111 protein-coding genes, 1 tRNA gene and 2 pseudogenes (2 of these 114 cut by a window edge) are annotated in these 115,343 nt (G+C 33.8%); 69 read left to right on the forward strand and 45 right to left on the reverse strand.

The window, feature by feature from the left end:
- Nucleotides 1-73, reverse strand: partial view of a ferredoxin--NADP reductase gene (locus H593_RS0100525; protein WP_028870610.1) — the start only. It extends 980 nt beyond the left edge of the window; 73 of the gene's 1,053 nt are visible here — the first part of the coding sequence; it begins with the start codon at nucleotides 71-73; its stop codon lies off the left edge, out of view.
- Between the two features lie 111 nt (nucleotides 74-184).
- Between H593_RS0100525 and H593_RS0100530 the strand changes: the two genes are divergently transcribed.
- From H593_RS0100530 to H593_RS0100640, 23 genes are all read left to right on the forward strand, one after another.
- Nucleotides 185-523 carry a PadR family transcriptional regulator gene (locus tag H593_RS0100530; protein WP_028870611.1) on the forward strand — a complete coding sequence of 113 codons (339 nt, stop codon included), beginning with the start codon at nucleotides 185-187 and terminating at the stop codon, nucleotides 521-523.
- On the forward strand, nucleotides 523-1,179 hold the full coding sequence (locus H593_RS0100535; protein WP_028870612.1) for a hypothetical protein: 657 nt from the start codon (nucleotides 523-525) through the stop codon (nucleotides 1,177-1,179). Before H593_RS0100530 ends, H593_RS0100535 begins: the two co-directional genes overlap by 1 nt.
- Nucleotides 1,179-1,868 carry a hypothetical protein gene (locus tag H593_RS0100540; protein WP_028870613.1) on the forward strand — a complete coding sequence of 230 codons (690 nt, stop codon included), beginning with the start codon at nucleotides 1,179-1,181 and terminating at the stop codon, nucleotides 1,866-1,868. The genes H593_RS0100535 and H593_RS0100540 overlap by 1 nt, the downstream gene beginning before the upstream one ends.
- A gap of 57 nt (nucleotides 1,869-1,925) precedes the next feature.
- Nucleotides 1,926-2,330 carry a DUF2059 domain-containing protein gene (locus H593_RS0100545; protein WP_028870614.1) on the forward strand — a complete coding sequence of 135 codons (405 nt, stop codon included), beginning with the start codon at nucleotides 1,926-1,928 and terminating at the stop codon, nucleotides 2,328-2,330.
- Nucleotides 2,331-2,353: 23 nt separating this feature from the next.
- Nucleotides 2,354-3,829, forward strand: a complete 1,476-nt coding sequence (locus H593_RS0100550; protein ID WP_028870615.1) for a DUF5687 family protein — start codon at nucleotides 2,354-2,356, stop codon at nucleotides 3,827-3,829.
- A 25-nt stretch (nucleotides 3,830-3,854) separates the two neighbouring features.
- On the forward strand, nucleotides 3,855-4,562 hold the full coding sequence (locus tag H593_RS0100555) for an ABC transporter ATP-binding protein (protein WP_028870616.1): 708 nt from the start codon (nucleotides 3,855-3,857) through the stop codon (nucleotides 4,560-4,562).
- Nucleotides 4,563-4,966: 404 nt separating this feature from the next.
- Nucleotides 4,967-7,555, forward strand: a complete 2,589-nt coding sequence (gene porW, locus H593_RS0100560; RefSeq protein ID WP_028870617.1) for a type IX secretion system periplasmic lipoprotein PorW/SprE — start codon at nucleotides 4,967-4,969, stop codon at nucleotides 7,553-7,555.
- A gap of 11 nt (nucleotides 7,556-7,566) precedes the next feature.
- On the forward strand, nucleotides 7,567-8,004 hold the full coding sequence (locus H593_RS0100565; RefSeq protein WP_028870618.1) for a bactofilin family protein: 438 nt from the start codon (nucleotides 7,567-7,569) through the stop codon (nucleotides 8,002-8,004).
- Complete coding sequence (locus H593_RS21380; protein ID WP_028870619.1) at nucleotides 7,943-8,194, forward strand: AtpZ/AtpI family protein; 252 nt, start codon at nucleotides 7,943-7,945, stop codon at nucleotides 8,192-8,194. The genes H593_RS0100565 and H593_RS21380 overlap by 62 nt, the downstream gene beginning before the upstream one ends.
- Complete coding sequence (locus H593_RS20950) at nucleotides 8,187-8,582, forward strand: DUF6168 family protein (RefSeq protein ID WP_028870620.1); 396 nt, start codon at nucleotides 8,187-8,189, stop codon at nucleotides 8,580-8,582. The genes H593_RS21380 and H593_RS20950 overlap by 8 nt, the downstream gene beginning before the upstream one ends.
- A 120-nt stretch (nucleotides 8,583-8,702) precedes the next feature.
- Complete coding sequence (gene atpB, locus H593_RS0100580) at nucleotides 8,703-9,881, forward strand: F0F1 ATP synthase subunit A (protein WP_028870621.1); 1,179 nt, start codon at nucleotides 8,703-8,705, stop codon at nucleotides 9,879-9,881.
- Between the two features lie 38 nt (nucleotides 9,882-9,919).
- Nucleotides 9,920-10,108 (forward strand): ATP synthase F0 subunit C, encoded by a 189-nt coding sequence (atpE, locus tag H593_RS0100585; RefSeq protein ID WP_013993139.1) that lies wholly within the window; start codon nucleotides 9,920-9,922, stop codon nucleotides 10,106-10,108.
- A gap of 96 nt (nucleotides 10,109-10,204) precedes the next feature.
- Nucleotides 10,205-10,705 (forward strand): F0F1 ATP synthase subunit B, encoded by a 501-nt coding sequence (locus H593_RS0100590; RefSeq protein ID WP_028870622.1) that lies wholly within the window; start codon nucleotides 10,205-10,207, stop codon nucleotides 10,703-10,705.
- A gap of 38 nt (nucleotides 10,706-10,743) precedes the next feature.
- Complete coding sequence (gene atpH / locus H593_RS0100595) at nucleotides 10,744-11,280, forward strand: ATP synthase F1 subunit delta (protein WP_028870623.1); 537 nt, start codon at nucleotides 10,744-10,746, stop codon at nucleotides 11,278-11,280.
- Between the two features lie 53 nt (nucleotides 11,281-11,333).
- Nucleotides 11,334-12,914: a F0F1 ATP synthase subunit alpha gene (atpA, locus tag H593_RS0100600; protein WP_028870624.1), complete on the forward strand. Its 1,581-nt coding sequence runs from the start codon at nucleotides 11,334-11,336 to the stop codon at nucleotides 12,912-12,914.
- Nucleotides 12,915-13,020: 106 nt separating this feature from the next.
- On the forward strand, nucleotides 13,021-13,881 hold the full coding sequence (gene atpG / locus H593_RS0100605; RefSeq protein ID WP_028870625.1) for an ATP synthase F1 subunit gamma: 861 nt from the start codon (nucleotides 13,021-13,023) through the stop codon (nucleotides 13,879-13,881).
- A 178-nt stretch (nucleotides 13,882-14,059) separates the two neighbouring features.
- Entirely contained in the window at nucleotides 14,060-14,581 is a 522-nt protein-coding gene (locus H593_RS0100610) for a hypothetical protein (protein ID WP_028870626.1), read from the forward strand.
- A 135-nt stretch (nucleotides 14,582-14,716) separates the two neighbouring features.
- Complete coding sequence (locus tag H593_RS0100615) at nucleotides 14,717-16,180, forward strand: oligosaccharide flippase family protein (RefSeq protein WP_028870627.1); 1,464 nt, start codon at nucleotides 14,717-14,719, stop codon at nucleotides 16,178-16,180.
- A 38-nt stretch (nucleotides 16,181-16,218) separates the two neighbouring features.
- Nucleotides 16,219-16,653, forward strand: coding sequence for a dUTP diphosphatase (dut, locus tag H593_RS0100620; protein ID WP_028870628.1), 435 nt, complete (start codon nucleotides 16,219-16,221; stop codon nucleotides 16,651-16,653).
- A 95-nt stretch (nucleotides 16,654-16,748) separates the two neighbouring features.
- Nucleotides 16,749-17,768, forward strand: a complete 1,020-nt coding sequence (locus H593_RS0100625) for a sugar phosphate nucleotidyltransferase (protein ID WP_028870629.1) — start codon at nucleotides 16,749-16,751, stop codon at nucleotides 17,766-17,768.
- A gap of 59 nt (nucleotides 17,769-17,827) precedes the next feature.
- Complete coding sequence (locus H593_RS0100630) at nucleotides 17,828-19,189, forward strand: tetratricopeptide repeat protein (protein ID WP_028870630.1); 1,362 nt, start codon at nucleotides 17,828-17,830, stop codon at nucleotides 19,187-19,189.
- A 3-nt stretch (nucleotides 19,190-19,192) separates the two neighbouring features.
- Nucleotides 19,193-19,975: a lipoprotein insertase outer membrane protein LolB1 gene (gene lolB1 / locus H593_RS0100635; protein ID WP_028870631.1), complete on the forward strand. Its 783-nt coding sequence runs from the start codon at nucleotides 19,193-19,195 to the stop codon at nucleotides 19,973-19,975.
- Nucleotides 19,965-21,182: a murein hydrolase activator EnvC family protein gene (locus H593_RS0100640; protein WP_028870632.1), complete on the forward strand. Its 1,218-nt coding sequence runs from the start codon at nucleotides 19,965-19,967 to the stop codon at nucleotides 21,180-21,182. The genes lolB1 and H593_RS0100640 overlap by 11 nt, the downstream gene beginning before the upstream one ends.
- 121 nt (nucleotides 21,183-21,303) lie before the next feature.
- Here the strand turns inward: H593_RS0100640 and H593_RS18255 are convergent, their stop codons facing one another.
- The 3 genes from H593_RS18255 to H593_RS0100655 all read right to left on the reverse strand — a co-directional run bounded on the left by H593_RS18255 (nucleotide 21,304) and on the right by H593_RS0100655 (nucleotide 23,698).
- Entirely contained in the window at nucleotides 21,304-21,930 is a 627-nt protein-coding gene (locus H593_RS18255) for a hypothetical protein (RefSeq protein WP_051229576.1), read from the reverse strand.
- 31 nt (nucleotides 21,931-21,961) lie between these two features.
- Complete coding sequence (locus H593_RS0100650) at nucleotides 21,962-22,471, reverse strand: acyl-CoA thioesterase (RefSeq protein ID WP_028870633.1); 510 nt, start codon at nucleotides 22,469-22,471, stop codon at nucleotides 21,962-21,964.
- Between the two features lie 273 nt (nucleotides 22,472-22,744).
- On the reverse strand, nucleotides 22,745-23,698 hold the full coding sequence (locus tag H593_RS0100655) for an HU domain-containing protein (RefSeq protein ID WP_028870634.1): 954 nt from the start codon (nucleotides 23,696-23,698) through the stop codon (nucleotides 22,745-22,747).
- A 104-nt stretch (nucleotides 23,699-23,802) separates the two neighbouring features.
- Between H593_RS0100655 and dprA the strand changes: the two genes are divergently transcribed.
- Nucleotides 23,803-24,906 carry a DNA-processing protein DprA gene (dprA, locus tag H593_RS0100660; protein ID WP_028870635.1) on the forward strand — a complete coding sequence of 368 codons (1,104 nt, stop codon included), beginning with the start codon at nucleotides 23,803-23,805 and terminating at the stop codon, nucleotides 24,904-24,906.
- A 25-nt stretch (nucleotides 24,907-24,931) separates the two neighbouring features.
- Here dprA and trpS read toward each other — a convergent pair whose 3' ends face one another.
- Complete coding sequence (gene trpS / locus H593_RS0100665; RefSeq protein ID WP_028870636.1) at nucleotides 24,932-25,900, reverse strand: tryptophan--tRNA ligase; 969 nt, start codon at nucleotides 25,898-25,900, stop codon at nucleotides 24,932-24,934.
- A gap of 143 nt (nucleotides 25,901-26,043) precedes the next feature.
- On the opposite strand from trpS, the gene H593_RS0100670 reads away from it, so the two are divergent.
- Nucleotides 26,044-26,781, forward strand: a complete 738-nt coding sequence (locus H593_RS0100670) for a lysophospholipid acyltransferase family protein (RefSeq protein ID WP_028870637.1) — start codon at nucleotides 26,044-26,046, stop codon at nucleotides 26,779-26,781.
- A 90-nt stretch (nucleotides 26,782-26,871) separates the two neighbouring features.
- On the opposite strand, the gene H593_RS19775 is transcribed toward H593_RS0100670, so the two are convergent.
- The 4 genes from H593_RS19775 to recA all read right to left on the reverse strand — a co-directional run bounded on the left by H593_RS19775 (nucleotide 26,872) and on the right by recA (nucleotide 30,600).
- Nucleotides 26,872-28,488: a hypothetical protein gene (locus tag H593_RS19775; protein ID WP_051229577.1), complete on the reverse strand. Its 1,617-nt coding sequence runs from the start codon at nucleotides 28,486-28,488 to the stop codon at nucleotides 26,872-26,874.
- Entirely contained in the window at nucleotides 28,488-29,030 is a 543-nt protein-coding gene (locus H593_RS0100680; protein WP_028870638.1) for an RNA polymerase sigma factor, read from the reverse strand. The genes H593_RS19775 and H593_RS0100680 overlap by 1 nt, the downstream gene beginning before the upstream one ends.
- A 25-nt stretch (nucleotides 29,031-29,055) precedes the next feature.
- The gene (locus tag H593_RS0100685) at nucleotides 29,056-29,472 is read right to left on the reverse strand and encodes a hypothetical protein (protein ID WP_028870639.1); all 417 of its coding nucleotides are present in this window, start codon (nucleotides 29,470-29,472) and stop codon (nucleotides 29,056-29,058) included.
- A 123-nt stretch (nucleotides 29,473-29,595) separates the two neighbouring features.
- On the reverse strand, nucleotides 29,596-30,600 hold the full coding sequence (gene recA / locus H593_RS0100690; RefSeq protein ID WP_028870640.1) for a recombinase RecA: 1,005 nt from the start codon (nucleotides 30,598-30,600) through the stop codon (nucleotides 29,596-29,598).
- Between the two features lie 578 nt (nucleotides 30,601-31,178).
- Between recA and trhO the strand changes: the two genes are divergently transcribed.
- The 10 genes from trhO (at nucleotide 31,179) to H593_RS0100740 (ending at nucleotide 43,526) form a co-directional block, all read left to right on the forward strand.
- Nucleotides 31,179-32,246, forward strand: coding sequence for an oxygen-dependent tRNA uridine(34) hydroxylase TrhO (gene trhO, locus H593_RS0100695; protein WP_028870641.1), 1,068 nt, complete (start codon nucleotides 31,179-31,181; stop codon nucleotides 32,244-32,246).
- 225 nt (nucleotides 32,247-32,471) lie between these two features.
- Entirely contained in the window at nucleotides 32,472-33,650 is a 1,179-nt protein-coding gene (locus H593_RS0100700; RefSeq protein ID WP_028870642.1) for a PSP1 domain-containing protein, read from the forward strand.
- Nucleotides 33,637-34,140, forward strand: a complete 504-nt coding sequence (locus H593_RS0100705; RefSeq protein WP_037051118.1) for a gliding motility lipoprotein GldH — start codon at nucleotides 33,637-33,639, stop codon at nucleotides 34,138-34,140. Before H593_RS0100700 ends, H593_RS0100705 begins: the two co-directional genes overlap by 14 nt.
- A 2-nt stretch (nucleotides 34,141-34,142) precedes the next feature.
- Nucleotides 34,143-36,500 carry a penicillin-binding protein 1A gene (locus H593_RS0100710; RefSeq protein ID WP_028870644.1) on the forward strand — a complete coding sequence of 786 codons (2,358 nt, stop codon included), beginning with the start codon at nucleotides 34,143-34,145 and terminating at the stop codon, nucleotides 36,498-36,500.
- Between the two features lie 777 nt (nucleotides 36,501-37,277).
- Nucleotides 37,278-37,490: a hypothetical protein gene (locus H593_RS0100715; RefSeq protein ID WP_147231187.1), complete on the forward strand. Its 213-nt coding sequence runs from the start codon at nucleotides 37,278-37,280 to the stop codon at nucleotides 37,488-37,490.
- An 83-nt stretch (nucleotides 37,491-37,573) separates the two neighbouring features.
- Nucleotides 37,574-38,305 carry a GLPGLI family protein gene (locus H593_RS19780; RefSeq protein WP_169338339.1) on the forward strand — a complete coding sequence of 244 codons (732 nt, stop codon included), beginning with the start codon at nucleotides 37,574-37,576 and terminating at the stop codon, nucleotides 38,303-38,305.
- A gap of 121 nt (nucleotides 38,306-38,426) precedes the next feature.
- Nucleotides 38,427-39,173, forward strand: a complete 747-nt coding sequence (locus H593_RS19785) for a GLPGLI family protein (RefSeq protein WP_051229580.1) — start codon at nucleotides 38,427-38,429, stop codon at nucleotides 39,171-39,173.
- Between the two features lie 229 nt (nucleotides 39,174-39,402).
- A complete protein-coding gene (locus tag H593_RS0100730) occupies nucleotides 39,403-42,012 on the forward strand; it encodes a carboxypeptidase-like regulatory domain-containing protein (RefSeq protein WP_084142234.1) in 2,610 nt (869 codons plus the stop codon).
- Nucleotides 42,013-42,168: 156 nt separating this feature from the next.
- Nucleotides 42,169-42,870: a CoA transferase subunit A gene (locus H593_RS0100735; protein WP_028870647.1), complete on the forward strand. Its 702-nt coding sequence runs from the start codon at nucleotides 42,169-42,171 to the stop codon at nucleotides 42,868-42,870.
- A gap of 2 nt (nucleotides 42,871-42,872) precedes the next feature.
- Nucleotides 42,873-43,526 carry a CoA transferase subunit B gene (locus tag H593_RS0100740; protein WP_028870648.1) on the forward strand — a complete coding sequence of 218 codons (654 nt, stop codon included), beginning with the start codon at nucleotides 42,873-42,875 and terminating at the stop codon, nucleotides 43,524-43,526.
- A gap of 458 nt (nucleotides 43,527-43,984) precedes the next feature.
- On the opposite strand, the pseudogene bglX reads toward H593_RS0100740, so the two are convergent.
- Nucleotides 43,985-46,282, reverse strand: a pseudogene (bglX, locus tag H593_RS18275) (beta-glucosidase BglX).
- A gap of 128 nt (nucleotides 46,283-46,410) precedes the next feature.
- Complete coding sequence (locus H593_RS0100750) at nucleotides 46,411-48,129, reverse strand: ABC transporter ATP-binding protein (protein ID WP_028870649.1); 1,719 nt, start codon at nucleotides 48,127-48,129, stop codon at nucleotides 46,411-46,413.
- 167 nt (nucleotides 48,130-48,296) lie between these two features.
- On the opposite strand from H593_RS0100750, the gene H593_RS20345 reads away from it, so the two are divergent.
- Nucleotides 48,297-50,699 carry a GEVED domain-containing protein gene (locus H593_RS20345; protein WP_028870650.1) on the forward strand — a complete coding sequence of 801 codons (2,403 nt, stop codon included), beginning with the start codon at nucleotides 48,297-48,299 and terminating at the stop codon, nucleotides 50,697-50,699.
- 214 nt (nucleotides 50,700-50,913) lie between these two features.
- The gene (locus tag H593_RS19795) at nucleotides 50,914-55,605 is read left to right on the forward strand and encodes an immunoglobulin-like domain-containing protein (protein WP_051229581.1); all 4,692 of its coding nucleotides are present in this window, start codon (nucleotides 50,914-50,916) and stop codon (nucleotides 55,603-55,605) included.
- Between the two features lie 437 nt (nucleotides 55,606-56,042).
- Here H593_RS19795 and H593_RS0100765 read toward each other — a convergent pair whose 3' ends face one another.
- The 7 genes from H593_RS0100765 to hemB all read right to left on the reverse strand — a co-directional run bounded on the left by H593_RS0100765 (nucleotide 56,043) and on the right by hemB (nucleotide 61,712).
- Nucleotides 56,043-56,756 carry a 3'-5' exonuclease gene (locus H593_RS0100765; protein WP_028870651.1) on the reverse strand — a complete coding sequence of 238 codons (714 nt, stop codon included), beginning with the start codon at nucleotides 56,754-56,756 and terminating at the stop codon, nucleotides 56,043-56,045.
- Complete coding sequence (locus H593_RS0100770; protein ID WP_028870652.1) at nucleotides 56,753-57,904, reverse strand: serine hydrolase domain-containing protein; 1,152 nt, start codon at nucleotides 57,902-57,904, stop codon at nucleotides 56,753-56,755. Before H593_RS0100770 ends, H593_RS0100765 begins: the two co-directional genes overlap by 4 nt.
- 10 nt (nucleotides 57,905-57,914) lie before the next feature.
- A complete protein-coding gene (locus tag H593_RS0100775; protein WP_028870653.1) occupies nucleotides 57,915-58,436 on the reverse strand; it encodes a PaaI family thioesterase in 522 nt (173 codons plus the stop codon).
- Complete coding sequence (locus tag H593_RS0100780) at nucleotides 58,436-58,909, reverse strand: methylated-DNA--[protein]-cysteine S-methyltransferase (RefSeq protein ID WP_028870654.1); 474 nt, start codon at nucleotides 58,907-58,909, stop codon at nucleotides 58,436-58,438. The genes H593_RS0100775 and H593_RS0100780 overlap by 1 nt, the downstream gene beginning before the upstream one ends.
- 3 nt (nucleotides 58,910-58,912) lie before the next feature.
- Nucleotides 58,913-59,995 carry a CNNM domain-containing protein gene (locus tag H593_RS0100785; protein ID WP_028870655.1) on the reverse strand — a complete coding sequence of 361 codons (1,083 nt, stop codon included), beginning with the start codon at nucleotides 59,993-59,995 and terminating at the stop codon, nucleotides 58,913-58,915.
- A 119-nt stretch (nucleotides 59,996-60,114) separates the two neighbouring features.
- Nucleotides 60,115-60,522 carry an Lrp/AsnC family transcriptional regulator gene (locus H593_RS0100790; protein WP_037051122.1) on the reverse strand — a complete coding sequence of 136 codons (408 nt, stop codon included), beginning with the start codon at nucleotides 60,520-60,522 and terminating at the stop codon, nucleotides 60,115-60,117.
- A 197-nt stretch (nucleotides 60,523-60,719) separates the two neighbouring features.
- Nucleotides 60,720-61,712 (reverse strand): porphobilinogen synthase, encoded by a 993-nt coding sequence (gene hemB / locus H593_RS0100795; RefSeq protein WP_028870657.1) that lies wholly within the window; start codon nucleotides 61,710-61,712, stop codon nucleotides 60,720-60,722.
- Between the two features lie 53 nt (nucleotides 61,713-61,765).
- On the opposite strand from hemB, the gene H593_RS0100800 reads away from it, so the two are divergent.
- Nucleotides 61,766-62,008, forward strand: a complete 243-nt coding sequence (locus H593_RS0100800; RefSeq protein WP_028870658.1) for a DEAD/DEAH box helicase family protein — start codon at nucleotides 61,766-61,768, stop codon at nucleotides 62,006-62,008.
- A gap of 116 nt (nucleotides 62,009-62,124) precedes the next feature.
- Here the strand turns inward: H593_RS0100800 and H593_RS0100805 are convergent, their stop codons facing one another.
- The 8 genes from H593_RS0100805 to hemA all read right to left on the reverse strand — a co-directional run bounded on the left by H593_RS0100805 (nucleotide 62,125) and on the right by hemA (nucleotide 69,243).
- Nucleotides 62,125-62,511: a YchJ family protein gene (locus tag H593_RS0100805; RefSeq protein ID WP_028870659.1), complete on the reverse strand. Its 387-nt coding sequence runs from the start codon at nucleotides 62,509-62,511 to the stop codon at nucleotides 62,125-62,127.
- A gap of 1 nt (nucleotide 62,512) precedes the next feature.
- Complete coding sequence (gene hemF / locus H593_RS0100810; protein WP_028870660.1) at nucleotides 62,513-63,415, reverse strand: oxygen-dependent coproporphyrinogen oxidase; 903 nt, start codon at nucleotides 63,413-63,415, stop codon at nucleotides 62,513-62,515.
- A gap of 2 nt (nucleotides 63,416-63,417) precedes the next feature.
- Nucleotides 63,418-63,954 carry a GNAT family N-acetyltransferase gene (locus H593_RS0100815; RefSeq protein ID WP_028870661.1) on the reverse strand — a complete coding sequence of 179 codons (537 nt, stop codon included), beginning with the start codon at nucleotides 63,952-63,954 and terminating at the stop codon, nucleotides 63,418-63,420.
- Nucleotides 63,954-64,721 carry an EI24 domain-containing protein gene (locus tag H593_RS0100820; protein WP_028870662.1) on the reverse strand — a complete coding sequence of 256 codons (768 nt, stop codon included), beginning with the start codon at nucleotides 64,719-64,721 and terminating at the stop codon, nucleotides 63,954-63,956. The genes H593_RS0100815 and H593_RS0100820 overlap by 1 nt, the downstream gene beginning before the upstream one ends.
- A 187-nt stretch (nucleotides 64,722-64,908) precedes the next feature.
- A complete protein-coding gene (hemE, locus tag H593_RS0100825; protein WP_028870663.1) occupies nucleotides 64,909-65,934 on the reverse strand; it encodes a uroporphyrinogen decarboxylase in 1,026 nt (341 codons plus the stop codon).
- 30 nt (nucleotides 65,935-65,964) lie between these two features.
- Nucleotides 65,965-66,321, reverse strand: coding sequence for a four helix bundle protein (locus H593_RS0100830; protein WP_028870664.1), 357 nt, complete (start codon nucleotides 66,319-66,321; stop codon nucleotides 65,965-65,967).
- 86 nt (nucleotides 66,322-66,407) lie between these two features.
- Nucleotides 66,408-67,988, reverse strand: coding sequence for a hydroxymethylbilane synthase (gene hemC / locus H593_RS0100835; RefSeq protein WP_028870665.1), 1,581 nt, complete (start codon nucleotides 67,986-67,988; stop codon nucleotides 66,408-66,410).
- Nucleotides 67,981-69,243, reverse strand: coding sequence for a glutamyl-tRNA reductase (gene hemA / locus H593_RS0100840; protein ID WP_028870666.1), 1,263 nt, complete (start codon nucleotides 69,241-69,243; stop codon nucleotides 67,981-67,983). Before hemA ends, hemC begins: the two co-directional genes overlap by 8 nt.
- 211 nt (nucleotides 69,244-69,454) lie before the next feature.
- Between hemA and H593_RS0100845 the strand changes: the two genes are divergently transcribed.
- Nucleotides 69,455-70,348 (forward strand): helix-turn-helix transcriptional regulator, encoded by an 894-nt coding sequence (locus H593_RS0100845; RefSeq protein ID WP_028870667.1) that lies wholly within the window; start codon nucleotides 69,455-69,457, stop codon nucleotides 70,346-70,348.
- Nucleotides 70,349-70,389: 41 nt separating this feature from the next.
- Here H593_RS0100845 and H593_RS0100850 read toward each other — a convergent pair whose 3' ends face one another.
- Both H593_RS0100850 and H593_RS0100855 read right to left on the reverse strand, forming a co-directional pair.
- Nucleotides 70,390-70,995 carry a DUF6705 family protein gene (locus H593_RS0100850; protein ID WP_147231171.1) on the reverse strand — a complete coding sequence of 202 codons (606 nt, stop codon included), beginning with the start codon at nucleotides 70,993-70,995 and terminating at the stop codon, nucleotides 70,390-70,392.
- A 5-nt stretch (nucleotides 70,996-71,000) separates the two neighbouring features.
- Nucleotides 71,001-72,269: a hypothetical protein gene (locus H593_RS0100855; protein WP_028870669.1), complete on the reverse strand. Its 1,269-nt coding sequence runs from the start codon at nucleotides 72,267-72,269 to the stop codon at nucleotides 71,001-71,003.
- A 740-nt stretch (nucleotides 72,270-73,009) separates the two neighbouring features.
- Here H593_RS0100855 and H593_RS0100865 point away from each other — a divergent pair.
- The 4 genes from H593_RS0100865 to H593_RS0100880 are packed head-to-tail and all read left to right on the forward strand — an operon-like array spanning nucleotide 73,010 to nucleotide 76,646.
- Nucleotides 73,010-73,609 (forward strand): hypothetical protein, encoded by a 600-nt coding sequence (locus H593_RS0100865; RefSeq protein WP_028870671.1) that lies wholly within the window; start codon nucleotides 73,010-73,012, stop codon nucleotides 73,607-73,609.
- A 27-nt stretch (nucleotides 73,610-73,636) separates the two neighbouring features.
- Nucleotides 73,637-74,206: a hypothetical protein gene (locus H593_RS0100870; protein ID WP_028870672.1), complete on the forward strand. Its 570-nt coding sequence runs from the start codon at nucleotides 73,637-73,639 to the stop codon at nucleotides 74,204-74,206.
- A gap of 44 nt (nucleotides 74,207-74,250) precedes the next feature.
- The gene (hemH, locus tag H593_RS0100875; RefSeq protein WP_028870673.1) at nucleotides 74,251-75,294 is read left to right on the forward strand and encodes a ferrochelatase; all 1,044 of its coding nucleotides are present in this window, start codon (nucleotides 74,251-74,253) and stop codon (nucleotides 75,292-75,294) included.
- Nucleotides 75,294-76,646: an MATE family efflux transporter gene (locus tag H593_RS0100880; RefSeq protein ID WP_028870674.1), complete on the forward strand. Its 1,353-nt coding sequence runs from the start codon at nucleotides 75,294-75,296 to the stop codon at nucleotides 76,644-76,646. Before hemH ends, H593_RS0100880 begins: the two co-directional genes overlap by 1 nt.
- A 93-nt stretch (nucleotides 76,647-76,739) precedes the next feature.
- On the opposite strand, the gene H593_RS0100885 is transcribed toward H593_RS0100880, so the two are convergent.
- The 5 genes from H593_RS0100885 to H593_RS0100905 all read right to left on the reverse strand — a co-directional run bounded on the left by H593_RS0100885 (nucleotide 76,740) and on the right by H593_RS0100905 (nucleotide 80,104).
- The gene (locus H593_RS0100885) at nucleotides 76,740-77,315 is read right to left on the reverse strand and encodes a DUF6705 family protein (RefSeq protein WP_028870675.1); all 576 of its coding nucleotides are present in this window, start codon (nucleotides 77,313-77,315) and stop codon (nucleotides 76,740-76,742) included.
- An 83-nt stretch (nucleotides 77,316-77,398) separates the two neighbouring features.
- Nucleotides 77,399-77,692 (reverse strand): hypothetical protein, encoded by a 294-nt coding sequence (locus H593_RS0100890; RefSeq protein WP_028870676.1) that lies wholly within the window; start codon nucleotides 77,690-77,692, stop codon nucleotides 77,399-77,401.
- A 45-nt stretch (nucleotides 77,693-77,737) separates the two neighbouring features.
- On the reverse strand, nucleotides 77,738-77,977 hold the full coding sequence (locus H593_RS0100895) for a DUF6705 family protein (protein WP_028870677.1): 240 nt from the start codon (nucleotides 77,975-77,977) through the stop codon (nucleotides 77,738-77,740).
- A 90-nt stretch (nucleotides 77,978-78,067) separates the two neighbouring features.
- Nucleotides 78,068-78,646: a DUF6705 family protein gene (locus tag H593_RS0100900; protein WP_028870678.1), complete on the reverse strand. Its 579-nt coding sequence runs from the start codon at nucleotides 78,644-78,646 to the stop codon at nucleotides 78,068-78,070.
- Nucleotides 78,647-78,658: 12 nt separating this feature from the next.
- Nucleotides 78,659-80,104 carry a hypothetical protein gene (locus H593_RS0100905; RefSeq protein WP_028870679.1) on the reverse strand — a complete coding sequence of 482 codons (1,446 nt, stop codon included), beginning with the start codon at nucleotides 80,102-80,104 and terminating at the stop codon, nucleotides 78,659-78,661.
- A 279-nt stretch (nucleotides 80,105-80,383) separates the two neighbouring features.
- Here H593_RS0100905 and H593_RS0100910 point away from each other — a divergent pair, with 279 nt between their 5' ends.
- From H593_RS0100910 to H593_RS0100930, 5 genes are all read left to right on the forward strand, one after another.
- Nucleotides 80,384-83,506 (forward strand): VPS10 domain-containing protein, encoded by a 3,123-nt coding sequence (locus tag H593_RS0100910; RefSeq protein ID WP_028870680.1) that lies wholly within the window; start codon nucleotides 80,384-80,386, stop codon nucleotides 83,504-83,506.
- A 92-nt stretch (nucleotides 83,507-83,598) separates the two neighbouring features.
- Nucleotides 83,599-83,913, forward strand: coding sequence for a GIY-YIG nuclease family protein (locus H593_RS0100915; RefSeq protein WP_028870681.1), 315 nt, complete (start codon nucleotides 83,599-83,601; stop codon nucleotides 83,911-83,913).
- A 95-nt stretch (nucleotides 83,914-84,008) separates the two neighbouring features.
- Entirely contained in the window at nucleotides 84,009-84,557 is a 549-nt protein-coding gene (locus H593_RS0100920) for a CopD family protein (RefSeq protein WP_028870682.1), read from the forward strand.
- A gap of 169 nt (nucleotides 84,558-84,726) precedes the next feature.
- Entirely contained in the window at nucleotides 84,727-86,181 is a 1,455-nt protein-coding gene (locus tag H593_RS0100925; protein ID WP_028870683.1) for a sensor histidine kinase, read from the forward strand.
- A 129-nt stretch (nucleotides 86,182-86,310) separates the two neighbouring features.
- Nucleotides 86,311-87,093: an enoyl-CoA hydratase/isomerase family protein gene (locus tag H593_RS0100930; RefSeq protein ID WP_028870684.1), complete on the forward strand. Its 783-nt coding sequence runs from the start codon at nucleotides 86,311-86,313 to the stop codon at nucleotides 87,091-87,093.
- Nucleotides 87,094-87,234: 141 nt separating this feature from the next.
- Here the strand turns inward: H593_RS0100930 and H593_RS0100935 are convergent.
- The 3 genes from H593_RS0100935 to H593_RS0100945 form a co-directional block, all read right to left on the reverse strand.
- Nucleotides 87,235-87,308 (reverse strand) — tRNA-Asn (locus H593_RS0100935).
- Nucleotides 87,309-87,487: 179 nt separating this feature from the next.
- The gene (rseP, locus tag H593_RS0100940; protein ID WP_028870685.1) at nucleotides 87,488-88,813 is read right to left on the reverse strand and encodes an RIP metalloprotease RseP; all 1,326 of its coding nucleotides are present in this window, start codon (nucleotides 88,811-88,813) and stop codon (nucleotides 87,488-87,490) included.
- A gap of 58 nt (nucleotides 88,814-88,871) precedes the next feature.
- Nucleotides 88,872-90,806 (reverse strand): M1 family metallopeptidase, encoded by a 1,935-nt coding sequence (locus H593_RS0100945; RefSeq protein ID WP_028870686.1) that lies wholly within the window; start codon nucleotides 90,804-90,806, stop codon nucleotides 88,872-88,874.
- A 123-nt stretch (nucleotides 90,807-90,929) separates the two neighbouring features.
- Here H593_RS0100945 and H593_RS0100950 point away from each other — a divergent pair, with 123 nt between their 5' ends.
- The 3 genes from H593_RS0100950 to feoB all read left to right on the forward strand — a co-directional run bounded on the left by H593_RS0100950 (nucleotide 90,930) and on the right by feoB (nucleotide 93,995).
- Nucleotides 90,930-91,598 carry an SCO family protein gene (locus tag H593_RS0100950; protein WP_028870687.1) on the forward strand — a complete coding sequence of 223 codons (669 nt, stop codon included), beginning with the start codon at nucleotides 90,930-90,932 and terminating at the stop codon, nucleotides 91,596-91,598.
- Between the two features lie 71 nt (nucleotides 91,599-91,669).
- The gene (locus H593_RS0100955) at nucleotides 91,670-91,903 is read left to right on the forward strand and encodes a FeoA family protein (RefSeq protein ID WP_028870688.1); all 234 of its coding nucleotides are present in this window, start codon (nucleotides 91,670-91,672) and stop codon (nucleotides 91,901-91,903) included.
- Nucleotides 91,896-93,995 carry a ferrous iron transport protein B gene (feoB, locus tag H593_RS0100960; RefSeq protein WP_028870689.1) on the forward strand — a complete coding sequence of 700 codons (2,100 nt, stop codon included), beginning with the start codon at nucleotides 91,896-91,898 and terminating at the stop codon, nucleotides 93,993-93,995. The genes H593_RS0100955 and feoB overlap by 8 nt, the downstream gene beginning before the upstream one ends.
- A 333-nt stretch (nucleotides 93,996-94,328) precedes the next feature.
- Here the strand turns inward: feoB and H593_RS0100965 are convergent, their stop codons facing one another.
- On the reverse strand, nucleotides 94,329-94,985 hold the full coding sequence (locus H593_RS0100965; RefSeq protein ID WP_028870690.1) for a metal-dependent transcriptional regulator: 657 nt from the start codon (nucleotides 94,983-94,985) through the stop codon (nucleotides 94,329-94,331).
- Nucleotides 94,986-95,106: 121 nt separating this feature from the next.
- Between H593_RS0100965 and H593_RS0100970 the strand changes: the two genes are divergently transcribed.
- The 10 genes from H593_RS0100970 (at nucleotide 95,107) to H593_RS0101015 (ending at nucleotide 103,984) form a co-directional block, all read left to right on the forward strand.
- Nucleotides 95,107-97,461, forward strand: coding sequence for a TonB-dependent receptor (locus H593_RS0100970; RefSeq protein WP_037051192.1), 2,355 nt, complete (start codon nucleotides 95,107-95,109; stop codon nucleotides 97,459-97,461).
- A gap of 12 nt (nucleotides 97,462-97,473) precedes the next feature.
- Nucleotides 97,474-97,941, forward strand: coding sequence for a thioredoxin family protein (locus tag H593_RS0100975; RefSeq protein ID WP_028870692.1), 468 nt, complete (start codon nucleotides 97,474-97,476; stop codon nucleotides 97,939-97,941).
- 117 nt (nucleotides 97,942-98,058) lie between these two features.
- Nucleotides 98,059-98,967, forward strand: coding sequence for a metal ABC transporter solute-binding protein, Zn/Mn family (locus H593_RS0100980; RefSeq protein WP_028870693.1), 909 nt, complete (start codon nucleotides 98,059-98,061; stop codon nucleotides 98,965-98,967).
- Between the two features lie 113 nt (nucleotides 98,968-99,080).
- On the forward strand, nucleotides 99,081-99,818 hold the full coding sequence (locus H593_RS0100985) for a metal ABC transporter ATP-binding protein (protein WP_028870694.1): 738 nt from the start codon (nucleotides 99,081-99,083) through the stop codon (nucleotides 99,816-99,818).
- Complete coding sequence (locus H593_RS0100990; RefSeq protein WP_028870695.1) at nucleotides 99,818-100,945, forward strand: metal ABC transporter permease; 1,128 nt, start codon at nucleotides 99,818-99,820, stop codon at nucleotides 100,943-100,945. The genes H593_RS0100985 and H593_RS0100990 overlap by 1 nt, the downstream gene beginning before the upstream one ends.
- Complete coding sequence (locus tag H593_RS0100995; protein ID WP_028870696.1) at nucleotides 100,938-102,098, forward strand: metal ABC transporter permease; 1,161 nt, start codon at nucleotides 100,938-100,940, stop codon at nucleotides 102,096-102,098. Before H593_RS0100990 ends, H593_RS0100995 begins: the two co-directional genes overlap by 8 nt.
- A 406-nt stretch (nucleotides 102,099-102,504) precedes the next feature.
- On the forward strand, nucleotides 102,505-103,005 hold the full coding sequence (locus tag H593_RS0101000; protein WP_028870697.1) for a hypothetical protein: 501 nt from the start codon (nucleotides 102,505-102,507) through the stop codon (nucleotides 103,003-103,005).
- A gap of 106 nt (nucleotides 103,006-103,111) precedes the next feature.
- Entirely contained in the window at nucleotides 103,112-103,285 is a 174-nt protein-coding gene (locus tag H593_RS20685) for a hypothetical protein (protein ID WP_157588741.1), read from the forward strand.
- 82 nt (nucleotides 103,286-103,367) lie between these two features.
- The gene (locus tag H593_RS21385; protein ID WP_261793655.1) at nucleotides 103,368-103,490 is read left to right on the forward strand and encodes a hypothetical protein; all 123 of its coding nucleotides are present in this window, start codon (nucleotides 103,368-103,370) and stop codon (nucleotides 103,488-103,490) included.
- A gap of 188 nt (nucleotides 103,491-103,678) precedes the next feature.
- A complete protein-coding gene (locus H593_RS0101015) occupies nucleotides 103,679-103,984 on the forward strand; it encodes a GIY-YIG nuclease family protein (RefSeq protein ID WP_028870698.1) in 306 nt (101 codons plus the stop codon).
- 104 nt (nucleotides 103,985-104,088) lie between these two features.
- On the opposite strand, the gene H593_RS0101020 is transcribed toward H593_RS0101015, so the two are convergent.
- From H593_RS0101020 to H593_RS21155, 3 genes are all read right to left on the reverse strand, one after another.
- Nucleotides 104,089-104,871 (reverse strand): hypothetical protein, encoded by a 783-nt coding sequence (locus H593_RS0101020; RefSeq protein ID WP_028870699.1) that lies wholly within the window; start codon nucleotides 104,869-104,871, stop codon nucleotides 104,089-104,091.
- 105 nt (nucleotides 104,872-104,976) lie between these two features.
- Nucleotides 104,977-106,242 carry an energy transducer TonB gene (locus H593_RS21150; RefSeq protein ID WP_051229582.1) on the reverse strand — a complete coding sequence of 422 codons (1,266 nt, stop codon included), beginning with the start codon at nucleotides 106,240-106,242 and terminating at the stop codon, nucleotides 104,977-104,979.
- Between the two features lie 254 nt (nucleotides 106,243-106,496).
- Nucleotides 106,497-106,796: an RNA polymerase sigma factor gene (locus tag H593_RS21155; RefSeq protein WP_245584985.1), complete on the reverse strand. Its 300-nt coding sequence runs from the start codon at nucleotides 106,794-106,796 to the stop codon at nucleotides 106,497-106,499.
- 132 nt (nucleotides 106,797-106,928) lie between these two features.
- Between H593_RS21155 and H593_RS20690 the strand changes: the two genes are divergently transcribed.
- Nucleotides 106,929-107,081 carry a hypothetical protein gene (locus tag H593_RS20690; protein WP_157588743.1) on the forward strand — a complete coding sequence of 51 codons (153 nt, stop codon included), beginning with the start codon at nucleotides 106,929-106,931 and terminating at the stop codon, nucleotides 107,079-107,081.
- Here the strand turns inward: H593_RS20690 and H593_RS0101040 are convergent, their stop codons facing one another.
- A complete protein-coding gene (locus tag H593_RS0101040; protein ID WP_028870700.1) occupies nucleotides 107,082-107,867 on the reverse strand; it encodes a DnaJ domain-containing protein in 786 nt (261 codons plus the stop codon).
- A gap of 185 nt (nucleotides 107,868-108,052) precedes the next feature.
- Here H593_RS0101040 and H593_RS0101045 point away from each other — a divergent pair, with 185 nt between their 5' ends.
- The 5 genes from H593_RS0101045 to H593_RS0101065 all read left to right on the forward strand — a co-directional run bounded on the left by H593_RS0101045 (nucleotide 108,053) and on the right by H593_RS0101065 (nucleotide 111,522).
- The gene (locus H593_RS0101045; protein ID WP_028870701.1) at nucleotides 108,053-108,337 is read left to right on the forward strand and encodes a hypothetical protein; all 285 of its coding nucleotides are present in this window, start codon (nucleotides 108,053-108,055) and stop codon (nucleotides 108,335-108,337) included.
- Nucleotides 108,338-108,522: 185 nt separating this feature from the next.
- The gene (locus H593_RS0101050; RefSeq protein WP_028870702.1) at nucleotides 108,523-108,933 is read left to right on the forward strand and encodes a BrxA/BrxB family bacilliredoxin; all 411 of its coding nucleotides are present in this window, start codon (nucleotides 108,523-108,525) and stop codon (nucleotides 108,931-108,933) included.
- 121 nt (nucleotides 108,934-109,054) lie between these two features.
- The gene (locus H593_RS0101055; RefSeq protein ID WP_028870703.1) at nucleotides 109,055-109,795 is read left to right on the forward strand and encodes a lysophospholipid acyltransferase family protein; all 741 of its coding nucleotides are present in this window, start codon (nucleotides 109,055-109,057) and stop codon (nucleotides 109,793-109,795) included.
- Between the two features lie 18 nt (nucleotides 109,796-109,813).
- Complete coding sequence (locus H593_RS0101060; RefSeq protein ID WP_028870704.1) at nucleotides 109,814-110,803, forward strand: acyl-ACP desaturase; 990 nt, start codon at nucleotides 109,814-109,816, stop codon at nucleotides 110,801-110,803.
- A 62-nt stretch (nucleotides 110,804-110,865) separates the two neighbouring features.
- Nucleotides 110,866-111,522 (forward strand): HD domain-containing protein, encoded by a 657-nt coding sequence (locus tag H593_RS0101065; RefSeq protein ID WP_028870705.1) that lies wholly within the window; start codon nucleotides 110,866-110,868, stop codon nucleotides 111,520-111,522.
- A 128-nt stretch (nucleotides 111,523-111,650) separates the two neighbouring features.
- On the opposite strand, the gene H593_RS0101070 is transcribed toward H593_RS0101065, so the two are convergent.
- Complete coding sequence (locus H593_RS0101070) at nucleotides 111,651-112,073, reverse strand: hypothetical protein (RefSeq protein ID WP_028870706.1); 423 nt, start codon at nucleotides 112,071-112,073, stop codon at nucleotides 111,651-111,653.
- Between the two features lie 177 nt (nucleotides 112,074-112,250).
- Here H593_RS0101070 and H593_RS21160 point away from each other — a divergent pair.
- Nucleotides 112,251-112,486, forward strand: a pseudogene (locus H593_RS21160) (HD domain-containing protein); the annotation flags it as partial.
- Between the two features lie 65 nt (nucleotides 112,487-112,551).
- Here the strand turns inward: H593_RS21160 and H593_RS20955 are convergent.
- On the reverse strand, nucleotides 112,552-112,725 hold the full coding sequence (locus H593_RS20955; RefSeq protein ID WP_169338340.1) for a hypothetical protein: 174 nt from the start codon (nucleotides 112,723-112,725) through the stop codon (nucleotides 112,552-112,554).
- Between the two features lie 15 nt (nucleotides 112,726-112,740).
- Nucleotides 112,741-113,613, reverse strand: coding sequence for an AraC family transcriptional regulator (locus H593_RS0101080; protein ID WP_028870707.1), 873 nt, complete (start codon nucleotides 113,611-113,613; stop codon nucleotides 112,741-112,743).
- A 202-nt stretch (nucleotides 113,614-113,815) separates the two neighbouring features.
- On the opposite strand from H593_RS0101080, the gene H593_RS0101085 reads away from it, so the two are divergent.
- A complete protein-coding gene (locus tag H593_RS0101085) occupies nucleotides 113,816-114,394 on the forward strand; it encodes a hypothetical protein (protein ID WP_028870708.1) in 579 nt (192 codons plus the stop codon).
- Nucleotides 114,395-114,462: 68 nt separating this feature from the next.
- On the opposite strand, the gene H593_RS0101090 is transcribed toward H593_RS0101085, so the two are convergent.
- A protein-coding gene (locus H593_RS0101090) for an NAD-dependent epimerase/dehydratase family protein (RefSeq protein ID WP_028870709.1) crosses the window boundary here: on the reverse strand, nucleotides 114,463-115,343 show its 3' portion. The gene runs 85 nt beyond the window's last position; only the last 881 of its 966 coding nucleotides appear in the window; its start codon lies beyond the right edge, outside the window; it ends in the stop codon at nucleotides 114,463-114,465.

A 115,343-nucleotide genomic window follows, 5' to 3' on the forward strand; every position in this document is an offset into this window, starting at 1 on the left:
CAAAACATATAGTAACTGCTTTTTCCGTTTCTTTCGTGATGTCTTGGATGGAGAGTTTATGAAATTGTGACATAGTTTATTTTTTTATGTAAAAATAACGAAGCTAAAAGACTTAGTCATTTATTTATCGATAAAAATAACACATCACAGTTGTATGCATAAGATTATTATGTATATTTGGTTTATGGCAAATTCAAAATTATACAAAGGGAGTTTAGTGACTATTATCTTAAAACTTCTAAACGAAAGCAATAAGATGTATGGTTATGAAATCACCCAAAAAGTCAAGGAATTAACGAGAGGTGAATTAAAAATCACCGAAGGTGCTTTATATCCAGCACTTCATAAATTAGAAGCAGAGGGTTTATTGGAGGTTGAGGTTAAAAAGGTTGATAACAGACTTAGAAAATATTACAAGCTTACTGAAAAAGGCAACAAAGAAACCGTGAGCAAATTGCAAGAGTTGCAAGAATATATTAAAACCATGCAGGTTTTGGTGAATCCTAAATTGAGCTTGGAGTAATGGTTAGATTAGAGAGAGAAGACATAGGGTTTATTGAAAATTATTTAGAAAACTCAGATATTTTTTATGCAGATATTCGTTTGGAAATGACAGATCATGTAGCTTCGGAAATTGAACAACTCATGAGCTCAGAAAACACAGAATTCTATGAGACTTTTAAATCTTACATGGTAAATAATAAAACTGTGTTATTAGAAAATAATAAACAATTTATAAGAGCAGCAGATACATCTATTTTAAAACGATTATATTTTGAATTAATCAAACGCCCTACTTTACTTGTCTTTTGTGCACTATTATTTATGAGTTATAAATGGTTGTTGACCATTGATGTTGAGAACTTGAAAGACTATATGGTAATGATTCCTATAATATCGATTACACCATTTTTAATAGTATATGTTTGTTCACTGAAAATATTTAAAATACCTCGATTTTCTGGAGTTGAACGTTTGGGGCTTTTGTATTTAATGAGTTTTCAAGTATTTAATTTATTATCTTTATTTACAAGGATTTATGTCAAAAGTGAGCATAACTTTTATATTGTAGCGCTACTAATAGCAATCATAGTAACATTCAGTTTGCTAATCATAAAAATCACTTTTAAAATTATTAACCAGTATCGTAATGATTATAAATTCATGAAATCTTTGTAATGAAAATATCCCAAGATGAAATACAAGACCTCTATGCTTTTACAAGACAACATTTTGTAGAACACTATGATTTACAAACTGAACTTGTAGATCATTTAGCCAACGATATTGAATCCATTTGGATCAAACAACCCAAGTTATATTATAGAGAGGCTCGTGATAAAGCATTTAAAAAGTTTGGGGTTTTTGGTTTTATGGATGTGCTTGAAAAACGTCATAAGGCGATGAATAAAAAATACATCAAATATTTATGGCTCGAATTTAAAAAGTGGTTTGCATTACCGAAGTTATTAATAACACTAACTGTTTTTATCGCCTTTTATACCGCTTTCTCAACAAATATGGCATCTTACGTTTTAGTGTTGTCTTATGGATTAATAGCAATTTGGTGTATTTTTAAAAGCATACAACTAAACAGGCAATTTAGACGTAGAAAAGAGAAATCTCAAAAGAAATGGATGTTGGAAGAAATTATTTTTAAACAGGCAGGTGGTTCTGCTTTGATACTCATTTCTCAATTACCAACTTGGTTTAGAATTTCTGGAGATTATTTCGATTCCTATGGCTTTATAATTCTCATATCAATTTTTTCAACTTTATTTGTACTTTGGATGTACGTAAGTTTTGAGCTACTTCCCAATAAAGCCGAAGACCTTCTCAATGAAACCTATCCAGAATTTAGTTTGTAACAAATCAAGATTATCAACTACTAATATTTTAGAACAGAAAATCAACAAACATAAACCATGAAAAAATTATTATTTGCCATCGCTTTTATCTGCACACTATCCATTCAAGCACAAGACAATTCTGAATTTAAAACACAAACTATAGAATTCCTTAAACTTACAGGTACGGGAGATGCATTTAATAATGCTATTGCTCAAATTGGAGCGATGGTTCCTGAAGAAAAAAAAGAGGCCTATACTAAGGAAGCCAGCAGAACGCTAGATGATGTATACAGTAAAATAGCAGAGGTTTATATGGAAGAGTTTACTGAAGAAGATATTGCTGAATTAGTCTTATTTTATAAATCTGACTTAGGCAAAAAACTATCTTCAAAACAAACTCAATTAACACAGTCTGGAATGATGATTGGTCAAACTTGGGGAATGGAGTTATCACAAATTGCTGGTAAATATGCTAATTAGTAAAATGTAATCAACCAAAAATTATGATCAAACGTTTTTTAAGTTTAGAGTGGAAACAATTTAGAAGAGCCTCTTATTTTCAAAAAGGAATTGCCATAAAAATTTTACTTTTTCTGGCGGTTTTATATTTTGGGGGAATAGCAATTTTTGTTGGAGGCGCAATGTTCTTTGGGCTTAAAAAAATATTCCCAGAGATAGATCCAATAGTTATGGTTAATAATTTTTTAATCTATTGGATATTATTTGAGTTAATGATTCGGTATTTTATGCAGCAACTGCCTGTAATGAACATTAAGCCATTAATGATTATTCCTATAAAAAGAAATACGGTTATTCATTATCTATTGGGAAAAACAATGCTTTCGTTTTTCAATTTTATTTCACCTTTATTCCTACTTCCTTTTTCGATTGTTTTATTATTTCAAGGCTACCCAGTAGCTAATGTAATCTTATGGTTTTTCGCTTTAATGTCTATTACCATGTCTATTAACTTTCTAAATTTTTTAATCAATAAAAGCAATACGGTTTTTTATGGTATTGCAGTTATGGTGATCGTAATTGTAGCATTAAAGTATTTTAACCTTTTTGATGTAACAGAACCGGTTGGTAAAATCTTTAATGGTTTATATAATCAGCCTTATTTAGCAATTATCCCATTGTTAATAGTGGTAGGCTTATATAAAGCAAATTTTAATTTTATCAGAAAAGGGTTTTATTTAGATGGCGCAGTATCTAAGAAAATAAAAGAAGTTAATGCAACTGATTTATCATGGATGGATCGTTTTGGAAGCGTTGCTCCTTTTTTGAAAAATGATATAAAAATGATTACAAGAAATGCAAGACCAAAACAAGTGGTGCTCATGTCATTTTTCTTCTTGTTTTATGGTTTATTCTTTTTTACTCAAAAAGTGTATATTGAAGAGATGCCTTATCTATTAGGTTTCGCTTCAATATTTATTACTGGTGGTTTTCTTTTAAGCTTTGGTCAATTGGTGCCTTCTTGGGATAGTGAATATTATAAACTTTTAATGAGTCAAAATATTCCGTACAGACAATATTTAGAATCTAAATGGTATTTAATGGTTTTTGCAGTAATTGTTGCCTTTATATTAAGTACACCATACTTATATTTTGGTATGGATATTTATTTAATAATAGCAGCTGGCGCATTATTTAATATTGGTCTAAACACATTTATCACCTTATTTGGAGGAGCCTTAAATAGGGTCCCAATAGAATTAGATACAAAAGCTAAAGCCTTTAGCAATACCAATGGTTTTAACCCAACGCAACTGCTTATAGCATTGCCAAAACTGATATTACCAATAATCATCTTTTTTATACCTTATCATTTTATCAGTTTTAATGCAGGACTCATAGCGTTAGCATTATCTGGAGTTATTGGAATGGTGTTTAAAAACTTTTTTTTAAATAAAATAGAGCAAGTATACCAAAAAGGAAAATACAAGACCATTGCAGCATTTAGCGAAAAAAAATAATTAGAATTTAAAACACACAATACGAATGATAATAACATCAAACCTATCAAAAAAATATAATGGCGTTTCCGTATTACATATCCAAAACCTTGAGATTCCAAAAGGTCAAAGTTTCGGATTAGTAGGTAACAATGGCGCAGGAAAAACAACATATTTTAGTTTGTTGCTTGACTTAATTCAGCCAACTACAGGTTACATTAAAAACAATAACGTGCTGGTTCATGAAAGTGAAGATTGGAAACCATTTACCTCGTCTTTTATTGATGAAAGTTTTCTAATTGGTTATTTAACGTCTGAAGAATATTTTTACTTTATCGGTGAGCTTCGTGGGCAAAACAAAGCAGATGTAGACGCATTAGTATCTCAGTTTGAAGACTTTTTTCACGGTGAAATCCTGGGTCAAAAAAAGTACTTACGTGATTTGAGTAAAGGAAACCAGAAAAAAGCAGGAATCGTTGCAGCATTAATAGGAAATCCAGAAGTTATAATTCTTGATGAACCCTTCGCTAATTTAGACCCTACAACCCAAATTAGGTTAAAAGGGATTATTAAGGATCTTGCCGAAAAACAAGGGGTTACGGTTTTGGTATCTAGTCATGATTTAATGCATGTCACAGATGTTTGTGAACGTATTGTTGTATTAGAGAAAGGTGAAGTCATAAAAGACTTGGCAACTAATGCTGCTACTCTTAAAGAATTGGAGGCGCATTTTGCTGGTAGTGAAATGGTGTAAGATCTTTTCTCCCTCTCGCAAAAATTCACTCGCAAAGGCGCAAAGCCACTCAAATGAATAGTAAGTTGAAAATCTTGATGTTTTTATCTTAAAACAAATAGTAATTACGTTTTTAAAAGAGTAATCATATAACGTTTTGCACATCATCGAGAAATCTGCGCATCAGCACTAATCCACAAACAGCTTCCAACCGGCTGAGTCTTGAGCTGCTGCGCCTTTACGAAAACGCCTCTCAACCAAGTAATTCCCTCCGACTTATCATTAAATAACTCTCCGCCAAACACCACAATACATCGATAAATCACCCATTTTTCAATGATAATTCAAAAAGATGCTTATTTTTACAGCGCTACATAATATATATGAGCGATTTTAGTTATAGTATTTATAAAAAACGACACCTTTTGAATACATTTTTTAAAGTCTTATTATCAGTCTTTTGCGTAACAATGCTTATCACAAGTTGTTCACGTAAAAAAGATAAATTTATAAATCGAAATTTTCATGCTTTAGGCACCAAATACAACGTCTTGTATAACGGTAATATCGCATTAGAAAAAGGTCGAGAAACTGTTGATAATGCTGCAACAGATAACTATTGGCAACTACTTCCAATAGAGCGTATGCAGGTCACAGAAGAAATCATATTACCTGGTCAATCTAAAAATCAAGATTTTGAACGTGCTGAAGAAAAAGCAATTAAGGCAGTTCAAAAACATGGGATGAACATCAAAGGTAAAGAGTATAATCCGCAAATAGACGAATCTTATTTACTCCTAGGTCAGGCACGTTATTTTGATCAACGTTTTGTGCCAGCTTTAGAAGCTTTCAACTACATCTTATACAAATATCCAGCTAGTGATAAAATTAATACAGCAAAAGTTTGGAGAGAAAAAGCAAACATTAGATTAGATAATAATAAGCTTGCTATTAAAAATCTAAAAAGACTTCTTGAGCAAGAAGAGCTAGAAGATCAAGATTTAGCAGATGCGACATCTATTTTGGCGCAAGGATACATTAATGTAAAATCTAAAGATAGTGCTCTAACTCAATTGGCAATTGCAGCCGATTTCACAAAGAAGAACAAAGAAAAAGCACGTTTTAATTACATTATTGGTCAGCTATATAACGAATTCGGAATAAAAGATAGCGCTAACTTAGCGTTTGATAAAGTTATTGATATGCACCGCAAAATCCCGAGGCCTTATTATATTAATGCACACCTAGCCAAATCAAATAACTTTGATATCGAAAACGGGAATCAAATCGAGTTTCTTGAATATTTGACAGATTTAGAAGAAGACCGAGAAAATCGCCCGTATTTAGATAAGATTTTTTACCGTATTGCAGAGTTTCATAGAACCAATGAAAGAGATTCTATGGCAATCGCATATTATAATAAATCGCTTCGTACCAATCTAGGTGACAAAGAGTTAAAGTCTAGAGATTATGCCACCTTAGGTGATATGAGCTTTGATATTGCAGAGTATAAGGTTGCGGGAGCATACTACGATAGCACAATGATGAATATGAAGCTTAACTCTAAGCCATATCGTGTTGTTCAACGGAAACGTGAGAATCTTGAAGATGTCATCTATTATGAAGATATCGCTCAATCAAATGACAGTATTTTGAGATTGGTAAATCTTTCTGAAATAGATAGGCTTACTTATTTTACAGCATACACTGAAGAATTAAAAGTTTTAGCAGAAGCTGAAAGAGAAAAAGCTGAAGCTGAAGAGCGTCGAAATGCATCTGGCTCGGGTCTAAAAACTAAAGAGAACAATGCGCAACTTGGTAGTAAAGCGGGAGGGAAATCAATGACAAACTCAACTAATACTCGAGGAGGTAAAGAGAGCAATTTTTACTTTTATAATCCTACAACAGTTGCCTACGGTAAAAGTGAATTCGCAAAAGTTTGGGGCGATAGAGAATTAAAAGATAATTGGAGACTATCTGATTCTAAAGGCAACGGATTTAATAGTATAGAAACAATTGATGTTGCTGCGAATGCGTCAGATGAGGAACGTTTTGACCCTGAGTTTTACATATCAAAAATCCCTACAGACCAAAAGTTAATTGATAGTTTAGCTAAAGAAAGAAACTATGCCTATTATCAATTAGGGACTATTTATAAAGAAAAGTTTAAAGAGTATACATTAGCTAAAGTCAAGCTGGAGGAACTATTACAAAATAATCCTGAAGACCGTTTGATATTACCTTCTAAATACAATTTGTATAAAATATATATAGAATTAGGATTGAGCAGTAAAGCCTCTGCAATGAAAGAGGACATAGTAAGTACATATCCAGACTCGAGATATGCAAAAATATTACTCAACCCAAAATCAGAATTTGCCAAAGACGAAAATAGCCCAGAGAGTTTGTATAATAATTTATATAAACTGTTTGGTGAGCAGCAATATGCCGAGGTAGTTCAAAAAGCAGAGCAATATATAAGTCAATTTCAAGGAGACCCTTTGGTGCCTAAATTTGAGATTTTAAAAGCGTCTGCTAATGGCAGATTAGTAGGCTTTGAGGCTTATAAAAAAGGCGTAAATTATATTGCATTGACCTATCCAAATTCCGAAGAAGGAAAAAAAGCAAAAGAGATTTTAGAAACCGTCATTCCTATAATGGCTAAAAAAGAATTTATTAGTAACGAAACGGGAAACCATTTCAACGTGATGTATCCTTTTGCGAATTCAGAAAAAAATCAAATAGAAGAATTTGTTAAAAAATTAGATAGCGCAATCTCAAAAGTAAGTTATTTTAAATTATCAACCTCAGTTGATTTTTATGATGCTAATACGACCTTTGTTGTTGTCCACGGACTTAAAAGTGTTCAAGGGTCTACTGGTTTCGCAGAAATATTAAAAGAGAATAAAAAAAATAAAGATAAAATAAATAGACCTTTTTATTCAATTTCCTCACCTAACTACGAAATTGTACAGCGACATAAAAATTTAAACCAATACCTCGAATCTCAATAAATTATACACTTATGTTTTCAGACAAAAAAACAGGACGTATGGCTTCAGACACAACCTCACAACAAAACACAATTGCTAAAGGCACTGTAATTACAGGTGATATTATAAGCGAAGGCGATTTTAGAATCGAAGGCACAATTCAAGGCAATGTCAAAACACCAGGTAAGGTGGTTATTGGCAAAACAGGAATCATCAATGGAACTTTAAAAAGTGCAAATGCAGATATTGAAGGCAAGTTTACCGGCAAGTTAATGCTGTCTGATACACTATCTTTAAAATCATCTGCACATGTAGAAGGTGAAGTTATGGTTGGTAAATTGGCTGTAGAGCCTGGTGCTGATTTTAATGCAACATGCTCTATGAAAGGCGCTTTAAAAGACATTAATAATGGCAACCCAACAGCGCAACAACAAACGCAAAAACCAGAAAAAGGGCAAATCACCCAGTAAGTATTTAAGATTTACATCTGCAGCTTTCCAAATGGGAGCAACAATTTGGCTGGGTAATCTCCTCGGAAATTGGCTAGACTCAAAATTTGATAAAGACTTTTGGGAATCTACAGTAACACTACTTTCGGTATTTATGGCTATGTATATCGTCATTGCTCAAGTGATCAAAGTCTCTAAAGAAGATGATTAAGAAATTCCTAATTTTTGTAGTGGCATTCGCTGTTTTATTTGCCGTTGTATATGGTTTTCAAGAGGTATTCATAAATCAATCATCTCAAGAGATTAGGTTTAGTGTGTTTGATACTAACGTGTTTTTTGGGGTAACGTCTTTGATTATTTGCATTCATTTTGAAATTTTTTCGAGCATAAAAAAGTTACAGTCACAACTAGGCTTTATATACTTACCAACACTGTTTATAAAAGGAATTCTGTTTTTTATAATCTTCAAATCTTCAATTTTTAATTCTGAAACGTTGACCATCACAGAGCGGTTACATCTTTTAATTCCATTGCTTCTTTTTTTGGCGTTAGAGGTCTTTTTTATTACGCGAATTTTAAAGGAGAAGCAAGCAAATTAGAGGGATTGTTTTAAACCTGATTACTCGTGAGATTTTAAGATAAAAAAACATATTGTTATTTTAATAATTTCCGTACTTTTGCACCGAATTTAGAAAGAGTAGTTTTTTGATTTTATAACAATGAAGATATTTCAACAGCATTTTAAAAGTTTAGTAATTGTATGTGTACTGTTCTTCTCAACAGCGTCATTTGCAAATAGTTCTTCTGAAGGTGAAGGTCAAATCGATACTAAGAAAGAAGTCGAAGATTACATTTTACACCACATCCAAGATTCTCACGATTTCTCCTTGTTTTCTTACACAAGTGAAGAAGGTGAACGTAAGCATGTTGGTTTTCCGTTACCTGTCATTTTATGGACAAGCAATGGGTTAACATCGTTTATGTCCTCTGAATTTCATCATAATGATGATGGACATGTAGTCGTTGAAAAAAACGGACTAAAGTTCGCTAAAATCCACTCGAAAATTTATGAACTAGATGCAACGGCGTCTGTAATAAGTTTTGATGAAGAACAACATGCAAAAAATGCTCATAAAGTATTAGATTTTTCAATCACTAAGAGTGTTGTTGGAGTTTTGTTGATAGGGCTATTAATGTTCTTCTGGTTCTCACGTTTAGCAAGACAGTATAAAAAGAAAGCAATTCCAACAGGATTTAGTCGGGTTCTTGAACCTCTTGTATTATATGTAAGAGATGAAATTGCAAGACCAAACATTGGCGATAAACATTATAGAAAATTTACTGGGTATTTATTAACGGTGTTCTTTTTTATCTGGATCTTAAATTTATTGGGTTTAACACCTTTTGGATTTAATGTAACAGGACAATTGGCGGTTACAGCGTGTTTAGCAATCTTTACATTAGTTATTTATACAGCAAGTGGTAATAAAGATTATTGGATGCATATGTTATGGATGCCAGATGCGCCTTGGTGGATTCGCCCAGTTTTAGCTATTATAGAACTAGCGGGAGCTTTTATCATTAAGCCATTTTCATTATTAGTACGTTTGTTTGCAAACATTTCGGCAGGACATATTGTGGTAATGAGTTTAATTGCAATTATGTTCACCCTAAAACAGTCTCTAGGAGTTGTGGGTGCTACGGCGTTGTCATTTGTGTTATCCTTTTTTATAACATTAATCGAAGTGTTAGTCGCGTTCTTACAAGCATATATCTTTACAATGCTATCAGCATTATTTATTGGTATGGCAGTAGCAGAGCACGGACATGATCATGCTCATGATGAGAAAGGTCACGAAATTCCTGATGCAGAAGATGTGAGAGGAGATTTCATTTAACAAGAGTTTTTTTTAATTTAACTATAAATATTTTTACTATGTACAATTTAATTGGAGCAGGATTAATCGTAATCGGAGCAGGAATTGGTCTTGGACAAATTGGTGGAAAAGCAATGGAAGGTATTGCGCGTCAACCAGAAGCAACAGGAAAAATCCAAACAGCGATGATTATCATTGCAGCACTTTTAGAAGGTTTAGCATTTGGAGCTTTATTCTTAGGGAAATAAGAACCAGATCAACTTACAAAACTCTATCCTGTAACGGTTGGTTGCAGGATAGGTTTTAATTAAAAAAAAAGACAAGAATATTAAGTATACCTAAAAATGGATAAATTACTAAACGATTTTTCACCTGGCCTTTTTGTAGTACAAACAATACTACTTTTATTGTTAATTTTCATGATGGTGAAGTTTGCCTGGAAACCAATTCTTAATTCACTTAATGAGAGAGAAGAAGGAATTCAAGGTGCATTAGATGCCGCAGAAAAAGCAAAGCGTGAAATGGAAAATCTTCAAGCAGATAACCAAAAGTTATTGCAAGAAGCAAGATTAGAAAGAGAAGCAATGCTCAAAGAAGCTAGAGAAATGAAAGCGCAGATGATCACAGAGGCAGAAACTCAAGCACAGGAGCAAGCAAACAAAATTATTGTACAAGCACAATTAGCTATTGAGAATGAAAAGAAATCTGCTATGGCAGAACTCAAAAATCACGTAGCGAACTTATCTATAGAAATCGCAGAGAAGGTAGTGCGTCAAGAATTATCTAACAAAGACAAACAACTAGCATTAGTTGAGTCTATGTTAGCTGAAACAAAATTAAACTAGTTTTAACTAAATAGATACCCATTTTTGTGGGCATTGATATGGCAGGAACAAGAGCAGCAATTCGGTATGCAAAAGCAGTATTAAGTTTAGCTCAAGAGCAGAAACTTGAAGACACTATTAATTCAGACATGAAGTTAATAGCATCAACTATTGCAGATAATGCGGCATTAAAACTGGCACTTCAAAATCCTGTGGTACGTTCTTCAGTAAAAAAATCTATTGTATTGGAGGTTTTTAAAAATATGAATCCACTATCTGCTAACCTTGTAGATACATTGATTCATAATAAAAGAATCTCTGCAATTGGTGATGTAGCATCACAATACGTTGTGCTTTATGATCATCTAAAACAAATACAAGTAGCTACAGTGACTACAGCCGTTGAGTTATCTGATGATTTAAGAGCTAAAGTATTAGGGAAGTTAAAAGAACTTACAGGAAAAGAAGTAGAAATCAAGAGTGTGATTGACGAAAGTATTTTAGGAGGATTTGTGTTGCGTATTGGAGATATTCAATATAATGCAAGTGTATCTAACAAATTGAATAAATTAAAAAGAGAGTTTACATTAAATTAAATAGTATTCGGTCACTGAGCAAGTCAAAGTGAACGTCTAAAATCTAAATAAAGATGGCAGAAGTAAAACCAGCTGAAATATCAGCAATCTTAAAACAACAACTTTCAGGTTTTGAAGCAGGAGCTTCATTGGATGAAGTTGGAACAGTACTAACAGTAGGTGATGGTATTGTACGCGCTTACGGTCTATCTAATGCACAATATGGTGAATTAGTAGAATTCGATGGTGGCTTAGAAGGGATCGTACTTAACCTTGAAGAAGATAATGTCGGTATTGTATTGTTAGGAGTCTCTGTAGGAGTTAGAGAAGGTTCGACAGTAAAACGTACCAAGCGTATCGCTTCTGTTAACGTAGGTGAAGGAATTGTTGGTCGGGTTGTGGATACTTTGGGTAACCCAATTGATGGTAAAGGACCAATTTCTGGAACTACTTATGAAATGCCTTTAGAGCGTAAAGCACCTGGAGTTATTTATAGAGAGCCGGTAACAGAACCATTACAGACAGGAATTAAGGCTATTGATGCTATGATTCCAGTGGGTAGAGGTCAACGTGAGTTGGTGATTGGAGACAGACAAACAGGTAAAACTACAGTTTGTATTGATGCTATCTTAAATCAAAAAGAATTTTATGATGCAGGCGAGCCTGTATTCTGCATATACGTTGCTATTGGTCAAAAAGCTTCAACAGTGGCATTAATTGCTAAAACGTTAGAAGAGAAAGGAGCTTTAGCTTATACTATAATCGTAGCTGCAAATGCATCAGATCCTGCTGCTATGCAAGTTTATGCACCTTTTACGGGAGCTTCTATTGGAGAGTATTTTAGAGATACTGGTCGTCCAGCTTTAATTGTATTTGATGATTTATCAAAACAAGCGGTGGCGTATCGTGAAGTATCTTTATTATTACGTCGTCCTCCAGGACGTGAGGCATATCCTGGTGATGTATTTTACTTACACTCAAGATTATTAGAGCGTTCTGCAAAAATCATTAATAATGATGCTATTGCTAGAGAAATGAACGATTTACCAGATTCGTTAAAACCTATCGTGAAAGGTGGTGGTTCTTTAACCGCTTTACCAATTATTGAAACACAAGCAGGTGACGTTTCAGCATATATCCCAACAAATGTAATTTCTATTACAGATGGGCAAATTTTCTTAGACGGTGATTTATTTAATTCGGGTGTACGTCCAGCAATTAATGTAGGTATTTCGGTATCTCGTGTTGGTGGTAATGCACAGATTAAATCAATGAAAAAAGTATCTGGAACATTAAAATTAGATCAAGCTCAGTATCGTGAATTAGAGGCCTTTGCTAAGTTTGGATCAGATTTAGATGCCGTTACTTTAAATGTAATTGAAAAAGGAAAGCGTAATGTTGAAATTTTAAAACAAGCGCAAAATGATCCGTTTAAGGTTGAAGATCAAGTAGCCATTATTTATGCGGGATCTAAAAACTTATTGAAGAACGTTCCTGTAAATAAAATTAAAGAATTTGAAAGAGATTATCTTGAATTCTTAAACGCTAAACACAGAGATGTTTTAGATACATTAAAAGCAGGGAAATTAACTGACGAGGTTACGGACACATTAATGACTGTAGCTAAAGATTTATCAGCAAAGTATAAAGCATAATCCCATCATAACCTTTCCAAAAGGAAGGCGTTTTGTGGTGGAGTAATTATATCAAATTTAACTAATTAAGGTCCTTTTCTTCGGAAAGGATTTAGGATAGGAAAATATGGCTAATCTTAAAGAAATACGTAATAGAATATCTTCAGTATCGTCGACGATGCAAATTACTAGTGCCATGAAAATGGTATCTGCTGCAAAATTGAAGAAAGCTCAAGATGCAATTACTGCAATGCGACCATATTCTGATAAGTTGACAGAGCTTTTACAGAATTTAAGCGCTACCTTAGAAGGAGATTCTGCAAGTGCTTATGCAGAGCAACGTGAGGTTAAGAAAGTATTATTAGTTGTTATTACCTCAAATAGAGGTCTTGCAGGTGCTTTTAATTCTAATATCATCAAATCGGTAAGACACCTAACCAATACTAAATATGCTAATCAAGAAGTGTCTTATTTAGCTATTGGTAAAAAAGGTAATGACGCTTTTAAAAAATCAAATAATGTTATCGCTAACAAGAGTGAAGTTTTTGATGATTTAACTTTTGACAATGTTGCTGAGATTGCAGAGATGATCATGGCGAAATTTGTGGAAGGTGATTTTGACAAGATCGAAGTTATTTATAACAAGTTTAAAAATGCAGCAACTCAAATAGTAATGACGGAGCAGTTTTTACCAATTGTTCCAATGGAAGTTGAAGCTAATGCAAATACAGATTATACGTTTGAACCATCACAAGTAGAAATCGTAGAACAGTTGATTCCTAAGTCTTTAAAAACACAGCTATACAAATCTATTAGAGATAGTTTTGCTTCAGAGCATGGAGCACGTATGACAGCAATGCATAAGGCGACAGATAATGCTACAGATCTAAGAGACGAGTTGAAATTAACTTACAACAAGGCGCGTCAAGCATCTATTACCAACGAAATCCTTGAGATCGTAGGTGGTGCAGAGGCGCTAAACAATTAGACTGTCACGCTGAGCATTGGTGAAATGAATACCTTTTTTCATTGCAAGCATAGAACAAAAGCTATATAAAATTCGCGCTTAGAATTTCAAAATAAAAGTAAAGCCTAACTTTAACGAGTTGGGCTTTTTTATGGCACTAAATTTGAAACTGTATCTTTGTAACGCTTAAATTCTTAAAATGAAATTGCTGAAACATATCGCTTTTTTAATCGCAATGTTAATTCTTATGGCAAGTTTTTCTCAATGTTCAACGGCACAAAAAATACAGAATGAAGCACCAACTCAGTTTGGAAACGTATACTGTCAAAAATGGGTGGCAGGAGTTAGTGGTGGTGGTTCTGGATTTAATCTATTCATACCAGTTATGAATGAGTCTATTAAATTAGATAGTGTTTACTTTAGAGGTAAAATAGCAAAATTAGAATTTAACCCTGGCCAATTACCAACATATATTGGACGTTTTGAAAATGATTTTAATCAACCTAAAGATATCATTATCAGTAGTGATAGAAATGAAGAGTACGATAATAAATTACCTAAAAAACTAGTAGTTATTCCTTTTGAGTTAAAGGATGACGAATGCGTGGTAAGTTATATCAAGGGTGATAAGATATTGTATTATAAAATTTCAAACATTGAACAAAAGAGACCATTAAATTATCCAATGGCTTCACCTGATAAAAATATAAAACTTAATTAGCAAGAATACTTTAAAATTAGTGGTGTTATTGAAAACTAAATCAACTGTGACGAATAGGAGCTGCCAAACATGCAATAACATATCTTTGGTTCACGTGTGCTAAAAACGTATTTTTAGCCTTTCAAAACTTGACTCTTGAGTGCATTAAAATCTCTTTTTAAACAAACATTTATATATGGTTTAGCCACGGTTCTACCTAGAATGTTAAGCTTTTTATTAGTGCCTCTATATACAACAGATGGTGTTTTGTCATCAGTTGCAGAGTACGGTAAAGTATCAGTGATTTTCTCCTACTTCGTATTGTTCAACGTTATTCTAGCGTATGGTATGGAAACCGCTTTTTTTAGATTCTTCAATAAAGAAGATGACAAGGATAGCGTCATTGGAACCTCTGCGATTTCGTTAATAGTGTCTTCTCTTGGCTTTTTTGTTCTCGCTTTAATAGTTCAAGATCAAATATCAGCATTCATTCAAATTGATGTAAAGTACATCAATCTTGTTATCTGGATTTTACTTTTAGATGCTTTGGTTATCATTCCATTTGCATGGCTTAGAGCAACAGCACAGCCTATGCGTTATGCCATTATTAAAATTCTAAATGTTGCTATTAACTTAGGGCTTAACCTATTTTTCTTGTTATGGTTATCAGATTTGTCTTATTACACTGCTTTATTTGATACTTGGTGTGTCGATAATTTTGAAATCAGTTATATTTTTATTGCCAATCTAGTGGCCAGTGCTGTAACACTAATTTTAGTATTATCGTTTTATACTAAAATCAAATATAAGTTTGATTCGAAACTGTGGAAGACAATGTTCCGTTACGCGTTTCCTATATTAATTGCTGGAGTTGCATTTTCAATTAACGAGACTTTTGATCGCATTTTATTAGATAGATTACTTCCGCCAGATATTGCTGAAACTGAAATAGGGATGTATTCTGCATGCTATAAAATTGCATTGTTTATGACGCTATTTGCTACAGCCTATAGATTAGGAATAGAACCGTTCTTTTTTAGTCATGCTAAAACAGATAACCCACAAAAAAACTATGCTAAAATATTAGAATTTTTTGTAGCATTTGGTTCCATAATATTACTAAGTGTGGTTGTTTTTGCTGATATTTTAAAACCTTACATTGTGAGAAGCGAAGCGTATTGGGAGGCCATGTGGGTTGTTCCGATTATCTTGTTAGCTAATTTCTGTTTAGGGATTTATCATAATCTTTCTGTTTGGTACAAGATTACAGATAGAACAAAATTTGGTGCTTATATCTCTATTGTAGGTGCTATTATCACATTAGTAATTAATATTCTTTTCATTGAAACATACAGTTATAAAGCATCTGCAATTGCAACACTCGTTGCTTATAGTGTGATGATGTTATTGTCATATTACTTCGGAAGGAAATACTACCCAATCCCTTATAATCTAAAAAAAATAGGATTGTATCTAGTCCTTTCTATTGGTATGTCTGTTTTGTCATTCTACTATTTTAGAGGGGATTATCTTATTGGAATTTCAATGTTAATTGTATTTTTGGGTATCGTTTTCTTTTCAGAAAAAAACGAATTGAAACAAATTTTAAAAATGCGTTAGTCTGTCAATCAATCAGACATAAGCTAATAATCTATATCATGCAAATCAAAATCATAAACACATCCAATCACGATTTACCGAATTACGAAACGATAGCTTCGGCAGGAATGGATTTAAGAGCGAGTTTATCTGAATCGAGAGTTTTAAAACCCTTAGAACGCACAATAGTGGGTACAGGTCTATTTATAGAATTACCAGTTGGTACCGAAGCACAAGTAAGACCACGAAGCGGATTAGCAGCAAAAAAAGGCATTACAGTACTCAATGCTCCTGGAACGGTAGACGCCGATTATCGAGGCGAAATAGGTGTGATTTTAGTTAATTTATCTAATGAAGACTTCGTCATAAATAATGGAGAACGTATTGCACAATTAGTGATTGCAAAACATGAACGTGCTGAGTGGACAGAAGTAGAATTGCTCTCTGATACCGATCGTGGTGAAGGTGGGTTCGGGAGTACAGGAGTAAAATAAATCGAGATGTCACTCAGAACGAAGTGAAGAATCTCAAAAGCAATATTTAATTAAAAAGATTTCCGTTTTCACGGAAACGATAAATAAATTTTTCGATGAAAATAATAGTACCAATGGCAGGGCGAGGTTCTCGTTTAAGACCACATAGCTTAACAGTTCCAAAACCATTAATTCCAGTCGCTGGTCAACCCATCGTACATCGATTGGTGAAAGATATAGTGAAAGTTTTAAAGCAACCTGTGGATGAAATCGCTTTTGTATTAGGTGATCCTGCTTGGTTTGGAGACGATGTTGTAGAGAGTTTAAAAGCTTTGGCAACAAGTCTAGGTGCAAAACCATTGATCTATCGTCAAGATCAACCGTTAGGAACTGGTCACGCGATTATGTGTGCAAAGCCATCGCTTTCTGGACCTGCAGTAATCGCTTATGCAGATACATTAATTCGTGCAGAATTTGATCTAGATCCCAATGCCGATAGTGTGATTTGGACTAAAAAAGTAGCAAATCCTAAGGCTTACGGAGTTGTAAAACTGAATAGTAAACAAGAGATTGTAGAATTGGTAGAAAAGCCAGAAACCTTTGTGAGTGATCAGGCAGTGATCGGGATTTACTATTTCAAAGATGTCGAAGTGTTAAAAGATAAATTGCAAGAAGTTTTTGATGAGAACGTTATGAATGGAGGCGAGTACCAAATTAATGACGGTATCAAGCGTATGATGGCAGACGGTAAAATCTTTAAAACAGGAACTGTAGATGAGTGGATGGATTGCGGAAACAAAAACGTGACTCTCGAAACCAATACAAGAATGTTAGGCTTTTTAAAAGCAGATGGTGAAGAGCAAATGATTGCTAAATCTGTGATAAATAATAACTCAACTGTCATTGAGCCTTGTTATATTGGTGAACATGTAGAACTAGACAATGCTACAGTTGGACCTAATGTTTCTATAGGCGATAATTGTGTAATAAAGAATTCAAGCGTTAAAAATAGCTTAATACAAAACCATACCAATATTAAAAATGCTACTTTAGACAATGCTATGATTGGTAATCACGTTACATATAATGGTGATTTCAAAGCGATTAGTATTGGTGATTATTCTGTTTTGGAATAGAATTTGAAGCCCAATCAATTACAACACGAATAAGATTCCCTTTTTCAAGGGAAATACATATGAAAACTAAATTATACATTCTGCTTTTTTTCTTCGGAATAGTTATGCTTCCTCAAAATACCTATGCGCAAGTTGATTTCAATAAGCGTCCCAATGATGATTTAGGAAATGTAGAGGATACATTTCAGGAATATTTCTTTGAAGCTTTGAAACAAAAGGGCATTGAGAATTATCAAAAATCAGCAGATGCACTTATAAAATGTATAGAAATCGATGATAGTCACCCTGTTTTATACTATGAATTAGGTAAAAACTATATGCAGCTTAAAAACTTTGGAGCTGCTGAGGATGCTTTTAAAGAAGCTGTATCTAAAGACCCAAAGAATGAATGGTTTTTAGATGAACTTTATGGTGTTTATATTCAGTTAAACGATATGAATAAAGCGCTTAAAACGGTTAAGCAACTCGTAGAGTATCATCCAGATTATAAGCAAGATTTAGCATCCTTATATATTCAGTTAGAAAAATATAGAGATGCCTTAAAACTTCTAGATGAAATGGATGCGCGATCTGGTTATAGTGAAGATAGAGATTATCTACGTAATCAAATTTATAATCTTACAGGAAATGACGAAGATCGTATAGAAAACCTTGAAGAGCGTGTTAAAAGCAATCCAGAAGACGAGTCTAATTATCTTCGTCTTATCTATCGTTACAGTGAAACGGAAGAAACCAAAAAAGCATTTGACGCTGCAAAGCGTCTATTAGAACTCAATCCAGAATCACAATTAGTGCATTTGGCTTTATATAAGTTTTATTTGGACGATAACGATATTCAAAATGCAATTAAATCAATGAAGGTTGTACTGACAAGCCCTATAATAAAACCAGAAGCAAAGACGAAAGTACTTAATGATTTTGTGAGATTTGTTTCTAAAAATCCGCAATATGAATCAGATTTAATAGAGGTTACATCATTAATAAGTGAAGATAAAAGTGTAAAAACGCTATTAGAATTAGGCGATTATTATTTAAAATCCAAAGACAAAGTAAAAGCATTAAGCTATTATGAAGAAGCCTTACAACAAGAGCCTAATGCCTTTAAAATTATAAGAGATGTTCTTTTACTTCAAATAGATCTTAACAAAGACACAGATGCGGTAACTAAAAGTAAGGAAGCTTTAGACATCTTCCCGTCACAGCCTATATTATACTTAATTAATGGGGTAGCAAACAACAAGATCAAGCAACCAAAGAAAGCTATAGAAAGTTTAGAAATAGGTTTAGATTTTTTAGTTGAAAACCCAAAAATGGAAGCTGACTTCTACAAGCAGTTAAGTGAATCTCATAGACAGTTAAATAATATTAGCCGATCTCAAACGTTTGCTAAAAAGGCGGAGGCCTTATTGAAAGATCAATAATTTATGAGGATATTACAAATTGGGATAGTCTGCTTTTTAATGACGTTAGGAATTTCTTGTAAGTCAGCACGAAGTATTGTTGCCAATGGCAAAGTTGATTCCAAACTTACCGCTAAACAATTAATAAGAGAAAGTGGTAGGCGCGACGCTAGATTTAAAACGCTTCAAGCTAGAGTAAAGATTGATATTATTGATGGTTTTAAAGAGTCTGGATATACGCTTAATCTAAGAATGGAAACTGACAAAATCATCTGGCTAAGCGCTACTTTAGGTTTAGCGAGAGCGATGATTACTCCAAATCGTGTTCAGTTTTATGACAAGATCAATAACCAATATTTTGATGGGGATTATAAGTTGTTAAGTGATTTATTAGGTATAGAATTAAACTTTAAAAAAGTACAAAGCTTGTTGCTTGGAGAATCTCTCTTTGATTTAAAAGAAGACACCTATGTTATTTCTAATAATGCAGCATCTTATATTCTCCAACCTAAAAATCAGAGTGCAGTATTAGAACTGTTTTTATTGTTTAATCCATCACATTTTAAAATGGATTCTCAGCAATTATTACAACCATTAAAAAAACGTTTTCTTCAAATAGACTATACAGGATATCAAGAAGTTAAAAAAGAAATAGTACCACAAAACATAAAAATTATTGCATTAGAGGATAACGACGAGTTTAATGTAATGATGGAATATAAATCGGTTTCTATCAATGAAGAGGTTCGATTTCCGTTTAACATCCCTTCAGGTTTTGATAAAATAATATTAGACAATGAGAAATAAACTGACATACATCCTATTTATTTTTTTACTTCTGAATAGTTTTACTTCGGAAGCACAGAGTGATAAACAAAAAGAACTAGAGGTTAAACGGGTTAAATTTCAAAATGAACTGAAACAACTCAACGTTTTATTATTCTCAAATAAAAAAGAGGAGAAATCTGTGGTGTCCTTAGTTGAAGACTTAAATTACAAGGTAAGTGTGAGACGTAACTTAATTAAAGTCACTAACGATCAAGCCAACTTATTGACGCGTGAAATTAATGCCAACCAAAATGAAATAACTAGTTTAAGAGATCAATTGACTGCGCTCAAAAAAGACTATTCTGAAATGATAGTTAAATCTTATAAAAACAAATCTGAGCAAAGTCGCATGATGTTTTTATTATCTTCAGATGATTTTAAACAAGCTTACAAACGTCTTCAGTATATCAAACAATATACAGATTACCAAAAGGAGCAAGGGGATTTAATTAAAGGAAAAACAACAAAACTCCAAGAGTTAAATACAGATCTATTGCGTCAAAAAGCAGATAAGGATAAACTTATTGTTGAAAACAGAGCGGCTAAGAAAGAATTAGAAAAAGAGCTGAAAGAGCAAGATAAATTAATGGCGTCAATTAGACAAAATTTAAGCTCATATTCCTCTAAAATCAAAAAGAAGCAACAAGAAATTGACGCTATTGATCGAGAGATTAATAGATTAATTAGAGAAGCGATTGCAGCGTCAAATAAAGAAGCTGGTAAATCAACATCTTCAAAAGGATTTGCATTGACTCCAGAAGCTAAGTTGATTGCTAAGAACTTTGTCTCTAATAAAGGTAAACTGCCCTGGCCGGTAGAGAAAGGAGTGGTTAAAGTGCGGTTTGGAACACAACCGTCTCCAATTGATCCCTCAGTTAAAATCAATAGTAATGGTGTGAGAATCGCAACAGAGAAAAACGCTAAAGTTAGAGTTGTTTTTGAAGGTGAAGTATTAGCTGTTTCAGGTCAAAAGAACTCTAATCCAGTAGTGTTAATTAGACATGGTAATTACATCACAGTTTATAGAAATTTATTAAAAGTCTATGTGCGTAAAGGGGACAAAGTGTCCGCAAAGCAAGAAATTGGAGAAGTTTTTACAAATAACGCAGGGGAAACAATGCTAGGTTTTGGCGTATTTAAAGACTCCCAACCTGAAAATCCAGCGAGTTGGATTTACAAAATGTAATAGCATTTTGAAACTTTTCTACTGGATTTACAAAATGTAATAGCATTTTGAAACTTTTCTACTGGATTTACAAAATGTAATAGCATTTTGAAACTATTTTAAATGGTTTAGCTTTCATTTGTTAATCATCATTTCTGTTGTTTCCCAAACAAGTTCTTTTTCCAAATTCTCCAAATCTAGAAATGTACTCTCCATCTTTTGATATGACAACGAAACTAGAACAGGGATAATGGTGTTTAAAAAATAACTTTTCAATAACGTTATCTGGATCTTTATTCCAATCTAAAAAGCCTCTAGATTTTTCAATCCCCTCATGATCTTTATAAATGTATATGGGCTTTGTTTCTGCAATTTGCTCCAAACCTTTTTCTAATTCCCAAAACCAAAATTTTCTTAGCTCTTGATTTACTGTTCCGCTTGAGTTACATGGATCTTTTCCAGGATAATAAATAATTACTATGGGTTTCGTTGAATCTATTTTTATGTTGGTTTCGTTTTCTAAAATAGTTACAAGTAAAGACTTATCCTGTAATTGTTCTTTTTTCACCCTTAAAGTCAATTTTTTATGATTACTTGAATCTCCAGGTATATCTAATAACTTATTTGTTGATCTAATACGATTAAATTTTGATTTACTTATTTGAATATTATTTTCATCAAAATATTTAAAGTCACTGTTCTCAAATTTTGTTGAAGAGCAAGAGAAAGATAAAATCATTAAAACTACTATAGATAGAATTTTGTTCATGATTTAATTGTTTTAAGTGATTTTCAATTGTCTACAGAAACAAAGCCTTCAACTCAGTAGCATCAATAGCTTTCATTTTACCCGCAAGAACTAGACTCAATTGTTTACGACGCAAGGCGGCATCAAAACGTTCAATTTCTAGTGAGGTTTCAGCAACTAATTCTGGGACTTTTACAGGACGACCTGTTTCATCAACAGCAACAAACGTATAAATAGCTTCGTTAGCTTTTATGCATTCACCAGACTCTCTATCTTCTATCCAAACATCCAAATACACTTCCATAGACGATGAAAAGGACCTAGATACTTTTGCTTCAATGGTAACAACACTTCCCAAAGGTATAGATCTATTAAAAGCAACGTGATTTACAGCTGCAGTAACTACAATGCGTCTGCTATGACGACGCGCAGCAATACTGGCAGCACGATCCATACGCGCTAATAATTCGCCTCCAAAAAGATTGTTTAAGGGATTGGTCTCACTAGGCAATACCAAATCGGTCATAACTGTTTTAGACTGAAATGCTGTTCTTGGTTCCATTAAAAAAGTTTAATTTTTTGTTTCCGTGAAAACGGAAATCTTATTTTCAGCAAAGGTAAGAGGAATTTGAATTTTAACTAAAGGAAATGTGATTTTAGTTTCACTACATCTAAGTGTAAACTTTAGGATTGTCATATCGATAGTCTAATTTCGTTAGCTATTGAGATCGTGACGAGAAAGACTTTTTTGTATAAAAATGTATTAATGATATGAAGAGATGCTTTGTGAAGCTTATCTTAGTAGAGTCCAAAGGTTCTTAATGGCAAAAGAAGACTAATCCAATGCCTTTACTAATAACCAAGCATCACGATTATGGGTGCGCTTAATGGCACGTAAAGCGTTTAAAGCCTCAACTCTATCTGTATGACTAGAATACACAACTTCGTGAAGTCCGTAGCGGTTAATACCAATTTTACGAGCTTTAAAGCCTTTTTCTTTTAGTTGTTGCACTTTCTTATTAGAGTTAGCTTCTACACGAAATGCACCAGCAACAATATGATAATTACCAGTCATTTTCTCAACTTGGAGTGTTGCAGCTGGCAAAGGGCTGTCAATTATAAAAGTCGCTTCTTGTACTCTGGCATCCAATTGCTGGTTGGCTTCTTCTTGTGCAATTTGATTGTGATTATCAATTTGATTTCCGTAGTAATTAGAAGCGATCAAACCTCCAACAGTCAAAAAGATTAAACCAACAGCGGCATATTTAAGATAGGGTCTGGCAGCGAAGCTTGTCGAAGCACGTTTCTCTGGAGTAATAGCAATAGGAATCTCGCTCTCTAAAGCTTCAACGGTTTCTTTATAAACGTCTCTCGTAATTTTACCAGTTGTAAATTGAGACAAACCAAAAGCATTTGTAAGGTAATTGATATGATGTGAAGGTTCAAAGTTGATGTTACCTTCTTTATTTAATATTAAATCGCCAATGTTATTAAGTTCAATTGTTTCGCCTTCAGTTAAATAAGATTTGATTGATTTTACTTTCTTAGAAATTTTTCGTACAGCGACGAGATAAGGTATTTTTTCAATTTCAGCAATGTAGTTCGCTAAGAGACCATCATTAGTTTGTAATTGCTCATTAAAAGATAAAGTCTTTTTTGGCGGATAAAAAGAATGTGAGGTCTCGTTCAATTTCGCAGAAACACGATGCGTTAAAAATGCTCCAAATTGAGGCACAATAACACAATCATATCTATATAATAAATCGCTGATGTAAGTTTCTAATTGCATAGAAACAAAGTTAAAATTTTTTGGATGCGAATAAAACATCATCCCAACTATTTATTAACAGTTAAAATTTTTTTAACTTGTATATTGTAAATCAATATAGTAGAATGACAGATCAAGATTTAATTTATGTTTTAGCACTCCAACACGTTCCTAAAATTGGTGATGTAACCGCTAAAAAATTAATAAATCATTGTGGTTCTGCGGAAGGTGTTTTGAAAGAAACGCAAAGCAATCTTTTAAAAATTGATGGGATAGGAGCGACGACAGTCAACGGTATTTTTGATTCTAAACATTTGAAAGATGCCGAAAACGAACTCCAGTTCATCAAAGAAAATAATATTAAAAGCTTGTATTTTACAGACGAGGACTATCCTGAAAGATTGACACATTGTATTGATAGTCCTATTTTATTATTTCAAGTTGGTGACGTTAACCTCAAACAAAAACGTATCATCAGTGTTATTGGAACTAGAAAAATTACCACTTACGGAGTTGCATTTTGCGAAAAACTGATTGAGCAACTCGTGCCTTTTGATCCCATCATCGTTTCTGGTTTTGCGTACGGAACAGATATAACAGCACAAAAGGCAGCTATTAAACACAAGCTCCAAACAATAGGATGTTTAGCGCACGGACTGAACCAAATTTATCCAAGAACGCATAAAAAGTATATGACTCAAGTGGAAGAAAAGGGTGGTTTTCTCACTGATTTTTGGAGTACAGACCCTTTTGATAGAAATAATTTTTTAAAGCGTAATCGCATTATCGCCGGCATGAGTGAAGCGACCATTGTTATAGAATCTGCCGAAAAAGGAGGTAGTCTTGTTACTGCAGATATTGCCAATTCTTATGGTAAAGACGTATTTGCTGTTCCTGGTCGCGCAACAGATAGTCAAAGTATAGGCTGTAATAATTTAATAAAAACGCAGCAGGCGCATTTGTTGTCAAACCCTTTAGATATTCCTTATATGCTCAATTGGCAACTAGAAAACAATGAAAAACCTGCAATCCAGAAACAGTTATTCGTCGAGTTAAATGAAGACGAAAAAACCATTTACAATTTCCTAAAAGGTAACGATAGGCAATTGCTAGATGTGATTGCGGTGCAATGTAACATTCCTATTTTTAAAGTTGCAGGTTTGCTTTTACAGATGGAATTAAAAGGCTTGACGCGACCTTTGCCTGGTAAGTTGTTTGAGTTGGTATGATCAATTCCTGCGCAGGAACTTGTAATTAATACCCAACCTTTTCACGAACGCGCTTCAACACCTTATTGGCAACAACCTTAGCTTTTTCAGCTCCAATAGCCAATGCATTATCAATTTCATTAAGGTTAGACATATAATGGTTATAACGTTCTCTTTCCGTAGAAAATTTAGAGAGTATCAACTCATATAGCGCCTGTTTTGCGTGACCATAACCATAACCTCCATTTTCGTAATTGGCTTTCATGGTAGTAGTCTCATCCTCTGATGCTAATAAATTATAAAGTGCAAAGCAGTTGCAAGTTGCCCACTCTTTTGAGTCTTCAAGAGGTGCGCTATCTGTTGCGATAGACATGATTTGTTTGCGTAGTTTCTTTTCAGTTAAAAAAATATCAATGATATTACCTTTACTCTTACTCATTTTTGCGCCATCAGTACCAGGAATAAGCATGGTATTTTCATAAACTTTTCCTTCTGGTAGTATAAAGGTCTCTCCCATCTTAGCATGAAAACGTGATGCTACATCACGAGTCATTTCAATATGTTGGAGTTGATCCTTGCCTACTGGTATGATTTCAGAATCATACAATAAGATATCTGCTGCCATGAGCATTGGATAGCTAAATAAACCAGCGTTGACGTCCTCTAAACGGTCTGCTTTATCTTTAAAACTATGCGCTAACGTTAATCGCTGGTAGGGAAAGAAACAGCTTAAATACCATGATAATTCGGTCACTTGAGGAATATCACTTTGTCTGTAAAATACAGTTTTATCAACATTTAGACCAAATGCTAACCATGTAGCAGCAGTAGAATACGTGTTTTGACGCAATATTTCTGCATCTTTTATTTGAGTTAACGAGTGCATGTCTGCAATAAAAAGAAACGAGTCATTATTAGTGTCGTTTGCCATGTTGATTGCAGGTGAAATAGCACCCAATATATTTCCTAAATGAGGTGTTCCCGTACTTTGTATTCCTGTGAGTATTCTTGCCATAGTATTGCCTGCAAAAGCAGGTATCTCTTTTTAACTAGTTTTTCTATTTGATATAGTCTTCAACTTCAACTTCATGGTATATCGTCAGCAAAGGTAATTTTTTTAGTAGAAATGTTGAATTAATTTAAGTAGTTTTGAGCCAGATGAAGATTTTTAAGAACATATTTTATACGTTATATCGCATTTGGTTCTACATTTTGGTGGCCATACCAATTATTGTGTTATTTCCAATATTGATTGTCTCGATTTTAAAAGAGTCTTGGTATCCTTTATTTTTTAAGATTGCTCGTTTATGGTCGTGGTTTATTTTAATTGGGATGGGTTTTAGGGTTAAGATTGAGCGTGAGGAGATTCCGAAGAAAAAAGAAAGTTACATGTTTGTGGCTAATCATACCTCCATGGCAGATATTATGTTGATGTTGGTGACGGTCAAAAATCCGTTTGTATTTGTTGGCAAGGCAGAGTTAGCAAAAATCCCACTGTTTGGATTTTTCTATAAACGCACGAGTATTTTGGTAGATAGAAACGATGCTAAAAGTAGGCAAACGGTTTTTTTAAGAGCGCAAAGACGTTTAAAACAAGGGATGAGTATTTGTATTTTCCCAGAAGGTGGTGTGCCAGATGAAAACATCGCATTAGATGAATTTAAAGATGGTGCTTTTAGAATGGCAATCAATCATCAAATCCCAATTGTACCGATAACTTTTGGTGATAATAAAAAGCGATTTTCATACACCTTTTTAAGTGGTAGTCCAGGAAAAATGAGATCAAAAATGCATCGTTTTATTGCTACTGAGGGTTTGACGGTCAAGGATACCAAAGACATAAATAACCAAGCACACCAATTATTATTAAACCAATTGAATACGTTTAATACCTAAACTATTAAACACAAAAAAGCCACTCCTGGCACGGAGTAGCTTTTCGTCATCATTGCGAGTTTGCAATAATTATCTAACCAACTAAAAAACCTAAAACTTAAAACTAAGTCCTGTATAAACACCAATGAAAAACGGTTGAAAATTTCCAGCGGCATCATTAAAGGTGTTTATTTGATACTTGAACGTGGGTTCAAGATTAAAGCGTAATTGTTTTGAAATGTTATAATTGATACCAATTCCAAAATTGGCACTATAACTCATATCATTAATGTTTGTAGCTTCTCCTAAACGTGTTTTGTCTCCGTTGTTTTCTACAGAATACACATCGTTATCACTTAAAAACAAGGTGCTAAATCCACCAATGAGGTTTAAACCAATTTTAGTGTCAAGCACATTGTATTCTAATTCAATAGGCACTTCTATAAATCCTAATTGCTGACTAATAGACCCTTGCTCTTTTAGAAACAACACTTCTGGACCATTAGCAAACCTTAAATTATTGGCGCTTAAATAAGTCGTGGTAGAATCACTCATGTTGATATTTTGTAATTCCCTACTAGAAGCAGATGTATTTGGTCCAGTAAAAGCCACAACGTTATTTGTAGAATAGCCTAGATTAACTTTGTTAACTCCTGCTCTAATTGTAACCTTTTTGTTGATAGCATAAGCGCCTTTAATACCATAACTTATATTAACATCTCCCTCTTTAGTATTATCTACAAATTGCTCATCAATTGAAGATCCAGTACCTAAAGTATTAAAATATACAGGCGCCATGTTTGGAGCAACACTCCAGCGTTTTACTAATGGATTAATAGAATCTTTAATTTTTTCGGTGTCTTCGTTTTTAGTTAAAGCAATTGCTTTGTCTATGGCATTTTCTATCGTTTCTGTGCCTTTTGCTTTTGAAGAATCTATTCTTATTTCACTATTTTCTTTCTCTAAAGTATTAGAAGATGTCACCTGAGTGGTGTTTTCATTCTTAGTTTGCTTTATGAGTGTATCAATTCCAGATTGTTCTTTTTTAATATCGTTTTTCAGATTTTCGTCTGGAGATATGGTATTATTTGAGTTTTCTACAACAGTATTTTTGTTTTCAAGGTTACTATTGTTATTAGTCTTATCGTTTTCAAGCTTATTTTTTTTATTAGATACGACTGCGTCACTTTGCAAAGATTTGTTCTTAATAATCGATTTGTTTTTATGAGTCTCGTTACTATTATTATTATTATTATTATCGTTTTCTTGTTTCTCTTTCTCTTCGGAAATCGTTACACTCGTTTTGTTGTCTGACTTTTCAGATGTTGTGAGATTATTTTGAAGGGTATTATTATCTTTACTTTTTTCTTCGGAATTTTGTTCGTTTTCTACAATTGGGTTGTTTTCTAAATCTTCTGAAGTATTTAATTCTGAACCATCTGTTTGCGTATCGCTGCTTATTGAGTTATTATTAGACTTTTCTGTATCAACAATTTCTTTTTCAACTGCGCTGTCAGAGTCATTAAATAATGTATTAGCAACGGTAAACATCAATACTACAGCTGCGGCAACACCTGCGACTTTCCACCAAATAGGAATCACTCTACGTTTACGTTTATCGGTATTGAGTTTAGCTTCAATATTTTTCCAAACAGCATCACTAGGAGTAGCCTCAAAATTTTTGAACTGCTCTTTAAAGAGTTTGTCTATGTTTTTCTTTTCACTCATTATATACTTTGCGAATTGTGATTCGCTTTATAGTGTTTTATTTTTTCTTTTAAAATCATACGAGCTCGCGCTAAGTTTGATTTTGATGTGCCAGTAGAAATAGTCAACATCGCAGCAATTTCTTTGTGCGAGTAATCATCTAAGGCATATAAATTAAATACTAATCTGTAACGGTCTGGTAATTCTTGAATAATGCTTAATAAGTAGTCAATGCTCACATCGTCATCATCAACTTCAACCGTCACATCTTCAATTTGATCTTCATTTACAATGTCAAATACACCAACACTTCTGTAACGTTGTAACGCAGTGTTAATGGTAATACGTTTCATCCAACCTTCTAGCGAACCTTGACTTTTAAACTGACCAATCTTTTTAAAAATCGTTAAATAGGCGTCTTGCAAATTATCTTCGGCTTCCACATAATTGCGCGAGTACTTTAAACAAACCGAAAACAATTTACTAGCATATAGCTTGTACAATTGGCCTTGTGCTTGAGCATCATCATGTTTACATCGCTCTATGAGCTGGTCTAAACTCACATAATTTTGGTTTAATTAATTTATATTATCCTTCTATTGGAACTTCTACAATTAAGTATATGTCACTTCCATTATCGTCCTTTCCTTGCCAAAATTTAAAGACATGCGTGCCAATATCATTAACCTGATAATTGAATGTTGCTTCCGTTACGTTAGAATTAACTTCAAAAATTTCACAATTTGAATCTTCATAAATTGTGTTTATTAGAATTATAGTGGTTTCGTTGTCATTGTTTTCCACGAAAAAGGTATTAAATATATGACACCCAGATGGTCTAAAGTAAGTAACTTCTATTGGGTACACTTGTCCAAACTGAAACACTTCAGGGATGTTGACACTATCAATAGGTAATGGTACAAAAGAACTATTAATTATATCATTATCAGTACTACAAGAAAGCAACGAAAACATTAAAAAGCTTAGTAAAAAAATCTTCTTCATTTATATAAATTGTTTTAAAACATATATGATTTCATTATGTAGATGCCGAAAGTTTAAAAAGGTTGCGTCTAAAAACAAAAAAAACCCCTAAAAGAGGGATTTTTTTATTTTGATGTGTTTTTTTTATTCCGCAGATTTGATAGTTGCTCGAACTTTTTCTTCAAGCTCATCCATCAATTCAGGGTTGTCTTTTATCAAAGCTTTTACTGCATCTCTACCTTGGCCTAATTTGGTATCACCATAGCTAAACCAAGACCCGCTTTTTTTAATGATTTCTTGTTCTACAGCAACATCTAATATTTCTCCAACTTTAGAAATACCTTCACCATACATGATATCAAATTCACACATTCTAAAAGGTGGAGCTACTTTATTTTTAACAACTTTTACTCTGGTTTTGTTACCCATTACGCCTCCATCTGTGTTTTTAATTTGCGTAGAACGACGAATGTCTAAACGCACAGAAGCATAAAATTTCAAGGCATTACCACCAGTAGTGGTTTCTGGATTACCAAACATAACACCAATTTTTTCACGTAACTGGTTAATGAAGATGACCGTACAATTTGTTTTGCTAATTGATCCTGTTAATTTTCTAAGTGCTTGAGACATTAAACGTGCATGTAATCCCATTTTAGAATCGCCCATTTCGCCTTCAATTTCACTTTTTGGGGTTAATGCTGCAACTGAGTCAATAACAACAATATCAATAGCGCCAGATCGTATTAAATTATCTGTAATTTCTAAGGCCTGCTCTCCATTGTCTGGCTGTGAAATTATTAAATTATCGATATCTACTCCTAATTTTTCGGCATAAGTTCTATCAAAAGCGTGCTCTGCATCAATAAAAGCGGCAATACCTCCAGCTTTTTGGGCTTCAGCAATGGCGTGTAAAGTTAATGTGGTTTTACCAGAAGATTCCGGTCCATATATTTCAACAACTCGTCCTCTAGGATATCCGCCAACTCCTAAAGCAATATCTAAACCTAAAGATCCAGAAGAAATAGCCTCAACATCTACTACCGCTTGATCGCTCATTTTCATTACTGTTCCTTTTCCGTAGGCCTTATCAAGTTTATCTAATGTTAATTTTAATGCTTTTAATTTTGCTTCTTTTTCACTGCTCATTTCCTTGTTATTTTTATAATTAATCTCCTTTAAAAAGGGTTAGCTAAAATACAACATCTTTTAATTTTTTTTGACTTATGACGCAACCTTTTTAAACTTTTTGCATCTACTAATTGAGATTGGGAAATCTTGCTATGAAAAAGAAGCTCTAATTCTGTAAATGGGTTTAAAGGTTATTGACAAATTGAAATGAAAAGCTTTGTATTTTTTATTAATTTAAAAAGTGTGCGACTTAGTTTGAAGTTTCTCAAGGCACGATAATTTTAATAAATCCTGTAGGATAGGGCATATTCAACAAATTTAAATTCTTATTAAAAAATGAGATTTTTTAGAAAAATTATTTTTAACAAGGCATCTGGTGCTGCAGTTGCAGTTCATGTGAACAGCAACTGTAAAAGTGACGGAGGCTAACTCGTAATCTGTTTTTAAGGTAAATTTAAAAATATTAATCACGAGTTAGTCCTCTAAAAAAGCCCTGTTTATGTCGAATCCTCGGGGCTTTTTTATGCTTTATACTTAACACTCGATACTTTTCCTATCTTTGCCCTTCATTTTTTAACCTTAAAAATTAGTATAGCATGCAACTGTACAATAACTTAAGTGCTAAAGAGAGAGCAGAGCTTATTGAGAAAGCGGGAAAAGAACGCTTAACAATCTCTTTCTACAAGTACACCAAAATTGGCAACACTCAAATTTTTAGAAATCACCTCTTTTTAGCATGGGATGAATTTGACGTCTTAGGGCGAATTTATGTCGCTCATGAGGGTATAAATGCTCAACTTTCTGTTCCTGCAGAAATTTTTGAAGCCTTTAAAAATCATCTAGATACCATTATTTTTTTAGAAGATGTAAGATTAAATATTGCTATTGAGCATGATAATTTTGCCTTTTTAAAACTTAAAGTCAAGGTGCGACAAAAAATTGTTGCAGATGGTTTAAATGATGAGACTTTTGATGTTAGAAACAAAGGTGTTCATGTGAACGCATCAAAATTTAATGAACTTATTGAAGATCCAAATACAGTTTTGGTAGATATGAGAAATCATTATGAAAGTGAAATAGGCCATTTTAAAAATGCTGTAACTCCAGATGTAGACACTTTTAGGGAATCTTTAGATATTATTGAAGAAGATTTAAAAGACCATAAAGAAGATAAAAATCTTGTGATGTATTGTACAGGCGGAATTAGATGTGAAAAAGCAAGTGCGTATTACAAGCATAAAGGATTCAAAAATGTATTTCAATTGGATGGAGGTATCATTAATTACGTAAGAGAAGTTGAATCTAGCGAGTTAGAAAATAAATTTATTGGTAAGAATTTTGTGTTTGATGAACGTCGATCAGAGCGCATTAGTGACGATGTTATAGCGAGTTGCCATCAATGTGGTAAACCTGCAGATCTCCATACCAATTGTGCTAATGGAGCATGCCATTTGTTATTTATACAATGTGATACTTGTAAAGAAAAAATGGAAAATTGTTGTTCAAAAAATTGTATGGAAATTAATAGATTGCCTTTTGAAGAACAGAAAGCGTTTCGTAAAGGTCAAGGGAATAGCAATGATGTATTTAAGAAAGGACGAGCAGATCATTTATCTTATAAAAAGGATTTGAGAAATATTTTTGATACATTTTTAAAGGAATAAAAAGTTCTGTTTAGGGGTTTTTTTAAGGTTTTTTCTTCGGAATTAATTTTAAGAGTAAAAAATTCATCCAGTAATAAGTAAGTTACAACTCAATTTTCAATTTTAATAACACACGACTATCACGCGTCTTTTTTGTGAATAAATAATCCTATATTTACAGTTCAAAAGAAACATTAATCTTCATTTGATATTGTATTCATAGTATCAAATTATATATAAAATTTCATGAGTTGTAAAAGTTGCTCAACGGGTACGGATGGACAACCAAAAGGATGCAAAAATAACGGGACTTGCGGTACAGATAGCTGCAATAAACTCACTGTTTTCGATTGGTTAGCTAACATGACGTTACCGCAAGGTCAAGAACCTTTTATTGGTGTTGAAGTTCGTTTTAAAAACGGGCGAAAATTATACTACAAAAACACCGAAAATTTAACCCTTAGCATTGGAGATATTGTTGCCACGCAAGCTAGTTCTGGTCATGATATTGGTATGGTAACACTTACAGGAGAATTGGTAAGAGTTCAAATGAAGCGTAAAAAAGTAAATATTGATGACGAAGAAACCGTTATGAAGATTTACCGCAAGGCAAGCCAAAAAGATATCGATATTTGGTCAGCAGCCAGAGATAAAGAAGAGCCAATGAAAGTCAAAGCAAGACAGTTTGCGATTGATTTAAAACTTCATATGAAAATCTCAGATATAGAATATCAAGGAGATGCAAGTAAAGCGACGTTCTATTATACCGCAGAAGAGCGTGTTGATTTTAGAGAATTGATTAAGCTTTTTGCACGTGAGTTTAGAACGCGTATAGAAATGAAACAAGTTGGGTTTCGACAAGAAGCAGCTCGTCTTGGTGGTATTGGTTCATGTGGAAGGGAGCTATGTTGTTCTACCTGGTTAACAGATTTTAGATCGGTAAGTACCTCTGCAGCGCGCTACCAACAACTATCGCTTAACCCTTTGAAGTTAGCAGGACAATGTGGTAAATTAAAATGTTGTTTAAATTATGAATTGGATGCGTATCTAGATGCCTTAAAAGCATTTCCAAAATCTGATACTAAACTGTTTACTGAAAAAGGAAAAGCAGTATGTCAAAAAACAGATATTTTTAAAGGTCACCTTTGGTATGCTTATGAAGGAGAATGGATGAATTGGCACGTGTTAACCACAGACCAAGCCAATGAAATTATAGAGAAAAATAAGAAAAGAGAAAAAGTGGCAAGCTTAGAAGAGTATGCCTCAGTATTAATCGAAGATACTAAAACAGAGTTTGAAAACGTTGTTGGACAAGATAGTTTAACACGATTTGATGGTCCAAAACGCAAAAAGAAACGTAGAACTAATAAAGGTGGTCAAACACAACGTTCTAAAAACACAAATAATAGTAATGCAAAAAAGTAAGTACTGGATACCATTTGTAATACTCGTTCTAAGCATTATCTCTTGTGATTCTAATCGTGTTTTTGATGAATACCAGTCGGTTTCTGGAGAATGGGATAAGGATAACGCAGTTGAGTTTAAGGTCACGCCTCCAGACTCTACAGAAGCTTATAATTTGTATGTTAATTTAAGACATACAGAAGCTTATAAATTTAGTAATTTGCGTTTAATCGTTGAGCTAAATTACCCAAATGGAAAAACCCAGAAAGACACATTAGAATATATAATGGCAAATCCAGATGGCACGTTTTTAGGCACTGGGTTTTCAGATGTTAAAGAAAATAAATTGTGGTATAAAGGGCATGAGCAGCCATTTCTATTTGATGAAATAGGAGAATATAGTATCAGTATACAACATGCGATGAGAGAAAATGGAAGCATCAATGGCATAGACAAATTAGAAGGCATCACAGATGTTGGTTTTAGAATAGAGCATTCGCAAACTTATTGATTATGGCAAAAAAAAGGATAGTAAAGAAAAAACCTACTAAGGATAATGCTCAAAACTTTTCAAAATATATAAGACGCTTCTGGATCCTTTTTACAGGAGGTGTTTTCACCTTTTTCTTTATGTTTTTACTCGCATCTTGGGGACTTTTAGGAGAAATGCCAGATCATACTATTTTAGAAAACCCAAAAACATTTTTAGCTACAGAGATCATATCTTCAGATAATCAAACTTTAGGGAAGTTCTATTTAGATGATAATAGAACACCTATAGATTATGAGGAGTTACCAAAAGAGTTGGTTGATGCATTAGTCGCTACAGAAGATATACGATATTACGACCATTCAGGTATCGATTTTAGAGGTACAATGAGAGCCATTTATAAGATGGGACGAGGTGGTGGAGCAAGCACTATATCTCAACAATTGGCTAAGTTATTGTTTACAAAACAAGTGTCTTCAAACAAGTTTCAACGTATTATTCAAAAAGTTAGAGAGTGGGTGATTGCAACCCGTTTAGAGCGTCAATATACGAAGGAGGAAATCATTGCGATGTACTTTAATATTTATGACTTTGGAAATAATGCCGACGGAATAAGAAGTGCGACCCGTATTTACTTCGGAAAAGAGCCTAAAGATTTAAAACTGAAGGAATCTGCAATGTTAGTTGGGATGTTTAAGAACTCATCGCTGTATAATCCAAGATCAGATCGTAATCCTGTAGGTGTAAGAAACAGACGAAATGTTGTTTTAGCTCAAATGTACAAATACGAGTACATTTCCGAAGCCACAAAAGATAGTCTACAAAACACACAGCTAGACTTAAATTACTCTCCAGAATCACATCGTGAAGGGACGGCTACTTATTTTAGAGCTTATCTTGATAAGTTTATGAAAGATTGGATCAAAGAGAATCCAAAACCAGATGGATCTAAATATAATCTTTATAACGACGGACTCAAAATATACACCACTATAGATTCTAGAATGCAGCAGTATGCAGAAGATGCAGTAGGACGTCACATGCCAAGATTGCAAGCAGAGTTTGATAATCAAAATACACCAGACCGAAACAAAACAGCACCATTTTTAGAACTTGACACCAAGGAAATAGAAAAGTTAATGAACTCTGGTATGAGACGATCGGAACGTTGGAGAGTTTTAAAATTAGCTGGAAAATCTGAAAAGGAAATCAAAGCTTCGTTTCAAATACCTACGCAAATGAGCATTTTTGCATGGAAAAATGGAAAGCCTACCGAAATTGATACGGTGATGAAGCCTATGGATTCAATGCGTTATTATAAATCATTTTTACAACCAGGAATGATGTCTATGGATCCTCAAACAGGTCATGTAAAAGCTTGGGTTGGTGGTATGAATTTTAGACATTTTCAATATGACCACGTAAAAACAGGAAAACGTCAAGTTGGGTCAACATTTAAACCATTTGTATACGCTACAGCTATAGATCAACTCCATTTATCCCCTTGTGATACGATACCAAGACAACAAATAACAATTGAAGCTGGTAAGTATGGAAACCCAGAGTCTTGGACAGTAACGAATGATGATGCTCGTTATGACGGTTTCTTAACGCTTAAAGCAGCTTTAGGGAGTTCGGTAAATACCGCAACCGCACGTTTGATGGATAAGGTGGGGCCAGAACCTGTGGTAGATATGGCAAAAAATTTAGGAATAGAGTCTTATATTCCTGCAGTACCAGCAATTGCTTTAGGGACACCAGATATTAGTGTTTATGAAATGGTTGCAGCGTATTCAACATTTGCTAATAAAGGCGTGTATAACAAACCTGTAATGGTCACACGCATACAAGATAAGAACGGAACAGTACTTTTTCAGTTCACACCAGAAACCCGAGATGTTTTAAGTGCTGAAGTCGCTTATACCACTATTAATTTAATGGAAGGTGTGGTACAAGGAGGCTCTGGTAGTCGCTTAAGAGGAAGTAATAGAGCAAGCCAAGCCGTGTATAAAGAAATTATAACAGGTTACCCTTATGAACTTAATAACCCAATAGCAGGAAAGACAGGGACGACACAAAATCAAAGTGATGGTTGGTTTATGGGTATGGTTCCAAATTTAGTCACAGGTGTTTGGGTTGGTGCAGAAGATCGAGCAGTACATTTCAAATCAACGACCTATGGTCAAGGAGCTGCAATGGCTTTGCCTATTTGGGGAATGTACATGAAATCGTGTTATGCAGACGAAGAGTTAGGTATTTCTAAAGGTGAATTTGAAGTACCCGAAAATTTATCTATTGAAGTAGACTGCAGTAAGTGGGAAGGCAACGGTACAGATTCTGGAGATACAGATGACGACTTAGATGGTGTTATAGATTTTTAACAAAGTCCTGCGTAGGCAGGAATCTCATTGAAAAAGAGCAATAAACCGAATCAAATTCAAAAAAGTTAGGGGACTTATTTTTAAAATTTGTTGGTAGAAAACGTCAACAAAACTAATAATGTAAACGCAGGAATTTAATAAAAGAAGTTTTTTAAAAACTAAGCCATTCAGTTTTGAATGGCTTTTTTATACCTAGAATGATTCATTACATATATGTTCTTCGGAAATGTAACCCGTTGAAAATGTGGATAATTGTCATGACGAACGCTATTAAGAATAATATATATATATTTGTAAATATTTTACGTAGTAAACGAAGAGGAATCTCATAGTTAAAACACGAATTTCAATACCTCATGTTAACATTTAAAAAATGTAAACCATTTATTACGACTAGCTTCTAAGAATTTTCCAATTTTTAAATAATACGATTTTTCTCACTTCGAGTTACGGTTTTTCCGTAGTCTGTAACTATGGTAGTAGCTCACAGAGTGAAAATTATCTAAAAAACTTATTAACAGTTACTTATAGTAAATTTTAACACAATATGTTTTGTGATTTAGCGTTTTTTTTTTTGTAGGTTTACAATGTTGAAGATAAAATTCGGGTCACTTACAAGGCGATCTAGAGGACATCTAAAACAATGGGTAGCTCCCAAAAAATCAGCGTTGGTTTTATTTTTTAAAAACTTGTAGCCTTGTAATTTTTTAAATGCCTTGTTAATTTAATATTAACCAACCTATGTTAAAATAGAACATGGGTTTAAATTTAGAAATTATGAAAAAAATGTTTAGTGTTTTGTTACTTATTTTGTTCATTTCTACTAGTGCTTTTAGCGCTAGTCCAGAAGTTGTTCAAGAAGCTTCATGTGCAAACAAAGCTTTATTTACTGCACAACAAATAACAGCAGAGTATGAAGATGCCAATTTCTTTGAAGTTTTTTTCTATGCATTTGAAAAATGTATTGAACAAGAACTAGTTATAGAATAAATTACATAATTGTTAATTAACAATTATGTGTCTAAGAAATAAAGGTTGTATTAAAAATTATGCAACCTTTTTTAAATAAATCTATGAAATATTATATATCTATTGTATTGTTTTTGTTATTAAACATTGCCTTTTCCCAAGTTAAATCAGGTGAGGTTGTATATCTCATAAAAAAAAATGAAGAAGACAAATCTAATAACATTGTTGCAAATGACTTTAAAAAGACTAAATCTTTAATAGAAAATGAGCTTTCCAATCTAAAGTTCATTCTAGAGTTTAATAGAAATGAGTCTAAATTTGGAATTAAAAAAAAATTATCAAGTGATAATAATGACAATTACCATAGAGGGTTAGCATTATTAGTTACTAGAGCAAATAAAGTGTTTTATACAGATTCAAAAAGTAAAGTAATTGTAGAAAATTTTTCTTTCGTTGGGAAACAAATAATATTAAAAACAGATTACAAAGATTTAAGTTGGACTTTAATTAACGAAACAAAAGAAATAGAAGGTTATGTTTGTTTTAAAGCTGTACTAGAAATTGAGAAAGAATCTATTTCTTCGGAACGAACTATAAAACGTCAATATTTTGCATGGTATTGTCCAGAATTATCTTTTAATTTTGGTCCTTTTGAAAGTATTAATTTACCTGGATTAGTTCTAGAGTTTTCAAATGACAAGTTTATTTTTTATGCGCATAAGATTAAATTAAGTGATAAAGACTTGATAATTGAAGAGCCTACAGAGGGAAAATTAATGACAAAAGAAGAATTTATTCAACTAGGTAAAAAAGCTTTTGAAAATAGAGATAATTAAAAATAAGAAGAAAGGCTTTTTTATAATAACTTTGGTATTATTTTTTGGTTAAAATAGTTTAGATTAAATCAATATTATTTTGATTACGTTTCAATTTAACACAATTTAATTTTTTACAATTATGAAACCAAAAATTATAATAGTGCTCCTTTTACTTTTTTGTAAATATTCTGCTTATGCTCAAACTGGAGGTAAGGTTTATTATAAAAAAATACCAACTGAACGTTTTACTAAGAGCATGGACTCTTTAAATAGTTTATACTCTGACAATTCTTTTACTGAAATTGGGAAAAAAATAAAAGATTTAAAATTTGTGCTACAATTTAATTCTGAAGTTGCTCATTTTAAAGAAGTGGAATCCATGGCCAATGATTCTAAAAGTTCTGCTTCGGTGAAAATTGCTAAAATAACATCAGGTTATTCTGGTGAGACTTATTATGATTTAAAGGCGAAAAAAATAATTACTAACATGGATATTTCAGGAGAGTATTATCTTATTGAGAAAGATTTTTCATCTTATGAATGGGTTTTCACGAAAGAAAATTTAATTATCAATGGTTTATCGTGTTACAAAGCAAAAACAACTATTATAAAAGAAGGAAGAAGAGGTGTTATGAAGATACCTATTGTTGCCTGGTACACAATAGATATTAATATCTCTGCCGGTCCTGACGGTTTTGCGGGATTACCAGGTTTAATCATACAATTGGAAAATGATAATTATGTAACTATGGTTGATAAAATAGTTTTTGAGAAAAAACCAGTTGAAATTGAACTACCTGAAGATGGTAAAAAGATGACTCAAACTGAATTTAATAATTTTATGAAAAAAATGTCTGAGAGTAGAGGAAGTTCGGGTAGAAATTGAAGATTAATTTATTAGTTGATATTTTTTGTTTTATGGATCTTTCTTAGTAAAATAGAATGAGTTCTTTCTAGACTTGTCATAATTATAGGTGCAGTAGCCTATGTTCACATCTAATAATAGTAACTTTTAAACTTCTTTTTTGAGCAATTTAAATCAAAATATTATTTGCGCAATTATTTTTTATCTTTCTGCAATAGTCTATTCAAATTGTAATGCCCAACAAATTATAATGTCTGGAAAAGTATTAGGCAGCGTTCAAAAACCATTGGAATATGCCAATATTCTGGCTATACCCTCTATTGAAGATTCTAGCGTAAAGTTTGCGATTACAGAATCTGATGGAAGCTTCAAACTTGGTTTATCGCAAAATCAAAATTACAAAATTGCGGTAAGCTATCTAGGTTATAAATCGCAAACCATTGAAATCACAACCAAAGAAGAAGATCTTGTTAAAAACTTTGGGCTAGAAGATAACCCAGACCAATTAGATGAAATAACTTTAAATTACACACCTCCAATTTCTGTAAAAAAAGACACCATCACTTATAATGTAGATAGTTTTAAAACAGGGGAGGAACGTAAACTTCGTGATTTACTTAAGAAGTTACCTGGTGTAGAAGTAGATAGAGCTGGTAATGTGACTGTAATGGGTAAAAAAGTGACTAAGGTTTTGGTAGAGGGTAAAACCTTTTTTACAGGAAACAGTAAATTAGCAGTAAATAATATTCCAGCAGATGCAGTTGATAAAATAGAGATATTAGATAATTACAATGAAGTTGCTATGCTTAAAAATCTACAAGATTCTGAGGATATGGCAATGAACATCAAACTTAAAGAAGATAAAAAGAAATTTGCTTTTGGCGATGTTGAGGTTGGTGCAGGAATAAAAGAAAGATATCTTATTCACCCCAATTTGTTTTATTACAGTCCAAAAACGACAGTCAATTTTATTGGAGATCTCAATAATCAAGGTATTAAAAGTTTTGCATTCAAAGATTACTTAGAATTTGAGGGCGGTTTTGGCAAGCTCATGCAAGACACCAACAGTTATTTCTCACTATACAATAGTGATTTTGCCCAATATCTTAATAACCAAGATTACACTGCAAATACCAATCAATTTGGAGCATTAAATATAAGGCAGTCCATCAATAATAAGACAGATCTTAGTGGTTATATTATTAGCTCAAAATCTAAAACAGAAACCCAAAGTAATACATTAAACGAATATCTTAATTTTAACGAGCCTTTCATAGAGGACAGAACGACGACCAATCGTATCAACAACTTTTTTACCATTGGTAAAATTACAGTTGATTATGATCCTAGTTTTGATGAGGATTTTGCTTATAACAGTTTTGTGAAATTGACTAATAATGATGCTAATGGTTTAATATCAACTATAAATCCTTCGCAAAACAATGACATCAATACGCTCACAGATATTAAAAGCTTAAACCTTAAGCAAAATATAAGTTATAGCAGGAAGCTCTCAAAAGATCATACAGCAACTCTTGAGGCGACATACAATTTTCAAAATGACAAACCCATAACAGAGTGGCTCACCAACCAACAAATACTTCAGGGTTTAATACCTTTAGAAGAAGATGATGTGTATTCCATTTTACAGACCAAACGTTCAAATTCTCACAATGCCAACGCTATTGTAAAAGATTATTGGGTACTCAATAACTTTTACCATTTATACACCACTTTTGGAGTTAATGTTGCATTTACCAATTTTGAAAATCAAGATGTGCAGCAATTGAGTAATGGCAGTATCAATAATTTTAATGCTGCTGGTTTTGGTAATGATTTTGCGTATAATTTTATAGATACGTTTGTTGGGTTAGAATACAAGTTTCAAATTGGCATCGCCACATTTAAACCCATGTTATACTACCATTTTTATAACTGGAATACGAGACAGTTTAATGAGCGGTTTAATAATAGAAAAGCATTATTATTACCTCAATTTACCACCAAAGTAGAATTTAATAACAGCGAAAAGCTGAATTTTAGGTACAAACTAAACGCAAGATTCCCAAGTATTAATCGTTTGGCAAATAATTTTGTGCTCTCTAGTTTTAATAATGTTTTTAGAGGCGATACGACTTTAGAAAATCAATTATATCATACGGCTAGTTTGAGTTATTATAAATTTAGCTTGTTTAAGAACCTCAATTTTAATGTGAATACGAGTTTCAATAAACGTGTAGAAACATTAAAATCGGTCACCCAATTGCAAGGGATTGATCAATTTACAACACAAACTTTATTTGATTTACCAGAACATTCATGGAATTTAAGCAGTAGACTATCCAAAAAGATAAAGAAAATCAAATACAATATTAGCGCGCGAGTTGGATATAGTGATTTCTATCAAATTGTAAACGACCAAACGAATCTCAATATTTCAAAAAACATTTCATCTACATTAAGTATTGAAACATCGTTTAAAAAGCACCCAAATATTGAGGTAGGTTATACTAAGGATTTCAATAACTATAAATTTTTAGGTGGCGAAAATAATTTTGAGAATGATCGGTTTTTCGCCATACTGGAATATGATTTTTTAGATAATTTTATTTTTAAAGCAGATTATAGTTATGATGCTTATGCTAATAAAAGTGCTAATATTTTAAATACGTTTGATACTGCAAACGCTTCTTTATTTTATCAAGTGGAAGATAGTCCTTGGGGTTTTGAGATCAACGTAACTAACTTATTTGACGTTACCTTCAAACAACAGAACAGTTTTAATAGTTTTCTCATTTCCGATAGTAAAACATTTATACTGCCAAGAATAGTGATGTTTAAAGTGGCTTACAAGTTTTAAATTTTTATTTTCCTTATTCTCTTGTCATTAAGAGCGTAGCGAAGACTCTTTTCATAAATTATAAAAATAGTTTCTTTAGCAATCCCATAACCGTTAGAACTCCTTCCAAAAAGACAAATATATTTCGTAAATTCACATAGCTAAAAACAAACACAAATGATAAGTAAAAAAGTGGCTAATGTTCAAGAAGCACTTAAAGGTGTTACAGATAATATGACCTTTATGTTTGGTGGTTTCGGTTTATCAGGAATCCCAGAAAATGCTATTGGAGAGTTAGTTAAATTAAATGTAAAAGGTCTAAAATGTATTTCTAATAATGCGGGTGTAGATGATTTTGGATTGGGATTGTTATTACAAGGCAAGCAAATAGATAAAATGACCTCTTCTTATGTAGGAGAAAATGATGAGTTTGAACGACAAATGTTATCTGGAGAATTAGAGGTGGAGTTAATTCCTCAAGGCACATTAGCAGAACGCTGTAGAGCAGCACAAGCAGGCTTTCCAGCAATTTATACACCAGCAGGTTATGGAACTGAAGTTGCAGAAGGTAAAGAAACCAGAGAATTTGACGGTAAAATGTACGTATTAGAATATGCTTTTAAAGCCGATTTTGCTTTTGTAAAAGCTTGGAAAGGTGATGCAGCAGGAAACTTGGTCTTTAAAGGAACAGCAAGAAATTTTAATCCTAATATGTGTGGCGCAGCTAAAATTACGGTTGTTGAGGTAGAGGAGTTAGTGCCAGTGGGAACGTTAGACCCTAATCATATACATATGCCAGGCATATTTGTGACACGTATTTTTCAAGGTGAGACATATGAGAAACGCATAGAACAACGAACGGTTAGACAAAGAGATTAATTATGTTAGATAAAAACGGAATAGCAAAGCGCATCGCTAAAGAAGTACAAGATGGATACTACGTAAATCTTGGTATTGGTATCCCAACTTTAGTAGCTAATTATGTAAGAGACGATATAGAAGTAGAGTTTCAAAGTGAAAACGGAGTTTTAGGTATGGGACCTTTTCCTTTTGATGGTGAAGAGGATGCAGATATTATAAACGCAGGAAAACAAACCATTACGACATTACCAGGAGCAAGTTTTTTTGATTCTGCTACTAGTTTCTCTATGATAAGAGGTCAACATGTAGATTTAACCATTCTAGGTGCTATGGAAGTTTCGCAAGACGGTGATATTGCCAATTGGAAAATACCAGGCAAAATGGTAAAAGGAATGGGAGGCGCCATGGATCTTGTTGCCAGTGCTGAGAACATTATAGTGGCCATGATGCATACCAATAGAGCTGGAGCTTCAAAATTATTGAAACAATGTTCATTGCCATTAACAGGAGTTGCTTGCGTAAAAAAAGTAGTCACTAATCTGGCTGTTCTGGAAATTACACCTAAAGGCTTTAAACTTTTAGAACGTGCTCCAGGAGTTTCGGTAAAGGAAATTCAAGAAGCTACAGAAGGGAACTTAATAATTGAAGGTGATATTCCTGAGATGGATTTGTAGAACTTAAAATAGTATTATTGTTATATTGAGCAACGATATGAATAAAGAAAGCCACTTTTTTAGTGGCTTTCTTTATTTTCAAATACAATTAAAACAACAAAAAATGTAAGAAATATCTTTATATAAGGTCTAAAATGTTAAAATAATATGTATTTCATCGATTAATTTTGTGTTTTGGCTGATTAATTGAAAATATAGTTCATATTTACAAAACCAAATCGGAATAAGATATTTTTTGAATAACCTAATTTTATGATTTGCCCCAAATCTATCATAATTTTAACTGAATGACTTTTTTTGCCCCAAATTTACCTAAACCTAACAGTACCGAAAGCAAGCTTACAGCTGGTTTTCAAAACACATTAAGATTGCTCAAAAGTATCTTGAACCTAACTAAAAAAATATTCATGCTTTAATCCTTTTAGGAACAGCATGATTTTTTTTTGTTATGAATTATATTACCTCAAAGTAAACTCACTTTTTAGATTCGCATTAGAACTACCTCCAATATAAATTTCAAAATCACCTGGTTCAATAATAAAATCACCATTATTGTTATAGAAGCCGAACTCTTTTTTTGTTAAGACAAATTCTACAGTCTTAGTGTCTCCCTTTTTTAGTAAGACTAATTCAAATCCTTTCAACTCTCTTACTGGTCTTGTGACACTTCCAACTAAATCTCTAATGTAAAGTTGAGCAACGTCTTTGCCATCATAATCGCCAATATTTGAAATTTCCACAGAAATGTTTACAGCATCATTTATTGAAAAATCAGAGCCTTTGATAATTATATTTTTATAGGCAAATTGAGTATAACTTAAACCAAATCCAAATGGATACAGTGGTGTGTTTTCTTGATCGATGTAGTGAGACCAAAATACATTATTCTCTACATTTTTAGCTCTTCCAGTGTTTTTATGATTGTAGTAAATAGGAATTTGCCCAATACTTCTAGGGAACGTCATAGGAAGTTTTCCACTGGGGTTATAATCACCATATAAAACTTGTGCGATAGCATTTCCTGTTTGAGATCCTAGTTGCCAACCTACTACAATCGATGGTATATTTTCAGAAGCCCACTCTATGGCAAGCGGACGACCATTGTTTAGAACCAACACAATATCTTTGTTTACCTTATAAACAGCTTCAAGTAATTCTTGTTGTAGTCCTGGCAGATCTAATTGAGTTCTACTTCGAGCTTCACCACTCTGGAAACCATGTTCTCCTAAAACCATCACGACAACATCTACATGTTTTGCGACTTCAATGGCCTCTTTAATTCCGTCTCTACTCGTTGTATTGATGTTGACTTCTTTAATAAAAGATGTTTCACCAATAATTAAATCTATCCCTTTTGCATATTTAACAGAGTTACCTTTATAGGTTTTCATGCCTTCTAATACAGAAATCGCTGTATGATCATCTGATGCTGTTCGCCAGCTTCCCAAGGGACTATTTTTGTCTGCAGCCAAAGGACCTATTAGCGCTATTTTTTGCCCTTCTTTTTTTAATGGAAGTAGTTTAGTCGTGTTTTTTAATAATACAATTGATTTTTTTGCCATATCCAAAGCATCATATAGATGTGCCTTGCGTCCAATGCGCTCTGTTTCATTTTTAGTATTGCAGTATTTATAAGGATCCTCAAATAAGCCTAATTGGTATTTTACCTTTAAAACTCTCTTTACAGCATCATTTATAATGACTTCTTCTACAATGCCTTCTTTTACTAAATTGACGAGTTCTTGGATATAAACATAGCCTTCCATATCCATATCGGAACCTGCTAAAGAGGCTATTTTCGCAGCTTCCTTTTTGTCTTTGGCATGTCCCCAAGAAATAATTTCGTTGATTGATGCCCAATCAGAAACTACAAAGCCTTCAAATCCCCATTTGGTTTTAAGAAGATCTCTCTGTAAATACTTGCTAGCGCTTACTGGGATACCGTTGAGGTCATTAAATGAATTCATAAATGTTTTCACACCACTTTCAGACGCCGCTTTAAATGGAGGCAGTACCGTATTAAATAACGTTGAAGTTCCAATGTCTACTGTATTATATTCTTTTCCAGCTTCAGCGAAACCATAGGCAGCAAAATGTTTAGCACAAGCAGCAATAGTATTATCCTTTTTTAAATCATCACCTTGAAAACCATGTACTCTAGCCTTGGCTATTTTGCTGCCTAAATAAGGGTCTTCTCCGGCACCTTCCATGACTCATCCCCAACGTGGATCTCTACTGATATCTACCATAGGCGCAAAAGTCCAATTAATTCCGGCTGCAGCAGCTTCTGTTGCGGCATTTCTAGCAGACTTTTCAATAGCTACTAAATCCCAGCTTGCAGCTTCAGCCAAAGGTATCGGACTTAAAGTTTTATAACCATGTATGACGTCAAAACCAATAATTAAAGGAATATCAAGCCTTGTTTCTTCCACTGCTATTTTTTGTACTTTTCTAACATTTTTAACACCTTTCACGTTCAACATGCCTCCAAACCAACCTTTTCTGAGGTGATCATATTTTGTTTTTGCAGAGCCTTCTTTTGGCACAGGACCGGTAACATCCCAAAACCCATTATAAAGATTCATCTGCCCTACTTTTTCTTCAAGAGTCATTAGTGCCATTAAAGAATCGACTTTTTTGTTTACAGTATCATCACTTTGATTTGCCAACATTGAATATTTTTTATGATTTAAATTGCCTGTAAAAGTTAAGATGATACTTAGATATATGATAGTGTGACTAATTCTGGAATTCATATTGCTTTGGATGGTTTAAAGTTAGAATATAGAGCAACCTATATTTTTCAATGGTGTTAAACTCACATAAAATTAAGTAAGAGTTTTCTAAATCATTAATAAAACGGAATAAAGCATCGGAAGTCTAATTACTTAGATAATATAGAATCCGTTTTAATTAACCCTTTTGGAATAGCATGAATCAATCTTTTAGTGTATTCTTTTTTGGGATTATTATATATTTCATCTGCATCATCCATTTCTTCAATTTCACCTTTATTCATCACTACTAATTGGTCAGACATATATTTTACCACAGCCAAATCATGCGATATAAATATATAGGTGAAACCAAAATTGCTTTTAAGATCGTTAAGTAGATTTAAAACTTGTGCTTGTACAGAAATGTCTAATGCAGACACCGACTCATCACAAATAATTAGCTGAGGTTCTAATGCAATAGCTCTAGCAATACCAATACGTTGTCTTTGTCCGCCAGAAAACTCATGAGGATACCGATTAAAATAAGTCTCATCCAAGCCAACTTTTAATAATAAATCTAAAACTTTTGCTTTTCTATCATCTTCAGATGCTCCAATACCATGAACTTTCATAGGTTCCATGATTGCTTTTCCAACGGATAATCTTGGGTTTAAAGACGCGTAAGGATCTTGAAATATAATTTGAATATCTTTTCTAAGTTTGCGCATGGCAGACTTGGATAGCTCGGTAATATCTAAACCTTTATACAGGATGGAACCAGCAGTTGCTTTGTCTAATTGTAAAATAGCATTAGATAGTGTGGATTTACCGCAACCAGATTCACCAACTAGGCCCAATGTTTCTCCTTTATATAATTTAAAAGACACATTGTTGACCGCTTTAAAGGCTTCTGGTTTTGAAAACCAACTTGATTTTGATAGGAATTCTTTTTCAAGATTAATGACTTCCAAAAGCGGTTTTTTAGAATATATCTTTTTGTGGATTTCAGCGCGTTCCTCTGAAGTTACAATATCAGACGTTATTGTTTTATTTATAAAATCATCAATTGTAGGTAGTTGTTTTAAACGACTATCCATGGATGGTTTTGAGTTTATTAACGCTTTTGTATATAAATGCTTCGGAAACTTAAAAACTTGATTAACCTCACCTTGCTCAACAATATCCCCTTTATACATGACTAAAATGCGGTCTGCAATTTCTGAAACTAATGACAAATCATGAGAGATAAAAATAATACTCATTTGTTCCTCTTGTTGCAATTGTTTTAATAATACTATTATTTCCTGCTGAACTGTAACATCTAATGCAGTTGTTGGTTCATCGGCTATTAAAATTTTTGGCTTGCATGCAATTGCCATAGCAATCATAACACGCTGTTTTTGTCCGCCAGAAATTTCATGAGGATACGCGTTATAAATGCGTTTTGGTATGGGCAATTTTACTTTCTCAAAAAGTGATATCGTTTCAATTTTAGCTTCGGCTTTTGATAAGTTAGTATGCTGAAGTAATATTTCTATAACTTGTTTCCCGCAGGTCATTGATGGATTTAAAGAACTCATAGGTTCTTGAAAAATCATCGCGATTTTGTTGCCTCTTATCTTCTGAAATTGTTTAGAACCAAGAGATGTCAAATCTTGTGAATCAAACATAATGGAACCTTGAGTGATGTTAGATATTTTTTTCGGAAGCAAACCTAGAATAGCTAATGAAGATACAGACTTACCCGAACCAGACTCACCAACAACACCTAAAATTTCGTTAGCATATAAATGATAGGATATATTATGAATGATTTCTTTATCAATTCCTTCCGAAGAAAAAGAAATTGAAAGGTTTTCTATATCTAACAATTTTGGTTTCTGCATAGGTAAATGTAGTCAATTTCTGAATTAAAATTACGGTAAAACCGTAAGTGATTTTTTAATGATTGTAGTTCAGCGAAAAGCTTATAGTAAAGCTTTAATTTTAATAAATAATTAATACTTTAACAGAGAATAACTTAATTATAACCCAAATCTATTAAATAATTAACATGAAAAAAACAATTACACTAACACTATTGTGTTTACTATCAGTTGTTTCAATTTTTGCTCAAGATTTACTTGAGCGAAACTGCGGAGCCATGGAGAATTTAGAGTTTAGAAAACAACAAGACCCAAATCTTGAAGCCCGAATGCAACAAATCGAAACGTTTACTGAAAATAAGATTCAGGAGATGCAAACTAACAGAATTGATGGTAATATAATTACTATTCCTTTAGTTGTGCATGTGTTGTATCGCAATAGTACAGAAAATATTAGCGTTGCTCAAATTCAATCACAGTTGGATGTTTTAAATGAAGATTTTAGACGTACCAATCCAGATGCTGATAATGTTTGGTCTCAAGCTTCAGATTCAGAAATTGAATTTTGTTTAGTTACTGTTGATCCAAACGGAAATGCAACAACAGGTATTACACGAAAATCTACTACTAGAAGAGATTGGGGAACTACAGATGATATGAAAAGATCCTCAACGGGTGGAGTAGATCCATGGAATACAAGTGAATACTTAAACATGTGGATTGTGCCACAAATGTTAAGCAATGGCGGAACTATTTTGGGTTACGCACAATTCCCAGGAGGAAACGCAGCAACAGATGGTGTTGTCATGGGCTACAATTATTTCGGAAGAACAGGGAATGTGTCTGCACCTTTCGATGGAGGTAGAACAACAACTCATGAAGTAGGTCACTATTTTAACTTGCGTCATATTTGGGGAGATGCTAACTGCGGAAACGATTTTGTTAGTGATACGCCTACGCATCAAGCTTCTAATGGCGGTTGTCCCGTTGGACAAGTGTCTTGTGGGTCTACAGATATGGTTCAAAATTATATGGATTATACAAATGATTCCTGTATGAACTTATTTACGCTAGGTCAAAAAAACAGAATGCGTGCAGTTTTGGCTTCTGGAGGAGCGAGACGCAGTTTGGCTTTATCTGATAAATGTGGGGCAGTTACGCAACCAACATGTACAGATGGTATTCAAAACGGAAATGAAACTGGAGTAGATTGTGGAGGTTCTTGTACACCGTGTCAAACTGGTAATCAATATTGTGCCTCACAAGGCAATAGTATTGCAGATGAGTATATTTCAAGAGTGCAAGTTGGAACGATTAACAAGGGGTCAGGGGCGCAAACGTATTCAGATTTCACAAGTACTTCAACAGATTTAAATAAAGGGTCTAATTATACATTAACAGTAACACCAACTTGGACAGGTACAACTTATAGTGAAGGCTATGCTGCATGGATTGATTATAATGATGATGGCGATTTTACAGATGCTGGAGAACAGGTATTAACTATAGCTGCTACCCAAACAACTCCTGTAAGTGGCACATTTACAGTACCAGCAGGAACAGCAGATGGAGATAAGCGACTAAGAGTTTCAATGAAGTATGACGGTGTTCCAACCTCATGTGAGCTGTTTCCTTATGGAGAGGTTGAAGATTACACTGTAACTATTAAATCTGTATCAACGCCAACAGGATGTACAGGAGCGATATCCTCTTTTCCTTATAATGAAGGATTTGAAAGCGGATTTGGAGCTTGGACACAAGCAACTGGTGACGATTTTAATTGGACAAGAACGTCTGGTGCTACACCATCAAGTAATACGGGTCCATCTAGCGCAAATGAGGGTTCTCAATATGTATTCATGGAATCCTCTGCCCCTAACTTCTCTACAAAGAGATCAATTTTGGTGTCACCATGCTTTAATCTCTCTGGACAAAATCAAGCGACATTTAATTTTAAATATCATATGTATGGTGCTAGTGCGATGGGTAACCTTAAATTGGCTGTAAGTACAGATAATGGTTCTTCGTGGACGACAGTTTGGACCAAATCGGGTAATCAAGGTAATTCTTGGCAAGATGCAACTATAGATTTATCAACTTATGTCAATTCTAACGTGAAGCTTCGTTTTGATGGTACTACAGGTACAACATGGCAAGGTGACATGGCTGTAGATGCTATAAGTTTAACAAATGGATCAACAGACAAATGTGCAGGAGTATCTCCTTATGATGGTTCTCAATCCTACAGTGCTGGAGATAGAGTAACTTTTCAAGGTTCATTGTATGAGAGAACAACTTCAGGTTGGACTAATTTAGGGGCTTGTGGTACTGCAAGAATTAATGATGAAGGATTTGTGCAGCATTTGGATGTAGAGATTTCTGTGTACCCTAATCCTGTAAAAGGAAACGAATTGTTTGTGAAATCTAATATTGAAAACTTAGTATTTACTATCGTAAATATGTTAGGACAAGAAGTAGTAAAAGGCACTTCGGCAAATAGTATTGATGTTGGAAATCTAGAGGCTGGATTATATTTGATTCAATTCCGGATTAATGATCAATTTGAAACCCTAAAATTTATCAAACAATAGGACATTAAATAATCACTTAATTTTAAAAAGTCCAGATGAAAATCTGGACTTTTTTATTGTTTGTAAGTTAAATCTGAGAATAATGTACGGCAAAACCGTAAATGTTAATTAAAACTTAAATTTTTAAGCATATCGTTAAGTATAGTTTTAAAAATATACTTAAATTTCATTGATAAAATTCTTTATAAATTAATAGCATTAAATCCTTCAACACATGAAATTAAAATTAGGACTACTCATTTTTATTATGAGCTTCAACTTTGCCATGTCACAAAGTAAAACATTTTGGCAAAGACAATCAATTGACAACACGACTAGAATTAAGTCTAGCAAACAGACGCTTCCAAAAACACACACTTTTAGTCTTAATTTAGAAGGTCTTAAACAAGCTTTGATTAATGCGCCTCAAAGAGGACAATTCACAAAGTCCTCAAATACTATAATGACGTTTCCAAATGAGGATGGAACTTTCGAAAGTTTTAGAATAGTAGAAGCATCTGTTTTAAGCCCTGAGCTTCAAGAACGTTACCCTAATATTAAATCGTATGCAGGACAAGGTATTGGTGATCCTTCTGCAGTAATTCGGTTTAGTATCTCACCTCTTGGGTTTCAAAGTATGAAGTTATCTGCTAATAAGCCGGCTACATTTATAGAAGCACTTACAACAAATGGATCACACTATGCAGCATTTAAAAGAGCTGATAAAATTAATTTTAATGATGATTTTGAGTGTTCTGTTACAGAAAAGGTAAACAAAGAAATGAATAATGGCATGCAGCAACGTAATGCTGATGATGCTATCTTAAGAACATATAGGCTAGCAGTGTCTACTACTGGAGAATACACAGCTTATCATGGTGGTACAAAAGCGCTTGCTCTTGCTGCTATTAACCAAACGATGACTCGTGTCAATGGGATATTTGAAAACGATTTTAATGTCACTATGATGCTGATATCAAATAACGATGATGTTATTTATACCAACTCAGGAAATGACCCGTATACAACTTCAGGAAATTATAATGGACAATTACAATCCACATTAACGAGCGTGATAGGGGAGTCTAATTATGATATTGGACACTTATTTGCAAGAGCATCTAATAATGGTAATGCTGGTTGTATAGGTTGTGTTTGTGTGAATGGTCAAAAAGGTAGTGGTTTTACATCGCGAACTGATCCAGAGGGAGATCCTTTTGATGTTGATTATGTAGCACATGAAATTGGTCATCAATTTGGTGGAAACCACACATGGACATTTAATGGAAATGAGGGTGCCAATGCACAAATGGAACCGGGTAGTGGTTCTACTATTATGGGTTACGCAGGAATTACTGGAGCTACAGATGTCCAAGCTAATAGTGACCCTTACTTTCATGCGAGATCAATAGAGCAAATTACAGATTATATAAAAACAACGAGTTGCCAAACTAATACAAATACTGGTAATTCAGTGCCAGCTGTTAATGCGGGTTTAAATTACACGATTCCTAAAGGAACCGCTTTTGTTTTAGATGGCTCAGCAACCGATGCAAATTCTGGAGATGTATTGACGTATTGTTGGGAACAGTATGATGAAAATAATGCAGCGACGACTAATCCTAGTGTAAATTCAACATCAGGTGTAGCATTTAGATCTTATAGTCCTAAGACAAGTACTGATAGATATTTTCCAAGATTATCAACAATAAAAACTGGAGCGACATCTTGGCAATGGGAAGCAGTTCCTAATGTTGCGAGGAGTTTGAATTTTAGACTTACAGTAAGAGATAATAGAGTTGGTGGAGCAACTAATAATAGTGATGATATGGTAGTATCCGTAAACGGAACTGCAGGCCCTTTTGTTGTCAACTCACCAAATACTAATGTGAGTTGGAATGCAGGAACATCTCAGGCTGTAACATGGAATGTTGCAGGTACAACTGGAAATGGAGTAAATGCTGCAAATGTGGATATTTTCTTATCGACTGATGGAGGAGATACGTACCCAATTGCTTTGGCTTTTGGAGTAACTAACGATGGTTCTCATGATATTGTAGTGCCTAATACCCAAGGAAGTCAAAATAGGGTGATGGTTCGCGGGGCTAATAATATTTTCTTTGATATTTCAAATTCTAATTTTACAATTGCAGGCCAAGTGGTTTGTAATGCAATTATACCGTCAGGGTTATCTGCTTCAAATGTAGGGTCTTCAACAGCAACAGTAAGTTGGAATGCTGTAGCAGGAGCAACCTATGATTTGCGATACAGAACTGTAGGGTCATCCACATGGACAACCAACGCGGTTACTGGAATTTCTGCTAATCTTTCAGGATTAACAGTATTAACGCAATACGAAGCACAAGTGAGAAGTAAATGTTCTGGAGGAAGTAATTCCTCATATAGTTCATCTATAAATTTTACAACAACAGACGTTCAATTGGATTACTGTAATTCTGCAAGTACAAATACTAATGATGAATTTATTAGTCGCGTACAATTAAATACAATAAACAATGCTTCTGGCGCTCAGTTCTATTCAGATTTTACTAACGTTTCAACGACGTTAACCAAAGACACTCAATACACAATAACGGTGACTCCAACATGGACAGGTACTGTGTATAGTGAAGGGTATTCGGTTTGGATTGATTATAATAGAGATGGAGATTTTACAGATGCAGGAGAACAAGTTTGGACTCAAGCAGCCACTCAAAACACACCAGTAACAGGAAACTTTACAATACCTAATGGCGCGGTAGAAAACGCAACAAGAATGAGAGTTTCAATGAAGTATAATGGTATTCCTTCGGAGTGCGAAACTTTCCAGTATGGTGAAGTTGAGGATTATACAGTTATTATTGAAGGTTCTGGACCAGATTTAGAAGTTCCAGTAATCTCATTAAACGGCGCTTCGACTGTTAATTTGAATCCTGGTGATACCTATAACGAATTAGGTGCGACAGCAACTGATAATGTTGACGGGAATATTTCAGGAAGTATTATTATTGGAGGAGATACCGTAAACACAAACGTATTGGGATCTTATGTTGTGACTTTCAATGTAAGTGATGCTGCAGGAAATGATGCTGCAGAAGTCATAAGAACAGTAATTGTAAGTGATACTACAGCGCCGGTAATTACATTAATAGGTGCAGCAACGATAAACCTAAATGTTGGCGATACCTATAATGAACAAGGTGCAACAGTAACTGATAATTTCGATGGTAATTTGACATCTAGTATCGCTGTAACAGGCGTCGTAAATACAAATTCTGCAGGAACATACGTCGTTAATTATAATGTAAGTGACACTTCAGGAAATTCGGCAACTCAAGTAATAAGAACAGTAATTGTTACTGAGGACACTACACCTCCAGTAATTTCCTTAATAGGAGCATCAACTGTAAACTTAAATGTTGGTGATACTTATAATGAACAAGGCGCTACAGCAACTGATAATCAAGATGGGAATTTAACATCAAGTATTGTAATTGCTGGAACAGTCAATACAAATTCTGCAGGAACCTACTTGGTTAATTATAATGTAAGTGATGCTGCAGGAAATGCTGCAACTCAAGTTACAAGAACAGTTAATGTATCAGATCCATCATCAGGATGTTCAGGCGGAATTACGTCTTTTCCATATGCTGAGGGTTTTGAAAATACTCTAGGAGCTTGGACACAATCATCAGCAGATGATATAGACTGGACAGTGGACGCTAATGGAACACCTTCAAGTGGAACAGGACCATCAAGTGCATCACAAGGATCATTTTATGTATTTGTTGAAGCATCAGGAAATAACACAGGATATCCAACAAAACAAGCGATTTTAAATTCACCATGTTTTGATTTATCAGGCTTGTCTGATGCTATATTTAGCTTTAAGTATCACCAATTTGGTGCAGCAGATATGGGAAGTATCGCTTTAGAAGCGAGTGATGATAATGGAGCTACTTGGACGTCGTTGTGGAGTAGCACAGGTAACCTAGGTAATTCATGGTTAACTACAAACGTTGATATCTCGTCTTATGTGGGAGCAACTGTACAATTGCGCTTTAATAGAGTTACAGGTGGTACTTGGCAAGCAGATATTGCTATTGACGATATTGGTTTATCTGAGGGAGGAAATACTGGCGGTAACGGATGTTCTGGAGGAATTACTTCGTATCCTTATTCTGAAGGTTTTGAAAACACTTTAGGAGCTTGGACACAATCATCAGCAGATGATTTAAACTGGACCGTTGATGCTAATGGAACTCCTTCCAACGGAACTGGTCCATCAAGTGCAATTCAAGGATCCTTTTATGTGTTTGTTGAAGCATCAGGAAATAACACAGGATATCCTACAAAACAAGCGATTTTAAATTCACCATGTTTTGATTTAAGCGCACAATCATCAGCAACATTCACTTTTAATTATCATCAATTTGGTTCTAATAATATGGGGACTATAGCTTTAGAAGCTAGTGATGATAATGGAGCTAGTTGGACAAGTGTTTGGAATAGTTCAGGGAACTTAGGTAACTCATGGCAATCTGCGAGTGTTAATCTTTCTACTTATACAGGTGGAAGTTTGCAATTGCGATTCAACAGAGTTACAGGGAGTACTTGGCAAGCAGATATTGCTATAGATAATGTAAATATGTCTGCAGGGTCAGCAAAAGATGTGACTGCTAGACCAGAAGTAATCGATGTAAAAGACATCACATTATATCCAAACCCTGTTAAAGGTGGTGTTTTAAGGGTGAAGACCGATTACACGAACATGTCTTATGAAATTTATAATATTGTTGGTCAGCTCGTTGGACGAGGAATCGTCAAAAATAAGAGTATCGATGTAAGTAGTCTTGATGGAGCAATCTATCAAATACGATTTACTTCGGAAGGCGAAACAATAACGAAACGATTTGTGAAGCAATAAACAGTAATTACTAAACCTAGTATAGAAAGTCCAGATGAAAATCTGGGCTTTTTTTTGTTTACAAACGTCTTTCATCCAAGAGAACTATTCGAGAATTAAGACTAGGCAATCAACATAAAGTACAATTGATAAAATTATATCTCAAAGTAATGGTTTACAGGAAATGATTCATAAAATTGTTATCAAGTAATGGTTTCACGGTATGAAAAATTAATTATATAATTTTTCAACTCCTGTAACAAAAAAACAAAAATTTAAGTATTGAAAATTGCCTCCTGGAAAAATTGGCCTAGAGCTATTAATTTAACACCAGTTGGGTTAAATTGAATTTATAAATTCTTTTTAAACAGATTTAATCAGTTCCTCAGTATTAAAGAGGAAATCATTTTATTATGATCAATGGTGTCTGATGAAGAGGTAGATCATTCCTATTATCTTTAAATATGCACAATCTCGTTATCCTGTAACAATTCGTCACCACGTAATCTCAAAAATATTTGGGCGACTGCAATGGTGTCTTTCTCGCAATAGACAATAATACGATCTACTTCTTTTTCTTTGTAATATACACGATAGACTTCGCTGCCATCAATATCATCTTTTGGTGATGGGATGCCTAAAACATTAGTCAATAGTTTTAAAGAGGTGTATGTTTTATAGTCCCCAAATTTCCAAAGCTCTAAGGTATCTAGATGAGGTACTTCCCAAGGTTTTTTTCCGAAGAGATTTAATTTATAAGGCAACTCGATGTTGTGAATGATCATGCGACGAGCAATGTATGGGAAATCAAATTCTTTGCCATTGTGAGCGCAAAGTAAATGTTTATTTGAGCTAAAATGAGTAATTAACATATTTTTGAAATCTTTCAAAATCTTTACTTCATCGCCATAAAAAGAAGTGACTCTAAAGGTTCTTACATCGCCTTCCATTTTAAAATATCCCACCGATATACAGACGATTTTACCAAACTCAGCCCAAATGCCTGCACGATCATAAAATTCTTCTGCAGTAAACTCATCGCGTCTTTGATATTTAGATTTATGATCCCAAAGTTCTTGCTTAACATCATCTAATTCAGAAAAATGCTCAGTCTCAGGAACCGTTTCGATGTCTAAGAATAAGATATGTTCTAAATTAAGTTTATCGATCATAATTTCATGTTTAACATTTTATACCCTTCTTCAATATACAAACTAATGTCGTCTGTAAAGGTTTTTTTGCTAATATCTGGAGATTTTTTATGACCTAATCGCACGATAATTACATTATCTTCAGGTTGTACAATAACATATTGTCCCAAATGACCACGCATCATAAAAAAGTCTTTTCCATTTTGTTGTTTAAGCCACCAACCGTAACCATATTCTGGACTTTCTAGAAAACGAGGTTTGATGGACTTCGCTACAAATGAAGAATCAAGAACTTGTTGACCATTCCATTTTCCGAAGTCTTTATACAATTTCCCGAAGCGTGCAAAATCTTTAGCATTACTTCCAATACAGCAAAAAGCCTTTGCTAACCTATGGTCTTTGTCATCCAATTGCCACAAAGCATTATCAGACGATCCTAAAGGTTTCCAGAAACTTTTAGACAAATAATTTGATAATGTTTTTCCTGTAGCCTTTTCTATAATCATGCCTAGTAATTGAGTGCTACCACTCAGGTATTCAAATTCTACTCCAGGTGTTTTAACCACTTTCTGATTCAAAATAGTTTCAGCAAGATCATCATCATAATTTGCTCTGGCAGTTACCGAAAATGGACTGGTATAACTTTCAACCCAATCCAAACCAGAAGCCATGGACGCTAAATCTCCAACCGTTGTTTTTGCATAGCTATATTCTGGATAAAAATCACTTACAGGTTGGTCCAAATTTTTTATATAACCATCCATAATTGCCTTCCCTAGTAATCCAGATACATAACTTTTTGCCATTGAAAAGGAGTTGGTTTTAGAACTCTCATTGAAATCTCCGTAATATTTTTCAAACCAGATACTATCATTTTTAATAATAACATAGGCAACAGTACCCCATTCTTTATTAGATTCCTCTAAAGTTGAGGTTGCAGAAACTGTATTATAGGCTGTGTGATTTATCCAGGCGTCGGTTTGATTTCCTTTCTTGATACTATCATTTTCAAAATGTGTAAAATCGTTAATAAAAGCCGTACTGTGGCCGGTGAAATAGACCACACGAACACCTTTTAAGATATAGTCATAATCAAAAATGAATAGCAATAAAACCAAGGTTACAAGGGTTATTGAGGTCCATTTAATAATTTTTTTAAGGATTTTCATTCGTTATCTATTAAGAGTTAGCGCGTTGTTGTTTTAATTTGACTTTATAATACTGTTTATTTGCGATATATAGTGTTTTTTTAAAAGTAGCAATCCTGTTTTGTTTTTCATCAACAAGAGACATCGTTTTGATAATGTCTATTTCACTGTTGTTGGCGACATCAATTTTTATTTGGTTAATTTCTTCTTCAGAAAAGATAAACTCACCAAAAATTCTCTTTTTTGCAGGCTTTCTATACCGAGCCTCAACTGCTTTATCCCAGACCACATAATCGTCACCCAAAATTTGAATCAACTGAATCATGAAAATAGGATCTGTTGCAGCCAGCATGCTACCACCAAAAATAGAACCTGCATAATTTTTATTTTTCCAATTGAGGTTCAGGCTAATAACGACTTTATGCAAATCATCACTTACCTCAATTAATCTCGCTGTTGTGCGCCTGTACATTGGTGACCAATTAAACCCATGTTTGTAAATGGTAGAAGGCTTAAAAAAGCGCGTTAAAAAAGCTGTGGCAATTTTATACATTAAAAAAGAGTTTGTTGTTTATAGGGGTTTTCGTGCTCAATTAACCATTTTTTCCTGTGCAAACCGCCAGCATAACCTGTCAGTCTGCCATCACTTCCAATAACGCGATGACATGGCACGATAATCCATAATGGGTTTTTACCGATCGCATTAGCAATAGCTCTAATGGCGTTAACATCTCCTAATCGTTTTGATAATTGTAAATATGATATTGTTTTTCCAAAAGGAATTTCTTGAAGTAGTTCCCAAATGACCTTTTGGAAATCTGTGCCTTCTGGATTTAATTTTAAGTCGAATGTAGTGCGAGTACCTTCAAAATATTCTCTAAGTTGGATGGCGCAATCTTCTAATTCCGTAGGAATAATATCTGTTTCTTTTTCTTCGGAATTTAAAATAGTAACCTGAGAAATACCACGATCATCACCAATGATTTTGGTATAACCTAAGGGTGATTTAATGATACAAGTTTCCATTATTTATTCGTTTTCTTCGGAAGTCTTTTCATCAAAAATCCCTAATTTTTTTGCTCTAGATTCCCAGTTTTTTCTTGCCATAAGTTGAAGATCAGATACATTATCACTTTCGTCCATAATTTCGAGCCCTAGAAGCGTTTCAATAACATCTTCCATGGTTACTATACCACTTATAGAACCATATTCGTCAACAACCAAAGCCATATGATTTCTGCTATCTACTAATTGTTCAAACAATTTTGGGATAGGTAAATCACGTTCAATAACGATGATATGTCTCCTAAGTTCAGAAAGTTTTTTAGAACCGTTATCTAATGCCATCTCCTTGAAGATTTCATCTTTTAAAACAAGCCCTTTGATGTTATCCGGATTGTCCACGTAAATAGGAATCCTTGAAAATCTTAGATTCATATTTTTATTGAAGAAATCTTCAACAGTGGTGTTTTCGTCTTCAGATTTCATAACCGTTCTTGGTGTCATAATATCTTTAGCAAAAATCTCTTTAAAGTTTAATAAGTTTTTTATGATTTTACTTTCATTCTCTTGAAATACGCCTTCTTCATGAGCCATATCTGCCATAACTAAAAAGCCTTCTCGACTTAATACACTGCCATGACCTTTACCGCCAATTAATTTTGTGGTAAGTTGCATGAGCCATAATAATCCAGTCCATCTTAAAGGAAATATTAAAACTTTCAATGCCGTTGTTGTGAAGTTAGCTAAGCTTTTCCAGTAGGTTGCACCAATTGTTTTTGGGATAATTTCTGAGGCAACTAAAATTAAAATAGTCATTACTGCTGAAATGATAAACACACCATAACCGTCACCACTACCATAGAGTTGCTCTGCTTGTTTCCCTACTAAAATTGCACCAACTGTATGTGCAATTGTATTTAATGTGAGGATGGCAATTAAGGGTCTATCAACGTCTTTCTTTAATATTTCTAAGGATGCTGCGTAATGTTTGCCTTCTTTCTTTCTAAGATTAATAAATGTGGGTGTAACACTCAAAAGGACAGCTTCTAAAATGGAGCATAAGAAAGAAAAAAATATGGAGATGATTCCGTAAAAAATAAGTAATCCCATGGATTGTTTTAGTTTGACGCTAATTTATTGAAATAATACGAATTAGTGTAATATAATAGATTAGAAATATCCTTATCTGATAATTATGAAAAAATTCATGATACTCAAAGATAGTGACCTCAGCTCTCCAAGATGATACTTGTATTTGGCACTCCATATTGAGAAATACGCTCTAGTAAATTCACTAAGTCTTTATTATCTCGAAAATATCCTAAAATGCATAAACTATCTTCACCTGTAATCCTATCGCACCGTTGCACCTCTGGTAAACACCTAATTTGATTGTAAGCGGTCCTTAAAGTACTCGATTGATGAATTTTTAGAATGATATAGGCTTTTGTGTTAATGCCTAATTTTTCATGATTGAGTAGTAAAGAATATCCTCGAATAATCCCTTTTTCTTCTAAATGTTTAACGCGATTTCCAACAGCTGGAGCCGACAATTCTACAGATTTTCCAATATTTGCAAAGGATTCACGTGCATTCTTGTTAAGCATTTCAATAATTCGTGTATCTATAGCGTCCATTTTGATTCGAAAGTGTAATTTAGTTTTACAATGTATTCGAAATCAAAAATAGTAAAATACTTTTATATAGTAAGCTGTTTTACTTTGTAATTTAGTGGTTTAATGATACAATTGATGTTATTTGACTATTTATGCTCAGTATTTTGAAGTATACTATAGCTTTATTTTAGAAATCTTCAATGGTATAATTCTATACGTTACGAATTAATTAATTTCACAACATCTTTAGCGAAATAAGATGCAATCACATCTGCTCCAGCACGTTTGATAGCTGTAATTTGTTCCATCATAACGGCATCGTGATCTAACCAACCTTTTTCGGCAGCAGCTTTGAGCATTGCATATTCTCCAGAAACTTGATATACAGCAACAGGTACATCGACTTCATTTTTAATCTCACGAACAATATCTAGATAACATAATCCTGGTTTTATCATAACGATATCTGCACCTTCATCAATATCCATTTCGGTTTCTCTAATGGCTTCAAAACGATTGGCATAATCCATTTGGTATGATTTTTTATCCTTAGGAATAGTCTTGATATCTGCAGGAGCAGAGTCTAAAGCATCACGAAATGGTCCATAAAAGGCGGAAGCATATTTGGCAGAATAACTCATGATACCAGTATCTGTAAACCCATCATCCTCCAAAGCTTCTCTAATGGCTAAAATGCGACCATCCATCATATCGCTAGGTGCAACAAAATCTGCACCAGCCAGAGCGTGAGAGAGGCTCATTTGGGCTAAAACATCAACAGTATCATCGTTAATTATTTTTCCGTCTTGGATGATACCGTCGTGACCAAAAGAAGAGTAAGGGTCTAGCGCAACATCTGTCATCACTAACATGCCTGGGCAAACATTTTTTACCGTTTTGATAGCGCGTTGCATGAGTCCGTTTGGATTTAGTGCCTCAGTCCCTTTATTGTCTTTAAGGGACTCTGGTACTTTCACAAATAGTAAAACCGATTTTAAACCAGATTTCCATAGTTCTTTAACCTCATGCTCCAATAAATCTAAACTAAAACGATAATAATTTGGCATAGATGGGATTTCTTGTTTTATCCCTTTTCCTTCCACTATAAATAATGGCACTAAAAAATCGTTTGGAGAAATTATAGTTTCACGAACTAAGCTTCTTATAGATTCGTTGGTTCTTAATCTTCGGTTTCTTCTTAATGGATACATAGTTTTATTACTTTTATGGAATACAAAGTTAAGGATTAAAAGCCGTTTTTGCAGTGATTCAATCCTGTGATGCTTTAGAATTTATTTTTCTGTGGAGAAGCTATCAAGCAGAACTTGTAAAACATTTTAATAGTCCTAGTTCTGACCATCATTTTCATGTTATGACCCCTCCAGGTTGTGGGAAAACGATTCTAGGGATAGAAATTTTGAGGAAATTGGGTAATAAGACTTTAGTTCTTGCTCTAACACTTACGATTAGAAACCAATGGGATGATCTTAATACTCTTTATTACTAAAAACGGCTCTTAAAAGTAAAATTGTATCATTTTTATAATGCTTTTAGAGAAGAGACAAAGGGCGTTTTGGTTTGAAAGTGAGGCGTATTAAAGGCCCACTATGTCAAATGTATTCTTTATTTACTCAACCCTAAGTAAAACCATTGGTTGTTTTCTTTTACAAAAGCAGACTTTTCATGAATAGCCTCAATGCTTCCATTTTCATAAAAATAAGCGTTAAAGGTTACTGTTCCTTCTTCGTCATTTTCCAAGCCTTTAATCGTTTCGAGTACTTCTAGTTTTATCCATTCTACAGACTTTGCCCATTTTACAGTTGCTTTTTTATCTTTTATTGTTCTTGTAGAACGGTGATGTGTTTGCATTAAATAATCACCATATGCTAAAACAAAAGCACTATATCTAGAGCGCATTAGCTGCTGTGCTGTTTCGGTATTTCCTTTATTTAAATGAAACACTTCGCAACACTTTGTATAGGTTTTCTTATTTCCGCAGTAGCATTTCATATTAAACCCAATCTACTGGATTTTGTAATATATTAATTAATTTCTCCTCTTCGCTGCCAGCTGTTGGATGATGATCATAAACCCATTGCACTCGAGGTGGTAAACTCATCAATATACTTTCAATGCGGCCATTTGTTTTTAAACCGAATAAAGTACCTTTATCATGAACCAAGTTAAACTCAACATAACGACCGCGTCTAATTTCCTGCCAGTCACGTTGGGTTTTTGTAAATGGTAAATCCTTTCGTTTTTCCACAATAGGTGCATAAGCCTCTAGAAAACTATCTCCAACTTCGGTAACAAAATCATACCAGTTTTGCATATTCATGTCCTCGGAAGTTTTGCAGTAATCAAAAAATAAACCTCCAATACCACGACCTTCATTTCGGTGAGTATTATAAAAATACGCATCACAACGCGCTTTATATTTTTTATAGAAATCGGTATTATGATAGTCACATGCCGTTTTGCAGGTTTGATGAAAGTGTTTTGCATCGTCTTCAAATAAGTAGTAAGGTGTTAAATCTTGTCCACCACCAAACCATTGATCAACAATACATCCCTCTTTATCATACATTTCAAAATAACGCCAATTGGCATGAACTGTTGGTATCATTGGGTTATTAGGATGCAAAACTAGGCTTAATCCGCAGGCGAAAAAATCAGCATCTTCAACGCCAAAATATGTTTGCATAGACTCTGGTAACTTGCCGTGTACTCCAGAAACATTAACCCCTCCTTTTTCAAAAACATTACCATTTTCAATGACTCGAGTTCTCCCTCCTCCACCTTCAGGTCGTTCCCAAACATCTTCTTTAAACTTAGCTTTACCATCAATGGCTTCTAGTTTTGAAGAGATTGTATCTTGTAATTCATGTATGTATTTGAAGAATTTATCTTTCATATTTATGATTTATATAATTCGTACAACTCCATATCTAAAGGTGTTTCTCCAGCAGGAGTAAATTCATTTTTCAGAGTTTTTTGCCATTCAAAGTTATTATTCAAAGCTACTTTGGTACTTGAAATATTGCCTTTATGTGCAATGATTTGTAAAGTTTTAAGACCTAAAGTATTAAAAGCATAATTAGATAACCTTTTAATAGCCATTGAAGTCAGTCCTTGACCTTCAAATGTATTACCAATGGCATAGGCAAACTCGCCTTGTTTTTTATCTAAGTTTACTTCTTTAATATAAATAAGACCTATAAGTTGTCGCGTTTCAGAATGCGTCAAGGTGAATAAAAATTCTTCTTTTTTATGAAACTGTTTTATTTTTTTTTCAACAAAAAGCTGTGACAATGTAGGATTCAAATTTTGAGCTAAGGTCCCAGGGAAATAATGTTTGAAGCGGTCTGCGTTGGCAACCATCAAATCACATATTTTCCAAGCATCACGATCGTGAATAGCGTTAATTTCAATACCATCAAATTGAGCGATCATTAGACTGTTGGATTAGTATTGTTTTTAAGTGCGTCTTTTTTTAATAATTCTACCGTTTTGATGGATGCAGCTGTAACACTCATGGGTAACACTAAAACAATACCTATAATGGGAATAATAAGAAAAAGAATAAAAACAAGACCATTACCAACGGCAATTCCACGATGGTTTCTTATAAACTGAACGCTCTCACGGTATTTGAAATGACGCTCTAGTGTATAATCCATATTACCAAAACCGGCATAGTACGCTTGGACCATAACTAACAAGATTGTTGAAAATATATTAACAACAGGTATCAATTTTAGCAGTAAAAGAGGTACCGTAATTAATAATTCCTTGGCTAAGTTTCTAAAGTTTATTCTAAATCCTCTCCATAATTGCTGTTTAAAAGAGGTTTGCCTGTGATTGTGTAGTAGATTACCACTAAGATGTGCTTCAATTTTTTCTGAAACAGGACTCATAAATGGCGCAGATAATGCCATTATGATATGTTTATAAAGGATTAATCCAATAGCAACAACAACAATAACTCCAATAAAAGTTGAAATCCAAGTAAAGACTTCTTTTCCAAAATCCCAAGGCCAAATCCTAGCGATGAAGTGGCCAATATTATCTGATATTCCGTAGGCTGATAGTGCAATTATGGATGCCGTAAGGACACTTATAATTATAGGTATAAAAAAATACTTCCAAAGTTTCAACTTTGATATGAGAGCTAGAGCTCCTGTATACGCTTGAATTCCTTCTAAAATATTTTTAATCATGTTTATTTCGCACGAAAGCGGGAACCTTAATCTAATTTAGATTCCACTTTCAATTTATTACCAAATTATGGTTTTTGTCTCAAAATTACGATCAAAGACCGCTGTGCGATAGTGATGGAGTAATTGTTGGAACTCATCTTTGATAGCGCCTTACGAGAGCACGACCACTTAAGCTAAAGCCCATAAATTAAGCCTTATACTCTTTCACAGCATCAATAAATGCTTTCGCATTCTCCAAGGGAATATTTGGTAAAATCCCGTGGCCCAAGTTTACAATATACTTATCTTTTCCGAAGTCATTAATCATTTGCGTCACCATTTTCTTAATCTCACTTGGAGGAGAAAATAATCGTGTTGGGTCAAAATTACCTTGTAAAGTAATATTTCCACCAGTTAAATAACGGGCGTTTCTTGCGGAGCATGTCCAGTCAATACCTAAAGCAGAAGCTCCAGATTTTGCCATCTCGTCCAATGCAAACCAACAACCTTTTCCGAATGCAATTACAGGAGCATCATCTTTTAAGGCGTCAATAATTTGTTGGATATACCGCCATGAAAACTCTTGATAATCCACAGGAGAGAGCATTCCACCCCAAGAATCAAAGATTTGAACTGCGTCACAACCAGCTTTTACTTTTTCTTTTAAATAGGCAATTGTCGTATCTGTTATTTTTTGTAATAATTGATGTGCAGCAATAGGGTTGGTAAAACAAAACTCTTTAGCTTTATCAAAGTTTTTAGAACCTTGACCTTGCACACAATAACATAAAATTGTCCATGGCGAACCTGCAAAACCAATTAATGGGATATCATTATCTAGTTTTTGTTTGGTCATTTTAATGGCGTCATAAACATAATTCAAAGCCTCTTTAACGTCAGGAACAATAACATTGTCCACCTCTTTTTGAGAGCGAATAGGGTTTGGTAAATATGGACCAAAATTAGGTTTCATCTGTACCTCAATATTCATTGCTTGAGGAATGACTAATATATCGCAAAATAGAATAGCAGCATCCATGCCATAACGACGAATGGGTTGTATTGTAATTTCACTAGCTAACTCTGGTGTTTGACAACGTGTAAAGAAATCATACTTAGCTTTGATTTCCATAAATTCAGGAAGATAACGACCTGCTTGACGCATCATCCAAACTGGTGGACGTTCAACTGTTTCTCCTTTTAATGCTCTTAAAAATAAATCGTTTTTAATCATATCTAGCAATTAGCTTTTGGCGATTAGCCTTTAGCCCATTTTAATTTTATTTATTAAACTATTTATCATTTTTGCTTCTTTATTTAGAAGCTCAAAAATAGTTTTTAACTTGTTTTTTGGAATAAATCCTAATTCTTGTGCTATTATCAATTGGGTTTCAACTTCAAAAAGAGAACCCATCGCAATTTCAAGAAAGCGCTTAAATTCAATATCACTATTTCTACTGCAACCTTCTGCAATATTAGACGCAATAGAGATTGAAGCTCTAGTAACTTGACTTCTCAATCCGAATTTTTCTTCGGAAGGCAACAAATCCGCTAACGGATACAATTGTTTTACTATTTCAATTCCGTTCTCCCAAATTTCAAGGTTTCTAAAATTTCTCATTTATGAATAGCCTTAAGTCCCTAAATTTGATTTTCAGTCAATAATAAACTAGTAAGACAGTTTAGCTAACAGCTAAAGGCCAATAGCTACAGGCTATTATAATAGTCATTTACCAACTTCACAACACTCTCAACAGTAGGTATCTTAGCAACTCTTATGTCTTTGAAGTGCTTTTTAGCTTCTGTCGCTGTGGTGTCTCCTATGCAAAATGCAATAATATCATTATCATTTTCTTGCTTGTAACTTTGTACTGTTGACGGACTATAAAACATAACACCCTCTACAGTGTCATCTATTTTTTGTGAATTATATTTCGTCTCGTAAGCAATTACTTCATTGACGTCAATCTTATGCTCTGTTAGAATTGTTGGTAAATCATCCAATCTTAAATCGCTACAAAAGTAGGTGACATTAGTGCCATCAATATACTCTACGAGGTGTTCTGCTAAAGCTTTTGCGTTATTCTCGGTATGTTTGACCTTACCGATTTTACGTTCTACAAATCGTTTTGTTTTTCTGCCGACACAATAGATGTTTTCGAATTTTAATTCTTCCGAAGAAAAATTTGTAAGTAACGCTTCAACTGCATTTTTACTGGTAATGATTACATTTTTTGGCATTGGTCGTAAAACAGTTTGTGTCATACGGTTCAAACTAATTTTAATAAAATCTGAGCTATCACTAACCACATCATCACAAAACAGATGTTTTTGATCATCGGTTAAGGTTTTGGTTGAATAAATATTAGCCTTTTTAGATGTTTTTTCAAGTGTGTCCATAAGGCGATTTCCACCGCGCTCAATAATATAATCTGCACAAAACTGTGCTAAATCATGATGCGCACCTAAAGCGACTGTGCGTTGGACTTCTATTTTCTTAGTTCCGTCGAGACTTAATAACACAGCCTGAAAGTGAACCTCTTCTTCTTTTATAAACGCTAGCGCGCCAATAGGAGCTGAGCATCCACCTTCTAAAAGGTTTAAGAATTTACGTTCTATGGATGTCGATATTTCTGTTTCTTCGTGATTTATTTCTGCACAAATAGTGCGTGTTTCTTCATCCTCTTCTAGAGCAGTAATCATAATAGCGCCTTGAGCAGGTGCAGGAACCATCCACTCTAGGTTAAAGCTTTCTTCTGGCTTAATATCTAGGCGACCTAAACCAGCAGCAGCGAAAATGGCACCATTCCATTCGCTATTTTCTAATTTTTCTAAGCGTGAATTCACATTACCTCGTAAGCCAACCATAGTATGTGTTGGATAGCGATTTAACCATTGCGCTCTTCGGCGTAAACTACCAGTAGCGATTACGGCTTCGCGTTGTGAGAGAAACTCTTCGTTATCATTAAAAACCAGACAATCTCTTACATTACCGCGTTTAATGACTGCAGCTTGAACAATACCTTTTGGTAATATTGTGGGCACATCTTTTAATGAATGTACTGCAATGTCAATGTGTCCATTAAGCATGGCTACATCTAACGTTTTTGTAAAAACACCTGTGATTCCTAATTCGTAAATGGGTTTATCTAATACAAGATCTCCTGTGGATTTCACAGGTACTAAGACTGTTTTGTGTCCTAAATGTTCGAGTTGACTTTGTACAATTTTGGCTTGCCATAGCGCTAATTTGCTATCACGAGTTCCTATTCTTATGAGTTTAGACATTGTCTGTTGTTGCTTCTAGTTGAAACACTTTTTTTATGAGTTCTAGGCTATCGTCTGTAGAAACATCATCGCCTCTTAAATGATGTGCAAAATGATTGGTGATTTTTTGTATGATTTTACTGCTTATCAACTCGGCTTGTGCTTCATTGAAATTAGTCATCTTTTTGCGTTGCGTGTCTAATTCTGCAGTTGCAAAACCAGTTAATTTATGTTTTAATGCCTTCATAGTTGGTGCAAACTTTCGTGTGGCTAACCAAGCATTAAATTCGGTTTTTATATCTTCTATAATCAATTCTGCAACTGGGATGTGTTTTTTTCTGCGTTCTAAAGTGTCATCTGTAATTTGTGCTAAATCATCGAGATGTACTAAGGTGACGTTACTTAATTCTGAAACGTTTTCATTTACGTTCTTCGGAATTGAAAGATCTAGAATTAGTAATGGTTTAGTCGTTTGGATACAATGTTTGTCTACCGTCGGGTTTTGAGCGCCAGTAGCAACAATTAATATATCTGAAGTATTAATCTCTTCTTGAAGATTTGCGTAATCTTTTACCAGCAAATTAAATTTACCAGCAACGGCTTCTGCTTTATCTTTTGTTCTATTTATAAGTGTGATGTGAGGATTCTTAGTATGTTTTACTAAATTTTCACACGTATTTCTACCGATTTTACCTGTTCCGAAGAGCAAAATGTTTTTTTCTGAAACGTTTTCAATAGTCTTCATAATGTACTGAACAGACGCGAAAGATACAGAGGTTGCACCTGAAGAAATTTCGGTCTCCGTTTTAATACGTTTGGACGCTTGAATCACTGAATTCACTAATCGCTCCAAAAACGGATTAAATAATTGATACTTTCTAGATAATCTTGCGCTGACTTTCAACTGACTAATAATTTCAAAATCTCCAAGAATTTGGCTATCTAAACCAGAGCCAACTCGAAATATATGAGAAATAGCATCTTTATTTTTGAAGACGTAAGCCACTTTTTGAAATTCCTCAACAGTACCTTTTGTATTCTCACAAAGTAATTGAATGAGTTGGAAAGGGTGTTCTGCAAAACCGTAGATTTCGGTTCTATTACACGTTGAAGTGACAATTAAGCTTTCAATGCCGTTTTGTTTAGCTTGTTGTAATAAAGCGCGTTTGGAGTTATCATCCAAACTAAAATGGCCACGCACTTCAGCGTCAGCTTTTTTGTAGCTGAGACCAATAGCGTAAAATGTTGTGCCTCTCGACATATTGTAGTGCTCCATAATTGATTTGGAAAATTATCCAAGAAAACTTGCGGAAACAAAAGTATAACGCATAATCCGTAAAAAACAACGCTAGAAGAACTTTAAGTATCGTTTGTGGTTTTTTATAGTTATTTTTTCTTTAAACATGATAAATGTCATATTTTTGTAGCCTTAGCAACACTTTAGATCGCTTTAGTTTAGAACGAATCTAAATAAGAACAAAAAAAATATGGAATTTTCAAACTCAGAAAACACCGCTAGAGGTTCATTCAAAGAAACAAGGTTAGATGAAGGGTTTTTCGTGCTCACCTACCAAAATGATACGAATGATATTCAAATAGCTGAACGTGAGATTGATAGTAGTTTTATTCAATTTCATTATTGTATTAAAGGGTCAAGCGATTTTATTTTCAATAATGGGAATTACAGATTAAAAATAGAGGAGGAGAATTCGTTGTTGCTTTACAATCCACAACGTGATTTACCCATTCATTTAGAAGTCCACTCTAAATCTTGGTTGGTAACTGTATTGGTATCTATTAAGAAATTTCATGGGCTCTTTTCTCAAGAAGCAGATTATATCACGTTTTTAAGTGTTGAGAATAAAGATAAGAAATATTATAAGGATGGTAAAATTTCACCATCTATGGCAATTGCACTTAATCAAATCATAAATTTTAATTTGAATTCGTCTATTAAAACACTCTATTTTAAAGGTAAAGCTTTAGAATTATTGAGCTTGTATTTTAATAGAAGTGAAGATGCAGATATTGAACAATGTCCGTTTTTGGTAGATGAAACCAATGTCATTAAAATTAGAAAAGCTAAAGACATTATAATTGCTCGTATGGCCGAGCCACCAACATTGCAAGAGCTTAGTGAAGAAATTGGGCTTAGTCTCAAAAAGTTAAAAGAAGGCTTCAAACAAATTTATGGAGACTCTGTGTTTAGTTTCTTATTTGATTATAAAATGGAAGTCGCAAGAAAACTTCTAGAAGCTGGAGATCATAATGTTAATGAGGTCGGACTTAAAGTAGGTTACAGCACATCGAGTCATTTTATTTCAGCATTTAAAAAGAAATATGGGACCACGCCAAAGAAATATTTGATGGCTTTGGGTTAGAATAAAGAAGGCTTCACCAAAAAAGTGAAGCCTTTATTAATTTACTGCTTTATAAATGTATAATCTCCAAAAGGTAACCTATTCTGATTTGGAGCATCAATGCTCGGTAAAAAACTATTTTCAAACTGATAAAATACGACGTACATTTTTTCAAGGTCATCCTCAACTTTATATCTTAGAACCATTGCAGAATTTAAATACTCGCGTTCTGGATCTGTAAAAAAGACAGAAACTTGTCTTTGATTAATTGCACAGTCATCACAAACAGGATAACGATTTTTATGTAATACCGTATTTCCAGCTATATAATGATCAAAAATGTAAATTGAGTTATCATCTAATTGAGAAAGATAATCTAAAATTACTGTTCCGTTTACAGTAAATTTATAAGATCCAACTAGCATGTCTTCATATTGATTGGTATCTTCAAAAAACACATCTTCCCATTTTTGCAACTCAATAGTTACTATTGAGTCATTACTTTCCCATTTCCAAATCCCGACAAAATCACTCAGATTATTATTAAGGTCTTTGAAGTGCGTGCCTTCGGGTAAATCTGAGTCCATTTGGTATAATGGTGCAATTTGAGCTTTGCATGAGCTTATTATAAATGTAAATAATATTATAAATTTATATGTATGTTTCATTTTATTTAATTTTCGTTACAATTTGATGTTTCAATATTGTTTGGTTCAGCTTCATTATATTGAAGTCGATTCCACCCAGAAAGGTCATTTTCTGCTTTATATAAAGATATGCCTTTGGATTGAATATATTTTGTGAATTCTTGTTCAAAATCATTAACCTCGCCTGTTTCTCCAGTAGTAGCGTCATGTTTTTTATTGTATTTTCCGTTTAATTTTTTGTATTCTCTCAATTGTTTTCCCTTAGTTGGAAACTGAGCAGCATAAGCCTGTATTGCTGTTAAGTCATTTACTTTTATTGCATATGTTCCCGTGGCAACAACAAGTATGTAAACAGAGAGAGATTCATCCGTGCCAGCTAAATCATGATTAAATGCATTATTATGCTTATTTAAGGCAAAAGCATCCATCGCTGAAAACATTGGATTAGGACCATTTGATTGGTGTGGATGTGTATGTGCCACTCCAAAAATATTAGATATAGGCAAATAGCTTATTTTTCCTTGTTCACCTGTTATGGTTGAAGAAGTATAAGTTTGGTTATCAGAATTTTTTCTTAAACTAAATCCACTTTCGTTCTCTTCATTTTCATCTTGTGCATCAGTTTTGAGACCTTCTAATTGTAATTTCACTTGAACATTATCTATTAACTCATTTAATTCAATACAATTTTTTTGATTTGTGATGTCCTCTTCTTCAATTCCAATCAAAACACCAACATCACCATCACATGGAGATGTTTCAGTATCATTTGTTGCAGAGTTACCACGACTCTGCGTAAAACTAGCGCTATTGCAAATAATACTTAATGTTGTTGCACTACCATTACAACAATCGTTCCCAGTTATGGCATGTCCATTATTTGGACCAGTTGGACACCCACATGAACCGTAAGAAATTTGTAGGCTACAGCCTCCTCCACCTCCTCCTTCACTTGAACTACCTTCATTACCTTCACTACCTTGGCTCGTATTTCCTGTTTGTCCAGGATCTCCGCTAGCATTTCCTCCTCCAGAATTAGAATTATTACTATCATCTGTTTCATCATCGTCTTCTTCTACAACCTCATCTTCTGGACATGGATCTGTTTCGCCATCTAAATCTATCAAATCACCGTCATTTAAAATAAGGTTGCCAATTACAGAGCCTTCCATGTTGTAAAAAGTCATTCCACCTGTGAACCTAGCCATATCAATTGCTCCAGAGGATAAGCGCGGAGTGGGACTATTTGGGTCAAATATATACTGAATAAAATATTCAATAATATCTCCATCCATATCTACTACAACTAGATTAATAACACTCCCTGCATTAGTTGGGTTACTTACTTTAAACGTATATTTTGTGTTACGTTCGTTATAAACTTGAACAACTTTGTTGGTTTGTACAATTCCTAAAGGTGTGTCTCGACTAAACTCATTAACATCTGAGTTAGATAGTTTAATTTCTTGCTTAGAAATATTTACTTTAAATGTATTATTAGTTTTAGTTTTTACAAAGTCTAAAATGTGCGCAGGTATTTCTTTTAAAGTTAGATTAAAAGCTTTTAAACTTTCAATTTGAGGGTCTTCTTCAGGAACGGTAATATCATCTTTTTGACAACCCTACGCAATTACTAAAATCCCAATTAATAACGTACTAAGTTTAAGATAATTTTTAATGTTTTTTTTCATATTTTCCAGATTACATTTTTTAAGTATTAAAAATCAGTTAGTTATTAGCTGAAAAAAAAACGATTAGCACAAGATTTAGCCAACTATCTTTGTTAACAAAATGTTAACTGCGGAAAAACCGTAATTTGTTTTCAGTCTTTTCTTACAAACACTCATTTTTACTACTTGTTTCGTAATTTATATGCACTTAGTCCATTACATCTATTTCAAAAATATGATAAGTCTTCATCTTTTGAAATTGGAAATGAGTGATAAGGATGTTTTGTTAAGTAAAACCCATTTTTGACTTAGGGTACTTAAACTTTAAAAAATACTATCGTATTTTTGCAAAAACAAAATACACTATGAAACATCTTACCACATTAATACTAGCGTTACTTTTTACCGTAACAAGTTTTGCGCAATCTCATACAGATGAGATTACTAAAAACGCTCAAACCTATTATGATTACATGACTGCTCAAAATTTTGATGGGGTTTTGGATTATATGTATCCAAAAGTTTTTGATATGGCTCCAAGAGCACAAATGAAAGCAGGAATGGAGCAAATGTTTAGCTCTCCAGAAATGAAAATTGAATTCTTATCTAATGATGTGACTAAAGTTTCCGAAGAAAAAGTCGTAGAAAAAATCACTTATGCAGCAGTTTTTTACAACAGTAAAATGAAAATGACATTTGTATCTGAACAAAATAAGCCAGAAGAAGATAGAAAAGGGTTTTTAGATATGATGAAGTCCACAATGGATTCCCAATTTGGAGCAGAAAATGTCGCTTCAGACTTTAAAGCGATGTCTTTAATAATTAATATGGATGCCACGATGTTTGCAATTAAAGACCCACAATATACTGGGTGGAAATTTCTTGGGAATGACGATGCTATGAAAATGTTAGTGGATTCTATTGTTCCAGAAAGTGTGAGAACAGAATTGTTAAATGAGGAGTAATAGAACTTAATTTTAGCGATAAATATCATGAAAAAACGCATAATGCTTGGTCTTATTTTGGGGTTGTCCTTAACTGTGAATACTCAAAATGACACTGATGGTCTAGAAAAATCAATTTTTGGTATTCAAACAGGGTTATTGGGTGTTTGGGTGCATAACGAATCTAGGCTCTCTAATTCAATTGTTGTAAGAAGTGAGTTTGGTTTGGATACAGGTATTTTAGGAGGAGATTTTTATGGAGAGACTTCCGTTTTTTATGGACCAGTAATCACACTTGAACCGCGTTGGTATTATAATTTAGAAAAGAGGATCAGTAAATCTAAACGCATAGATGGTAATAGTGGGAATTTTATATCAATAAAAACAAGCTATCATCCAGGTTGGTTTACTATAAACACACCTGATAATGTGACTATTGTAAGTGATATTTCGATAGTGCCAACTTGGGGAATTAGAAGAAATATAGGCAGACACTTTAATTATGAAGCAGGTATTGGTGTTGGATATATCCATATCTTTGAAAAAGAGGATGTCATAGTGTTGAATGAACCAGATGTAGCAGTCAATTTGCACTTTAGAATTGGTTACAGGTTCTAAGATTACAAAATTTAAATTGCTAGTTGAAAAAGAAAAAGAAATATATGAAAGGAGTTTTACTCGTCAATTTAGGATCGCCAGATAGTCCAGAGCCTAAAGACGTTAAAAAATATTTAGGAGAGTTTTTAATGGATGAGCGTGTGATTGATGTGCCTTTATGGGCAAGAACACTACTTGTAAAAGGGATTGTTTTAAACACGAGACCAAAACAATCTGCTAAAGCTTATAAAAAAATATGGTGGGATGAAGGGTCGCCTTTAATTGTCTTGTCAGAACGCCTGCAGAGTGGGATACAAAATCAAAGCAGTTTGCCAGTTGCTTTAGGAATGCGTTATGGGAGTATGACTATGATGAAGGGTTTTCAAGAATTGGTAGATAAAGGAGTAGATGATATTCTTCTCATTCCCTTGTATCCGCAGTTTGCCATGGCAACGACCGAGACTATTGTGGTATTAGCTGATGAGATTAGAAAGGAACATTTTCCGAAGGTAAAAATTACCGATTTAAAACCTTTTTACAACGATCCTAAATATATAGAAGTGCTTTCAAACTCTATCGCCAAGCATTTAGAAGGCAATGATTATGAGCACTTATTATTCTCATATCATGGTGTTCCAGAACGTCATATTAGAAAAAGTGATATTACAAGTTCTCACTGTAAACCAAATGATAGAATTGATTGTGTGTGTTGTAAAACTCCATCACCCGCTCACGAATTTTGCTATAAACACCAATGTAAAGAAGTCACACGACTAGTTGGTGAACATTTAAATATGACAGAAGGTACATTCTCAACCTCTTTCCAATCGCGTTTAGGTTTTGATCCTTGGTTACAACCGTATACAGATCTCACCATAGAACGTATGGGGAAAGAAGGTGTCAAGAAATTAGCTATTGTAACGCCCGCATTTGTCAGTGATTGTTTAGAAACTTTGGAAGAAATTGCTATGGAAGGTGAAGAAATTTTCCATGAAGTGGGAGGTAAAGATTTTACAACAATCCCCTGTTTAAATGATGACTCAGCATTTGTAGATTTACTATCGCAATGGATTAACGATTGGGCAAAAGCTGAAACCGTTACCGCATAATGGCAAAAACCAGTTCTAAAGATCTAGGAACGCAACCCATTGGCAAGCTTCTTATCAAGCAAGCAGTTCCTGCATCTATTGGGATTTTGGTGATGTCGCTTAATATTCTGGTAGATACTATTTTCGTCGGAAATTGGATTGGTTCAACTGCAATTGCAGCTATAAATGTGGTGCTTCCAGTATCTTTTTTTATTGCTGCTTTAGGAATGGCTATAGGTATTGGAGGCTCATCTATAATTTCTCGGGCGCTTGGTGCAGATAACATGCCAAAAGCTTTAAAAACCTTTGGAAACCAAATTACGTTAACGTTTTTGTTTACGGTTTCGTTTGCTATTTTCGGACTCTATTTTGTGGACACCCTAATTCCTGCATTTGGAGGTAAAGGGACTATTTTTGATCCTGCAAAAACCTATTATGAAATTATCCTGTATGGTGTTCCCGTTTTAGGATTCGTCATGATGGGAAATACGGTTATTAGAGCAGAAGGCAATCCTAAATTTGCCATGTATGCGATGTTGATTCCATCTGTTGGAAATTTAGTACTTGATTATATTTTTATCAATATCATGGATTTTGGAATGGCAGGAGCAGCGTGGGCATCTACAGGTTCTTATATTGTGTCCTTTATATTTATTCTTTGGTATTTTCTATCTAAAAACTCCGAATTAAAAATAAATCTCTCCCATTTTAAATTAGAGAAAACTATTATTGCCGAAATAGGATCTTTAGGTTTTGTGACCTTGGCGAGACAAGCAGTGGTGAGTGTGACATTTCTATTAGTAAATAATGCGCTGTATAAGTTTGGAGGCGAAACCTCAGTCACTGTTTACGCAATTGTGGGCAGGTTGAGCATGTTCGCCTTATTTCCTATTTACGGAATCACACAAGGTTTTATTCCTATTGCAGGTTTTAATTTTGGATCAGACCAACATGACCGAGTTAAAGAAGTTATTTATACGGCTATAAAATACGCAACGATTCTCGCAGCTGTTGTATTTATTTTATTAATGGTGTTTCCAGAGGTGATTACTAAATGGTTCACCACAGATGTAGATGTCATCAACGTCACACCAACCAATATGCGTTGGGCTTTTGCAGCGGTTCCTATTCTAGCCCTTCAACTTATTGGAGCTGCTTATTTTCAGGCAGTTGGTAAAGCAGTTCCAGCATTGATTTTGACGTTGACAAGACAAGCAATTTTCTTTATTCCGTTGATGTACATTATGCCAATTTATTTAGGAGAATTTGGGATTTGGATGTCGTTTCCAATATCAGATGTCTTATCTACGATCGTGACTTGGTTCTTTTTACGTCGTGAGATTCGATTAAAATTGAATAGGAATACTAGATGATGTTTTTGCGCATACAAATTATAAAATAATACTTTCCTTAATTAAAGTATCAGCTATAATAGCTTGAATTTACAACTGCTATTTAATAATAATTTACAATTTTGTCACAACAAAACTTGTAGGTATCGAGAAATTAAAATTAGGTTCTGGCTCGCCAACAAAATAACCGTAAGCTCCTTTTTCGTTACTTAAAGTTGTTTGCATTTGAGTTGTGCTTCCGGGTAAAAATTCAAATAATATTACTCCAAATCCCTTATCTAATAGCACATCATAAAAAGTCATATCTAATTTTTGATCTGGGTAAAGAACACATGAAGAATACATGGGATTACCCTCAGGAGTCTCATCTAAAAGTGTTGGTGTAATTGTATTGATGGTGTAAGATGAACCTCCATCTTGAGAATAGCTATAGTTACCAATTAAAAAATCTTCATACATTTGAGTTTCTGCATTATAAAAATGAGTAACTTTTTCAATTTTAAATGTAATTATTTCATTACCATTGGTATACTGCCATACTCCTAAAAAGGGTGTAAAGGTATCGTTTATGTCTTTAAAGTAAGTGCCATTGACAACATCTTCTTCATTCACTCCATTACATAGCTCTACGACTTGGCTACTAGCTGTTATAGATATTAAGGCTATAAAAATTATTAATATTGATTTCATAGTTTAAAAAAATCGTTTAGGCATACAAAATTAAAATAGCAGCTACAAAAAATTCATTTTCATATCTGCTATTTTATTACAATTTACAATTTTGTCACAACAAAACTTATCGGTATCGAGAAATTAAAATTATGTGCAGGTTCTCCCACTAGATGACCGTAAGCTCCTTTCATATTTTCTAAACTAGCTTGCATTTGAGTGGTGCTTCCGGGTAAAAATTCAAAGGTTATTAATCCAAAACCTTTGACTAGTATAACATCAAAAAATGTCATTGTAACCTTGTTGGGAGAATCTTTAGCACAAGGTGCATACATCACACTAGCATCTGGACTCTCATCTAATAAAGATGGTGAGATTTTATTAACAATATTAGTCAAACCACCATCTTGCGAGTAATTATAATTGCCTACAATGAAATCTTCTTATGTTTGGTTTTCGGTAACGTAATAATGTGTGATTTTCTCAATTTTAAATGTAATTACTTCGTTACCATTGGTATATTGCCAAGTGCCTAAAAAAGGTGTAAACGTATTGTTAACATCTTTAAAATAAGTACCACTTGGTGCTTCATCTGGATCGGTTTCATAATTGCAAAGTTCAATAACTTGGCTATTTGCATTTATCGATATTAAAGCAATAATAATTATTAGTATTGATTTCATGTTTTAAAAAAATCGTTTAGGCATACAAAATTAAAATAGCAGTTACAAACAACTCATGTTTACAACTGCTATTTTTATAATTATACTAATTTACAATTTTGTAACTACAAAACTTGTAGGTATTGAGAAATTAAAATTAGGTTCTGGCTCACCAACAAAATAACCGTAAGCTCCTTGTTCGTTAGCCAAAGTTGCTTGCATTTGAGTCGTACTTCCCGGTAAAAATTCAAATGTGATTAAACCAAACCCTTTATCTAATAAAACATCATAAAAGGTCATAGAAAATTTAGCATTTGGATAAAGAACACATGAAGAATACATGGCATTACCTGTTGGAGTTTCAAGTGACGCAAAAGGGTTAATCGTATGTATTATATTTGTAGTACCTCCATCTTGAGAATAGTTATAGTTACCAATCAAAAAATCTTCATACATTTGAGTTTCTGTATTATAAAAATGGGTTATTTTTTCAATTTTAAATGTAATTATTTCGTTACCGTTTATAGATTGCCAAGTACCTAAAAAAGGCGTAAACGTATTGTTTATGTCTTTAAAGTAAGTGCCAATAACAGCGTCGTCGTCATCGATTTCACTGCTACATATTTCTACAACTTGGCTACTAGCTGTTATTGATATTAAGGCTATAAAAAGTATTAATATTGATTTCATAGTTTTTTGTATTTAATTTTCGTTACAATTTGTTTCAATAGTATCGCCTGAATCATATTCAAGTTTTACATAATCTGTAAATGTATTGTCTGTTGGTTTAAACATGGCTAAACCAGCATTTTTTCTCTGGAGCATTTTAACAATACCATCCTCGTTATCCTGTATGCTACCGTTATTTGTAACATCATAATATTTCACTAATTTTGAGGTGAATTTAAACCTTTTATCTTCATTACTCAAGTTGGCATCTCCAAACGCTATAAAAGCAATTCTATCTTCTATTTGCAAAATGTATGCCGAACCTGCTTCAGTTATAACTCCATAGAAAAAATCATCAGTCACTAAACCATTTTTCATGGTAAAATACATATCATAAAGATCTTTTACAGAAAATACAGAAATCAAATCTTCATAATGGGTATGAACAAAACCTTGAGTATTTGTATAAAAAGAATACTTAACTCCGGGATCATTAGGTGTACCAGTTGAAGGAGCATAAAGATATTTATCATTTAAAGGCGCGACTCCAGTTTTATTGTATAATGTAACCGCTTTTTCTACATTTTCATTATCAGCAGCAGTCTTCAATTCTACCATTTTAGCTCTAAAACCTGTGTCTGCTTTGAGTTTATTCATTTTTTCGCAAGGGGTTTTAGGTTCATTAATTAGAGGTACAGTTTCCAAAGGTTCATCCTCGTCATCGTCATCATCATTAGAACCACCACTACCGCCACCTCCACTTCCACTTCCCGTTCCTGATCCGCCACCTCCAGTGCAGCTCCATTGAGCAACTGAAGTCCATTCACAACCTGTCCAAGCAGGTGTGCATGAAACCGTAATTCCACATTTGCAGGAGTCATCTCCTGGATCATGATTTTGAGAACCGCAGGCATTTGCTGTGCAGATGTATTCTTGATCAAAACCTATAAGTTCTGGTGTGCCATCAGCACAATTATTAGGGCCTCTTGATAAGATAGAGTTACCATTCAAATTTACTATTGTTGAACTATAATAATCAATAACTAACTCTCCTTCAATCTCAATTCTTGGGTAAGTTACTAAGTATTGGTCTTCATCATCATTATTATGACTCATTAGAATATAGTTCAACAAATCATTACTTTCGGTAAATCTTTTAACGACCACAGTATATTGAGTATATCCTGTTTTTTCGATAATTTGTATATTGTCTAAATTGAAATAAAAATCGTAGTCATCAGAATATTCTGTTTCTCTTGACAACACATTGCTTTGGCTAGCTAGTTGTAATTTATTATAAATTTTTGGATTAGATTTTGAAAAATGTTCAATATTACGAACTATGGTAACCTTTAAAGTTGATTTTGGTTCTGAATTCATAATTTCATTGTCATCTACTTTTTGGCATTGATAAAGTAAACATGAAATCCCAATAAGTAAAATTCCAAATTTTAGATAGTTTTTAATGTTTTGTTTCATAAATAATTTAGTTCTTTTAATTAAACACTAAGTATTAATGTCTTAGATGCTTAAAACTAGAAAAAAAAAAAATGATTCGCACAAGGTTTTAACCGCTAACTTTGTTAACAAAAAGTGAACTGCGGAAAAACCGTAATTATTTTTAAGTGTTTTCTTACAAATCGCTTCATTTTTAAAATTCAATATAAAAGTGCCTAAACCTAATCCTGTACTCATTGGCACATATTAAAATTTTCTATCGTATTTTTACATACATAGTATTTTAAACCAACCAACATCATGAGACTTTTTACCACCCTTTTATGCCTTTTCCTCTTCGGAAATGTAACTACTTTAGAAGCTCAATCTTTTGAAGAAACACAATATGACGCACTAGAATATCGACTTCTTGGACCATTTCGTGGCGGAAGAAGTGCAGCTGTTACAGGAGTTCCTAATAAACCTAACTTGTATTATTTCGGTGCTACAGGAGGAGGAATCTGGAAAACATTAGACGGTGGACGAAGCTGGGAAAATATTTCTGATGGATTTTTTGGCGGAAGTATCGGATCTATTACAGTGTCTAAATCTGATCCTAATGTCTTATATGTTGGAGGAGGAGAAAAAACAGTTCGTGGAAACGTATCTTCTGGCTATGGCGTTTGGAAAAGTGTCGATGCTGGAAAAACATGGACGTCCGCAGGACTAAAAAATTCACGTCACGTGCCTAGAATTGCTGTAGATCCTACAGATCATAATGTGGTATATGCTGGTGTCCTTGGAAATATCTATAAACCAACCCAAGAACGAGGCGTATATAAGAGTACTGATGGTGGTAAAACTTGGAAAAAAACACTCTTTGCTAATGAGAATGCAGGTGTTGTTGATATGCTGATTGATCCAACAAATCCTAGAATTTTATATGCATCAACGTGGAGAATTCAAAGAACGCCTTACAGTTTAAGTTCTGGTGGCGAAGGTTCTGCATTATGGAAAAGTACTGATAAAGGGGAGACTTGGACAGAGATTTCAACTAACAAAGGATTCCCAGAAGGAACACTTGGTATTATGGGAGTTACCGTATCTCCAGTAAATAATCAACGTGTTTGGGCTATTATTGAAAATAAAGATGATGGCGGATTGTACCGCAGTGATGATGGTGGAGAGACTTGGAATCAAGTTAATAGCGAACGTAAACTACGTCAGCGCGCTTGGTATTACACACGTTTATATGCAGACACTAAAGATGCAGATGTGGTGTACGTATTAAATGTGCGTTACCATAAAAGTACAGATGGCGGAAAATCATTCGATACTTATAATGCACCTCATGGAGATCATCACGATTTATGGATTGCTCCAGAAGATCCAAACCGAATGATTATTGGTGATGATGGTGGTGCACAAGTGACCTATGATGGCGGTGAAACTTGGAGTACTTATCACAACCAACCCACATCACAGTTTTATCGTGTGACGACAGATAACGCATTTCCATATCGTATTTATGCTGCTCAGCAGGATAATTCAACCGTAAGAATTCCGCATAGAACCGATGGAGGCTCAATTACAGAAGACGATTGGGAACCTACAGCAGGAGGGGAATCGGCGCATATCGCCATAGATCCACAGGATAACGATATCATATATGGTGGAAGTTATGACGGGTTTCTAACCCGAAAAAATCATAAAACGGGAACAGTTAGAGCGATTAATGTTTGGCCAGATAACCCAATGGGTCACGGTGCAGAAGGGATGAAATACCGCTTTCAGTGGAATTTTCCAATACTATTCTCTAAGCATAATCCCGATCGACTATACACCTTTTCACAACATGTTCACGTGACTGAAAATGAAGGACAATCTTGGAAAATTATTAGCCCGGATTTAACACGAAATGATCCAGAGAAGTTAAAATCTTCAGGAGGTCCAATCACTCAAGACAATACCTCTGTAGAGTATTACTGTACTATTTTTGCAGCTCAAGAATCACCAATTACAGAAGGGTTACTGTGGGTTGGTAGTGATGATGGTTTAATTCATGTCACTAAAGATGGTGGTCAAAACTGGGAAAATGTGACGCCTAAAGGCATGCCAGAATGGATGATGATTAATAGTATAGAGCCTAGTGCTTTTGATGCTGGAACTTGTTATGTAGCGGGAACAAAATACAAAACAGGTGATTTTGCACCTTACTTATATAAAACAACAGACTACGGGAAATCTTGGAACAAAATTACAGACGGTATCAATCCAGAGCATTTTACAAGAGTTCTAAGAGAAGATCCAAAACAAAAAGGGTTGTTGTATGCAGGAACCGAAACAGGAATGTATGTCTCTTTTAATGATGGTAAGAACTGGAAACCGTTTCAGTTAAATTTGCCTATTGTTCCAATTACAGATTTGGCTATTAAAGACAATAATTTAATTGTGGCAACTCAAGGACGAAGTCTTTGGATGATCGATGATTTAACAGTCATTCATCAGTTATATGGAGAAGCTACTTCCGAAGAATATAAAATTTTCAAACCAAAGAATACTTATAGAATGGGAGGTGGAAGCAGAACTGGTAGTAAAACGTCTGGAACTAATCATCCTAATGGAGTCATGACTTATTTTAATTTGAAAAATTATGATGAAAAAAATGATGAGGTTGCTTTAACGTATTTTGACGCTAAAGGCGACACAATAAAAACGTTTTCTACGAAGAAGACAAAGGAAGATAAGCTTGAGGTCAAAAAAGGAATGAATCAATTTGTTTGGGACATGACCTATGATGGTGCTGAAAAACTGGACGGTATGATTTTATGGTGGGCCAGTTTAGATGGGCCACAAGCCATTCCTGGCAGCTATAAAGTGCATTTGAACGTTAAGAAAAAAGACACGACTGTCACATCGAACGGAGTTGAGGTGCAGCAGGTTTTTACTATCCTTGCAGATCCAAGAGCAGAAAGTACACAGTTAGATATGCAGAAACAATTTGATTTTATTTCAGATGTCAATACAACTATGGATGATGCGCACAAGTCTATTAAAAAGATTAGAAAAATTAAAACCCAATTGACTGCTTTTGAAACACAATACAAGGATAATGAAACGGTAAAAGCCCTTTTAGAAAAGTCAAAAGTACTAAAGGAGCAATTTACTAAAATTGAAGAAGCACTTTATCAAACTCAAAATAGGAGTGGTCAAGACCCGTTAAATTTTCCAATACGACTCACTAATAAATTAGGGCATTTAAATTCATTAGTTGGAATGGGAGATTTTGCTCCAACCGATCAGGATATTATAGTTAAAAATGAGCTTAGTGCTCAAATAAAAACGCAGTTAGATGCTTTTAATCAATTAGTAAGTGATGAGATAACCGCCTTTAATTCTGCGTTTAATGCTAAACAACTGAATTACTTATTTGTTCAAGATTAATAGGTTTTTGACATCATTCGAATTGTAGACCTATTCAAATTACTGTTGACTTTTCACTTCGAGCGGAGTCGAGAAGCAACAAAAAGACAACTATGAAATTCTATTACGTTTACATGCTAAAATGTTCTGACGATTCCATTTATACGGGAATGACAAATAGTATTAATAGACGTTTAGAAGAACATAGAATGGGATTAAATCCAGATTGTTATACTTTTAGAAAACGACCTTTACACTTAATTTATCATCAAGAATTCATGCAGTTTAATCAAGCTGAGTATTATGAGAAGAAAATCAAGAAATGGAGTCAAGGCGAAAAGCTAGCTTTGGCAAATAAAGATTTTGAATTATTAAAAGATTTGTCTGTTTGTAGCAATAAATCTCATTCAGATAATTATAAAAAATAAGCTTCTCGACTCCGCTCGAAGTGACAGTAACTTTTAAATTAAGTTTTCTCGGTTCTGTCAAGCAAAGTCTAGAAACAAAATAATATAAGTTTTAAATGGAATACTACAATTACATAAAAGCCTTACATCTCATTTTTATAGTCACGTGGTTTGCAGGTTTATTTTATATCCCGAGACTATTTGTGTATCAAATTGAAGCGTTTCATAAACCCTCTCCAGACAAGGAGATTTTAGGAAAGCAACTCAAGTTAATGACAAAGCGCCTATGGAACATCATCACTTGGCCATCAGCAATTTTAGCGACTCTTTTTGCAATAGGGTTGATTGTTTTACAACCTATTTGGTTAGAGCAATCATGGATGCAAGTGAAGTTAGGTTTTGTTGTCCTATTGATATTGTATCATTTAAAAACACATCAATATTATACACAATTGCAAAAGGACGACGTTAGAAAAACGTCAAACTTTATGCGTCTTTGGAACGAAGGTGCTACTTTTATTTTATTCGCAGTGGTATTTCTAGTTATTCTAAAAAGTGCCATTAATTGGATATTTGGTGTTGTTGGTATTCTAATTTTAGGTGTTTTACTCATGCTAGGGTTTAAAATCTATAAAAAGATAAGAAGTAAAAATCCAGAGGCGTAATGTTTTCAAATTCTAAAGTAGAAAATATCAGATTTTAGATCTCCAATTAGGTTCTATATTTTGATTTTTTTTTAAATTGGATAACACGCAAAATGCCTTTGGTTTAATTATTGTTACGTGTATTGAAACGTGTTTTTAATAATAGGTACCCGTTTTTACGAGCATTTCTATGAAGTTAAATAAACTGTCTTTACGAGTCCGTATTTTCTTTGCCATGATATTGTTGGTGATTATTGCATCTGTATTAATTGCAGGTGTGACCATTTATCAATACAATGAAGAGGCAAGAGATTACCACAAAGAACGATTAGAGCGAAAGGAAACAGCTATAATTAGTGACATTAACTATGTTATTAGAGAAACAACGTATCCTATAGAAACTGAGAAAGTACCGCTTATTTTTAAGGATGAAATCTATCGTATTGACGCTATTCACGGTTTACGAGTCCTTTTATATGATTTAGATGGTACACTTTTAAAATCATCAAAAGCCAGTATTACAAGAGACTCTGTTGTGAGTTGTATTGATGTTGATATTTTAAATGAAATTTCAAATAGTGCAGATCATAGATTTGTGGTAAATAATGAAAAAAATGGCGAAACGTTTCAGTCCTCATATACTTATATTTTTGATATAAGATCTAAACCGCTAGCAATATTAAATCTACCCTATTTAGAGAATGATGATTTTCTAAATAAAGAGCTTAATGAGTTTTTAGAGCGTTTGGCTTATGCCTATGTTTTTATGCTATTAATTGCTATTCTATTAGCGTTATTGTTGTCAAAATATATTACTAGAACGCTCAAGACTATTTCAGATAAAATTAATGAAACACGTTTAGAAAAGCGAAATAAAAGAATAGACATCTCCTCTTCAAGTGAAGAGATTTCAACTTTAGTCAACTCTTATAATAGTATGATTGATGAACTCGAGGAAAGTGCTGTGAAACTGGCAACTAATGAAAGAGAGCAAGCGTGGAGAGAAATGGCGAAGCAGGTCGCGCATGAAATCAAAAATCCATTAACACCAATGCGATTGAGCGTTCAAAGTTTTCAAAGAAAATTTGACCCTGAGGATGAACATATTCATCAAAAAGTAGACGAGTATAGCCAGACATTGATTCAGCAAATTGATACGATGAGTTCTATTGCCTCTGCATTTTCAAATTTTGCTAAAATGCCAGCGCAACAAAACGAGACACTAAATGTAGTCAATATCGTTAAGTTAGGTCTAGATATTTTTAGTGAAGATTATATTGTGTTTTCTTCAGAAGAAGATGAGATCATGGTAAATTTTGATCGTACACAGTTAATTCGTGTGGTTACTAATTTGGTTAAAAATGGGATTCAGGCAATTCCTGATGATAGGGAAATTCCAAGAATTGAAGTCAAGGTAATTTCCGAAGACCAGACTGTTAAAGTTACGGTAGCTGATAATGGAGTGGGAATTTCCGAAGAGAATAAAATTAAAATATTTGAACCTAAATTCACAACCAAAACTAGCGGAATGGGATTAGGTTTGGCTATGGTAAAAAATATCGTTGAAACTTACAAAGGAAATATTACCTTTACTTCTCAACTAGGTATTGGAACCACTTTTACGGTTACATTTCCAAAGAAATAACTAATTCCTGCGATAGCAGGAATCTCTTAGCAAAGCGTGAACAGCCATAAATTGAGCACTAAATTTCACAAATGTGCTTATAAATATTAACAAGATTCCTGATTTCTCGGGAACGAAAATAATTTTTTGATGAATTACGATACTATTTTAAGTACTACAAATAACGGGATTACTACAATTACAGTGAATCGACCAAATAAACTGAACGCGCTCAATAAAGCCACTATTGGAGAGCTTCATGGCGCTTTTAAAGCAGCTGGTAAGGATAAAGACACTAAAGTAATTATTATCACAGGTAGTGGTGAAAAGGCTTTTGTGGCAGGTGCAGATATTAGTGAATTTGCAGATTTTGATGTTAAAAATGCAGAGAAATTAGCAGCAGAAGGTCAAAAGATGCTGTTTGATTATATTGAAAACTTATCAACTCCAGTTATTGCAGCGGTAAACGGTTTTGCACTTGGAGGCGGTTTAGAATTAGCGATGGCTTGTCATTTTAGAGTCGCAAGTACTAATGCAAAAATGGGGCTTCCTGAGGTTTCTCTGGGAGTCATTCCTGGTTATGGTGGTACACAACGATTACCACAGTTAGTAGGTAAGGGTCGAGCTATGGAAATGGTAATGACTGCTGGAATGATTGATGCTGATAAAGCTCTAGAATATGGACTCGTTAACCATGTAACACCTCAAGAAGAGCTTATTGCTTTAGCCGAAAAAATTGCGGGTAAAATAATGCGAAATTCTTCTGTAGCTATTAAAGGCGCAATCAAAGCTATCAATGCTAACTATAAAGATGGTATTGACGGTTACAATACCGAAATCAAACAATTTGGGAAATGTTTTGGTACCGAAGATTTTAAGGAAGGCACTACTGCTTTTTTGGAGAAGCGTAAGGCTGAGTTTCCTGGGAAGTAATTGAATGTATTTATTTTCAATGTGTGTAATCTATTTCGTGTTATGCGTTCTGCTAGTTCCGAAGAGATAATATGGATACAGTAGCTCATTAAATAACAATAAAACACAAAAAAGCCACTATTTTCATAGTGGCTTTGTATGCTCCTCTTCTAAGACTCGAACTTAGGACCCTCTGATTAACAGTCAGATGCTCTAACCAACTGAGCTAAAGAGGAAGGTTATTTATCGCGTTAGCGAGCGCAAATATATAGTATTTTTTAAGTTTGTCAAAACGTCTTTTAGATTTTATTTAATTTTTTTTTAAATAAAAATTTAAATCTAAGTTTCACTCTGTAAATCAATGTTTTAATATATTTAGCGTAAACATTTTTTTTAGAAATAATTTAATTTTTTTCTAAATCCAGTCGTTAATATTGGCAGAGAGTACCATAGCTATTAATAGAATAAACCCAACCAATTGAGCGCGCTCTAAAAACTTCTCATTTGGTGCTTTACCTGAGATCATTTCATATAATAAAAACATCACATGGCCACCATCTAAAACAGGTATTGGTAATAAGTTAAGCACACCTAACATAATAGATAGAAAAGCAGTCAATGCCCAAAACGCTTGCCAGCTCCATTCCGCTGGGAAGATGCTATATATCGCTTTAAAACCACCAACCCCCTTGTAGGCTCCGGTGCTCGGTGTAAATATTTTTTTAAGTTGTACTCCGTAAGAAGACACTTGACCTGTGAACTTATCAAAGCCTACCACAATACTTTCTCCTAAGCCATATTCTTTTCTTACGATATCATAATATTGTAATTTTTCAATATCATTTAATGTTCCACCAGGCATAATACCCAGTTTTCCATTAGTATCAACGTTAAGTTGCATGGGTATGGTTTGTCCGTCTCTTAGGATATCAACAGAAACCTCTGCACCAGAAAATGGTTTTACCCTATCTTCTAATTCATCAGAATATTTTAAAGGCTCATTATTAATAGAGACAATAATATCTCCAGTTTTAAGATTTTTACCTTTATTTGCTAAAGTGTCAATGACATATTCTACGACAAAGGGATAACGTAAACCAAAAAAGCTTCTGCTATCTCCGGTGCTTAATTGTCCTAAAAAATCTTCAGGAAGTGTAATTTCTTTCGTTTCGTTATCACTTAGGACTGTTAATTTTTCAGCCTCAATTAGTTTCTTTCTGATGTCAGAAACCATTAGGACTTCTTCACCATTAATAGAGACGAGTTTATCTCCAGTCTTTAATCCTAAATTGGTTAAAATAGGATTCGTAACTGTATAGCCATCTTTTACACTCTTCGCAGAAATATCTGTATCTCCATAACCAAAGGCTAAAAACACATAAATAACATAGGCCAATATAAAATTAACGGTAACACCACCCAACATGATGATTAAGCGTTGCCAAGCTGGTTTTGAACGAAACTCCCAAGATTTTGGTGGTAGAGCCATTTGCTCTTTATCCATGCTCTCATCCATCATTCCAGATATTTTTACATAGCCTCCTAATGGCAGCCATCCAATTCCATACTCAGTATCTCCAATTTTCTTTTTCAACAAAGAAAATTTGAGATCAAAAAATAAATAAAACTTTTCTACTCTGGCTCCAAATAGTTTTGCTGGTATAAAGTGTCCTAATTCGTGTAAAACGATTAGTAGTGAAAGACTCAATAAAAACTGAGATATTCTAATAACAAACTCCATGTATCTTAAATCATAAAAATTATAGGCTGCAAAAGTAGTGTTTTAGCACGATGTTTACTTATTTTTTTAACACCGTTTTAGTAAGTACACCGTCTTTGGTTTGAAATTGAATAAAGAATAATCCTGAAGTCCAATGAGATGTATCCAAAGTGGACCTAAATGGTAGCTTGTAAATGAGTTGACCTAACGGATTGAATATTTTTATTTCTGAAATGTTTAAAGGCGAAGGTTTGTCTATAAATAAGACGTCGGACGTCGGATTAGGATATAATAAAAGAGTATTGTCTAGAGTTAAATCTTCAATATCTAAAACACTATTGTTTCGTGAGATGATATCAGATTCTGGATCAAATATGATATCCTGGACTTCAAAATTAACACTCTCTAAAAAGTTTTGACCACTGGCACTGTTGTCTAAAATAAGATCTAGTGTTTCTCCAAGTGTTCCAATCAAACGCACAGGAACTGGAGCTTCAAAAAAGGAAACCGAAGGATGACTTTGTATTTGTTCGACAGTTATTGAAACTTGATTAGCTGTAGGCTGATTCCAGTTTACGGTATAACTAGGATAGCCTTGATTGTACAACCAATCTTGAAAAAACTCAGTTAAATCTTCCGAAGAAGAGGTTTCTACTATACTGATAAAATCTTCCGTTTTGGCATAGTCGTAAGCATGTTCTGAGCTCGCTAAATAGGTTTGTAACGCTTGGAAAAATGGTGCATCTCCAAGTTTTTTCCGCAGCATATGTAAAACCATTGACCCTTTGCTGTAAGATAAGCGTCCATTGAAGATTCTACTTACATTGGTAGTATCTGCATCTGTAAGATAAACAGATCCAATAGGTTGTGACGTTATAGAGTTATTTCTTTGCTGTTTCCAAGTTGTAAAAGCATCATTGCCATCTAAATTTTCTATAGTAATTCCAGACAGGTAAGTAGCAAAGCCCTCGTTGAGCCAGATGTCTTTCCAACTCCCACAGGTAATTTTATTTCCAAACCATTGATGCGCAAGTTCATGAGCAACTAAGTTGCGTCCAAAGCTTCCCATAAATGAAACAGTGGTGTGCTCCATGCCGCCTCCCCAACCAAATTGAGCATGACCATATTTTTCGTCTGCAAAGGGATATTCTTCAAATAAAGTGGTGTAAATGTTCATAATATCTACAGTGATAGGCGTATTGGCTTGAGCATTTGCTAGGCTTTCAGGATACACATAGTTCACAATGTCAAATGGATTGCCATTATTTGGTACGGTATGAGAATAGACTTCATAATTAGTAGCAGCAATCGCAATGAGATACGCTGGTATTGGATGACGATGTTTAAAATGGGTGGTTTTTTCTGTTCCGGTAACAATTTGGCTTTGCTCAAGACCGTTAGATACCGAAATATATTCTTCATTAGATGGGTTGAATTGAGGTGTGGTCATAAACACATCTATAGAGTCTATTTTATCAATCAAATCCTGCTTACATGGCCACCAGCCTTTTGCTCCATAAGGTTCAGAAAGCGTCCAGATTACAGGGTCTCCATTATGCTCGGTTTGCTCGAACGAACCAAAACCAGAACTTATTGGATTTCCAGAATAACTTACTGTAAGAGAATCTAAAACACCAGTATTTTGAGTAATAGGCAGTGTAATTACTAGTTCATCGTCAGCATTTTGAATAAATGCTAATGCATTTCCTCTTTGCATAACTTGAGAAACAGTCATGTTGGAGGTTAAATCAAAAGTAATTGTCGCTAGATCACTTTTTGCCTCAAAATAACTAGTAATGTCTCCAGAAATAAAAGCAATCGAAGGATCAACATCGAGTTCTAGTCTGTGATATTTTAAATCATAATCACCTGTATTGAGATTTGAGCGCTGCATCATGTGATTTAATGCAGACTTAGCTTCAGATTCACGAATTGCGTCTAAAGTTTCGTTATAATCTTGTGAGAATGACACTGTAGAGCATAGTCCAAAAAAAAGGAGTTGTATTAATTTCATGATATTGTGTTTTTCTTTTATTCTAATATAGCCTGTTAAAAGTAGTCAAATTGTAGCTACAGTGTCGTATTTTTGCATTCCAATCTTACAAACTAATATATATAACATCTTAATTATCAGATTATGTTGAGGTATCTCAAACAGCTCAAGGGTTTTTTTATAGTCCTTGCAATCGTATCTAGTGTCATTATTTATTTTATTTATTCAGCTTTAAATGTAGAACAGCCTTTACCAATATATCAACCCAATAGGGTCGATGCATCTTTGGTAGATAGCACTATTCAGTATAAAAAGAAGTATCACAAAATAGCAGATTTTGAACTTATAAATCAAAACGGCAAAACGATTACTCAAGATACTTACAAGGATAAAATCTATGTCGCAGATTTCTTTTTTACCACCTGCCAAACCATTTGTCCTATTATGACAGACCAAATGGCTCGGATACAACAAGAGATTATGGATGATGACGAGGTTATGCTATTGTCTCATTCTGTAACTCCAGAGATTGATTCTGTGGCACAATTAAAGCGCTATGCTATTGAGAAAGGCGTAAATGATAAGAAATGGAATCTAGTAACAGGAGACCGTAAACAAATTTATGACTTAGCAAGAAAATCATATTTAGTGGTTAAAGATGATAATTCTGAAGATTATGGAATGGTCCACACCGAAAACTTCGCTCTTATCGATAAAAAGAAGCAAATTAGAGGTTTATACAACGGGATCAGTGCAACTTCTGTGGACTCTTTAATTCAAGATATCAAGCGACTTAAAAAGGAATATCAATAAAAATCCACTACAATTTTTTTACGCTGAATTTTTCCTTTATTTTTGCTTACTTAAAATCAATCTAAATAAGCTTGAGAGTCACATTAGCAGATATAAAACGAGGTCAACAAGGTATAATTACCGATGTTTCGTCCATTCATATTCCACTTAAACTCCTAGAAATGGGTTGTTTGCCTGGAAATTCAGTGGAGCTTGTACAAGTCGCACCATTTGCAGATCCAATGTATCTCAATATTAATGGGACACATTTAGCTATTAGAAAAGAAACTGCAATTCACATTTTAATAGATATTTTTAATGAGTAAACAAATCAATGTTGCGCTTATTGGAAATCCAAATACAGGAAAAACTTCTGTCTTTAATTCACTTACGGGCTTAAATCAAAAAGTAGGTAACTATCCTGGGATTACGGTTGAGAAAAAAGAAGGTATCTGTAAACTTCCGAGAGGAGTTAAAGCACATATTATTGATTTACCAGGAACTTATAGTTTAAATGCCTCTTCGCTTGATGAAAATGTGGTGATTGAGCTACTTCTCAATAAGAATGACAAGGACTTTCCTGATGTTGCAGTGGTCGTTAGTGATGTCGAAAATTTAAAAAGAAATCTTCTTCTTTATACTCAAATTAAGGATTTACAAATCCCTACAATTTTAGCTATAAATATGTCTGATAGGATGGTCTATAAGGGCATTCATTTAGATATTCCTTATTTGGAACAAGAATTGCAAACTAAAATTGCACTTATAAGTACTAGGAAAAACAAAGGTATAAATGAACTTAAAGAGCTTATTACTAATTTTAAAGAGCTGTCAATTACGCCTTGTTTAAGTGCTTCAGAAATTGATATTGAGTATTTCAGTAAGTTAAGAAAGGCATTCCCCAATCAGTTATTATATAAATTATGGTTGGTCATTACTCAGGATGTGAACTTCGGAAAAGTTGATAGAAAAGAAATTGATGCGATCAATAGTTTCAAAACTATGGGTAAATCAGATCTTAAGCGCTTACAGCAAAAAGAGACTATAAAACGCTATCAGTTTATTAATAATACGCTTAAAAAAGGCCAGACTATTGATCTTAAAACAGCGAAAGATCTTAGAATCAAATTGGATAGGATTCTTACACATAAAGTTTGGGGATATCTTATCTTTTTTGTGATTCTATTGACTATTTTCCAAGCCATATATGAGTGGGCTCAAGTGCCTATGGAGCTTATTGATGGTGCCTTTGCTTTTTTAAGTGAATGGACTAAAAACATCATGCCTGAAGGTGTCTTTACTAATTTAATTACCGAAGGTATTATTCCTGGGCTAGGAGGTATAGTGATATTTATTCCGCAAATAGCCTTTTTATTTTTATTCATTGCAGTTCTAGAAGAAAGTGGTTATATGAGTCGGGTTGTCTTTTTGATGGATCGTATCATGAGACGTTTTGGGTTGAGTGGTAAAAGTGTAGTTCCACTAATATCAGGTACAGCATGCGCTATACCAGCGATTATGGCAACTCGAAATATTGAAAGCTGGAAAGAACGTTTGATTACTATTTTAGTGACACCGTTTACCACCTGTTCGGCACGTTTACCAGTCTATCTAATTATTATCGAACTGGTTATTCCTGAGGGTCGTTTTTTAGGATTAGGATACCAACCATTAACATTAATGTTACTCTATCTTATTGGTTTTGGAACCGCAATCATTTCTGCTTGGATCTTAAATAAGATTCTAAAAATGAAGAGTAAAACTTTTTTCGTGGTAGAAATGCCAAACTATAAGATGCCTTTATTTAAAAATGTAGCGTTAACAGTTTTAGAGAAGACAAAGTCATTTGTATTTGGAGCAGGTAAAATCATTTTAGCAATATCAATTGTACTTTGGTTTTTAGCATCTTATGGGCCTGGAGACAGTTTCAATAATGCAGAAGAAATTGTTACTACTGAATTTGCTTCGGAAAATTTACCTTCTGATGAATTGCAACAAAAAATATCATCTCATAAGCTGGAACATTCTTTTATTGGTATTGCGGGACAAGCTATTGAGCCTGCTATTAGGCCATTAGGATATGATTGGAAAATAGGAATCGCAATTGTAAGCTCATTTGCAGCAAGAGAAGTCTTTGTTGGAACATTAGCAACTATATATAGTGTAGAAAATGATGATGTAGATACCATTACAAATAGGATGGCTAAAGATACAAATCAAACAACAGGAGGTAAACTATTTACGCTTGCCTCAGGGATTTCTTTGTTATTATTCTATGCATTTGCCATGCAATGTATGAGTACATTGGCAGTTGTAAAGCGAGAGACTAACACTTGGAAATGGCCAATGTTACAGTTAGTGATTATGAGTGCATTTGCTTATGTTGTAGCTTTGATTGCTTATCAATTATTAAAGTAACGGATTCTTGAAACTCGTGATAAGCTTGTTTCAATGCACTATAAATCTCATGAAATGAAACTAAAATGTTTTCGACTAATCACATATAAAAGTTTCATTCTAATATAAATTTAAATAAGTTGAATATTGTAATACAAAACATATTAGTTTTTACCTCGCTAGCTATAGCAATATGGTTTTTATTGCGCAGGTTTGGTGTGCTTCCGAAGAAAAAGACAGCGAGCAGTAAGGCTTGCGGCCAAGATGATTGTGGTTGTCATTAATTTTACAATCTTAGTTACTGGGTTTTATAGACGCAATCCTTTTATTATTCATGTTATGTTCACCAATGGTTTATAATACCTTCAAATATAAGTTTTTAGCGACGTTTTGTGATACAACCATCTCTGTAGTGTTCAGTTTAATTTTGACAGAGTTGTCAAATAGCTCTTTGTGTATAATTTCTATTGTGGTTCCCAAACCTATAGAATTACTATCTAAGTATTGAAGAAAATTAGTAGAGCTATCTTCCACACCAATACATTTATATACCATTCCAACGGTAGCATGTGATAATGCTATTTTCTCTATTTTATTAAATTTACCATCCTTATCTGGTATTGGATCACCATGAGGATCATGTGTAGGGAATTCTAAAAAAGCATCCAATTCATTGACGAGTTTTTCAGATTTTATGTGTTCTAAGTGCTCAGCGACTTCATGGACTTCATCCCAAGTAAAATTTAGTTTTTCTACTAAGAACACTTCCCAAAGTCTGTGTTTTCTAACAATATTAACGGCCACATTAATTCCGCTTTTTTTCAACTTAACACCTTGGTATTTTTTATAGTTTAGATAGTCTTTGTCTGCTAGTTTTTTTACCATATCTGTAACAGATGATGCTTTCGTATTTAAAGCGTCGGCAATGGCATTTGTGTTAACGATGTCCTTACCATAGTTTCCAAGATGGTAAATGGCTTTGATATAATTTTCCTCGGTAAGTGTGATCATAATTAATTTTTAAACACCAAATATACATATATTAAAATTTTAAAATAATTTTTAGACAAGTCTAAAAATTATTTTATATTTGCATAAAAATTATAATTTTATGAATTTAAAAATTAAAATAATGAGATGTATAACTTATATTTTTGTCTTACTAGCCTCAATAGTTTCAGCACAAGAAGAAACAACCAAAATTTCTGGTCAAGTAACCGCAGAAGGGGAGCCAGTTGCTTTTGCAAGTGTATACGTTAAGGGAGGTACAGTTGGTGTGAGTGCTGACGAGAATGGAAAGTATGAGGTGACAGTAAATAGCAAGGCCACTGAACTTGTTGCTGCTTCGCAAGGCTATCGTACATTAACAAAAAGTGTAACACTTATTGCTGATACTAACATTGTTGTTGACTTTGAATTAATTGAAGATGCGCTTGGGCTTGACCAAATTGTAGTCAGTGCCACTAGAAATCGTATTAGTAAAAAACAAGCTCCAGTAATTGTAAAGGTTTTAGGTCCAAAACTATTTAGTGCAACACAGTCTTTGTCATTGGCAGACGGACTTAACTATCAACCAGGAGTGCGTGTGGAAACTAATTGTCAAAATTGTGGTTTTACACAAGTTCGTATGAACGGTTTAAAAGGACAATACACTCAAATACTAGTAAATAGTCGTCCAGTGTTTAGTGCCTTAAATAGTGTTTACGGTTTGGAGCAAATCCCTGTTAGTATTATTGATAGGGTTGAGGTCGTGAGAAGTGGAGGCTCTGCTTTGTTTGGCTCAAATGCTATTGCAGGAACTATTAATGTGATTACAAAAGAACCTATAAATAACAGTTGGGAGGTGAGTTCTAATTTAGCATTGATTGACGGTACAACTGCAGATCGTAATGTCAACGTTAATGCCACTGTGGTAAGCGAAGATTTAACTAGCGGAGTTACAGTTTACGGTATTTTTAGAGATCGTGATGCTTTTGATGCTAATGATGATGGCTTTACAGAAATAACTAGTCTCAACAATAACTCATTAGGTGCTAAAGCGTTTTTGAGACCTGATGACAACAGTAGAATTGGTTTTGATTTTACAGGTATTCGGGAATATCGTCGTGGTGGTGATAAGCTTGGTTTAGCACCGCAGTTTACGGATATTACTGAAGAATTAGATCATAATACCATTTTTTCAGGTGTCGATTACGAGACCTTCAATGATGACAGAACAAATACCTTAAGTGTTTACGCATCTGTACAACATACAAATCGAGAGAGCTATTACGGTGGTTTAGGAGGAGGTAGAACTACCGCCGACTCAATCATTGCTAATAATGCTTTTGGTGTTACTAAAGATTTGGCATTTGTTGCAGGTGCAAAATATAGTCATATTTTTAAAAATAATGATGTGCTTACAACAGGTGTGGAGTACCAACTTAATGATACAGATGATGCTATTCCTGGCTATAATCGTTTGGTGGACCAAAAAGTGAATAGCGCTGGACTTTACGGTCAGTATGAATGGAAGCCAACAGATAAGTTTTCGGCACTTATAGGAGCTCGTTTAGACCATGTCAATGTTGATGGTTTTTACACCATTCAGGATATAGCTAGAACTTCAGACGTTTCTGAAACAGTTTTGAGTCCGCGTTTAACTGTGCTTTATAATATTTCAGATGAGCTTCAATTTAGAGGTGGTTATGCTAGAGGATTTAGAGCAGCGCAGGCATTTAATGAAGATCTTCATATTTCTTCGGTTGGAGGAGAACAACGTTTTGTGATTTTATCAGAAAATTTGGAAAGTGAGTTCTCTAATGCGTTTACCGCATCATTTGATTATTCAAAAGATTTTAATAAAACGCAAACTAATCTTTTGGTTGAAGGATTTTATACTACCTTAAAAAATCCATTTACTATTGTGAGTACAGGAAATTCATTACCAAATGGATCTATTCTAGAAGAAACAAGAAATGGCTCTGGTGCCTATGTTGCTGGTGCTAATATAGAGTTGAGTGTGTCCCCTAGTTCAGATTTGTTTTTTCAAGTAGGGGGAACAATTCAACGCGCTATTTATAAAGAAGATCAACTGCTTTTTGAAGCAGATGGATCAGTTCCTGGAGAACAAGATGTCGTTTTAAGTGAGTTTGCACGTGCACCCAATGTTTATGGTTTTTTAAATACAAACTGGCAAGTTAGTGAGGCATTTAAATTAGATGTTACTGGAAGTTATACAGGTACAATGATTGTTCCCCGTGTAGTCTCAGAGTCTGGCTTTATTGATTTAGTAGATTCAGATGCATTTTTTGACATGACTACCAAAATAACTTATCATTTTGATCTTAAAGACGCATTTCATGTAGAGCTAAGTGGAGGAATACAAAATCTATTTGATAGCTATCAAAATGATTTTGATAGTGGTGCTACTAGAGATTCAGATTTTGTTTATGGACCAAACAGACCTCGAACTTTCTTTATGGGACTTAAATTTGGTGATTTTTAAAATACACTTGCAATGAAACATATTTTTTTATCTCTAGTATTTAGCAGTTTTGTAATTATTTCCTATTCACAAAGTGATAAAACGATTGAATGGAAAACATGGGAACAACTAGAACATGCTTTAAAAGAGCAGCCAAAACCTGTACTTATTTATTTTCATGCAGATTGGTGTGCCTATTGTAAAAAGTTAGATAGAGAGGTGTTTACAAATACCAAAGTTGTAGAAAAGATAAATCGCGATTATTACGCAGTAGAAATGGATGTTGAAACGCTTGATACTATTGTTTTTGATGGTGTTACGTTTGTAAATACCCAAGCAGAAACAAAGCGTAACCCCACACACGAACTACCGCTATTACTAGGGTCGCGAGAAAATGAAGTCTTTTCACTTCCCGTAACCCTATTTTTTGATACCAATTTTGTTGTGAGAGATCGTACTTATAATTATTATACAGCTAGACAGCTTTTAGATGCACTGTAAAAAAGCTTAAAAGCAAGCAATTAATTTGATGTTCAAGCCACTTAGGTAGTGAATTACATAACCGAAACCAGAGATGTGTTTTAATTTTTAGTACCTTCGCAAATAAAATTTAGAGTAATGAAAAAACGAATAGTTTTGATACTAATCATTGCATGCTTTAGCTGTAAAAATGAAACGAAATCTAACGGAAAATTAAATATCGTCACCACAACATCAATGATTACTGATTTGGTGAAAAATATTGGTGGAGACTATGTGAATCTTCAAGGCTTGATGGGAAGTGGAGTAGATCCTCATTTATACAAAGCGAGTGAAGGAGATGTAACTAAATTAGTAGAAGCTAATGTGATTTTTTATAACGGTTTACATCTTGAAGGGAAATTAGTTGATGTTTTTGAGAAAATGGGAAGCGCTACTAAAACGCCCATTGCTTTGGGTGAGGAACTTGATAAAAACGCGTTGATTGGTTCAGACTATTTTGCATCCAATTACGATCCGCATGTGTGGTTTGATATCAGTTATTTTAAGCAATTTGCTTCAAAAGTGGCTCAAGTACTGTCAGAAAATGATCCCGCTAATGCTGAAAATTATAAATCAAATGCTGAAACTTATTTAAATGAACTAGAGGCGCTTCAATCTAAAATTAAAGCCACTATTGAGACCCTTCCGAAGGAAAAAAGAATATTAGTGACTGCGCATGATGCTTTTAATTACTTCGGAAAAGCATATGACTTTGAAGTGGTCGGCTTACAGGGAATATCTACCGCTACAGAAGCTGGTGTTCAAGATGTGCAGAACCTTTCAGCATTTATTATTGAAAAAGATATCAAAGCTATTTTTGTGGAGAGTTCAGTTCCGAAGAGAACCATTGAAGCCTTACAAGCAGCCGTAAAATCTAAAGGACACGACGTAGAAATTGGAGGCACATTATATTCTGATGCTTTAGGAAGTGCGGGAACTGCCGAAGGCACGTATATTGGAATGTTTGAGTATAATGTGAATACAATTGTTGGTGCGTTGAAATAAAAGCATAATGTCATTCAGAGCGAAGCGAAGAATCTAAAAGAATTATTCAAAGATTCTTCAGTCATTCGATAACTATAGGAACTCCTTCTGAATGACAGAAAAGATGATACAGTATGAAACAAAAAATAGCAGTACAAGTAGACGATTTAACCGTAGCCTACAACTATAAACCGGTACTTTGGGATATTGATTTAGAAATTCCTGAAGGTGTATTGATGGCTATTGTTGGACCAAATGGTGCAGGAAAATCAACACTCATTAAATCTATTTTAGGTATTCTAAAACCCATTGCAGGAAGTGTTACTATTTATGGAAAACCTTATAAAAAACAGCGCTCATTGGTTGCTTATGTTCCGCAGAAGGGAAGTGTAGATTGGGATTTTCCAACGACAGCTTTGGATGTTGTGATGATGGGGACTTACGGTAGTTTAGGTTGGATTAAACGTCCAAGGCAAAAGGAGAAAAAAGCATCACTTGAAGCCCTCGAGAAAGTTGGTATGTTAGCATTTAAAAGCCGACAAATAAGTCAGTTATCTGGAGGGCAACAACAACGCATATTTTTAGCACGCGCTCTAGTCCAAGATGCCTCTATTTATTTTATGGATGAACCGTTTCAAGGTGTTGATGCTACTACAGAAATAGCGATTATTAATATTTTAAAAGAATTGAGAAAAGCAGGAAAAACGGTAGTTGTAGTGCATCATGATTTACAAACTGTTCCTGAATATTTTGATTGGGTAACTTTTTTGAACGTCAAAAAGATAGCTACAGGTCCAGTTAAGGATATTTTTAATGATAATAACTTAACTAAAACCTACGGAATTAATTATAAAGTGAGCGTACAAGAATAATGGACATTCAAGAGTATTTTTCTTTAGTTTTTACAGACTATACCTTACGAACCATTACATTAGGAACTGCAATTCTAGGTGCAGTCACTGGAATGTTAGGTAGCTTTGCGGTACTTAGAAAGCAAAGTCTTTTAGGTGATGCTATTTCACACGCAGCATTGCCAGGAATAGCAATCTCATTTTTAATTACAGGTGCAAAAGATAGTAACACATTATTATTGGGCGCTTTAGTTAGTGGGTTAATTGGGACATTCTGGATTAGAGGAATCATTACCAAAACGCATCTTAAATCTGATACAGCTCTTGGTTTAATTTTATCATTATTTTTTGGCTTCGGAATGCTTTTACTCACATTTATACAAAAGCAACCCAATGCTAATCAAGCAGGATTGGATAAATATTTATTTGGTCAAGCAGCAACTCTCGTTGAAAGTGATGTTTGGATGATGGCAATTGTTACAGGAATTTGCCTTTTTGTATTGCTTCTTTTTTGGAAAGAGTTTAAGATTTTGCTCTTTGATAAAGAGTACGCCAAAACGCTTGGGTTTAATACAAAGGCCATAGATATTCTCATTACCAGTTTTATTGTTTTAGCGATTGTTTTAGGACTTCAAACTGTAGGAGTAGTACTTATGAGTGCAATGCTTTTAGCGCCTGCGGCAGCGGCACGACAATGGACAAATAGTTTAGCAACAATGGTGTTTTTAGCAGCAATTTTTGGAGCGTTTTCAGGTGTGTTTGGTACCGCTATTAGTGCGAGTCAAAACAATTTATCTACAGGACCAGTCATTGTATTGGTTGCAGCAGTATTTGTATTGTTTTCATTTATATTCTCTCCAAGTCGAGGTTTGCTTTTTAAACAGATACGATTTATAAAAAACCGTAGAGATTTAGAATTGCACAAAACATTAGCATTTATGTATCATATTGCCGAGTCTCATGATAATATCTCACATCCACACGAAATTAAAATTTTGAATGGTTTTCAAGGTTACACGAAAGGTACCCTTAAAAAACTAGTTGAAAAAAATTACGTGACTTTAAAGGGATCTACTTGGAGTTTGACTCATGAAGGTTTTAAATCGGCTTTGAATTTATATAATCAATTAACTAAAAACGATGAGTAACGCACAACTAGAAATACAGCTTATTGCGAGTTTGGTAGCTATTGCTTGTGCGATTCCAGGAACTTTTTTAGTCCTTCGGAAAATGGCCATGATAAGCGATGCTATTAGTCATTCCATACTGCCAGGAATTGTGGTAGGTTTCTTTATTACTCAAGATTTAAATTCACCATTACTGATATTATTGGCAGCTTTAACTGGCGTTATTACAGTGGTTTTGGTTGAGTATATACAGAAAACAGGACTCGTAAAAGAAGATACTGCTATTGGTCTCGTTTTTCCTGTATTGTTTAGTATTGGTGTCATTATGATCGCTAAAAATGCCAACGATGTACATTTAGATATTGATGCGGTATTATTGGGAGAATTGGCTTTTGCGCCTTTTGATCGCCTGCTCATTTCTGGGATTGATGTTGGCCCAAAATCGCTTTGGGTTATTGGCGTTATTTTATTGATCACAATCGTTTTATTGTTGGCGTTTTTTAAAGAATTGAAGCTAAGTACATTTGATAAAGGTTTAGCAGCTTCGCTAGGGTTTTCTCCAGTAATTTTGCATTATGGCTTAATGACTGTTTCCTCTATCACAACTGTAGGTTCTTTTGATGCTGTAGGTGCTATTTTAGTTGTGGCACTTATGATTGCACCGGCAGCAACTGCGTATTTATTAACCACAGATTTGAAGAAAATGTTAGTGCTTTCCATAATCTTTGGAGTCGTGAGTGCCATTTCGGGCTATTGGTTTGCACATTGGTTGGATGCTTCAATTTCGGGATCAATTACCACAATGCTGGGACTCTTATTTTTGATCGTCTATTTATTCGCACCAAGCAAAGGGGTTATAGCAGTATTGTATAGAGAAAAACAACAGCGTATTGAGGTATCACTTCTCACATTTTTACTCCATTTAAAAAATCATGATGAAGACAATGAGCGTCATGTGAATCATTTAAATGAACATATTAATTGGCAAAAAGTAAGATCTAAAACAGTGTTGGATTTAGCTTTAAGAAATAATATGATTGTGATTGATAATAAAATTGTCTCACTAACTCCAAAAGGAGATATGTTTACCACACAAGCCATCGATTATATTATCACTAATGAAGATACTCAGATTGAAGATATGAAGAATGATTTCTTTTTGTTTAGAGGATAGGTTCTTCAGTCGTACCTCCTTCTGAATGACAGTAGTCTTTTAATTAAGAATTTAGTTTTGATGAGGAATCCAAATGTCATTCAGAGCACAGCGAAGAATCTCCATATTTATTTAATCATGACTTTGGTATCTTTATTGATGTATTAATTAGAAATTAGCCCTCATGAAAAAACTATTCTTTAATTCGGTTTTAATCGCTTCACTACTGTTTTCTTTTAACCAGAAAGAAAAGTATTAGGGGAAATGGGCTAGTCATCATTTTTATAATTCAAATTTTAATGAATATGTTCCAGACTATCTTGAAATAGTAAATGATTCAATAAAGTTTAATTACGGAGTATTTAATCATTGACATAACTATAAACTCGAGATCGATGGAAATCGTTTTCTTTTTAACGGAAATGAAATGGATGTTTCTCTTGAAGTTGATACACTTGTATTGGATCAGAAGTATCATTTTGTAAATGTTAATAATGATAGTCTTCAAATTTATGAACATGAAACTCCAATATTAGATTTAGAATTACCAAAGTTAGAGGGTGTTTCTAGATTAGATATTGATGAAACCTCATCAAATTTCTATATTTACTTCGGGAAAAGATTGGATAATGGTGAGTATAGTTTGCAATTAAATGATAAGTATGAAGATATTTATGATCTAAGAGCATTCACCAACAATAGAAGTTGTTCAGGGTTTAGAGATGAATTACTTTCATTCCCTATTATTTATTTGTTCATAGAAGGTACAACTCCATTAAGCTATGTTGATCAAATTTTCAACGAGTTGATTATGTCTAATATGCTAAAAGTAGGTTTTATAAATAATATCAATTTAATACAAAACGAAACTGAACTCTATTATGACTTTGAGATGTTAATAAAAAAAATTACCGAGCCTTCAGTATAACCCTAAGTATATAAATAAATTAGAGTTAAATCAACCACCTTCACCACCTCCACCACATTCGCTACCTCCATATAACATAGAGGAATCAAAAACGGACTATGTATTTTTGATGAAGAATGAAATGTTCTATAATAATGAACGTGTCAACCAAAATCAATTGAGTGAAATTATAGAGAAATCAATAAAGAATAGCCATACCATTTTCACACTTTACGATTTAGAATCTAATTATAGTGCTTTTTTAGAAATGAATTCAATTGTTGATAATATTTATGAATAAATTCGTGAGCAAAAATCTATGATTAAGTATAACAAACCATTAAAGGGTTTATCTGATGATGAATTAAGAGATATTATGATCAATGAAGTTAGAAAGAAACATTTTTGGAGCTATTCTTCATTATGAAGCAGTAGTTAAAAACAAAAACTCAGTTTTTGGAGTTGGATTGAAATCTATTGATTCATTACTTCAGAAGAAAAATTAAAATTTAGGTAGTCTTTGGGATTAATTCAGATTGAAGAGATGAAGGATGACTTCTTTTTGTTTAGAGGATAGATTCTTCAGTCGTGCCTCCTTCTGAATGACAAAAGTTGTTTGATTAAAGATTTAGTTTTGATGAGGAATCCAAATGTCACTTAGAGCATAGCGAAGAATCTTTTATATATTCATCTTATGAAAACAATAGGTACTCATAATTATTACATCTACATTCTTACTAATAAAAATAAAACAGTATTATATACTGGAGTTACCAATAATTTAGTAGAAAGGTTATATTTTCATAAAAACCCACTTCCTTTTTCGAAAGCTTTTACAACGAGATATAAATGTTATTATTTGGTTTATTATGAGCATTATTTTGGAATAGATGATGCTATAAAAAGAGAGAAACAGATTAAAGGAATATCAAGATTTAAAAAAGAGAAGATGATCTCTGAATTTAACTCTCAATGGGATTTCCTTAATGACAATATCTAATTAGAGATTCTTCAGTCACTCCGAAAACTATCGGAGTTCCTTCTGAATGACACCAGACTTATGAATGAAAACCTTTAATGTCATTCAGAGTGAAACGAAGAATCTCAATTAAATGTATCATTTAATTGTTCTAACTCTTTTTTCAATTCCTCAATTGTTACTTCCTTGAAATCAAAATCTATTTTAGGATTTACCTCAGTTTTGGTGTCCACAGCGTCATAGTAGAGCCTTCCATTTTTACGTTTAACCGCAACCAGAGTAATATCTTCATTTGCTCCAACAGTTTGAAAATCATAAACGTTATTTTTAAACCGACTAGGCAGAACAGAGCTTAACGATTTAAAAACCATATTAACACTAGTACCTTCAGCATTTTTTATTTTGAGCTTATATTTGATGCGTATTGTTCTTCCGTTGATAAAACGATCACAGTTAATCCAACCTAAACTTGAGGTTCTGAGCACATAATAACCAACGTCTCTTGAAGAAATACTTAAGTCGTCTACATCGTCTAATCTTCCTTCAAACTCTTGAACTGTTACAGTTTCTGTTCCCACTGCGAAACGTTGTTTGGGTGCGAGTTCAAAAATTCGTCTTGATAGTGTTTGAGTTGTACCCCAAAGTTTTCTAATCACATGTCCACCGCGTGTAATGGAGTCTTTTTCAAGAATTTTAAATTTAGTGTTTTCCATCTCAAATAATGGTTTTCGCAACATAACTGTTGGCTCTGATTTCGACCCGAAAACACCATAGAGGCGAATTAATTTTTGTTTTTGATATTGTCGCCATTCGTTTGTAAATATAGAATCTACAGGGAAATCCTTGTCATGCATTACTTCTCTTATGGTCTCTACAAGACCTCTTGTGGTAGAATAAAGAGTATCCATTTTAATGCCACTTATGACTTCCTTGTTCAGCCGTATTAAATCTCCCTCATCTCTAATTGTAATATATGCAGATCTCTTTTCTGTACCAAATCGGTTAGAATTTTGTTATCCATCAATTTCAAATATAATAGGCAAGGAGTAAGGCACATTAACCGCTTGACCTCGTTGCTTTCCTGGAATCATTTTTGGCAATAAATTAATCACACGATCTGCTTCATCACTTAATCTAGGGTGAGAACCTCGGGATTGTATAGAGACGATAGATCCTTCTTTATCAATTTTAAATATGGAGTTGACGCGTTGTCTTCCTGATAATCCTAGACCAAGTGCAACATCGGCATTAAATTTTCTAGAAACGAACTTAGAAATAGCATCGGTCATACATTTTTTTTGAGCTTCATTAGTGCTTTCATCTTCACATCCAAGAAAAACAGGTACTTCATCAACCACATTAAAAGGAACATCTACGATTTCTTCATGAACTAATAAGTCATCTACACTGCTATCATTTTGAAGCGTCCAATTAATGTTTTTATCTTCCCATTCTCCCGAAAATAATTGCATGCCTTCCTTTTTGTTTTTCGTCGGAAATGAGATTTCAATTGGCAAATTGTCTTTTAATTCTAAGGCTATAGCACCTTGATTAGCTTCGATAAGCAACATGCCTCCAGTTTCTAGTTGCTTACCATTCGACACAGTTGAAAGATTAGCTAATAAAATATCTGACAGCTTATAATACTCGGTCACTTTTAAATCTATTGTTCCAGAAATAATTTTTCCTGTTTTAGGGTTTATGAAAGACCCTTTAGATATTTTTAAAATCGTCCCTTCTTTGCATTTAATTATAGTATCATTTTGAGTGTTAATCCTCAAAATTTGTATTTGTTTTTTTAACGGATTATAAGTTGATTTATCTATTAGTTTCTCTTCGGAAATATCTGTTTGTATAATAATTTCACTAGTAGTTGTGTCTTGAAGAATGATAGAACCTACAGACGTTTCAGTGTTAAGCTTTCTGTTAGATGTTGAATCTATAATTATAGTATTTAAAGGTTCAGAGTTTGGAGTTGGTTCCATTTCCGAAGTATTAAAAACCAATGTATACAACATTACGAATACACCAATAACTAGGATTGAAATTCCTGAAATTTTTAACCATTTTTCAGTATGATATAAATGTTTTGCTTTTTGGATGTCGTCTTTAATTTCAATGCGTTCTAAGTCATTTATAAAAATAATATGTTCTTCGTAAAGGGTATTAAATTCTACGTCATTTTGAAGTTTAGATTCAAAATCTAATCGAGCCTCTTTATAGAGTACATTGTTGAGGTAGTCATTTATGAGTTCTATATATTGGGTGTAAGTTTCCATGTGTTTCTGTTTTAGGATTGAACCGATTTTAATTTGGTTTGATAGATGTCTTTAGCTTTTTGTAAGCACTTGTACTTCTGGTTTTTTGCAATTTTTGAAGATTTAAATTGCATCACATTGGCGATGTCTTTAAATGACATGGCTTTGTGATAAAACAGTTGTAATAGTTGTTGACATCGTTCCCCTATTTCTAGAAAAGTATGTTCGGCAAGTTGATAATTTTTTTCTTCGATGACCTCTTGAAAGACTTGAACTTATTGGGCATTAAGTTCTTGTAATTGTCGTTTGGTAAGGCTTTTTTGAATGTCTGACCACACAAATCTCGATACCGAATATAGATAGGTGTAAAACGAGGAGGTCAATTTAAAACCTGTAGTTTCCAGATTTCGGATGAGGATAATAAGTGCTTCTTGAAACACATCACTGGCATCATCTTTACTGCCACCTTTTGAGAGGACGAGTTTCTCAATTCTGGAATAAAGATGATAGAGTTTTTTAAACGCTTTCTCACGCTGACCATTTTTAAAAAGTACTAAAATGTCTTGATCACTCATACACTGTTTTACTTATTAATGGTCAAAAGTTGAAAAGGTCTCCTAATTTTTTTAAAATTGTACAATAATAATACCAATTTAGAAGTGAAAGGTTTCTTTCTTATTGCGACTATAGTTTTTTAAATTAATAATATGGACATACTAAATTACATCACAGGACAAGGCGGACTAATGATTCTAGGCCTCATCGTAGTAGTGGCCTTTATGTATAGAAAACATAAAGAAAAGCGTTATTTTAAAGATATTGAAAGACGCATAAATGAAAGACATCGCAATCGTAAATGATTAAAATACGCGTTCCTTTTGTAATTGCTCGTAGGCATTTTGCACTTGTCTGAATTTTTCTTCGGCACCTTTTTGATGTTCTTCTCCTAAGTGAATCACTTTATCTGGATGGTATTTTTTTGCCATCTTTCGGTAGGCCTTTTTAACCTCGCCATCTGTCGCTTCTTTAGTAATCTCTAAAATTTTATAGGTATTATCACTACTGTTGTAGAACATGGCTTTTATACTTTCGTAGTCGCGAGCACTAATCCCCAAGTAACTAGAAATCATATAAATTTGAGACACTTCGTCATCCGTGACCATTCCATCTGCTCTTGCTATTCCGAAGAGAAAATGAAGTAACTGCAAACGTGACGCGTGATCCATCATTTGACGTATCTGTAAACAGACTTTTCGTGTTGGGATATTTTGCTTACTTATATTTTTAAATAATTTGAAAGCCTGATTAGACCTGTCTTTACCATACATACTTACAAACTGCTTACGCACAAAATCTAGCTCACTTTGCTCTTGTTTCCCGTCTGCTTTAATAACGACAGAGGCGAGAATTAAAAGGCTCACTTCAAAATCTCCGGAGAGTGTTTGAAGTCTTGTGTGTGTTTGTCTTCCTGAGCTAGAAGAGTTTTGTCTTGAACCTCTTTGTTGCTTATTGCCGTCACCTAATAAAAAGCCTCCACCTTCTGTTGCGCCATCAATCAAACTTCCTACGGCAAGTCCAATAATAGCGCCTATTGGTCCACCAAAAGACCATCCTAAAGCACCTCCTACCCATTTTGCAAAACTCATAAATTATAACTTTTATTTAAATTCAAAGATACTATTTGTTAGTAGACTTATTTTGATTTTGTTACTTATCAGCGCAACCTTTCTAAGGTTTTGCTATCTTTAATATATAAATCAATCATATTAAGAAAAAGCGTATCTGTTTATGACTATTAATAGTATTTACTTTAGCTTGTAACGACGATGATGTGTCGTCAAATAATGAGGGTGCTCTGAATGGTTCGTGGTCATTGATTAGTGTTGCAGGAATAGATGATGATTACGAAAAAGATGTAATTATTTGGGACTTTAATCATAACGACCAAGAATTAACAGTAACAAATACCAATATTGAACTTATCATCTGTGATGGTTTTCCAACTGGCGTTTATGGTTATCAAGTTGTCCACTTAACAGGTGATGCTGTAACACTGATGATAGATGACTTTAATTTTAGCCTTTCAGCACTAACCGATTCTAGTTTTGTGCTATAGGAAGGTGCTTTTGTAGATGATGGATTTCAACTAAGTTTTATGAGATAAATGTTCTTCGTCCTTCGGGAAAATTATACTATTGAAAACACGAATAGCGTCATTTAAACAGGTAACTATTGTCAATTATAATCCAGTAGTTTTTGCGTACCTTTGTAATTCAAATATTAATCTAAAAATTAAAACATATGTATCCAGCAGAATTAGTAAAACCTATGCGTGAGGATTTAACCAAAGTTGGCTTTAAAGAATTGCACACAGCAGAAGCTGTAGAGGCTGCTTTAGCAAAAGAGGGAACAACATTAGTTGTTGTAAACTCTGTTTGTGGTTGTGCAGCTGCCAATGCTCGTCCAGGAGCGAGAGAAAGTTTACAAAATGCAAAACGTCCAGATAACATTGTTACTGTGTTTGCAGGAGTTGATAAAGAAGCAGTGGATGCTGCTAGAGGACATATGGTGCCTTTTCCTCCAAGTTCACCATGTATGGCGTTGTTTAAAGATGGCGAATTAGTGCATATGTTAGAGCGTCACCATATTGAAGGTCGTCCAGCAGAATTAATTGCTGAGAACCTTATGGACGCTTATAATGTGCACTGTTAGTAGAGCATTACAAATAAAGTGAAGAATTTCTAATAGAAATAAACACGTTGTCTAATTATAAAACCACGATTTTTAATCGTGGTTTTTTTGTGTATTACTTTGATTCGGCTAATTTTACCACATGAGAAAACTTCTTGCATATCCTTTAACGGTTTTATATTTAATGATTTTTGGTATGTGTTTACTGTTTTTTCACCCAATTCAAGTCTTTTGTAATACTGTTTTGGGGTATAAAGCTCATAAAAAAAGTGTAGATCTTTTACAGTTATGTTTAGTACGTTGTTTACAGGTGTTAGGCACTCGTGTTACTTGGGAGAACCCTTATAATCTTCCTATAGATAGACCTTTACTTGTTGTTTCTAATCATCAAAGCATGTATGATGTTTCGCCAATAATGTGGTATATGAGAAAACATCACATTAAGTTTGTTTCAAAAAAAGAATTAGGCAAAGGTATTCCAAGTGTATCCTATAATTTACGTCATGGAGGATCTATATTAATAGATCGTAAAAATCCGAGACAAGCTTTGCCTGTAATGATGAAGTTTGGAGAATATCTAGAAAAGACAAATCGTGCCGGAGTTATTTTTCCAGAAGGGACTCGAAGTAAAGATGGTTACCCCAAGCCTTTTAAAACTAAAGGTTTAGAAATACTCATGAAGAAAACACCTTCTGCGCTGATTATACCCATAACAGTTAATAACTCTTGGAAAATGTTACGCTATGGTAAATTCCCTATGGGAATAGGAAATCATATAAAATTTACTGTTCATAAGCCTATAGAAATGGCTACCTTTACAGATAAGCAAGCGTTGTTGACTACTGTTGAAAAAACAATTACTGACGCTATTTATGTTAACTAATTATTAAACCGAATTGATATGTTGTTGAAAAATAAACGGTTGGAAGTGATGCAGCATCTAGAAAAAGATGTGGATCAACTTATCGAAAAATATCTCATTCCTGTAGAAACAATTTGGCAGCCCACAGATTTTTTGCCAAATCCTCAAGGCGATACGTTTTATGACGACGTACGGGAAATTCGTGAGCTTTCTAAAGAGTTACCTTATGATTTCTGGGTCGTTTTAGTTGGTGATATGATTACCGAAGAAGCTTTACCCTCTTATGAATCTTGGTTAATGGATGTTGAAGGTGTAGATCAAGTGGGACGTAATAGTTGGGGAAAATGGGTGAGACATTGGACAAGCGAGGAAAATCGTCATGGCGATGTGCTAAACAAATACCTCTATCTCTCTGGTCGAGTTAATATGAAGGAGATAGAAAAAACTACACAACACTTAATTGCAGACGGTTTTGATATTGGTACAGATCGTGATCCCTATAAAAACTTTGTGTATACAAGTTTTCAAGAATTAGCAACTTATATTTCGCATAACCGCGTAGCTAAAATGGCAAAAGCGAAAGGGAATAAACAATTAGCGAAAATGTGCAAAATTATCTCTGGAGATGAGATGAGACATCATCATGCTTATTCAGAGTTTGTTGAGCGTATTTTCGAGGTGGATCCAAATCAAATGATGATGGCTTTTCATTATATGATGAAGCAAAAAATTGCAATGCCAGCACATTTCCTTAGAGAATCTGGTGATAAAATAGGGACAGCATTTGAAGAGTTTTCAAATACAGCGCAACGCATTGGTGTCTATACATCTAGGGACTATATCGATATTTTACAAAAACTAATTATCCGTTGGGATATTGGAAATATTAAGGGCCTTAATGATGAAGCCGAAAAGGCTCGTGATTACTTAATGAAATTACCATCAAGAATGTTACGATTAGCCGACCGTATCACAATACCTGAAAATTCGTATCAATTTAAATGGGTTGAACCAGCGCGTTTAAAATAATTTTTAATAAATATAGATTTAATTCCTTTCAGTTTCTGAAAGGAATTTTTTAATTTTAGGTTATGCATACTTCCGAAGAAATCATAGAAAAAACTAAAATTTTTGTACAAAAAGAACTTGAAAAAGCCGAAGGTGGTCACGACTGGTTCCACACTCTAAGGGTGTTTAACAACTGTTTACTCATCTCTAAAAATGAAAACGTAGATTCTTTAGTGGTGGCATTAGGAGCATTATTGCATGATATTGCAGATAGTAAGTTTCATGATGGTGATGATACTATTGGTCCTAAAGTTGCTCGTAAATTCTTGTTTGAAAATAATGTTGATTCTAAGGTTATAGAGCATGTGGTCAATATTATAAAACACATCTCTTTTAAGGGCGGAGATGAAGCACAAACTTTTTCTTCTGCGGAATTGAGTGTCGTACAAGATGCAGACCGATTAGATGCTATTGGTGCTATTGGGATTGCTAGGACATTTAATTATGGAGGCTTTAAAAACCGAAAAATATTTGATCCCTCTATAACCCCAAATCTAAAAATAACAAAGGCCGAATATAAAACATCTACGGCACCTACAATTAATCATTTCTATGAAAAATTATTACTTTTAAAAGATAGAATGAATACAAAGACAGGTGAAAAGATTGCACTAGAACGTCATAAATATATGGAGCAGTTCTTAGACCAGTTTTACGCAGAGTGGGATGGTTTTAAATAAAAGCTTATTAAAACGCTATTCATTTCGGTGCTTTTAAAATATTGGGATAGGTTGAACTGAATACATGAAGTTTAATATACAATTCTAAGTGAGCTTTTAAGAATTTGTAGCTCGATCTCTGTAAATAATTAATCTATAGCAATTCTTATTTTTAATGTTTTTCCTTGACGGACTTCTAACGTTTCAGTGATAGCCAAAAGTATACCTAATGGCGAGTTTTCAAGGTTTCCAATACTATTATCAATAGCCCAAAACTCAAATGTGTAGTTGAAAATTCCAGAGGATAAGTCAGGGAATTTTAGCTGCTTATCACCATTTCCATAAACTTCTCTTCGCACTGAAATATTGCCAACGAAATCGATACCAACTCTCGCTGAAGAATAGTTCTCTGGTATGGTAAAATTGAACTCTACAGCGCCTGTGTTTTTTGATGTTCCAATGCCACCAACTATATATTCACTATCTAAAATTTTAATGTCATCGTCGTGACAACTCAACAATAATAATGCAATGCCTATAAACCCTATTTTAAAATACTTTAAGAAATTCATAGTACTAGCTGTTTAATAGTATCCTAAGTTACATTCTAAATGTAATAAAAGAATAGTATTAGTAGACTATTATTTACATCTTATCTTTTAAAAGAAGAGTTAAATTTCATTTATAAATAAAAGTAGTGACTGGAGCTCTAGCTTTTTCTTTTTAGAAATTGTTATTGGTTTTAGACGAATACGAATCGATTAAACGCTATTGGTGCTATTGGGATTGCTAGGACATTAAATTGTGGAGGCTTTAAAAACCGAAAACATTTGATCCCTCTATATCCCCAAATCTAAAAATAACAAAGGCCGAATACAAAACATCTATTGCAACTACAATTAATTGTTTCTATGAAAAATTATTACTTTTAAAAGATAGAATGAAGACAAAGACAGGTGAAAAGATTGCATTAGAACGGCATTAATATATAGAGCAGTTTTTAGATCAGTTTTATGCAGAATGGGACGGTGAAAAATAAGGTGAACTCTATTAATTTTCTTTAGCAATTTCTAATGCCGTAATTTTATATGTAACGATAGACATCTCTTTTCCGTAATGGATGATGTCCTCTGCAGTTAAATTGTTTTTAGAATTAACAGTATTTAGGATTTGCTGCTCTTTTATTTTGTAATACTCTAATGTTCTATCTATGTTATCTTTCATTGTTTAGTGTTTTAACTATTTCACCATTTGTTTAAGTTCGCCTCTATATCTTGATGCACTTTTACCCGTAAACTCTTTGAATAATTTATTAAAGTGAGAGAAGTTATTAAATCCGCATTCAAATGCAATATCTGTGATACTCATCTGGCTTTCAGATAATAATTTGGTAGCATGGACGATTCTATATTCGTTAACCAGTTTTGTAAATGTTTTGCCAGTAGATTTTTTAAAATATCTACAGAAGGCAGGAACAGTCATACTTACTTTATCTGCAATTTCATCAAGTGAAATATGATTCTGGAAGTTGTTATTAATATGTTTATAAACGATATTTATTTTGGCACTATCCTGCATTTCGGTTTCGAAAACAAAGCCGTCAGCATTTAAAATTTCATAATCCTTAGCTTTAGATAGTTTATAAAGTATTTTTAAAAGAAGGATAACACGCTCAAAGCCTTCAACTTCATTAAGTTTTTGAATCTTTTTTCCAACACTTCGTTTGGTTTGGGGTTTAAAAAGGATTCCGTTTTTAGATCGCCTAAAAAGCGCATTAATGCTTGTCATTTCGGGAGTATCAAAAAAGTAATTACCTAAGAACTCCGGTTTAAACTGGACTAAGACTTCAGAGCCATGTTGCGTTAATCTATCTGTAAATCCATAATGAGGTAAATTAGATCCAATTAGAATGAGTTGGCTATTATCAAAATAGGATAAATGATTGCCAATATGGCGTTTCCCTTTACCCTTATCTACATAAACAAGTTCTATTTCTGGATGAAAATGCCAAAAAGGAGTAGTGCCAATATCTTGTGAAGTCCCTTTTTTTACAAAAATAGAACTTCCAAATTTGGGGTTAACTTTTTCTAAAGTTGGCTTTCTCGGTTTCATAACTATCGACGATATACAAATTTACAGTATTTAGGGATTAATTTATATTCAAAATTACCAAAAAAGTGTTCTATATTAACATTGTTGTTATTTGATTTAAAATAAAGTGATAATATAGTATATAAATATGCCAAAATGGATGTTTTTAATAGCTACATAGCATTATATCTTTGCAGTATAAATCATTAAAACCCATAAAGTGATGAAACCCATAAAAACAATCTTATTAGTAGTCATATTACTAACAACAGTTATAGGCTACGCAAATGAAAAAGTAATTGATCTATCGTTAAAAGGAATTACCATATTAAAATTTTCTAATGTTAAAAAAGGCCATCAATACAAAATTATTGATGACAAGGGTACTATCCTTTTTACTGAAAAAATCAAACGAAATGGCACATTTGTAAAGCGTTTTGATTTTACCGCCTTAAATAATGGTTCATACATTCTTGAGTTGGACAAGGATTTTGAAATTATTATAACGCCATTTATTATCCAGTCTAATAACGTGGTCTTTTTAGAAAAAAATGAAAAGGTGATTTTTAAGCCAGTGGTAAGGACAGAAAATAATCAATTATTAATTTCACACATGTCCTTAGACGAGCAGCCTTTAAAAATTGAGTTGTATTATAATGGAGAGCGTATTTTTAAAGACCAATTAGTAGGAGATAAGATTTTAAATAAAATCTATAAACTGTCTTCCCAAGAAAAAGGAAGTTACTATTTAAGTATGACTTCAGGAGGGAGATCGTTTATAAAAAGCTTCGAGTTATTGTAGATGTTTAGATTCCATCCCCAAAAAAAAGCACTTTCATTTGAAAGTGCTTTTTTTTTACATTGATATGACTAATTTGTTGTTGTAGAATCTTTATATTTATTCCGTAATTGGGTAATCATTTCTTCAGTCATTTTATCGAGATCATAATTATGAGACCAATTCCAATCGGTTCGTGCTGATGAATCATCAATAGATTTTGGCCAACTATTCGCAATGTTCTGCCTAAAGTCTGGTTTGTACGTGATTTTAAATTCTGGAATATGTTTTTGTATTGCCTCAGAAATATCTTTTGGAGTAAAACTTAGGGCTGCCAAGTTATATGAAGACCTAATTTTAACAGTATTAGATTCTGCTTGCATGATTTTAACTGTGGCATTAATGGCATCCTCCATAAACATCATTGGAAGTTGTGTGTTTTCAGATAGGAAACATTCATAATGTTTATTTAGAACAGCCTTGTGGTATATTTCTACAGCATAATCTGTTGTGCCTCCTCCAGGCATAGTTTTCCAGCTTATAATTCCAGGATAGCGCAAGCTTCGCACATCAACACCATATTTGTCATGGTAATATTCGCACCAGCGTTCACCTACTTGTTTTGTAATCCCATAAACCGTTGTAGGTTCTGCTATTGTATGTTGAGGTGTATTTAAAGCTGGAGTTGTTGGTCCAAAAACAGCAATACTAGAAGGCCAGAATATTTGTTTAATAAATCCGTCTTTGGCAAGATTTAAAACGTGAAAAATAGAATTTATATTTAAGTCCCATGCTTTCATTGGGTATTTTTCTCCGGTAGCACTTAACATGGCTGCCATGAGATAAATAGTATCGATTTCATGTTTGTCAATACAAGTTTTTATTGAGTCATAATCCTGAGCATCAACAATTTCGAAAATACCAGAATTAACTATATGGGTATTATGATATCCAATATCGCTGGCTACAACAT

The sequence above is a fragment of the Psychroserpens burtonensis DSM 12212 genome (genome assembly GCF_000425305.1).
GTDB classification, from domain to species: Bacteria; Bacteroidota; Bacteroidia; order Flavobacteriales; family Flavobacteriaceae; genus Psychroserpens; species Psychroserpens burtonensis.

Excerpts from the sequence above, each read along its gene's own strand:
- H593_RS0100535 (WP_028870612.1), top strand. The coding sequence starts at position 523 with ATGGTTAGATTAGAGAGAGAAGACATAGGGTTTATTGAAAATTATTTA.
- H593_RS0101080 (WP_028870707.1), bottom strand. The coding sequence starts at position 113,613 with ATGAAACCGAGAAAGCCAACTTTAGAAAAAGTTAACCCCAAATTTGGA.
- H593_RS0100805 (WP_028870659.1), bottom strand. The coding sequence starts at position 62,511 with ATGAAATGCTACTGCGGAAATAAGAAAACCTATACAAAGTGTTGCGAA.
- H593_RS0100740 (WP_028870648.1), top strand. The coding sequence starts at position 42,873 with ATGTTAGATAAAAACGGAATAGCAAAGCGCATCGCTAAAGAAGTACAA.
- H593_RS20950 (WP_028870620.1), top strand. The coding sequence starts at position 8,187 with ATGATTAAGAAATTCCTAATTTTTGTAGTGGCATTCGCTGTTTTATTT.
- H593_RS19780 (WP_169338339.1), top strand. The coding sequence starts at position 37,574 with ATGAAATATTATATATCTATTGTATTGTTTTTGTTATTAAACATTGCC.
- H593_RS0100880 (WP_028870674.1), top strand. The coding sequence starts at position 75,294 with ATGGCAAAAACCAGTTCTAAAGATCTAGGAACGCAACCCATTGGCAAG.
- H593_RS21385 (WP_261793655.1), top strand. The coding sequence starts at position 103,368 with ATGAAGTTAGAAAGAAACATTTTTGGAGCTATTCTTCATTATGAAGCA.
- H593_RS0101065 (WP_028870705.1), top strand. The coding sequence starts at position 110,866 with ATGCATACTTCCGAAGAAATCATAGAAAAAACTAAAATTTTTGTACAA.
- H593_RS0100540 (WP_028870613.1), top strand. The coding sequence starts at position 1,179 with ATGAAAATATCCCAAGATGAAATACAAGACCTCTATGCTTTTACAAGA.
- H593_RS0100650 (WP_028870633.1), bottom strand. The coding sequence starts at position 22,471 with ATGGAACCAAGAACAGCATTTCAGTCTAAAACAGTTATGACCGATTTG.
- atpB (WP_028870621.1), top strand. The coding sequence starts at position 8,703 with ATGAAGATATTTCAACAGCATTTTAAAAGTTTAGTAATTGTATGTGTA.
- H593_RS0100850 (WP_147231171.1), bottom strand. The coding sequence starts at position 70,995 with ATGAAACATACATATAAATTTATAATATTATTTACATTTATAATAAGC.
- recA (WP_028870640.1), bottom strand. The coding sequence starts at position 30,600 with ATGAGCAGTGAAAAAGAAGCAAAATTAAAAGCATTAAAATTAACATTA.
- atpH (WP_028870623.1), top strand. The coding sequence starts at position 10,744 with ATGGCAGGAACAAGAGCAGCAATTCGGTATGCAAAAGCAGTATTAAGT.
- H593_RS0100655 (WP_028870634.1), bottom strand. The coding sequence starts at position 23,698 with ATGCAATTAGAAACTTACATCAGCGATTTATTATATAGATATGATTGT.
- dprA (WP_028870635.1), top strand. The coding sequence starts at position 23,803 with ATGACAGATCAAGATTTAATTTATGTTTTAGCACTCCAACACGTTCCT.
- H593_RS0100845 (WP_028870667.1), top strand. The coding sequence starts at position 69,455 with ATGGAATTTTCAAACTCAGAAAACACCGCTAGAGGTTCATTCAAAGAA.
- H593_RS0101020 (WP_028870699.1), bottom strand. The coding sequence starts at position 104,871 with ATGGATACTCTTTATTCTACCACAAGAGGTCTTGTAGAGACCATAAGA.
- H593_RS18255 (WP_051229576.1), bottom strand. The coding sequence starts at position 21,930 with ATGAACAAAATTCTATCTATAGTAGTTTTAATGATTTTATCTTTCTCT.
- H593_RS0101055 (WP_028870703.1), top strand. The coding sequence starts at position 109,055 with ATGAGAAAACTTCTTGCATATCCTTTAACGGTTTTATATTTAATGATT.
- H593_RS0101085 (WP_028870708.1), top strand. The coding sequence starts at position 113,816 with ATGAAACCCATAAAAACAATCTTATTAGTAGTCATATTACTAACAACA.
- H593_RS0100735 (WP_028870647.1), top strand. The coding sequence starts at position 42,169 with ATGATAAGTAAAAAAGTGGCTAATGTTCAAGAAGCACTTAAAGGTGTT.
- H593_RS0100950 (WP_028870687.1), top strand. The coding sequence starts at position 90,930 with ATGTTGAGGTATCTCAAACAGCTCAAGGGTTTTTTTATAGTCCTTGCA.
- H593_RS0100670 (WP_028870637.1), top strand. The coding sequence starts at position 26,044 with ATGAAGATTTTTAAGAACATATTTTATACGTTATATCGCATTTGGTTC.
- H593_RS0100730 (WP_084142234.1), top strand. The coding sequence starts at position 39,403 with ATGTCTGGAAAAGTATTAGGCAGCGTTCAAAAACCATTGGAATATGCC.
- H593_RS0100990 (WP_028870695.1), top strand. The coding sequence starts at position 99,818 with ATGGACATTCAAGAGTATTTTTCTTTAGTTTTTACAGACTATACCTTA.
- H593_RS0100765 (WP_028870651.1), bottom strand. The coding sequence starts at position 56,756 with ATGATCGATAAACTTAATTTAGAACATATCTTATTCTTAGACATCGAA.
- lolB1 (WP_028870631.1), top strand. The coding sequence starts at position 19,193 with ATGAGGATATTACAAATTGGGATAGTCTGCTTTTTAATGACGTTAGGA.
- H593_RS0100980 (WP_028870693.1), top strand. The coding sequence starts at position 98,059 with ATGAAAAAACGAATAGTTTTGATACTAATCATTGCATGCTTTAGCTGT.
- H593_RS0101015 (WP_028870698.1), top strand. The coding sequence starts at position 103,679 with ATGAAAACAATAGGTACTCATAATTATTACATCTACATTCTTACTAAT.
- H593_RS0100820 (WP_028870662.1), bottom strand. The coding sequence starts at position 64,721 with ATGATTAAAAATATTTTAGAAGGAATTCAAGCGTATACAGGAGCTCTA.
- H593_RS0100815 (WP_028870661.1), bottom strand. The coding sequence starts at position 63,954 with ATGATCGCTCAATTTGATGGTATTGAAATTAACGCTATTCACGATCGT.
- H593_RS0100530 (WP_028870611.1), top strand. The coding sequence starts at position 185 with ATGGCAAATTCAAAATTATACAAAGGGAGTTTAGTGACTATTATCTTA.
- hemA (WP_028870666.1), bottom strand. The coding sequence starts at position 69,243 with ATGGAGCACTACAATATGTCGAGAGGCACAACATTTTACGCTATTGGT.
- H593_RS0100555 (WP_028870616.1), top strand. The coding sequence starts at position 3,855 with ATGATAATAACATCAAACCTATCAAAAAAATATAATGGCGTTTCCGTA.
- rseP (WP_028870685.1), bottom strand. The coding sequence starts at position 88,813 with ATGGAGTTTGTTATTAGAATATCTCAGTTTTTATTGAGTCTTTCACTA.
- H593_RS0100930 (WP_028870684.1), top strand. The coding sequence starts at position 86,311 with ATGAATTACGATACTATTTTAAGTACTACAAATAACGGGATTACTACA.
- atpE (WP_013993139.1), top strand. The coding sequence starts at position 9,920 with ATGTACAATTTAATTGGAGCAGGATTAATCGTAATCGGAGCAGGAATT.
- H593_RS0100915 (WP_028870681.1), top strand. The coding sequence starts at position 83,599 with ATGAAATTCTATTACGTTTACATGCTAAAATGTTCTGACGATTCCATT.
- H593_RS0100590 (WP_028870622.1), top strand. The coding sequence starts at position 10,205 with ATGGATAAATTACTAAACGATTTTTCACCTGGCCTTTTTGTAGTACAA.
- atpG (WP_028870625.1), top strand. The coding sequence starts at position 13,021 with ATGGCTAATCTTAAAGAAATACGTAATAGAATATCTTCAGTATCGTCG.
- H593_RS0100895 (WP_028870677.1), bottom strand. The coding sequence starts at position 77,977 with ATGAAATCAATACTAATAATTATTATTGCTTTAATATCGATAAATGCA.
- H593_RS0100770 (WP_028870652.1), bottom strand. The coding sequence starts at position 57,904 with ATGAAAATCCTTAAAAAAATTATTAAATGGACCTCAATAACCCTTGTA.
- H593_RS0100550 (WP_028870615.1), top strand. The coding sequence starts at position 2,354 with ATGATCAAACGTTTTTTAAGTTTAGAGTGGAAACAATTTAGAAGAGCC.
- H593_RS0100965 (WP_028870690.1), bottom strand. The coding sequence starts at position 94,985 with ATGATCACACTTACCGAGGAAAATTATATCAAAGCCATTTACCATCTT.
- H593_RS19795 (WP_051229581.1), top strand. The coding sequence starts at position 50,914 with ATGAAATTAAAATTAGGACTACTCATTTTTATTATGAGCTTCAACTTT.
- H593_RS0100920 (WP_028870682.1), top strand. The coding sequence starts at position 84,009 with ATGGAATACTACAATTACATAAAAGCCTTACATCTCATTTTTATAGTC.
- H593_RS0100705 (WP_037051118.1), top strand. The coding sequence starts at position 33,637 with ATGCAAAAAAGTAAGTACTGGATACCATTTGTAATACTCGTTCTAAGC.
- H593_RS0100685 (WP_028870639.1), bottom strand. The coding sequence starts at position 29,472 with ATGAAGAAGATTTTTTTACTAAGCTTTTTAATGTTTTCGTTGCTTTCT.
- trhO (WP_028870641.1), top strand. The coding sequence starts at position 31,179 with ATGCAACTGTACAATAACTTAAGTGCTAAAGAGAGAGCAGAGCTTATT.
- H593_RS0100900 (WP_028870678.1), bottom strand. The coding sequence starts at position 78,646 with ATGAAATCAATATTAATACTTTTTATAGCCTTAATATCAATAACAGCT.
- H593_RS21150 (WP_051229582.1), bottom strand. The coding sequence starts at position 106,242 with ATGGAAACTTACACCCAATATATAGAACTCATAAATGACTACCTCAAC.
- feoB (WP_028870689.1), top strand. The coding sequence starts at position 91,896 with ATGAGTAAACAAATCAATGTTGCGCTTATTGGAAATCCAAATACAGGA.
- H593_RS0100985 (WP_028870694.1), top strand. The coding sequence starts at position 99,081 with ATGAAACAAAAAATAGCAGTACAAGTAGACGATTTAACCGTAGCCTAC.
- H593_RS0100855 (WP_028870669.1), bottom strand. The coding sequence starts at position 72,269 with ATGGATGGAGATATTATTGAATATTTTATTCAGTATATATTTGACCCA.
- H593_RS0100910 (WP_028870680.1), top strand. The coding sequence starts at position 80,384 with ATGAGACTTTTTACCACCCTTTTATGCCTTTTCCTCTTCGGAAATGTA.
- H593_RS0100885 (WP_028870675.1), bottom strand. The coding sequence starts at position 77,315 with ATGAAATCAATATTAATAATTTTTATAGCCTTAATATCTATAACAGCT.
- H593_RS0100830 (WP_028870664.1), bottom strand. The coding sequence starts at position 66,321 with ATGAGAAATTTTAGAAACCTTGAAATTTGGGAGAACGGAATTGAAATA.
- H593_RS0100775 (WP_028870653.1), bottom strand. The coding sequence starts at position 58,436 with ATGTATAAAATTGCCACAGCTTTTTTAACGCGCTTTTTTAAGCCTTCT.
- H593_RS0101060 (WP_028870704.1), top strand. The coding sequence starts at position 109,814 with ATGTTGTTGAAAAATAAACGGTTGGAAGTGATGCAGCATCTAGAAAAA.
- hemH (WP_028870673.1), top strand. The coding sequence starts at position 74,251 with ATGAAAGGAGTTTTACTCGTCAATTTAGGATCGCCAGATAGTCCAGAG.
- H593_RS0100975 (WP_028870692.1), top strand. The coding sequence starts at position 97,474 with ATGAAACATATTTTTTTATCTCTAGTATTTAGCAGTTTTGTAATTATT.
- H593_RS20690 (WP_157588743.1), top strand. The coding sequence starts at position 106,929 with ATGGACATACTAAATTACATCACAGGACAAGGCGGACTAATGATTCTA.
- H593_RS0100700 (WP_028870642.1), top strand. The coding sequence starts at position 32,472 with ATGAGTTGTAAAAGTTGCTCAACGGGTACGGATGGACAACCAAAAGGA.
- H593_RS0100780 (WP_028870654.1), bottom strand. The coding sequence starts at position 58,909 with ATGGAAACTTGTATCATTAAATCACCCTTAGGTTATACCAAAATCATT.
- H593_RS0100925 (WP_028870683.1), top strand. The coding sequence starts at position 84,727 with ATGAAGTTAAATAAACTGTCTTTACGAGTCCGTATTTTCTTTGCCATG.
- H593_RS0100710 (WP_028870644.1), top strand. The coding sequence starts at position 34,143 with ATGGCAAAAAAAAGGATAGTAAAGAAAAAACCTACTAAGGATAATGCT.
- H593_RS0100870 (WP_028870672.1), top strand. The coding sequence starts at position 73,637 with ATGAAAAAACGCATAATGCTTGGTCTTATTTTGGGGTTGTCCTTAACT.
- trpS (WP_028870636.1), bottom strand. The coding sequence starts at position 25,900 with ATGGCAAGAATACTCACAGGAATACAAAGTACGGGAACACCTCATTTA.
- H593_RS20955 (WP_169338340.1), bottom strand. The coding sequence starts at position 112,725 with ATGAAAGATAACATAGATAGAACATTAGAGTATTACAAAATAAAAGAG.
- H593_RS0101040 (WP_028870700.1), bottom strand. The coding sequence starts at position 107,867 with ATGAGTTTTGCAAAATGGGTAGGAGGTGCTTTAGGATGGTCTTTTGGT.
- H593_RS0100995 (WP_028870696.1), top strand. The coding sequence starts at position 100,938 with ATGAGTAACGCACAACTAGAAATACAGCTTATTGCGAGTTTGGTAGCT.
- H593_RS0100945 (WP_028870686.1), bottom strand. The coding sequence starts at position 90,806 with ATGAAATTAATACAACTCCTTTTTTTTGGACTATGCTCTACAGTGTCA.
- H593_RS21155 (WP_245584985.1), bottom strand. The coding sequence starts at position 106,796 with ATGAGTGATCAAGACATTTTAGTACTTTTTAAAAATGGTCAGCGTGAG.
- H593_RS0100715 (WP_147231187.1), top strand. The coding sequence starts at position 37,278 with ATGAAAAAAATGTTTAGTGTTTTGTTACTTATTTTGTTCATTTCTACT.
- H593_RS0100905 (WP_028870679.1), bottom strand. The coding sequence starts at position 80,104 with ATGAAACAAAACATTAAAAACTATCTAAAATTTGGAATTTTACTTATT.
- H593_RS0100785 (WP_028870655.1), bottom strand. The coding sequence starts at position 59,995 with ATGGGATTACTTATTTTTTACGGAATCATCTCCATATTTTTTTCTTTC.
- H593_RS19775 (WP_051229577.1), bottom strand. The coding sequence starts at position 28,488 with ATGAGTGAAAAGAAAAACATAGACAAACTCTTTAAAGAGCAGTTCAAA.
- dut (WP_028870628.1), top strand. The coding sequence starts at position 16,219 with ATGCAAATCAAAATCATAAACACATCCAATCACGATTTACCGAATTAC.
- H593_RS0101070 (WP_028870706.1), bottom strand. The coding sequence starts at position 112,073 with ATGAATTTCTTAAAGTATTTTAAAATAGGGTTTATAGGCATTGCATTA.
- H593_RS0100545 (WP_028870614.1), top strand. The coding sequence starts at position 1,926 with ATGAAAAAATTATTATTTGCCATCGCTTTTATCTGCACACTATCCATT.
- H593_RS20345 (WP_028870650.1), top strand. The coding sequence starts at position 48,297 with ATGAAAAAAACAATTACACTAACACTATTGTGTTTACTATCAGTTGTT.
- H593_RS0100625 (WP_028870629.1), top strand. The coding sequence starts at position 16,749 with ATGAAAATAATAGTACCAATGGCAGGGCGAGGTTCTCGTTTAAGACCA.
- H593_RS0100865 (WP_028870671.1), top strand. The coding sequence starts at position 73,010 with ATGAAACATCTTACCACATTAATACTAGCGTTACTTTTTACCGTAACA.
- hemB (WP_028870657.1), bottom strand. The coding sequence starts at position 61,712 with ATGTATCCATTAAGAAGAAACCGAAGATTAAGAACCAACGAATCTATA.
- H593_RS0100630 (WP_028870630.1), top strand. The coding sequence starts at position 17,828 with ATGAAAACTAAATTATACATTCTGCTTTTTTTCTTCGGAATAGTTATG.
- atpA (WP_028870624.1), top strand. The coding sequence starts at position 11,334 with ATGGCAGAAGTAAAACCAGCTGAAATATCAGCAATCTTAAAACAACAA.
- hemE (WP_028870663.1), bottom strand. The coding sequence starts at position 65,934 with ATGATTAAAAACGATTTATTTTTAAGAGCATTAAAAGGAGAAACAGTT.
- H593_RS0101000 (WP_028870697.1), top strand. The coding sequence starts at position 102,505 with ATGGATGTTTCTCTTGAAGTTGATACACTTGTATTGGATCAGAAGTAT.
- hemC (WP_028870665.1), bottom strand. The coding sequence starts at position 67,988 with ATGTCTAAACTCATAAGAATAGGAACTCGTGATAGCAAATTAGCGCTA.
- H593_RS0100750 (WP_028870649.1), bottom strand. The coding sequence starts at position 48,129 with ATGCAGAAACCAAAATTGTTAGATATAGAAAACCTTTCAATTTCTTTT.
- H593_RS0100790 (WP_037051122.1), bottom strand. The coding sequence starts at position 60,522 with ATGGACGCTATAGATACACGAATTATTGAAATGCTTAACAAGAATGCA.
- H593_RS0100565 (WP_028870618.1), top strand. The coding sequence starts at position 7,567 with ATGTTTTCAGACAAAAAAACAGGACGTATGGCTTCAGACACAACCTCA.
- H593_RS0100970 (WP_037051192.1), top strand. The coding sequence starts at position 95,107 with ATGAGATGTATAACTTATATTTTTGTCTTACTAGCCTCAATAGTTTCA.
- H593_RS0101050 (WP_028870702.1), top strand. The coding sequence starts at position 108,523 with ATGTATCCAGCAGAATTAGTAAAACCTATGCGTGAGGATTTAACCAAA.
- H593_RS21380 (WP_028870619.1), top strand. The coding sequence starts at position 7,943 with ATGGCAACCCAACAGCGCAACAACAAACGCAAAAACCAGAAAAAGGGC.
- H593_RS0100610 (WP_028870626.1), top strand. The coding sequence starts at position 14,060 with ATGAAATTGCTGAAACATATCGCTTTTTTAATCGCAATGTTAATTCTT.
- hemF (WP_028870660.1), bottom strand. The coding sequence starts at position 63,415 with ATGAAAGATAAATTCTTCAAATACATACATGAATTACAAGATACAATC.
- H593_RS19785 (WP_051229580.1), top strand. The coding sequence starts at position 38,427 with ATGAAACCAAAAATTATAATAGTGCTCCTTTTACTTTTTTGTAAATAT.
- H593_RS0100640 (WP_028870632.1), top strand. The coding sequence starts at position 19,965 with ATGAGAAATAAACTGACATACATCCTATTTATTTTTTTACTTCTGAAT.